Source organism: Streptomyces sp. NPDC056628 (assembly GCF_042792555.1).
Lineage (GTDB): Bacteria > Actinomycetota > Actinomycetes > Streptomycetales > Streptomycetaceae > Streptomyces.
Window position 1 is genome coordinate 504775 of the sequence record NZ_JBHTWG010000001.1, and the last position, 113216, is coordinate 617990.

General features: G+C 71.3%; 104 protein-coding genes, 2 tRNA genes and 2 pseudogenes (1 of these 108 running past the window's edge). 65 read left to right on the forward strand and 43 right to left on the reverse strand.

What is annotated here, in order from left to right:
• Positions 1-367 precede the first annotated feature (367 nt).
• The 3 genes from ACFRAC_RS02240 to ACFRAC_RS02250 all read left to right on the forward strand — a co-directional run bounded on the left by ACFRAC_RS02240 (position 368) and on the right by ACFRAC_RS02250 (position 5504).
• Complete coding sequence (locus ACFRAC_RS02240) at positions 368-1867, forward strand: SDR family NAD(P)-dependent oxidoreductase (RefSeq protein WP_382919611.1); 1500 nt, start codon at positions 368-370, stop codon at positions 1865-1867.
• Positions 1868-2014: 147 nt separating this feature from the next.
• Positions 2015-4063: a hypothetical protein gene (locus ACFRAC_RS02245; RefSeq protein ID WP_382919915.1), complete on the forward strand. Its 2049-nt coding sequence runs from the start codon at positions 2015-2017 to the stop codon at positions 4061-4063.
• 271 nt (positions 4064-4334) lie between these two features.
• Positions 4335-5504, forward strand: a complete 1170-nt coding sequence (locus ACFRAC_RS02250; RefSeq protein ID WP_382919916.1) for a glycosyltransferase family 2 protein — start codon at positions 4335-4337, stop codon at positions 5502-5504.
• Here the strand turns inward: ACFRAC_RS02250 and ACFRAC_RS02255 are convergent.
• Entirely contained in the window at positions 5476-7518 is a 2043-nt protein-coding gene (locus tag ACFRAC_RS02255; RefSeq protein ID WP_382919613.1) for a hypothetical protein, read from the reverse strand. The genes ACFRAC_RS02250 and ACFRAC_RS02255 overlap by 29 nt on opposite strands.
• Before the next feature lie 119 nt (positions 7519-7637).
• The gene (proB, locus tag ACFRAC_RS02260; protein ID WP_382919918.1) at positions 7638-8744 is read right to left on the reverse strand and encodes a glutamate 5-kinase; all 1107 of its coding nucleotides are present in this window, start codon (positions 8742-8744) and stop codon (positions 7638-7640) included.
• 210 nt (positions 8745-8954) lie between these two features.
• Here proB and ACFRAC_RS02265 point away from each other — a divergent pair, with 210 nt between their 5' ends.
• The 5 genes from ACFRAC_RS02265 to ACFRAC_RS02285 all read left to right on the forward strand — a co-directional run bounded on the left by ACFRAC_RS02265 (position 8955) and on the right by ACFRAC_RS02285 (position 14351).
• Positions 8955-10361 carry a polysaccharide pyruvyl transferase family protein gene (locus tag ACFRAC_RS02265; protein ID WP_382919615.1) on the forward strand — a complete coding sequence of 469 codons (1407 nt, stop codon included), beginning with the start codon at positions 8955-8957 and terminating at the stop codon, positions 10359-10361.
• Positions 10362-10584: 223 nt separating this feature from the next.
• The gene (locus ACFRAC_RS02270) at positions 10585-11040 is read left to right on the forward strand and encodes a hypothetical protein (RefSeq protein WP_382919919.1); all 456 of its coding nucleotides are present in this window, start codon (positions 10585-10587) and stop codon (positions 11038-11040) included.
• A gap of 94 nt (positions 11041-11134) precedes the next feature.
• Positions 11135-12421 carry a glutamate-5-semialdehyde dehydrogenase gene (locus ACFRAC_RS02275; protein WP_382919617.1) on the forward strand — a complete coding sequence of 429 codons (1287 nt, stop codon included), beginning with the start codon at positions 11135-11137 and terminating at the stop codon, positions 12419-12421.
• A gap of 162 nt (positions 12422-12583) precedes the next feature.
• Positions 12584-13180 (forward strand): hypothetical protein, encoded by a 597-nt coding sequence (locus tag ACFRAC_RS02280; protein ID WP_361339294.1) that lies wholly within the window; start codon positions 12584-12586, stop codon positions 13178-13180.
• Positions 13181-13268: 88 nt separating this feature from the next.
• Positions 13269-14351, forward strand: coding sequence for a hypothetical protein (locus ACFRAC_RS02285; RefSeq protein WP_382919619.1), 1083 nt, complete (start codon positions 13269-13271; stop codon positions 14349-14351).
• 10 nt (positions 14352-14361) lie between these two features.
• Here the strand turns inward: ACFRAC_RS02285 and ACFRAC_RS02290 are convergent, their stop codons facing one another.
• Positions 14362-15462, reverse strand: coding sequence for a M48 family metallopeptidase (locus ACFRAC_RS02290; protein WP_382919621.1), 1101 nt, complete (start codon positions 15460-15462; stop codon positions 14362-14364).
• Between the two features lie 125 nt (positions 15463-15587).
• On the opposite strand from ACFRAC_RS02290, the gene ACFRAC_RS02295 reads away from it, so the two are divergent.
• The 10 genes from ACFRAC_RS02295 (at position 15588) to ACFRAC_RS02340 (ending at position 20801) form a co-directional block, all read left to right on the forward strand.
• On the forward strand, positions 15588-15749 hold the full coding sequence (locus ACFRAC_RS02295) for a hypothetical protein (protein ID WP_382919623.1): 162 nt from the start codon (positions 15588-15590) through the stop codon (positions 15747-15749).
• Between the two features lie 131 nt (positions 15750-15880).
• The gene (locus ACFRAC_RS02300) at positions 15881-16045 is read left to right on the forward strand and encodes a hypothetical protein (RefSeq protein WP_361339306.1); all 165 of its coding nucleotides are present in this window, start codon (positions 15881-15883) and stop codon (positions 16043-16045) included.
• A gap of 76 nt (positions 16046-16121) precedes the next feature.
• Positions 16122-16760, forward strand: a complete 639-nt coding sequence (gene nadD, locus ACFRAC_RS02305) for a nicotinate-nucleotide adenylyltransferase (RefSeq protein ID WP_382919625.1) — start codon at positions 16122-16124, stop codon at positions 16758-16760.
• A 25-nt stretch (positions 16761-16785) separates the two neighbouring features.
• Positions 16786-18459, forward strand: coding sequence for an LCP family protein (locus tag ACFRAC_RS02310; RefSeq protein WP_382919626.1), 1674 nt, complete (start codon positions 16786-16788; stop codon positions 18457-18459).
• Positions 18460-18555: 96 nt separating this feature from the next.
• Positions 18556-19002 (forward strand): ribosome silencing factor, encoded by a 447-nt coding sequence (gene rsfS / locus ACFRAC_RS02315; protein ID WP_062669963.1) that lies wholly within the window; start codon positions 18556-18558, stop codon positions 19000-19002.
• Positions 18993-19682 (forward strand): histidine phosphatase family protein, encoded by a 690-nt coding sequence (locus ACFRAC_RS02320; protein ID WP_382919628.1) that lies wholly within the window; start codon positions 18993-18995, stop codon positions 19680-19682. Before rsfS ends, ACFRAC_RS02320 begins: the two co-directional genes overlap by 10 nt.
• Positions 19683-19781: 99 nt before the next feature.
• A tRNA-Ala gene (locus tag ACFRAC_RS02325) sits at positions 19782-19854 on the forward strand.
• Positions 19855-20179: 325 nt separating this feature from the next.
• Complete coding sequence (locus ACFRAC_RS02330; RefSeq protein WP_361339316.1) at positions 20180-20353, forward strand: hypothetical protein; 174 nt, start codon at positions 20180-20182, stop codon at positions 20351-20353.
• A gap of 3 nt (positions 20354-20356) precedes the next feature.
• Positions 20357-20590, forward strand: coding sequence for a hypothetical protein (locus ACFRAC_RS02335; protein ID WP_003976229.1), 234 nt, complete (start codon positions 20357-20359; stop codon positions 20588-20590).
• 138 nt (positions 20591-20728) lie between these two features.
• Positions 20729-20801, forward strand: a tRNA-Ala gene (locus ACFRAC_RS02340).
• A gap of 131 nt (positions 20802-20932) precedes the next feature.
• On the opposite strand, the gene ACFRAC_RS02345 is transcribed toward ACFRAC_RS02340, so the two are convergent.
• On the reverse strand, positions 20933-22555 hold the full coding sequence (locus ACFRAC_RS02345; RefSeq protein ID WP_382919630.1) for an NADH-ubiquinone oxidoreductase-F iron-sulfur binding region domain-containing protein: 1623 nt from the start codon (positions 22553-22555) through the stop codon (positions 20933-20935).
• Positions 22552-23886: a cytochrome b/b6 domain-containing protein gene (locus ACFRAC_RS02350; RefSeq protein WP_382919631.1), complete on the reverse strand. Its 1335-nt coding sequence runs from the start codon at positions 23884-23886 to the stop codon at positions 22552-22554. The genes ACFRAC_RS02345 and ACFRAC_RS02350 overlap by 4 nt, the downstream gene beginning before the upstream one ends.
• A 446-nt stretch (positions 23887-24332) precedes the next feature.
• On the opposite strand from ACFRAC_RS02350, the gene leuS reads away from it, so the two are divergent.
• The 7 genes from leuS (at position 24333) to ACFRAC_RS02385 (ending at position 35136) form a co-directional block, all read left to right on the forward strand.
• Positions 24333-27206, forward strand: a complete 2874-nt coding sequence (leuS, locus tag ACFRAC_RS02355; RefSeq protein WP_382919633.1) for a leucine--tRNA ligase — start codon at positions 24333-24335, stop codon at positions 27204-27206.
• Positions 27207-27335: 129 nt separating this feature from the next.
• Positions 27336-28100: a hypothetical protein gene (locus ACFRAC_RS02360; RefSeq protein WP_382919634.1), complete on the forward strand. Its 765-nt coding sequence runs from the start codon at positions 27336-27338 to the stop codon at positions 28098-28100.
• 90 nt (positions 28101-28190) lie between these two features.
• The gene (locus ACFRAC_RS02365; protein WP_382919635.1) at positions 28191-29036 is read left to right on the forward strand and encodes a DegV family protein; all 846 of its coding nucleotides are present in this window, start codon (positions 28191-28193) and stop codon (positions 29034-29036) included.
• A 110-nt stretch (positions 29037-29146) separates the two neighbouring features.
• Positions 29147-30262 (forward strand): helix-hairpin-helix domain-containing protein, encoded by a 1116-nt coding sequence (locus ACFRAC_RS02370; RefSeq protein WP_382919636.1) that lies wholly within the window; start codon positions 29147-29149, stop codon positions 30260-30262.
• Positions 30259-32763, forward strand: coding sequence for a ComEC/Rec2 family competence protein (locus ACFRAC_RS02375; RefSeq protein WP_382919637.1), 2505 nt, complete (start codon positions 30259-30261; stop codon positions 32761-32763). Before ACFRAC_RS02370 ends, ACFRAC_RS02375 begins: the two co-directional genes overlap by 4 nt.
• 135 nt (positions 32764-32898) lie before the next feature.
• Entirely contained in the window at positions 32899-33159 is a 261-nt protein-coding gene (locus ACFRAC_RS02380; protein WP_382919638.1) for a hypothetical protein, read from the forward strand.
• 759 nt (positions 33160-33918) lie between these two features.
• Positions 33919-35136: a helix-turn-helix transcriptional regulator gene (locus tag ACFRAC_RS02385; protein WP_382919639.1), complete on the forward strand. Its 1218-nt coding sequence runs from the start codon at positions 33919-33921 to the stop codon at positions 35134-35136.
• Between the two features lie 47 nt (positions 35137-35183).
• Here the strand turns inward: ACFRAC_RS02385 and ACFRAC_RS02390 are convergent, their stop codons facing one another.
• The 5 genes from ACFRAC_RS02390 to ACFRAC_RS02410 all read right to left on the reverse strand — a co-directional run bounded on the left by ACFRAC_RS02390 (position 35184) and on the right by ACFRAC_RS02410 (position 42458).
• Positions 35184-35423, reverse strand: a complete 240-nt coding sequence (locus ACFRAC_RS02390) for a hypothetical protein (RefSeq protein ID WP_382919641.1) — start codon at positions 35421-35423, stop codon at positions 35184-35186.
• Positions 35424-36249: 826 nt separating this feature from the next.
• Entirely contained in the window at positions 36250-36591 is a 342-nt protein-coding gene (locus ACFRAC_RS02395; RefSeq protein WP_382919642.1) for a hypothetical protein, read from the reverse strand.
• A gap of 249 nt (positions 36592-36840) precedes the next feature.
• The gene (locus tag ACFRAC_RS02400) at positions 36841-37620 is read right to left on the reverse strand and encodes a hypothetical protein (protein ID WP_382919644.1); all 780 of its coding nucleotides are present in this window, start codon (positions 37618-37620) and stop codon (positions 36841-36843) included.
• A gap of 1195 nt (positions 37621-38815) precedes the next feature.
• Positions 38816-39976: an AAA family ATPase gene (locus tag ACFRAC_RS02405; RefSeq protein WP_382919645.1), complete on the reverse strand. Its 1161-nt coding sequence runs from the start codon at positions 39974-39976 to the stop codon at positions 38816-38818.
• A gap of 832 nt (positions 39977-40808) precedes the next feature.
• Positions 40809-42458: a recombinase family protein gene (locus tag ACFRAC_RS02410; RefSeq protein ID WP_382919647.1), complete on the reverse strand. Its 1650-nt coding sequence runs from the start codon at positions 42456-42458 to the stop codon at positions 40809-40811.
• A 248-nt stretch (positions 42459-42706) separates the two neighbouring features.
• Here ACFRAC_RS02410 and ACFRAC_RS02415 point away from each other — a divergent pair, with 248 nt between their 5' ends.
• From ACFRAC_RS02415 to holA, 3 genes are all read left to right on the forward strand, one after another.
• Positions 42707-43555 carry an arylamine N-acetyltransferase gene (locus tag ACFRAC_RS02415; RefSeq protein ID WP_382919649.1) on the forward strand — a complete coding sequence of 283 codons (849 nt, stop codon included), beginning with the start codon at positions 42707-42709 and terminating at the stop codon, positions 43553-43555.
• A 68-nt stretch (positions 43556-43623) separates the two neighbouring features.
• Positions 43624-43869, forward strand: coding sequence for a hypothetical protein (locus ACFRAC_RS02420; protein WP_382919650.1), 246 nt, complete (start codon positions 43624-43626; stop codon positions 43867-43869).
• 129 nt (positions 43870-43998) lie between these two features.
• Positions 43999-44988 carry a DNA polymerase III subunit delta gene (gene holA / locus ACFRAC_RS02425; RefSeq protein WP_382919921.1) on the forward strand — a complete coding sequence of 330 codons (990 nt, stop codon included), beginning with the start codon at positions 43999-44001 and terminating at the stop codon, positions 44986-44988.
• A 265-nt stretch (positions 44989-45253) separates the two neighbouring features.
• Here the strand turns inward: holA and rpsT are convergent, their stop codons facing one another.
• Entirely contained in the window at positions 45254-45520 is a 267-nt protein-coding gene (gene rpsT / locus ACFRAC_RS02430) for a 30S ribosomal protein S20 (protein WP_382919652.1), read from the reverse strand.
• A 239-nt stretch (positions 45521-45759) separates the two neighbouring features.
• On the opposite strand from rpsT, the gene lepA reads away from it, so the two are divergent.
• Positions 45760-47628, forward strand: coding sequence for a translation elongation factor 4 (gene lepA / locus ACFRAC_RS02435; RefSeq protein ID WP_361339336.1), 1869 nt, complete (start codon positions 45760-45762; stop codon positions 47626-47628).
• A 229-nt stretch (positions 47629-47857) separates the two neighbouring features.
• Positions 47858-49732: an AMP-dependent synthetase/ligase gene (locus ACFRAC_RS02440; RefSeq protein ID WP_382919654.1), complete on the forward strand. Its 1875-nt coding sequence runs from the start codon at positions 47858-47860 to the stop codon at positions 49730-49732.
• A gap of 55 nt (positions 49733-49787) precedes the next feature.
• Here the strand turns inward: ACFRAC_RS02440 and ACFRAC_RS02445 are convergent, their stop codons facing one another.
• From ACFRAC_RS02445 to ACFRAC_RS02465, 5 genes and pseudogenes are all read right to left on the reverse strand, one after another.
• The gene (locus tag ACFRAC_RS02445; protein ID WP_382919656.1) at positions 49788-50363 is read right to left on the reverse strand and encodes a two-component system response regulator; all 576 of its coding nucleotides are present in this window, start codon (positions 50361-50363) and stop codon (positions 49788-49790) included.
• Between the two features lie 11 nt (positions 50364-50374).
• Positions 50375-51025 (reverse strand): response regulator, encoded by a 651-nt coding sequence (locus tag ACFRAC_RS02450; protein WP_382919922.1) that lies wholly within the window; start codon positions 51023-51025, stop codon positions 50375-50377.
• Positions 51026-51076: 51 nt separating this feature from the next.
• Positions 51077-51178: pseudogene (locus ACFRAC_RS02455) on the reverse strand (hypothetical protein); the annotation flags it as partial.
• A pseudogene (locus ACFRAC_RS02460) lies at positions 51175-51300 on the reverse strand (histidine kinase dimerization/phospho-acceptor domain-containing protein); the annotation flags it as partial. The pseudogenes ACFRAC_RS02455 and ACFRAC_RS02460, both read right to left, overlap by 4 nt.
• A gap of 63 nt (positions 51301-51363) precedes the next feature.
• On the reverse strand, positions 51364-53403 hold the full coding sequence (locus tag ACFRAC_RS02465) for a HAMP domain-containing protein (RefSeq protein ID WP_382919658.1): 2040 nt from the start codon (positions 53401-53403) through the stop codon (positions 51364-51366).
• Between the two features lie 192 nt (positions 53404-53595).
• Between ACFRAC_RS02465 and ACFRAC_RS02470 the strand changes: the two genes are divergently transcribed.
• A complete protein-coding gene (locus ACFRAC_RS02470) occupies positions 53596-55716 on the forward strand; it encodes a SpoIIE family protein phosphatase (RefSeq protein WP_382919659.1) in 2121 nt (706 codons plus the stop codon).
• 27 nt (positions 55717-55743) lie between these two features.
• The gene (gene hemW, locus ACFRAC_RS02475) at positions 55744-56976 is read left to right on the forward strand and encodes a radical SAM family heme chaperone HemW (RefSeq protein WP_382919661.1); all 1233 of its coding nucleotides are present in this window, start codon (positions 55744-55746) and stop codon (positions 56974-56976) included.
• A gap of 139 nt (positions 56977-57115) precedes the next feature.
• Here hemW and ACFRAC_RS02480 read toward each other — a convergent pair whose 3' ends face one another.
• Complete coding sequence (locus ACFRAC_RS02480; protein ID WP_382919662.1) at positions 57116-57916, reverse strand: DUF3097 domain-containing protein; 801 nt, start codon at positions 57914-57916, stop codon at positions 57116-57118.
• Between the two features lie 31 nt (positions 57917-57947).
• On the reverse strand, positions 57948-58691 hold the full coding sequence (locus tag ACFRAC_RS02485; RefSeq protein WP_382919664.1) for an MBL fold metallo-hydrolase: 744 nt from the start codon (positions 58689-58691) through the stop codon (positions 57948-57950).
• Positions 58692-58857: 166 nt separating this feature from the next.
• Here ACFRAC_RS02485 and hrcA point away from each other — a divergent pair, with 166 nt between their 5' ends.
• The 8 genes from hrcA (at position 58858) to ACFRAC_RS02525 (ending at position 68243) form a co-directional block, all read left to right on the forward strand.
• Positions 58858-59874 carry a heat-inducible transcriptional repressor HrcA gene (gene hrcA / locus ACFRAC_RS02490; protein WP_361339355.1) on the forward strand — a complete coding sequence of 339 codons (1017 nt, stop codon included), beginning with the start codon at positions 58858-58860 and terminating at the stop codon, positions 59872-59874.
• Positions 59875-61011 carry a molecular chaperone DnaJ gene (gene dnaJ, locus ACFRAC_RS02495; protein WP_382919666.1) on the forward strand — a complete coding sequence of 379 codons (1137 nt, stop codon included), beginning with the start codon at positions 59875-59877 and terminating at the stop codon, positions 61009-61011.
• 78 nt (positions 61012-61089) lie between these two features.
• Entirely contained in the window at positions 61090-62217 is a 1128-nt protein-coding gene (locus ACFRAC_RS02500) for a nitronate monooxygenase (protein WP_382919668.1), read from the forward strand.
• Entirely contained in the window at positions 62214-62960 is a 747-nt protein-coding gene (locus ACFRAC_RS02505) for a 16S rRNA (uracil(1498)-N(3))-methyltransferase (RefSeq protein ID WP_382919669.1), read from the forward strand. Before ACFRAC_RS02500 ends, ACFRAC_RS02505 begins: the two co-directional genes overlap by 4 nt.
• A 59-nt stretch (positions 62961-63019) precedes the next feature.
• Entirely contained in the window at positions 63020-63553 is a 534-nt protein-coding gene (locus ACFRAC_RS02510; protein ID WP_382919671.1) for a hypothetical protein, read from the forward strand.
• Positions 63554-63628: 75 nt separating this feature from the next.
• Complete coding sequence (locus ACFRAC_RS02515; RefSeq protein ID WP_382919672.1) at positions 63629-66880, forward strand: S41 family peptidase; 3252 nt, start codon at positions 63629-63631, stop codon at positions 66878-66880.
• Positions 66881-66971: 91 nt separating this feature from the next.
• Positions 66972-67325 carry a histidine triad nucleotide-binding protein gene (locus ACFRAC_RS02520; protein ID WP_382919673.1) on the forward strand — a complete coding sequence of 118 codons (354 nt, stop codon included), beginning with the start codon at positions 66972-66974 and terminating at the stop codon, positions 67323-67325.
• A 6-nt stretch (positions 67326-67331) separates the two neighbouring features.
• Positions 67332-68243, forward strand: coding sequence for a ribonuclease Z (locus ACFRAC_RS02525; RefSeq protein ID WP_382919675.1), 912 nt, complete (start codon positions 67332-67334; stop codon positions 68241-68243).
• Between the two features lie 4 nt (positions 68244-68247).
• On the opposite strand, the gene ACFRAC_RS02530 is transcribed toward ACFRAC_RS02525, so the two are convergent.
• Positions 68248-69516, reverse strand: a complete 1269-nt coding sequence (locus ACFRAC_RS02530; protein ID WP_382919676.1) for an MFS transporter — start codon at positions 69514-69516, stop codon at positions 68248-68250.
• Positions 69517-69715: 199 nt separating this feature from the next.
• A complete protein-coding gene (locus ACFRAC_RS02535) occupies positions 69716-70504 on the reverse strand; it encodes an IclR family transcriptional regulator (RefSeq protein ID WP_382919677.1) in 789 nt (262 codons plus the stop codon).
• 94 nt (positions 70505-70598) lie between these two features.
• On the opposite strand from ACFRAC_RS02535, the gene ACFRAC_RS02540 reads away from it, so the two are divergent.
• Complete coding sequence (locus tag ACFRAC_RS02540) at positions 70599-71570, forward strand: 5-dehydro-4-deoxyglucarate dehydratase (protein WP_382919678.1); 972 nt, start codon at positions 70599-70601, stop codon at positions 71568-71570.
• 89 nt (positions 71571-71659) lie between these two features.
• Positions 71660-72817, forward strand: a complete 1158-nt coding sequence (locus ACFRAC_RS02545; RefSeq protein WP_382919680.1) for a carbohydrate kinase family protein — start codon at positions 71660-71662, stop codon at positions 72815-72817.
• Positions 72818-72824: 7 nt separating this feature from the next.
• Here the strand turns inward: ACFRAC_RS02545 and ACFRAC_RS02550 are convergent, their stop codons facing one another.
• The 3 genes from ACFRAC_RS02550 to ACFRAC_RS02560 form a co-directional block, all read right to left on the reverse strand.
• Entirely contained in the window at positions 72825-73625 is an 801-nt protein-coding gene (locus ACFRAC_RS02550; RefSeq protein WP_382919681.1) for a VOC family protein, read from the reverse strand.
• An 89-nt stretch (positions 73626-73714) separates the two neighbouring features.
• Entirely contained in the window at positions 73715-74068 is a 354-nt protein-coding gene (locus ACFRAC_RS02555; RefSeq protein WP_382919683.1) for a cytidine deaminase, read from the reverse strand.
• A 28-nt stretch (positions 74069-74096) separates the two neighbouring features.
• Complete coding sequence (locus ACFRAC_RS02560) at positions 74097-74915, reverse strand: helix-turn-helix transcriptional regulator (RefSeq protein WP_382919923.1); 819 nt, start codon at positions 74913-74915, stop codon at positions 74097-74099.
• A gap of 148 nt (positions 74916-75063) precedes the next feature.
• On the opposite strand from ACFRAC_RS02560, the gene ACFRAC_RS02565 reads away from it, so the two are divergent.
• Positions 75064-76515, forward strand: coding sequence for an MFS transporter (locus tag ACFRAC_RS02565; RefSeq protein WP_382919684.1), 1452 nt, complete (start codon positions 75064-75066; stop codon positions 76513-76515).
• On the opposite strand, the gene ACFRAC_RS02570 is transcribed toward ACFRAC_RS02565, so the two are convergent.
• The 5 genes from ACFRAC_RS02570 to era form a co-directional block, all read right to left on the reverse strand.
• On the reverse strand, positions 76477-76836 hold the full coding sequence (locus ACFRAC_RS02570) for an MmcQ/YjbR family DNA-binding protein (RefSeq protein WP_382919686.1): 360 nt from the start codon (positions 76834-76836) through the stop codon (positions 76477-76479). The two genes, ACFRAC_RS02565 and ACFRAC_RS02570, sit on opposite strands and share 39 nt — an antisense overlap.
• Positions 76833-78140: a hemolysin family protein gene (locus tag ACFRAC_RS02575; protein WP_382919688.1), complete on the reverse strand. Its 1308-nt coding sequence runs from the start codon at positions 78138-78140 to the stop codon at positions 76833-76835. Before ACFRAC_RS02575 ends, ACFRAC_RS02570 begins: the two co-directional genes overlap by 4 nt.
• On the reverse strand, positions 78137-78634 hold the full coding sequence (gene ybeY / locus ACFRAC_RS02580; RefSeq protein ID WP_382919690.1) for an rRNA maturation RNase YbeY: 498 nt from the start codon (positions 78632-78634) through the stop codon (positions 78137-78139). The genes ACFRAC_RS02575 and ybeY overlap by 4 nt, the downstream gene beginning before the upstream one ends.
• 13 nt (positions 78635-78647) lie before the next feature.
• Positions 78648-79721 carry a PhoH family protein gene (locus ACFRAC_RS02585; protein ID WP_382919692.1) on the reverse strand — a complete coding sequence of 358 codons (1074 nt, stop codon included), beginning with the start codon at positions 79719-79721 and terminating at the stop codon, positions 78648-78650.
• Positions 79722-79862: 141 nt separating this feature from the next.
• Positions 79863-80831, reverse strand: a complete 969-nt coding sequence (gene era / locus ACFRAC_RS02590; RefSeq protein ID WP_382919694.1) for a GTPase Era — start codon at positions 80829-80831, stop codon at positions 79863-79865.
• 158 nt (positions 80832-80989) lie between these two features.
• On the opposite strand from era, the gene ACFRAC_RS02595 reads away from it, so the two are divergent.
• Positions 80990-81328: a P-II family nitrogen regulator gene (locus ACFRAC_RS02595; RefSeq protein ID WP_361339398.1), complete on the forward strand. Its 339-nt coding sequence runs from the start codon at positions 80990-80992 to the stop codon at positions 81326-81328.
• A gap of 24 nt (positions 81329-81352) precedes the next feature.
• Here the strand turns inward: ACFRAC_RS02595 and ACFRAC_RS02600 are convergent, their stop codons facing one another.
• A complete protein-coding gene (locus ACFRAC_RS02600) occupies positions 81353-82201 on the reverse strand; it encodes a helix-turn-helix transcriptional regulator (RefSeq protein ID WP_382919696.1) in 849 nt (282 codons plus the stop codon).
• A 119-nt stretch (positions 82202-82320) separates the two neighbouring features.
• On the opposite strand from ACFRAC_RS02600, the gene ACFRAC_RS02605 reads away from it, so the two are divergent.
• A complete protein-coding gene (locus tag ACFRAC_RS02605) occupies positions 82321-83175 on the forward strand; it encodes an NAD-dependent epimerase/dehydratase family protein (protein WP_382919698.1) in 855 nt (284 codons plus the stop codon).
• Between the two features lie 16 nt (positions 83176-83191).
• On the opposite strand, the gene ACFRAC_RS02610 is transcribed toward ACFRAC_RS02605, so the two are convergent.
• The 3 genes from ACFRAC_RS02610 to ACFRAC_RS02620 are packed head-to-tail and all read right to left on the reverse strand — an operon-like array spanning position 83192 to position 85959.
• Positions 83192-84547, reverse strand: coding sequence for a GH1 family beta-glucosidase (locus ACFRAC_RS02610; RefSeq protein WP_382919925.1), 1356 nt, complete (start codon positions 84545-84547; stop codon positions 83192-83194).
• A gap of 54 nt (positions 84548-84601) precedes the next feature.
• The gene (locus ACFRAC_RS02615) at positions 84602-84868 is read right to left on the reverse strand and encodes a protealysin inhibitor emfourin (RefSeq protein WP_361339406.1); all 267 of its coding nucleotides are present in this window, start codon (positions 84866-84868) and stop codon (positions 84602-84604) included.
• A 20-nt stretch (positions 84869-84888) separates the two neighbouring features.
• Positions 84889-85959, reverse strand: coding sequence for a M4 family metallopeptidase (locus ACFRAC_RS02620; RefSeq protein WP_382919700.1), 1071 nt, complete (start codon positions 85957-85959; stop codon positions 84889-84891).
• A gap of 347 nt (positions 85960-86306) precedes the next feature.
• Here ACFRAC_RS02620 and leuA point away from each other — a divergent pair, with 347 nt between their 5' ends.
• The 5 genes from leuA (at position 86307) to ACFRAC_RS02645 (ending at position 92423) form a co-directional block, all read left to right on the forward strand.
• A complete protein-coding gene (leuA, locus tag ACFRAC_RS02625; RefSeq protein WP_382919703.1) occupies positions 86307-88028 on the forward strand; it encodes a 2-isopropylmalate synthase in 1722 nt (573 codons plus the stop codon).
• 184 nt (positions 88029-88212) lie between these two features.
• A complete protein-coding gene (locus tag ACFRAC_RS02630; RefSeq protein WP_382919704.1) occupies positions 88213-88911 on the forward strand; it encodes a TerB family tellurite resistance protein in 699 nt (232 codons plus the stop codon).
• Positions 88912-88996: 85 nt separating this feature from the next.
• A complete protein-coding gene (locus ACFRAC_RS02635; protein WP_382919706.1) occupies positions 88997-89407 on the forward strand; it encodes a VOC family protein in 411 nt (136 codons plus the stop codon).
• 55 nt (positions 89408-89462) lie between these two features.
• Positions 89463-91826 (forward strand): ATP-binding cassette domain-containing protein, encoded by a 2364-nt coding sequence (locus ACFRAC_RS02640; RefSeq protein ID WP_382919707.1) that lies wholly within the window; start codon positions 89463-89465, stop codon positions 91824-91826.
• A 180-nt stretch (positions 91827-92006) separates the two neighbouring features.
• Positions 92007-92423 carry a helix-turn-helix transcriptional regulator gene (locus tag ACFRAC_RS02645; RefSeq protein WP_382919926.1) on the forward strand — a complete coding sequence of 139 codons (417 nt, stop codon included), beginning with the start codon at positions 92007-92009 and terminating at the stop codon, positions 92421-92423.
• Positions 92424-92486: 63 nt separating this feature from the next.
• Here the strand turns inward: ACFRAC_RS02645 and ACFRAC_RS02650 are convergent, their stop codons facing one another.
• A complete protein-coding gene (locus tag ACFRAC_RS02650) occupies positions 92487-93413 on the reverse strand; it encodes a hypothetical protein (protein WP_382919709.1) in 927 nt (308 codons plus the stop codon).
• Positions 93410-93934, reverse strand: coding sequence for a SigE family RNA polymerase sigma factor (locus ACFRAC_RS02655; protein ID WP_382919710.1), 525 nt, complete (start codon positions 93932-93934; stop codon positions 93410-93412). The genes ACFRAC_RS02650 and ACFRAC_RS02655 overlap by 4 nt, the downstream gene beginning before the upstream one ends.
• A gap of 81 nt (positions 93935-94015) precedes the next feature.
• Here ACFRAC_RS02655 and ACFRAC_RS02660 point away from each other — a divergent pair, with 81 nt between their 5' ends.
• On the forward strand, positions 94016-94453 hold the full coding sequence (locus tag ACFRAC_RS02660) for a protein-tyrosine phosphatase family protein (RefSeq protein ID WP_382919712.1): 438 nt from the start codon (positions 94016-94018) through the stop codon (positions 94451-94453).
• Here the strand turns inward: ACFRAC_RS02660 and bla are convergent.
• Positions 94446-95402, reverse strand: coding sequence for a class A beta-lactamase (gene bla / locus ACFRAC_RS02665; RefSeq protein WP_382919714.1), 957 nt, complete (start codon positions 95400-95402; stop codon positions 94446-94448). The two genes, ACFRAC_RS02660 and bla, sit on opposite strands and share 8 nt — an antisense overlap.
• Before the next feature lie 68 nt (positions 95403-95470).
• On the opposite strand from bla, the gene ACFRAC_RS02670 reads away from it, so the two are divergent.
• Positions 95471-96613, forward strand: coding sequence for an abortive phage infection protein (locus tag ACFRAC_RS02670; protein WP_382919715.1), 1143 nt, complete (start codon positions 95471-95473; stop codon positions 96611-96613).
• On the opposite strand, the gene ACFRAC_RS02675 is transcribed toward ACFRAC_RS02670, so the two are convergent.
• Complete coding sequence (locus tag ACFRAC_RS02675; RefSeq protein WP_382919716.1) at positions 96610-97143, reverse strand: GNAT family N-acetyltransferase; 534 nt, start codon at positions 97141-97143, stop codon at positions 96610-96612. The two genes, ACFRAC_RS02670 and ACFRAC_RS02675, sit on opposite strands and share 4 nt — an antisense overlap.
• 181 nt (positions 97144-97324) lie before the next feature.
• Here ACFRAC_RS02675 and ACFRAC_RS02680 point away from each other — a divergent pair, with 181 nt between their 5' ends.
• The 6 genes from ACFRAC_RS02680 (at position 97325) to ACFRAC_RS02705 (ending at position 103898) form a co-directional block, all read left to right on the forward strand.
• Positions 97325-98122 (forward strand): SCO2525 family SAM-dependent methyltransferase, encoded by a 798-nt coding sequence (locus ACFRAC_RS02680; RefSeq protein ID WP_382919717.1) that lies wholly within the window; start codon positions 97325-97327, stop codon positions 98120-98122.
• 72 nt (positions 98123-98194) lie between these two features.
• A complete protein-coding gene (locus ACFRAC_RS02685) occupies positions 98195-100045 on the forward strand; it encodes an SCO2524 family protein (protein WP_382919718.1) in 1851 nt (616 codons plus the stop codon).
• 3 nt (positions 100046-100048) lie between these two features.
• On the forward strand, positions 100049-100966 hold the full coding sequence (locus ACFRAC_RS02690; protein ID WP_382919720.1) for an SCO2523 family variant P-loop protein: 918 nt from the start codon (positions 100049-100051) through the stop codon (positions 100964-100966).
• Positions 100963-101943, forward strand: a complete 981-nt coding sequence (locus ACFRAC_RS02695) for an SCO2522 family protein (RefSeq protein ID WP_382919722.1) — start codon at positions 100963-100965, stop codon at positions 101941-101943. Before ACFRAC_RS02690 ends, ACFRAC_RS02695 begins: the two co-directional genes overlap by 4 nt.
• A gap of 1 nt (position 101944) precedes the next feature.
• Positions 101945-102919: an SCO2521 family protein gene (locus ACFRAC_RS02700; RefSeq protein WP_382919724.1), complete on the forward strand. Its 975-nt coding sequence runs from the start codon at positions 101945-101947 to the stop codon at positions 102917-102919.
• Positions 102920-102962: 43 nt separating this feature from the next.
• Positions 102963-103898, forward strand: a complete 936-nt coding sequence (locus ACFRAC_RS02705; RefSeq protein WP_382919726.1) for a DUF6879 family protein — start codon at positions 102963-102965, stop codon at positions 103896-103898.
• Here ACFRAC_RS02705 and ACFRAC_RS02710 read toward each other — a convergent pair.
• Positions 103882-104076, reverse strand: a complete 195-nt coding sequence (locus ACFRAC_RS02710; protein ID WP_361339456.1) for a DUF397 domain-containing protein — start codon at positions 104074-104076, stop codon at positions 103882-103884. The genes ACFRAC_RS02705 and ACFRAC_RS02710 overlap by 17 nt on opposite strands.
• Positions 104058-104888, reverse strand: a complete 831-nt coding sequence (locus ACFRAC_RS02715) for a helix-turn-helix domain-containing protein (protein ID WP_382919727.1) — start codon at positions 104886-104888, stop codon at positions 104058-104060. Before ACFRAC_RS02715 ends, ACFRAC_RS02710 begins: the two co-directional genes overlap by 19 nt.
• An 86-nt stretch (positions 104889-104974) precedes the next feature.
• On the opposite strand from ACFRAC_RS02715, the gene ACFRAC_RS02720 reads away from it, so the two are divergent.
• The 4 genes from ACFRAC_RS02720 (at position 104975) to ACFRAC_RS02735 (ending at position 107144) form a co-directional block, all read left to right on the forward strand.
• Positions 104975-105208 carry a hypothetical protein gene (locus ACFRAC_RS02720; protein ID WP_382919728.1) on the forward strand — a complete coding sequence of 78 codons (234 nt, stop codon included), beginning with the start codon at positions 104975-104977 and terminating at the stop codon, positions 105206-105208.
• Complete coding sequence (locus tag ACFRAC_RS02725) at positions 105205-105420, forward strand: hypothetical protein (RefSeq protein ID WP_382919730.1); 216 nt, start codon at positions 105205-105207, stop codon at positions 105418-105420. Before ACFRAC_RS02720 ends, ACFRAC_RS02725 begins: the two co-directional genes overlap by 4 nt.
• Before the next feature lie 110 nt (positions 105421-105530).
• Positions 105531-106277, forward strand: coding sequence for a DNA repair protein RecO (gene recO / locus ACFRAC_RS02730; protein ID WP_062669369.1), 747 nt, complete (start codon positions 105531-105533; stop codon positions 106275-106277).
• Between the two features lie 27 nt (positions 106278-106304).
• Positions 106305-107144, forward strand: a complete 840-nt coding sequence (locus ACFRAC_RS02735) for an isoprenyl transferase (RefSeq protein ID WP_382919732.1) — start codon at positions 106305-106307, stop codon at positions 107142-107144.
• 72 nt (positions 107145-107216) lie between these two features.
• Here ACFRAC_RS02735 and ACFRAC_RS02740 read toward each other — a convergent pair whose 3' ends face one another.
• From ACFRAC_RS02740 to ACFRAC_RS02760, 5 genes are all read right to left on the reverse strand, one after another.
• On the reverse strand, positions 107217-107624 hold the full coding sequence (locus ACFRAC_RS02740) for a hypothetical protein (protein ID WP_382919734.1): 408 nt from the start codon (positions 107622-107624) through the stop codon (positions 107217-107219).
• Positions 107625-107761: 137 nt separating this feature from the next.
• Positions 107762-108178, reverse strand: a complete 417-nt coding sequence (locus tag ACFRAC_RS02745) for a transcriptional repressor (RefSeq protein WP_361339473.1) — start codon at positions 108176-108178, stop codon at positions 107762-107764.
• 60 nt (positions 108179-108238) lie between these two features.
• Entirely contained in the window at positions 108239-109141 is a 903-nt protein-coding gene (locus ACFRAC_RS02750; RefSeq protein ID WP_382919735.1) for a metal ABC transporter permease, read from the reverse strand.
• Entirely contained in the window at positions 109141-109932 is a 792-nt protein-coding gene (locus ACFRAC_RS02755; RefSeq protein ID WP_382919737.1) for a metal ABC transporter ATP-binding protein, read from the reverse strand. The genes ACFRAC_RS02750 and ACFRAC_RS02755 overlap by 1 nt, the downstream gene beginning before the upstream one ends.
• Positions 109929-110876, reverse strand: coding sequence for a metal ABC transporter substrate-binding protein (locus tag ACFRAC_RS02760; protein ID WP_382919927.1), 948 nt, complete (start codon positions 110874-110876; stop codon positions 109929-109931). Before ACFRAC_RS02760 ends, ACFRAC_RS02755 begins: the two co-directional genes overlap by 4 nt.
• 163 nt (positions 110877-111039) lie before the next feature.
• Between ACFRAC_RS02760 and ACFRAC_RS02765 the strand changes: the two genes are divergently transcribed.
• From ACFRAC_RS02765 to ACFRAC_RS02775, 3 genes are all read left to right on the forward strand, one after another.
• Positions 111040-112422: a glycine--tRNA ligase gene (locus ACFRAC_RS02765; protein WP_361339484.1), complete on the forward strand. Its 1383-nt coding sequence runs from the start codon at positions 111040-111042 to the stop codon at positions 112420-112422.
• A gap of 119 nt (positions 112423-112541) precedes the next feature.
• The gene (locus tag ACFRAC_RS02770; protein WP_382919740.1) at positions 112542-113207 is read left to right on the forward strand and encodes a 1,4-alpha-glucan branching protein; all 666 of its coding nucleotides are present in this window, start codon (positions 112542-112544) and stop codon (positions 113205-113207) included.
• A 7-nt stretch (positions 113208-113214) separates the two neighbouring features.
• On the forward strand, positions 113215-113216 hold a 2-nt sliver of the coding sequence (locus ACFRAC_RS02775) for a GNAT family N-acetyltransferase (protein WP_382919741.1). It continues 532 nt past the right edge of the window; only 2 of the gene's 534 nt are visible here; its start codon straddles the right edge of the window (only 2 of its three bases are visible, at positions 113215-113216); its stop codon lies beyond the right edge, outside the window.

Below are 113216 nucleotides of genomic sequence, written 5' to 3' on the forward strand. Positions count from 1 at the left end.
GGGGGCGGGGGGGGCGCGGGTGGGGCGGCCTCTTCCGGCCGGGTGGGGGATACCCCCCCCCGGGGGGGGGGCCCGCGGGCCCCCGCGCGGCCGCCACGTCGCGTACGGTTCGGGGGACATCGTCCAGGGATCCCGTGGGAACGCCCGGACACCATGGCCCGAAGCGCCCGCGCCAGGGCCGCGGTGAGCCTGTGCCGTTACTCACAGCAATTCCAGGGACCTTCGGAGGGCCTCTCGGCAAGGACCATGGGTACAAGGTGAATGACAGGTTGCGCGCACATATGCGGCCGAGGACGCTCACCTTGCACTGCGGTAACCCCAAGTGGGACCATTTCGAAGTTCCCAGTCGCCACAAGGTAGGTCACCTGTGTCCCAGCACATAGCCAAGCCCCGTACCACCGCAGTGATCCTGGCCGGTGGAACCGGTCAGCGCGTGGGTCTGTCGATCCCCAAGCAGCTGCTGAAGATCGCCGGCAAGGCCGTCATCGAGCACACCCTGACCACCTTCGAGAAGGCCGACTCGATCGACGACGTCATCGTGCTGATGGCACCCGGATACGTCCCGGACATCGAGAAGATCGTCGCCAAGGCCGGGTTCACGAAGGTCAAGAAGATCATCGAGGGCGGCGCCACCCGCAACGAGACGACCGAGCGCGCCATCGAGGCCCTCGGCGAGGGCCTGGCCGAGGGCGAGGACCGCAACGTCCTCTTCCACGACGCCGTGCGTCCCCTGCTCTCGCAGCGCGTCATCGACGACTGCGTCATCGCGCTGGGGCGCTTCCAGGCCGTCGACGTCGCCATCCCGTCCGCGGACACCATCATCGTCACGCGCACCCACGGTGAGGACGGCGAGTTCATCACCGAGATCCCGGACCGCTCCCGCCTGCGCCGCGGCCAGACCCCGCAGGCCTTCAAGCTGTCCACGATCAAGCGCGCCTACGAGGTGGCCGCCGGCGACCCCAACTTCCAGGCCACGGACGACTGTTCCGTCGTGCTCAAGTACCTGCCGGACGTGCCGATCCACGTCGTCGCGGGTGACGAGTACAACATGAAGGTCACTCAGCCCGTCGACGTCTTCATCGCCGACAAGCTGTTCCAGCTCGCCTCCACCGCCGCCCCCGAGCAGGTGAGCGAGGAGGCGTACCGCGAGCTGCTCACCGGCAAGACCATCGTCGTCTTCGGCGGTTCGTACGGCATCGGCAAGGACATCGCCGAGCTCGCAGGGTCCTACGGCGCCAACGTCTACGCGCTGGGCCGCTCCACCACCGGCACCCACGTGGAGAACCCGGAGGAGGTCGACGACGCGCTGTCCAAGGCGTACGGCGAGACCGGCCGGATCGACTACGTCGTCAACACCGCCGGTGTGCTGCGCATAGGCAAGCTCGCCGAGACCGACAACGCCACCATCGAGGAGGCGCTGAAGGTCAACTACCTGGCCCCCGTGCAGATCGCGCGCTCCTCGTACAAGTACCTGTCCGAGACCAAGGGCCAGCTGCTCCTCTACACCTCCAGCAGCTACACCCGCGGCCGCGCCGAGTACAGCCTCTACTCCTCGACCAAGGCCGCCATGGTCAACCTCACCCAGGCGCTGTCCGACGAGTGGGCCGGTGACGGCATCCGCGTGAACTGCATCAACCCCGAGCGGACCGCCACCCCGATGCGCACCAAGGCCTTCGGCCAGGAGCCCGCGGGCTCGCTGCTCTCCTCCGAGGCCGTCGCCCGCACCTCGCTCGACGTCCTGCTCTCCGAGCTGACCGGACACGTCATCGACGTCCGCCAGCAGGACCCGACCGCGGCGGCGGGCAAGGCGTCCGGCTTCGAGCAGGCACTGGCCAGTGTTCTGGACCGCCAGGACGGCGTGGCATAATCAGCCGTCAATAGCCTTATGGAATTCAGGCCTCTGCGATTCTTTGTTCACAAAGAATTCACAGGGGCCTGAGTCCTTCCCTCTTCAGACCGGCCCCTCTCCCTGAGCAGGTTCTCCGTGATATCCACCGCTATTCGCGTCGCCCGGGTGGGCAGCGCGGCCGAGCTGGCCGCGGCGGTCCTCATGATGCTGGGATTCCCGGCACTCATGCTGGCCGCGCTCGTCCCGAGCATTCCCGCCTTCGCGGCGGCGGCCGCCGTGACATACCTGGCGGACCACTATCTGCACCGCAAGGGCAGCTACCTGGTCAACCGCCTCAGCAAGGTCCGGGCCGGTCTGTCGATCCGCTTCCTGATCAGGGAGCTCCTGCTGCTCCTGCTGCTCGCCCGGCTGAGCCTGGCGGACAACCTGGTCTACTACGGCGCGATCGCCTGCTTCATCGCCTTCTACGGCCTCCAGGCCCCGCACGGCGCGCTGGTCACCCTGATCCGCAACCGGCGCCGGATGCCGGTCGCCACCCGCAACGTCGACCTCGCCTCGCGCATCCGCATCCCGGACGCCCCGCCGCGCCGGCTGCTGCACCGCTCCGCCGAGAAGATGCTGCACCTCGACCTCGCGGCCGTCGCCGGCATCCTCGTCTCCGCCTGGCTGGAGAAGTCCGCCGTCGGCTTCGTCGGCATCGGCATCACGGTGGGCCTCGGTCTGCTCTACGTCCTCGCGCTCATGCCGTACGTGCGCGGCCGGAAGGTCCCGCCGAGGGTCGAGCTCGTCCTCGCCGCCATGGACGACTGGCTGCGCGCGTACCGGCCCGAGACGGTGCTGTACTTCTCCGGCTCCAAGGACTCCGCGTACCAGGTCAACATGTGGCTGGAGACCATGGAGCAGCTGGACACCAAGCCGCTGATCATCCTGCGCGAGCGCGCCATCCTGGCGAACCTGGCGCCCACCACGGTCCCCGTCGTCTGCGTGCCCGGCGGTGTGCACCTGATGAACCTGGACCTGAGCACCGTGCGGGTCGCCCTGTACGCGGCGAACGTCGGCAAGAACATCCACCTGCTGCGCGTGCCCACCATGAAGCACGTCTTCATCGGCCACGGCGACAGCGACAAGCTGGCCAGCGTCAACCCGTTCAGCAAGGTGTACGACGAGGTGTGGACCGCCGGGCGCGCGGGCCGCGACCGCTACGCCATAGCCGACGTGGGCGTCCGCGACGACGACATAGTGGAGGTCGGCCGCCCGCAGCTCGCCCCCATCCAGACCTGGCAGGGCGTCCCCGAGGGCCGTGTCCCGACCGTGCTGTACGCCCCCACCTGGGAGGGCTGGGACGGCAACCCCGGCAACACCTCGATCGTGCTCGCCGGTGAGAACATCGTGCGCAAGCTCGTCGCCGCCGACCCGCCGGTCCGCGTCCTGTACAAGCCGCACCCCTTCACCGGCACCGTCAGCAAGGAGGCCGGCGCCGCGCACCAGCGGATCACCGCCCTCGTCGAGCGTGCCGCCGCCGAGCGTGCCGCCGACCCGCGCTTCACCGCCGACATGGCCGACACGGCCGCGCAGGCCGCCGCCAAGGCCGAGCTGACGCGGATCGAGGCACGGCTGGCCGAGCTGTCCGGCAAGGCCGGCACCAGCGGCGACGAGGCCGAGGCCACCCGCGACGGGCTGCTCGACCCGGCCCGGCACGAGGAGGTCGCCCGGCTGCGCGCCGAGTGGAACGCCGCGTACTGGCGTTCCTTCCCGGCCCACGAGCACCGCGTCATCTCGGGCGCCGAGCCGCGCTTGTACGACTGCTTCAACGTCTCCGACGCGATGGTCTCCGACATCTCCAGCGTCGTCTCCGACTTCATCGCCAGCGGCAAGCCGTACGCCGTCACGGACTCCGCCGAGCTGGGCGTGGAGGAGTTCAAGCGGCAGAACACGGCCGTGCGCGCCGCGACGATCCTGTCGAACCGGGCGGAGCCGCTGGGCGAGCTGCTGGACGCGGTCCGCGACCCGTCCGCCGACGCGCTGGCCGCCGACCGCACCGAGCTGAAGCGCTACCTGCTCGGCCCGGACGAGCCGACATCCATCGAGCAGTTCAACGCGGCGGTGGCGGACCTGGCCATCAAGGCCGAGACCCGCAACGTCGGGCAGGAGTCGCGAGTGCCGGCCGTACCCGCACAGCGGGTCGCGGCGGCCGGGGACGATGTGACGGCCTAGCCCGGAAAAGCCCTCTCGCGGCCCCCGAGGAAAACATTTCCTCGGGGGCCGCGCCTTTTCTTTCGAATCTCTTACTTTTCCCGCCCGGTCATTTCCCGTCCCGCCTCCGCATTGTGATCTGACTCACCAAAATGCGCCTTTGAGGCAACCGTCCGTCATGGTCGGCCGTCTAGTAGGTAGCGAATGAGGCGATACAGGGGGAATATCCCATTGACGAGGGGGAAAAGTGGCGCAGCCTGATGTGTCAGTGATCATCGGGGCGTACGAAGCGATGCCGTATCTGGTCGAGTGCCTCGCGTCGGTCGAGGCACAGACCATCGACCCGGGGCGCATCGAGGTCATCACCGTCGACGACGGTTCGACGGACGGCACGGGGGAGTATCTGGAGGAGTTCGCGGCCCGGTCGGCCATGCCGGTGACCGTGATCAGGCAGGCGAACTCGGGAGGCCCGAGCGGCCCGCGCAACGTCGGTCTGGGGAAGGCCACGGGACGCTATGTGTTCTTCCTGGACGCCGACGACCGGCTCGGTCCCGAGGCGCTGGAACGCATGGTCGCGATGGCCGACCGCAACGGCACCGATGTGGTGCTCGGCCGGATCGAGGGCGTCAACCGCGGTGCGCCCAAGTCGATGTGGGGCCGGACGCTGGACCGTACCGACGTCTTCTCCTCCAACATCCGGTTCACGCTCAGCGCCCAGAAGCTGTTCCGCCGCGAACTGCTGACCCGGCACGGCATGCGCTTCGACGAGTCGCTGTGGACCGGCGAGGACGCGCTGTTCACCATGGAGGCGTACCTGCGGGCGGACGGGGTCTCCGTGATCGCCGACTACACCTGCTACTACCTGGTGGGCCGCGACGACGGCAAGCACGTGACGAAGAGCGGCGGTTACGAACTGCGCTTCGACTCCGCGCGTGCCCTGATGCACCTGATAGCCGAGCACCTGCCGGCGGGCGAGCGCCGCGACCTGCTCATGACGCGCCCCTTGGTCGTCACGCTGCTCCCGCAGTTCGGGCCCCGGTTCGCCAAGGACAGCGCAGAGGTCCGCCGGCACAAGCTCGAACTGGCCAAGCCCCTCATGGAGGCCTACTGGACCCCCGGCATCGCCGGCCGGCTCAAGGTCGAGGAGCGGCTGCGGCTGCACCTCGTGGCCGAGCAGCGGCCCGAACTCCTGCTGTCCGTGGCGAGGTTCCTCAAGGACAAGAAGCAGCCGGCGGCCCTCCTGGAGCGTGGCGGCCGCCGCCTCTACCTCGCCTACCCGCACTTCCGCGACGCCGCGGCCGGCGTCCCCGACTCGGTGTACCTCGCGGAAGCGCGCGAGGCCCGCGCCTACCCCGGATACCGGGAGGGCGGCGCGGGCTCGCTGCTGAGGAGGGCGGCGCGCAAGGCGCGGCGGTTGCTGAGATCCGCCGCCGCTACGGGTGGGCGCGCTGCGGCGGTGTAGCGGACCGCCGCTGGTCGGGGATCTCGGTGGGGACCTCCGCCGCCATCCGCTCCGCCATCCGCGCACGGTGCACCTGGGCCGCGGAGCACAGCGCCCGCACCGCCCGGTTGAAGCGCTCCTGCGCCGCCGGCTCGTCCGGGCCCAGCAGGTGCCGCTTCAACTCGGCCCGTTCCCCGGCCAGTTCGTCCTTCCCGGGCTGCCGCACCATGTCGAGCAGACCGGGCACCCCGGCCGCGTCCACGGTCAGCACGGTCGCCGCCCGCACGGTCGGGAAGGTCTTGCGGAACACGTCCTCCGCCAGACCGCTGGTGTTCGCCACCGCGTACGGCTTCCCGCTCGCCAGGAAGTCGCTGATCACACTCGACACATCGCTGATCAGCAGGTCCGCCTGGTTGAAGCAGGAGTACAGGGTGGGCCGGGCGTCGACGACGATCTGGTGCTCGCCCTCGGGCAGCGACGCCCAGTACGCCTCCTCCCAGGCGGCCGTGACCCGCGCCACCGCCTCGGCCCGCCCCGGCTCTGGTGCCGACTGGACCAGCATCCGCTCGACCTGGTCGGCGCCGGGCCGCCCGGCGAGCGTCGTCAGCCGGTCCAGCTCCCGGGTCAGCGTGGCGAGTTCCCCGGTGTCGCGGGGGCGGGGCACGGCCCGCTCCCGGTTCGCCGCCCGGATCAGCTCACGGATGCGCTCGTCGGCCGCCCCGGCCCGCGGATCCACCGAACCGGTCAGCGGATGCGGCTTGTACAGCACCCGCACCCCGGGGTCGGCGAGCAGCGCCCGCACCACGTTCTCGCCGGCCTCGATCACCGACGTGTTGCCCGGGTTGCCGTCCCAGCCCTCCCAGGTCGGCGCGTACAGCACCGTCGTCCAGGGCCCGGTGGGCGGCCCCTGGTACGGCAGTACGCCGTCCAGCTGCGGGCGGCCGATCTCCACGACGTCCTTGTCCTCGACGCCGACCTCGGCGTACGCGTACCGCTCACGGGCCGCGGGCCCGGCCACCCACACCTCGTCGTACGCCTTCGCGTACGGGTTGCAGGACGACAGCTTGTCGCTCTCCCCGTGGTTGACGAAGGTGTGCTTCAGCGTGGGGATGCGCAGGACCTGCGAGGTCTTCCCCGAGTTCGAGGGGTGGATGAGGATCTGGAGGGACGACTCCTCCAGGCGCAGCAGCGTGGACACCTTCGGCAGGCACAGGATCGGCACGTCGGTCGGCGCGATCTTCTGCACCATGAACCGCTCGCGCAGCACGATCAGCGGCCGGCCCTCCAGCTTCGCGAGCGGCTCCAGCCACATGTTCGCCTGGTACGCCGACGACGCGCCGCCGGAGAAGTACAGCCCGGCCGTCGGCCGGTACTCCGCCAGCCAGGCGTCCAGCCACTCCAGCGCCTGCCGCTCACCGACCGGGCGGCGGCTCGGCAGCAGCCGCAGCAGCAGGTCGGACAGGCCCAGGACGGCCAGCCCCAGGGACAGGGCGACACCGAGGGCCGCGCACCGGGGATCGCCGTTGGCCGCCGTGACGAGCAGGCCCAGCGTGGCCGGCAGCCCGAACAGCAGCAGACGGGGGCCGGGGCGGCGCAGCAGCAGCGGCGGCGCGGGGGACAGGCGCAGCGCCGAGGCGTCGATGTTGCGGGTGACGACCGGGAGCGTGCGGGTGCGGCGGACCAGCACCGACACGGCCTGGATCGCGCAGTGCAGGGCGTAGAAGGCGAGCAGGCCCCCGACGAGCGGGGTGTACAGCGGCTCCTGCTGCTCGCCGAGCCGCAGCAGGGCCACGACGAGCAGCAGGTCCCGCAGCACGTGGCGCACGGTGATGTCCGCGTGCGACTTGGCGAACGCCGTCAGCACGACGCGCTGCCAGCGCAGCAGCACCCCCTCGACGGCCAGGGACACCGCCGTCGCGGCGAGCAGCAGCGGGACGTGCGGGCGCAGCGCCGCGCCGGCCTGGACGCAGAAGGCGGCGGCCAGCAGGGCCGTGACGAGTGCTCCCGCCGGGACGCGGGACAGGGGTGCGGGCAACGCGGGTCACTCCAAGGTCGGCGCGGGACGTCGTGCGTCCGGTTCAACGCGCGGTGACCCGGAGACGACACGCTCGTACCGCCGAGCGCCCCTGGAGTGATCGTGATGCCGTGGGGCGCCTACGGGGTCAGCAGCACCAGGTCGTCGCGGTGGACGACCTCCCGCTCGTACTCCGCGCCCAGCTCCCGGGCCAGTTCGCGGGTCGAGCGGCCGAGCAGCTGGGGGATCTCCTTGGCGTCGAAGTTGACGAGGCCGCGGGCGACCGCGTGCCCGGTGCGGTCGCGCAGCTCCACAGGGTCGCCCGCGCTGAACTCGCCCTCCACGGCGGCGATCCCGGCCGGCAGCAGCGACTTGCGGCGTTCGACGACCGCGCGGACCGCGCCGTCGTCCAGGGTCAGCGAGCCCTGCGGGGTGGAGGCGTGCTGGAGCCAGAGCAGGCGGTCGGCGGAGCGCTTGCCGGTGGCGTGGAAGTACGTGCCGGTGTCACCGCCGGACAGCGCCTCGGCGGCGTGGACCGCGCTGGTGAGGACCACGGGGATACCGGCGGCGGCGGCGATGCGGGCCGCCTCGACCTTGGTGACCATGCCGCCGGTGCCGACGCCGGCCTTGCCGGCGCTGCCGATCTCGACGTCGGCGAGGTCCTGCGGACCGTGCACCTCCGCTATCCGCGAGGTCCCCGGCCTGCTGGGGTCGCCGTCGTACACGCCGTCCACGTCGGACAGGAGCACCAGCAGGTCGGCGTGGACGAGATGGGCGACGAGGGCGGCGAGCCGGTCGTTGTCGCCGAAGCGGATCTCGTCCGTGGCGACGGTGTCGTTCTCGTTGACGATCGGGAAGGCCCCCATCGCCAGCAGCTTGTCGAGGGTGCGCGAGGCGTTGCGGTGGTGGGCGCGGCGGCTCATGTCGTCGCTGGTGAGCAGCACCTGTCCGACGCGGACGCCGTAGCGCGCGAACGAGGCGGTGTAGCGGGCGACGAGCAGGCCCTGGCCGACGCTCGCGGCGGCCTGCTGGCGGGCGAGGTCCCGGGGGCGGCGGCGCAGTCCCAGCGGGGCGAGGCCGGCGGCGATGGCGCCGGAGGAGACGAGGACGATCTCCCGCTCCCCGCCGCTGCGGCTCTTGGCGAGGACGTCGACCAGCGCGTCCACCCGGTCGGCGTCCAGGCCGCCGGACGCGGTGGTCAGCGACGACGAGCCCACCTTGACGACGATCCTGCGGGCCTCGTGCACGGCCTGCCTTGCCCCTGCCACCGCTGCTCTTTTCCCTCGTGCGCCGGTTTCCCCTTCCGGCAATCTACGCGAAGGGGATCGTGGGGCGCTCGGGCATTCCAGCTCCCGGACAGGGCGGGCGGTAACCGCTTGCTCACAACCCGCGTACGGCCAAAAGGTTGCGCCGGTTGCCTATGGAAATCAAAGATGCGGTAAATCTAGGGTGACGTCGTGTCACACGCTCCCCAGGATCACCGCAGCACACGGCGTCTTCTCATCCGTTCGGGCAAGACTCCCTACGACGTCGTCCCCGTCGAGGAGGCGCTCGAACAGGACGTCATCGCCACCAACTCCGGCAACCTGATCTTCAGTGACGCCACCCACAAGATCCTCGAGACCCCGCGCACGGAAGTCGTCTCCAACGGCATCCGCACCGACGTCTCGGCGGCGGGCCGGATCAACGAGGAGTTCGACGCCTTCGTCATCCCGTTGGCGAACGCGTTCCGGCCGTCGTTCGAGGCGCAGCTGACGCGGCTCACCCGGCTGATCGAGAGGCTGCGCATCCCCGTGGTCGTGGTCGGCGTCGGCGCGCAGGCCGGGCTCGGCTACAACGCGGCACGGCTGAAGGGCATCGAGCCCGCCGTGCGCGCGTTCGTCTCCGCGGTGCTGGACCGCAGCGCCTCGATCGGCGTGCGCGGCGAGTTCACCGAGAAGTACCTCAACGACCTCGGCTTCCGGGACGTCGAGGTCATCGGCTGCCCGTCGCTGTTCCTGTACGGCAAGGAACTCACGATCACCAAGAAGGAGCCGGCCCTCGGCCCCGGCTCCCGGATCGCCGTCAACGGCTCGCACAGCGCCGTGAAGTCGCAGGGTCTGGACCGGGTCCTGAAGCGGGCCCACGCGCGCTATCCGCACCTGCGCTTCATCGGGCAGAACCTCAGCGACGCCCGGCAGCTGTACTGGCGTGACCTGTCCGACCCGAACGGCCTGGTCACCGCGATGCCGACGCATCCCGAACACCCGATGTACCAGGAGGACAAGGTCCGCGTCTACATCGACCCGGTCACCTGGATCGACGACCTGCGCGGCTTCGACTTCTCCTTCGGCTCCCGCATCCACGGCAACATCGCCGCGCTGCTCGCCGGCACCCCGGCGACCGTGCTGTGCGGGGACTCGCGGACGCTGGAGCTGTGCCGGTACTTCGGCATCCCGCACCGCCGGATCGACAAACTGCCCGAGGACCTGGACCCGGCGTCGCTGTACGAGGAGGCCGACTTCGGCTCCCTGATGAGCGGCCACCAGGACCGCTTCGAGCGGTTCACGGCGTTTCTGGACCGCAACGGCCTGGAGAACACCTTCACGCACGGCGACGGCGGCGCCGCCTTCGACGAGCGGATGCGGTCGCTGACTTTCCCGGCGGGCATCCGCCCCTGGAACGAGGCCGACCTCGCCTCGCTGGCCGGCCGGTTCGCCTTCCTGCAGCGCCGGGTCGGTGAACTCGCCAAGGACAACGAGCGGTTGCGGCGCGACCTGGCCAGGACCACGACCGGCGGCGGGGCGCTCCCGACGTCGGTCTACCGGCGGGCGCGGCGGGTGGTGGGCGCCCCGATCCGTAGGGCGCTGCAGTCCGGCCGTTAGGCCGTGTCCGTGGAGTCCCGCCTGCCGTCCGGCGGGCGGCACGCCCCGCCGCCGTGCCGGACGGCCGAAAACAGGGGGAACACCCCGTTGTGAACGTCGTCATGAGGTGGACGTTCCGCAAAACCGCCCCGCGAGCCCTTGCGGCCTGCTCAACTTTGTCTCACGGACACATTCCGCCGACCGTCCGGTCGGTCACTGCGTGAAGGAGGCCGTCGTGAGACGAGTGCGCCCTGGGACGGCGCCCCGCAGTGCCGGTGGGGGCTCGTCCCGCGCGGCCGGTGAGGAGCGCGCCTTGACGAGCGTCGCGGCCGGCGACCGGTTCGATCAGCCCGAGGACCTGCCCCGCCTGTGGCACGTCACCCTCAGCGTCTCCGGCAAGGAGGCGCCGCTGAAGGACGTCCGCCGCTCGCTCGAACAGCTGGCCCACGACCACCCCTTTCTGCTGACCAGCCGGTACGCGAACGACCACGCGGAGATCCGCTACTGGGAGGAGGCCCGCGACCTGCACGACGCGGCCGCCGTCGCGCTGCGCCTGTGGGGCGAGCACCGCCAGAGCGCGGGCCTGCCGCCGTGGGAGATCGTCGGCCTCGAGGTCATCGACCGGGAGACCTACCACCAGCGCCTCGCCGAGGGGTACGGACCGCTTCCGGCCACACCGGTGGGCGTCCATCCCTTCTGACCGCCACCCGGGCCGGGGAGGCGCCCCGCGGGTCCCGTCTCGCGGTGCGGAACACGCACGGTTACCGCGCTGCGGGCGCACTACCCTTCCTTCCATGACCTCGCTCTCCCCGTACGACGCCATGACCCCGGTCACCCAGGCCGCCTACCGCGCCAAGGCCGCCGCGGCCGACCTGGCCCCCCTGCCGCGGGCCGAGAAGGACGACGCGCTGCTGGCCATCGCGGACGCCCTGGAGGTCCGCACCAGCGAGATCGTCGAGGCGAACGCCAAGGACATCGCCAAGGCCCGCGAGGCCGGCACCAGTGAGGCGATCGTCGACCGGCTCACCCTCACCCCCGAGCGGGTCCGGGCCATCGCTTCCGACGTGCGGGACGTCGTGGCGCTGCCCGACCCGGTCGGCGAGGTCGTCCGCGGCTCGACCCTGCCCAACGGCATCGACCTGCGCCAGGTCCGCGTCCCGCTGGGCGTCGTCGGGATCATCTACGAGGCCCGCCCGAACGTCACCGTGGACGCCGCCGCCCTCTGCCTGAAGTCCGGCAACGCCGTGCTGCTGCGCGGCTCGGCCTCCGCGTACGAGTCGAACTCCGCGCTGGTCCGGGTGATCCGTGACGCCGTCGGCGGCGCCGGGCTGCCCGCCGACGCCGTGCAGCTGGTGCCGGGCGAGAGCCGGGAGAGCGTGCGCGAGCTGATGCGGGCCCGCGGCCTGGTCGACGTGCTGATCCCGCGCGGCGGCGCCTCGCTGATCCAGACGGTCGTCGCCGAGTCCACCGTCCCGGTGATCGAGACCGGCACCGGCAACTGCCACGTCTACGTCGACGCCCACGCCGACCTCGACATGGCCATCGACATCCTGATCAACTCCAAGGCCCAGCGCGTCAGCGTCTGCAACGCCGCCGAGACCCTCCTCGTCCACCAGGACATCGCGCCGGAGTTCCTGCCGCGCGCCCTGGACGCCCTCGCGGAGGCCGGCGTGACCGTGCACGCCGACGACAGGGTCATGGCGTACGCCAAGGACTCCAAGGCCACCGTCGTCGAGGCGACCGCCGAGGACTGGGAGACCGAGTACCTCTCGTACGACATCGCCGCCGCGGTCGTGGACTCGCTGGAGCGGGCGGTCGAGCACATCCGCCTGTGGACCTCCGGCCACACCGAGGCCATCGTCACCACCTCGCAGCAGGCCGCCCGCCGCTTCACCCAACTGGTCGACTCCACCACGGTCGCGGTGAACGCCTCCACCCGGTTCACGGACGGCGGTCAGTTCGGCTTCGGCGCGGAGATCGGCATCTCCACCCAGAAGCTGCACGCGCGCGGTCCGATGGGACTGCCCGAGCTGACCAGCACGAAGTACATCGTCACAGGCGACGGGCACATCCGGCGCTGATCCGAGGCCCTCTCCGGCCCGGCCGTCAGGCGCCCGCGAGGTCCTCGGGGGCGCCCGGCGCACGGCCGGGGCATATGCGTCCGACACGCGCCCCGTGCACGCGTCCGTGCCACGGGAAAGGCGTCTCAGCAGGCGGATGAATTTCCATACCGTCTGCCCAAAATGACCCCCCAGGTCTACTCTGGATCCGTGCCGGAGGACGTGGGGGGCACGCCGTTCCCGGACGGCTGGGAGCCCGACGACGACCACGACCGCGGGGTGTCGGACGAAGAGTTCGCCTCCGTGGTCTTCGACGAGGCCTTCGTACGTGCGGCCGTGGTGCACGAGCCGACCGCCGTCGAGCGCCTCCTGGCCGCCGCTCAGGCGAGAGCCGAGGCCTCCGAGGCGGAGGCCCGCCGGGCCGTCGGCCGCGGCGACCGGTTCGACGAGGCCTACGGCGAGCTCACCGGCTTCGGCCACGACCCGGACTTCGACGACCTGTACGACCGCGACCTCCCCGAGGACGGTTACGGCGGCTCCGGGGCGTTCGGCAAGCAGGTCCGCTGGCATCGCCCGGTCGCCTGGGTCCTCGCCGTCGTGATGGGCGTCGGCATGGTCGCGCTGGCCTTCGCCGCCGTCTACCGGGGCGCCTCCTCCAGCAGTGGCGACCAGGCGCCGGTCCCCGCCACCACCGGACTGGAGCAGGACGGCGGACCGGTGCCCTCGGCCTCCGCCGACTACTCCCGGCCGGCCGTCTCGGCGATCCCGCGCACCCCCTAGGCCGACCGGCCGAATCTGGTGAGAACCTGTCAGAAGTTGGCCTGTGGACGGGCGTTTACCCAGGCTCCGCGAGACCTACCCTGAAGATATGGGAGGGTCAGGAGACCCACCGGAGGGGACACCCGAAGGCGGCCCCGGAGGTGGCGAGGACGAATACCGGTCCGTCGTCTTCGACGAATCGTTCGTGCAGGCTGCCCGCCTCCAGGAGTTCTCCGCCCGGGAGCGCATCACCGACCACGCCCCCGCCGTCCGCCGCCTCCCGCCGCTGCGCAAGAGACTGTCCCGGCAGGCCCTGGTCCTCGTCCTGCTGATGGCCGTCGCCTTCGGCACCGCGATCTACATGGGCGTACGGCACCCCTACCAGACCCCCGACGGCTCCGGGCCGCCCGCCGAGCCGCTGCGGATGACCGTCATCCCGCTCGCCCCCCGCGGCGAGGTGCCCGGAGCGGGCGACACCGACCTGCTGTACGCGCGCAGCCCCGCCGCGCAGTTCCGCATCGGCGCCGAGGGCATCCCGCTGCCCGCCGCCCGGCGCACCGCGCACTTCTCGGACAGCCAGGTCACGGGTGCGCTGTCGATCGCCAAGGACTACATCGTGCGGTCCGCCCTCTACCCCGAGGTGCTGACCGGCGACCAGACCCGCCCGGTGCGGGTGCTCCTCGACTCCGACCAACTGGACCAGTTCGACCGGAGCTTCACCCATCCGGCCCCGGACGGACGGCACGCGCCGACCGGATGGCTGGTGCGCTTCGACGCCTCCCAGGCGGAACTCGCGGACCGCAGGATCCGGGTGCAGGGCACCCTCCAGGCGGCCGAGACCGACGCCACCACGCTGGAGGTCACCGCCGACCACACCTTCGTCTACGCCCTGCGCCCCGTGCGCGAGGCCACCGGCGGACGGAAGGCCGACGCCTCGCTGTTCACCCTGCGGCGGGAGCTGCAGTTCCGGTTCGACCGCGAGGACCTGCGGCTGCACCAGGCTCAGCTCGTCGTCTCCTACGTCCAGGCCGGACCGCTGTCCTGCGCCGAGGACTCCGTGAACCGGCTCCACCCGCTGCTGGCCGGCCAGACCGCCAAGGAGGGCGGACCGGCCGGGACCGACCCCTACGCCACCGGCGGGGCGACGGCCCTGTGCGGCTCGCTGGCGCCGGGGTCCCAGCCGAAGGTGTGAGCCGCCCGCCTCAGGCCGTGCCACCCGCGGCGCCGTCCCCGTCCTCGCGCGCGGGCCCGTCCTTCGGGGCCGAGCCCGTGAAGCCGCCGAAGCCCCTGCGCACCCGGCCGCCCAGGTCGCCCGCGCCGCCGGCGATGTCCGAGACCAGCTTCATCAGCGGGTCCTTGGACGACTTCACATGGTCGGCGTAGTGGGACGCCGACTCACGGAAGGAGTCGGTCACCGAGGTGTCCTTGTCCTCGGAGCGGCGCGGGTAGTGGCCGTCCATGATCCGCTGGAAGTCGCGGGACTCGGCCCACCGCTTCAGCTCGGCCGCGCGGACCGTGGTGAAGGGGTGCGAGCGGGGCAGCACGTTCAGGATCTTCAGGACCGAGTCGCGCAGGTCGCCGCCAGCCTCGTACTCCTCGGCCTGCTTCAGGAAGGCGTCCACGTTCATCTCGTGCAGATGGTGGCCGCCCGCGAGCTTCATCAGACCGCGCATCGACGCCTGGAGGTCCTGGCCGACGAGCAGGCCCGCCCGGTCCGCGGACAGCTCCGACTTACGGAACCACTCCCGCAGGCTCGTCACGATCGCCATGATCGCCAGGTTGCCCAGCGGGATCCAGGCGACCCGGACCGCGAGGCTGGTCAGGAACAGCAGGATCGTGCGGTACACCGAGTGACCGGAGAGCGCGTGGCCCGCCTCGTGGCCCACGACGGCCCGCATCTCCTCCTCGTCGAGCAGCTCCAGCAGCCCTGTCGTCACGACGATGACCGGCTCGTCCAGGCCGATGCACATCGCGTTGGGGACCGGGTCCTGGTTGACGTACATCGGGGGGACCTTCTCCAGGTCCAGGATGTAGCAGGCGTCCCGCAGCATGTCGTTCAGGTGCGCGAACTGCTCGTCGGAGACCCGGACCGAGTCCGACAGGAACAGCAGTCGCAGACTGCGCTCGGGCAGCAGGCCGCTGAGCGCCTTGAACACCGTGTCGAAGCCGGTGAGCTTGCGCAGGGCCACCAGGGCGGAGCGGTCCGCCGGGTGCTCGTACGCCCGCGAGGAGATCCCCGGGAAACGGGTGCGCCGCCTGCTCGGCACCTGCTCGTGCCCGCTGTGCTCGTGGCCGTCGGACATGTCTTTCCCCCATGTGCGTGTGTGGCCCTTTGCGGACCCTTGTGCGGCCCTTTGCGTCCCCGAGGATGGGCCCAGCCTAGGCGGAGTTACCGTGGACGGGCACTACAGCGAAGGAGTTCGGCGTCATGGAGCACACCACCGCGGCCGTATGGCTCACCGAGGCCGCACGCGCGGCCGAGCAGCCGGGGTCGGGCAATCTGCTGCGGATCGTGCTGATCGTGATGGTCGTGGGCTGTGTGCTGACCGCGTGGTTCCTGCTGCGGGGCTACAGGCAGAAGGACGACTGAGCCGCGGCGAAGGTTCCCCCGGGGCGGGCCGGAGCGTCACCAACGGTGGAGTCGGCGTGATCGCCGTCATGGCAGCCGCATACGATGAGCCGACGTCTTTATCCCGCCCACACCGATAGGTCACGCCGAAGATGAGCTTCCACAGCGCAGCTGCCCAGTTGGTCACTCTCGCCGCCGAGGGCGAGGAGCACGGCGGCAACCACAACAGCATCAGCCCGCTGCTCACCGGCGGCGGCGCCTTCGTCATCCTCCTCGTGCTGCTGTGGGTCACCACCCGCTTCAACCGCGACCGCTGATCCCGGCCGGCCTCCAGGCTCCGCCCGCGCGACCGCCGGCCGGAGCTCTCAGGCGGGGCCGGTAGGGTCTGCACGCATGGGAGAGCAGGACATGCCTACCGGCCCCGGCAACGGACCGAAGAACCCCGGCAAGCGCCGTCTCGGCGTCATGGGCGGGACGTTCGACCCGATCCACCACGGCCACCTCGTCGCGGCCAGCGAGGTCGCCGCGCGGTTCCACCTGGACGAGGTCGTGTTCGTGCCGACCGGCCAGCCGTGGCAGAAGAGCCACCGGCACGTCTCCCCGGCCGAGGACCGCTATCTGATGACGGTCATCGCCACGGCGGAGAACCCGCAGTTCTCCGTCAGCCGCATCGACATCGACCGGGGCGGCCCGACCTACACCGTGGACACGCTGCGCGACCTGCGTGCGCTGAACCCCGACACGGACCTCTTCTTCATCACCGGGGCCGACGCCCTCGGCCAGATCCTGACCTGGCGCGACTCCGAGGAGCTGTTCTCCCTCGCGCACTTCGTCGGGGTCACCCGCCCCGGCCACCAGCTCGACGACGCCGGCCTGCCGGAGGGCGGCGTCTCCCTGGTCGAGGTCCCCGCGCTGGCCATCTCGTCCACCGATTGCCGTGCGAGAGTCGCGAAGAAGGACCCCATCTGGTATCTGGTGCCGGACGGTGTCGTGCGCTACATCGACAAGCGCGAGCTGTACCGCGGCGAGTGAGGCGAGTGAGCCGAGAGGGGCTACGGTGAACGACCGATACGACGCGGGCTACGGGGACGTCCCGTACGAACTGGTCGGCTACGACGAGTACGGCCAGCCGGTGTACCGGCAGGTCCCGGCGCAGCAGCAGCCCCAGCAGCACTACGACCCCTACGCTCAGCAAGGCTACGGACACGACCCGTACGCGACCGGCGCCCAGCGGCAGCCCCCGCCGTACGACCCCTACGGCGACACCGGTCCGCAGGCGCCCGCCCCCTCCTCCTACGACCCGTACGGCACCGGCACGCAGGCGCCGTACGACCCCTACGGGCAGCAGATCGCCGCCGGCGGCCGGCAGCCCCGGGTCGCCGAGCAGACCGCCTACATCCCGCAGCAGGCGGGCCCGGCCGAGGAGCGGGACACCGGCACCGGGGAGCGGGCCGACCGGGACTACCGCACCGAGCAGTTCGCGTTCGTCGAGGAGCCCGACCAGGACTCCGAGGACGTCATCGACTGGCTGAAGTTCACCGAGAACCGCACCGAGCGGCGCGAGGAGGCCCGGCGACGGGCACGCGCGCGCGTGATCGCCCTCGTCGTCGTCCTCGCCCTCGTCGCGGCCGGCGGCGTCGGCTACCTCTGGTACGCCGGGAAGCTCCCCGGGCTCGGCTCGTCGGACGGCAAAACCGACACCGCGACGCCGGTCGGCGCGCAGAAGCGCGACGTGATCGTCGTCCATCTGCACAACACGGCCAAGGGCGGCACCTCCACGGCCCTGCTCGTCGACAACGCCACCACCCAGCAGGGCACCACCGTCCTGCTGCCGAACTCCCTCGCCCTCAGCTCCGACGACGGCGGCACGACCACCCTGGCCAAGTCCGTCGACGACGACGGCTCCTCCGGCACCCGCGACGCCATCGACACCGTCCTCGGCACCGAGATCCAGGGCACCTGGCGGCTGGACACCCCCTATCTGCAGAACCTCGTCGACCTGATCGGCAACATCGAGGTCGACACCGATGTGAACGTGCCCGACCCCTCCGCCAAGTCCAAGGGCGCCGCGCCCCTCGTCCGCAAGGGCAAGGCGCAGACCCTCAGCGGCAAGACGGCCGTCGCCTACGCCACCTACCAGGGCGCCGGCGAGGCCCAGAACGCCCAGCTGCAGCGGTTCGGGCAGGTCGTCCAGGCCGTGCTGCGCAAGCTGACCTCGGACACCGGCGGCGCCACCACCACCGTGCGGACCCTCGGCATGATCATCGAGCCGCCGCTGACCGAGAAGGACCTCGGCGCGTTCCTCGCCCGGCTCGCCGACCTGGCCAAGGGCGGCGACTACAAGACGGCCCTGCTGCCCGTGCAGGACGACGGCACGCTCAGCGAGGAGGCCAGCGCCAGCGTCGTGAAGGACGTCCTGGGCGGCACCGCGAAGAGCCCCGACAAGGACGCCGCCGTCCGCGTGTCCGTCCGCAACGCCAGCGGCGTCAAGGACAACTCCGCCAAGGCGCGCGTGGTGCTGCTCAACGGCGGCTTCACTTTCCTGGAGGGGGGCACCGCGTCCGCCGCGGCGACCAGCCAGGTCCGCTACGCCGACGCCGCCGACAAGGCCGACGCCACCGAGGTCGCCAAGACCCTGGGCCTGCCCGCGGGCGCGGTCAGCAAGGGCGAGGTGTCCGCGAACGCGGACGTGACGGTGGTCCTCGGCCAGGACTACGACCCGTCCTCGTGAGCACCCGGCACCCCACGTGCGCGGTCATCACGTGGGGTGCTGTCACCGGTCCGTGAGACCCTTGAAGACAAGTGCCCATCGACCGAAAGCCTTGTAGTGACCGCTACCGACCGTTCGACCGAGCTCGTCCGCACCGCCGCGCAGGCCGCCGCCGACAAGCTCGCGCACGACATCATCGCCTACGACGTGAGCGACGTACTGTCGATCACCGACGCCTTCCTGCTCGCCTCCGCGCCCAACGACCGCCAGGTCAAGTCGATCGTCGACGAGATCGAGGAGCGGCTGAACAAGGAGCTCGGCGCCAAACCGGTGCGCCGCGAGGGCGACCGCGAGGCCCGCTGGGTGCTGCTGGACTACGTCGACATCGTCGTCCACGTCCAGCACAGCGAGGAGCGCGTCTTCTACGCTCTGGAGCGGCTGTGGAAGGACTGCCCCGAGCTCGACCTGCCCGAGGACGCCAAGGCCACCCGCGGCAAGGCCGCCGAGCACGCCAAGCTCCAGGCCGCGGAGGAGGCCGCCGAGCTGGACGGTGAGTGGCGGTGAGCGCCACCGGTGAGGTGACCGCCGGCCGCCCCGGCGGCGGCCCCGGCCGGGGCCGCCGGCTCATCCTGTGGCGGCACGGCCAGACCTCGTGGAACGTGGAGCGCCGCTTCCAGGGCACCACGGACGTCGATTTGACCGAGGTGGGCATCTCCCAGGCCCGCCGCGCCGCCCGGCTGCTCGCCGGTCTCAAGCCCGACGCGATCATCGCCTCCGACCTGCGGCGCGCCGCCCGCACCGCCGCCGAGCTGGCGGCGCTCACCGGCCTGGAGGTGACCCACGACGAGGCCCTGCGGGAGACCTACGCGGGTGTCTGGCAGGGCATGACGCACGAGGAGATCATCGCCCGGTACGGCGAGGAGTACGCCGCGTGGAAGCGCGGTGAGCCCGTCCGCCGCGGAGGCGGCGAGCTGGAGACCGAGGTCGCGGACCGTGCCGCCCCGGTGGTGCTGCGGCACGCCGAGAAGCTCCCCCCGGACGGCACGCTCGTCGTGGTCAGCCACGGCGGCACCCTGCGGACGACCATCGGCCGCCTCCTGGGTCTGGAGCCCCGGCACTGGGAGAGCCTGGGCGGCCTGTCCAACTGCTGCTGGTCCGTCCTCGGCGAGGGCGCCCGCGGCTGGCGCCTGCTGGAGCACAACGCCGGCACCCTGCCGGAGCCGGTGCTCGGCGACGACGACTGACGCCGACGGTCCCGGCCCGGGACCCGGATTTCACTTTCCGGCAGGTCGCAGGCTAAAGTTCTTCTTGTTCGCCCCGCCGAGCGGGAAGAACAGCGACAAGGGGCTATAGCTCAGTTGGTAGAGCGCCTGCATGGCATGCAGGAGGTCAGGAGTTCAATTCTCCTTAGCTCCACAGCGAGACAAGAAGATCCCGTCGATCGATCCGATCGGCGGGATCTTCTGGTATCCGGCACGGGTGCCCTGACCAACGTCCTCCGGCACGGGGGCGGTTCGCACGGGACACGACCCACGCGAACTGTTCCCCTCCTGCTTGAGTGACTTGGGCCCCGCAGGCGTATACCTCTCAGGAGGCGTCCAGGCGCGGTGGACGCGCGGTCCCGTACGCCGACGGGCCCGCCGTGTCCGGACTGGTACTGAGGCGTCGCTGACCGTATTGGCCCGGCCGTGGCAGAATCAAACGGCCGGAAGGGGGCGCGTCCCGACGGGAGGGAGCAGTGATGCCTGCGAGCATCCTCGAAGAGGTCGGTCACCTCTTCGAGACGGCATTGGCACGGGACACGATCACTCGCCTCAGCTGCCCTTCCTGCGGTTCCGTCCATGTCGCCCAGCTTCTCGGTGACAACGGCGGAATCTCCTACGTGTGCACGGCCTGCGGCCACAGCTGGAGCTGATCGATGGGTGCACACAGGCGAAAGTGCGACTGGTGCGGCAGCGGAACGCCGATCGTCCGTGACATGGAACCGGTGAACCCCGACTACCAGTACTGGTGCGAGGAATGCGCGCGGGCGCTGATCATAAAAGGCGACCCCATCGAGACCTACCGGGAACTCGAGGGCGAGCCGATCTACGGGCGGCTGCTCGAGGAGCACTGCACGCTCAAGCGCTTCTATTCCTTCGTCACGGCGTGACGATCCTAGGGTCCCTCAACTGTCATAAAATCCGACATTGATGGACATAGCGGGCACGGGCGGTAATGGATTTGGTGCCGCGCCCCCTCGACCGGTAATGTTGGCGTCGCCGCCGGGGAAACCGGGCGGACCAAGCAAGGGGCTATAGCTCAGTTGGTAGAGCGCCTGCATGGCATGCAGGAGGTCAGGAGTTCAATTCTCCTTAGCTCCACAGCGAGATCCCTCGGGTCGATGAGACCCGGGGGATCTTTTTCATGTGCGCGCCGCGCGGGTGCCGTTGCGCCGAGGACGCACGAAGGGGCCGCCCGGATCGACGGCCCCTCCCCGCGCGGGTACGGCGCCTCAGCGGCCCAGCGCCCGCCGGCCCCTGCCCTCGCGGCCCTGGGACAGCACCGGCAGGTTGGAGCGGGTCGCATCCTGTGCCCGCGTGTCCTCCTCGATGCGCAGGGCGAGCGCCGGGCAACGCCGCACCGCCCGCAGGGCCTTGGCCTCCGCGTAGCGCGGCACCATGGCCTGGGCGACGGTCGGGAAGCCGTCGGCGCCGAGCTGGAAGACCTCCGGGAGGATGTCCGCGCACAGGCCGTGGCCCCGGCACAGCGTCCAGTCGACGAAGATCTTCTGCCGGCTGGGGCCGTTCTCCTCGGCCTCGCCGCCGCCCCGGACGCCCGTCGGGGCCATGCCGCCCTCGAACAGCGGCAGAACGCCCTCCACGGGCCGTCCGCAGCCGTTGCCGAGGACATGGGCGGCGAGGTCGTCCGTGAACGCCTTGATGGTCGACTCGAGGAACATCGCCGAGCCGTCCGGGTGCGAACAGGCACCGCGCCGCTTCACGTTCGTGGCGACCTGCTTGAGCGCCTCCAGGGCGGCCGGGCCGCCGCCGTTGATGATGTCCTCCATGCCGCGCGCCGCGGCCGGCAGACCGAGGTAGCAGGGCCCGCACTGACCGGCGCTCTCCTCGGCCAGCCACCGCGCCACCCGCAACGACTCGCCCAGCGGGCAGGTCTCCTGACTGATCGGCAGGATCGCGCCGGCGCCCAGCGAGCCGCCCACCGCGTCCAGCGAGTTGCGGGAGACGATCGCCTCGTTCACCGTCGCCGAGTCGATCCACTTGCCGTGGTAGCCACCGGTCAGCACGCCCTGCGGGACCGGCGGGGCCCCGGCGAGCTGGAGCACGTAGCGCAGCGGCACGCCCGTGGGGACCTCGATGACCATGGGGCGCGCCACCGCGCCGGAGACCGTGAGCATCACGGTGCCCGGTTCGTCGTACAGGCCGGTGTTGCCGTAGCGCTCGGGGCCGATGCGGGCGGCGATGGCCAGCTGGGCGAACGTCTCGGCGTTCGACAGCAGGGTCGGTGCGCCGCCCACGCCGTTCTGCGAGGCGCTGACCTTGCGGCCGGGCGGGATCGCCGGGCCGCCGTCGATGGAGCGGATCAGGGACGCGGCGGCGCCGGTCACCATGCGCACGGGGTTGCGCTGCACGAACGCGCGCAGCACCGAGCGGCGGCTGTTGCTCAGGCCCCGCTCGGCGAGCGCGGCCTCCATGGACCGCTGCGTGGACTCCCGGGTGACCCCCACCACGAGCGTGCGGGCTCCCAGGGCCTCGGCGACCAGCAGCGCGCCGTCCAGGATGAGGTGCGGGGCACGGTTGATCATCACCGTGTCCTTGCGGCAGGCCGGTTCGTCCTCACTGCCGTTGACGACGACGACCGGCCGCACCCCACGCTTGATCGCGGACTCGGCGACCGAGCGCAGCTTCTTGTGGAAGGGGAAGCCCGCGCCGCCGCGGCCCTTGAGGTTGATGTTCTCGGCGAGCTTCGCGAGCTGCTCGCCGCCCATCGGTTCCAGCGGCCCGTGCACCTTGAGGTGCATGGGTAGGTCGAGCCGTTCCACAAGGTCGAAGCCCGACGTGAGCTGGGGAAGACCGACCACGCGGACTTCGGGAACGTCGGGCAGGGCCTCGTTCACTTAAAGCCTCCGGAAGGCGTGTTCCAAGGTTCGCCCGGACCCGGTGCGTCGAAGTCGTAGGGGGCACCGGGCATCGTTTGGGTGGCGGGACCGCTGTCGTTGTACGTGTCGTTCTGGTTGTACGTACCGAAGACGGCGTTTGTCTCGGAGGTGTCGTACACATCACTCGACCCGTAGCCCGAGGCGGCCCCTCCGTAGGCCGGGGCGCCCGCGGTGCCGTAGGCGGGGATGTTGTTGAAGCCGGTGTCGTTGAGCGGGTCGTAGGCCGAGGGGGGTGCCTCGCCGACCGGCGGCGGGGAGGGGATCGGCCAGCTGCCCGTGCCGCCGTCGGCGCGCGGGACGGCCTGCGTGGGCTGGGTGTCGAACGGCAGGTCCATCCGGGCCGTCCGGTCGGCCGCGTACGGCTCCTGCCGGCCGCCGGAACGCGGGGAGACGGCACGGTAGGCGGCGGCGAAGCCTCCCGTCGTCTCGGCGGCCGACGGGGCCTGCGCCGGCATGCCGGGCAGGCGTCCGCCGCGGTCGTCGCGCGAGGAGCGCCTCGCGGCGCGCGGACTGTCGAAGCCCGGTGCCGCCGATCCGGACGCCGCCCGCGCGCGGCTCTCCTCCAAGCCTTCGCGGACGCCCGGCTCGTTTCCGATGATCTGGGCGATCCGGTCGGCGACACGGCGCTTGACCGGGCGCGGCGCGGCCCGCAGGGCGAGGGCGGCGGCGACGCCGATCACGCACAGCTCGTAGCTGACCATGAAGAAGGGCTTGGCCGGGCGCCCGGCGAACAGGCCGTGGATCAGGGCCGCGCACCAGGCCGGGTAGGCCAGCATGTGCATCGCGCGCCAGCGTGCGGCGATCGGCGCGGGGGAGGCGAACTGGTTGCGCAGGGCGCCGGTGACGCCGACGAAGATCATGAGCAGCGCGGCCATCGAGCCCAGGCCGATCAGGAAGGCGCTGCCCGGGATCTCGTCGCCGCCGAAGAACAGCAGGCTGAACGGGATGACCGCGGCCATGAGGCTGGCATGGTCCAGTGCCAGTTTGACGCCGATGTGCACCAGCAGGAACGCGATCGAGGCCACGGCGGTGACCCGGTGGACGCCCTGGGCGATGATCCGCTGACGGGTGTCGAGGATCATCCGGTCCTGGGCGACCAGGCCCCAGATCACCGAGCAGGTGAGACACACGAGCGACAGGACGCCGGCACCGAAGTTGAGGAAGTCCTGGAGCGGGGCGCCGCCGAGCAGGACGAGCAGGGGTATGAGCAGCAGAACGGCGGCCGTCGCCACCCCGTAGGCCGACCGGCCCGGCTGGGGGAGCGAACTGTTACTACGACGAGGGTTCATGGGGGCAACTCCGAGCGGTTCGGGAAGGCGGTCCCGGTGCCGCACTCTAAGTGGCTCCATACCGGGGGGTACGGCGTTTGAGTTATTGCGTTGTTATCTACGGGCCGCGAGAGGCGTCCGATGTCCCTTAGCGTCTGTTACGCCAGGTAACGATTGAACTTTGTTCAGCTTTTCCATGTCTTCACAACTGTCAGGTACGGAACCGGGGGCTCGGATGTTCACGCGCGCGCCCGCCGGAAGCCCGTCGCTCCCCGCTCTGGCGCTGCGGTACCCTGGCGCCATGCGTGCCGTACGCCTTCTGCTTAGCGAGCCGCGCTGATCACTCCCGACCACCGGGCGATTCGGATGGTCGGCATCGGCGCGGCGTCCCCTCCTGTGCGAGGGGATTTTTCGTTTTTCGACAATCGCAGCCGCGGGCAGAGACGATCGATGGAGCTTTGAGGATCATGAGCGAGACGAACCCCGCTGCCGCCGCCGAGGTGGCCGCGCCGCACCGCTACACGGCTGCCCTGGCGGCCGAGATCGAGGCACGCTGGCAGGACTTCTGGGACGCCGAGGGCACGTACGCGGCTCCCAACCCCACGGGCGATCTGGCGGGCGACCCCGAGCTGGCCGCCAAGCCCAAGAAGTACATCATGGACATGTTCCCCTACCCGTCCGGCGCCGGCCTGCACGTCGGCCACCCGCTGGGGTACATCGCCACCGACGTCTTCGCCCGCTTCCAGCGCATGACCGGGCACAACGTCCTGCACACCCTGGGCTTCGACGCCTTCGGCCTGCCCGCCGAGCAGTACGCGGTGCAGACGGGCACGCACCCGCGTGTCTCCACCGAGGCCAATATCAAGAACATGCAGAGCCAGCTGCGCCGGCTGGGCCTGGGCCACGACAAGCGCCGGTCCTTCGCGACGATCGACCCGGACTACTACAAGTGGACCCAGTGGATCTTCCTGCAGATCTTCAACTCCTGGTACGACGACGAGGCGGGGAAGGCCCGGCCGATCTCCGAGCTGGTCGCCCAGTTCGAGTCGGGTGAGCGGGCCGTGCCCGGCCACACACGCGCGTGGAGCGAGCTGAGCGCCGCCGAGCGCGCCGACGTCCTGGGCGAGTACCGACTGGCCTACGCCTCCGCGGCGCCGGTCAACTGGTCCCCCGGGCTGGGCACCGTGCTGGCCAACGAGGAGGTCACCGCCGAGGGCCGCTCCGAGCGCGGCAACTTCCCCGTCTTCAAGGCCAAGCTGCGGCAGTGGAACATGCGCATCACCGCCTACGCCGACCGGCTGCTGGACGACCTGGAGGAGCTGGACTGGCCCGAGGCCATCAAGCTGCAGCAGCGCAACTGGATCGGCCGCTCCGAGGGCGCCCGCGTCGACTTCCCGATCGACGGCGAGAACATCACCGTCTTCACCACACGCCCAGACACCCTGTTCGGCGCCACCTACATGGTGCTGGCGCCCGAGCACCCGCTGGTCGAGAAGTTCACCCCGGGCGCCTGGCCCGAGGGCACCCACGAGGTGTGGACCGGCGGCCACGCCACGCCCGCCGAGGCCGTCGCCGCCTACTGCGCGCAGGCCGCCTCCAAGTCCGACGTCGAGCGCCAGGCCGAGGCCAAGGACAAGACGGGCGTCTTCACCGGCTCGTACGCAACCAACCCGGTCAACGGCGAGAAGGTCCCCGTCTTCATCGCCGACTACGTCCTGATGGGCTACGGAACCGGCGCGATCATGGCCGTCCCGGCCCACGACTCGCGCGACTTCGCCTTCGCCCGCGCCTTCGAACTGCCCATCGTCTGCGTGGTCGAGCCCACCGACGGCCGCGGCACCGACCCGTCGACGTGGGACGACGCCTTCGTCTCCTACGACGCGAAGATCGTCAACTCCTCCGGCGACCACGTCTCCCTGGACGGCCTGGGCGTCGTCGAGGCCAAGGCGCGCGTCACCGAGTGGCTGGAGACGGAGGGCCGCGGCGAGGGCACCGTCAACTTCCGGCTGCGCGACTGGCTGTTCAGCCGGCAGCGCTACTGGGGCGAGCCCTTCCCGATCGTCTACGACGAGGAGGGCATCGCCCACGCGCTGCCCGAGTCGATGCTGCCGCTGGAGCTGCCCGAGGTCGAGGACTACAGCCCGCGCACCTTCGACCCGGACGACGCCGACACCCAGCCCGAGACGCCGCTGTCCCGCAACGAGGACTGGGTCAACGTCACCCTGGACCTGGGCGACGGCCCCAAGCGCTACCGGCGCGAGACCAACACCATGCCCAACTGGGCCGGCTCCTGCTGGTACGAGCTGCGCTACCTGGACCCGCACAACGACGAGCGGCTGGTCGACCCCGAGATCGAGCGGTACTGGATGGGCCCGCGCCCGGGCATGCCGCACGGCGGTGTCGACCTGTACGTCGGCGGCGCCGAGCACGCCGTGCTGCACCTGCTGTACGCCCGCTTCTGGTCCAAGGTCCTGCACGACCTGGGGCACGTCTCCTCCGCGGAGCCGTTCCACAAGCTGTACAACCAGGGCATGATCCAGGCCTACGTCTACCGGGACGCGCGCGGGATCGCCGTACCGGCGGCCGAGGTCGAGGAGCGCGACGGCGCCTACTGGTACCAGGGCGAGAAGGTCTCCCGGCTGCTGGGCAAGATGGGCAAGTCCCTGAAGAACGCCGTCACTCCGGACGAGATCTGCGCCGAGTACGGCGCCGACACCCTGCGCCTGTACGAGATGGCCATGGGCCCGCTGGACGTGTCCCGGCCGTGGGACACACGCGCGGTGGTCGGCCAGTTCCGGCTGCTGCAGCGTCTGTGGCGCAACGTCGTCGACGAGACCACCGGCGAGGTGACCGTCGTCGACACCGAGCCCGGCGAGGAGACGCTGCGCGCCCTGCACAAGGCGATCGACGGCGTGCGCGGCGACCTGGAGAACATGCGGTTCAACACCGCCATCGCCAAGGTCACCGAGCTGAACAACCACCTGACCAAGGCGGGGGGCGCCGTCTCCCGCTCCGTCGCCGAGGCCCTGGTGCTGATGGTCGCGCCGCTGGCCCCGCACATCGCCGAGGAGCTGTGGCGCAAGCTGGGCCACGAGGACTCGGTCGTCCACCACGACTTCCCGGTCGCCGACCCGGCCTACCTGGTGGACGACACCGTCACCTGCGTCGTCCAGATCAAGGGCAAGGTCAAGGCCCGCCTGGAGGTCGCGCCGTCGATCTCCGACGAGGACCTGGAGAAGGCCGCGCTGGCCGACGAGAAGGTCGTCGCCGCGCTGGGCGGGGCCGGCATCCGCAAGGTCATCGTGCGGGCGCCGAAGCTGGTGAACATCGTCCCGGCGTAGGCGCCGCCGCGACCGGTCGGGGTGATCCCCTACGGGCAGGTTCGGGGTTCCGGTGGAACTCCGGACCTGCCCGTAGCGTTTACCGTGGAGAAGCGGCGTGGCGCACGCCGCGGCAGGTAGGAGGAGCCCGTGGAAGCAGTGTTCGCAGTCGTCGCCCTGCTCTTCGTGCTCTTCGTCGCGCTCGGCGTGTTCGCCACCGTCAAGGTCGTGGGCGCCGCCAAGCGCAGCGCCGACCGGCACATCACCCAGGCCCGCCGCACCGTCGAGGACCACACCCTCAAGGCCAAGGCGCTCGGGCGCCCCGGCCCCGCCGGTGAGGTCGCCCGGCTCCGCCTCTCCCTGCGCACCTCCATGCGGGCCACACAGGAGGCGCTGGAGGCCCTCGCCGCCGAGGACGGGTCCGTCAAGGAGTCCCTCGCCCTCTTCCAGCGGCTCAGCGCCCACGGCCACGAACTGGACGGCGAGCTGCGCCGCCTGGAGTCCGAACCGGACCGCGCCACGCTCGCCGCCCGGCTGCCCGGCCTGCGTGAACGCACCGAGCGCATCACGCACTCCGCCGACTCACTGCGCTGGGCGGCCCGCGACCGCGCCCACCGCTTCGCCGACGACGATCTGGACTCCCTCAGCGCCCAGATCGACATGGAGGCCGGCGCCCTGCGGCACTGGCAGACCGAGGCGTCCGAGCCCTCGTCGACGGACTCCTCGGAGCGCCCCGCGCCGCCCCCGTGGCCGGACGCCCCCGCCACGGACTCCGGAGCGGCACCCGAGCAGACCTGGACGGACACCCCCCGGACCCGGCAGGCCGAGGAGCCGACGAGGCCCGCCATCACGCCGCCCGCGCCCCGCCCGACGTATCCGTGGCAGAAGAAGCCCCGCCCGGAGAGCACGACTTGAGCCCGCGGCACGATCCGTTCCGGTCACGACGGCACCGGCTGAGCGGGGTCGGGCTGCCGCCCGGGCACTACGCCAGGTAACCTCCAGCTCATGTCCCGCCATGTCGCGATCGTCACCGATTCAACGGCCTACCTGCCGCCCCGGACGATGCAGCGCCACGGCATCACCGCGGTCCCCCTGACCGTGGTCCTCGGCGACCAGGCGCTCCTCGAGGGCACCGAGATCTCGACCCGTTCGCTCGCCCAGGCGTTGCAGAAGCGACGCCCCGTCACCACCTCGCGCCCCAGCCCCCAGGTCTTCGCCGAGCACTACCGCAAGGTCGCCGAGTCCGGCGCCACGGGCATCGTGTCCCTGCACCTGTCCGCCGAACTCTCCGGCACCTACGACGCCGCGGTGCTCGCGGCGCGCGAGGCGCCGGTGCCCGTACGGGTGGTGGACACCGGGATGGTCGCCATGGCCCTCGGGTTCAGCGCGCTCGCCGCCGCCGAGACGGCGGAGGCCGGCGGCACCGTCGACGAGGCCGTCGCCGCCGCCGAGAAACGCGCCGGGGGCACGGCCGCCTACTTCTACGTCGACACCCTCGAATACCTGCGCCGCGGCGGCCGGATCGGCGCGGCACAGGCGCTGCTGGGCTCCGCGCTCGCGGTGAAGCCCCTGCTCCAGCTGGACGGGGGCCGCATCGACCTCCTGGAGAAGGTGCGGACGGCGTCCAAGGCGATCGCGCGGCTGGAGGAGATCGCCGCCGAGCGGGCGGGTGGCGCCCGGGTCGACATCGCGGTGCACCATCTCGCGGCCCACGAACGGGCCTCTGCGCTCGCGGAGCGGCTGCGCACCCGGGTACCGGGGCTGGCCGACCTGCACGTCAGCGAGGTCGGCGCGGTGATCGGGGCGCACACCGGTCCGGGTCTGCTGGGGGTCGTGGTCTCGCCCCGGTGACCGGCTCGCGGATCACCCGTACGGATGGCGTGGTTGTCCACAACCGACGTCCCGTCCACGGAAATTGAGCAAGATCATCGCGAATGCGACGGGTGCCGGATGCTCGTGGCATGGCACTTCGATCACGTACTTCGACGGGTACTTCTCCGGGTGCCCGCGCCACGGGGGTCACCAGCGGCCCCGGACGCGGGCCCGCCTCCGACGGCCGCGTCCGTCATCGGCGCGGCGGACATGACGGCGGCCGGAGCAGGGCTGGGCAGCGCCGGGCTTCGGCGCAGGAGCTGCGGCGCAGGGCTGAGCTGATCTTCGCCGAACGGGGCGGGGAGCGGCGGGTGTCGGGGACGGGGCCGCCGGGGGCGGCGGGCGCGGTGGCGTCCGACGCCGGCGGCGGGTCGCGTGGTGGTCCCGAGCCCGATCTCGACCTGGGGCCTGATCGCGCTCCCGAGCCCGATCTCGACCTCGGGCCTGATCGCGCTCCCGGTTCCCGGGACCCGGTCGCTCGAGGGCTGCGGGGGAGGCTGGGGCCGGCGCTGTGGGAGCGGATGCCGGTGTGGGTGCAGACGCGGTGCGGTCTGGAGCGGCGCAGTGTGATCGCGCTCGTCGCCGTGCTCGCCCTCGCCGGCGCCCTGGCCGTGCAGCACTTCTGGGCCGGCCGGGTGCAGCCCGTGCGGGCTCCCGAGGTGGTGAGCGCGGCGGCCTCCCACGGTGACGAAGCGTCGGGCGGGGCAGCCGAGTCCGACGCGATGGCGTCCGCGGGGCCGGGCGCCGCGGTCTCGCCCGGCGCCGAGATCGTGGTCGACGTGAGCGGAAAGGTCCGTGAACCGGGCGTGCACCGGCTGCCCGCCGGCTCGCGCGTCGCCGACGCCCTGCGGGCGGCCGGTGGGGTGCGGCCCGGCACGGACACGGACGGGCTGAACCAGGCCCGCTTCCTGGTGGACGGTGAGCAGGTGATCGTCGGCGCTCCGCCGGGTGCCCCCGGACCCGCCCCGGCCGCGGGGACGGGCGGCGTCGCCGGTGCCGGGGGCGCGCCCACCGCACCGGTGTCGCTCAACACGGCCACGCTGGAGCAGCTCGACACGCTTCCGGGTGTGGGGCCGGTGCTGGCCCAGCACATCATCGACCACCGCACCCGGCACGGTGGCTTCCGCTCGGTGGACGAACTGCGCGACGTGAACGGCATCGGCGACCGCCGCTTCGCCGACCTGCGGAACCTCGTACGGCCATGAAGGGGGAGGGGTACGGCGGCGGGCGGGCCGCGGACGAGTGGCGTGATCAGCAGGACTCCCAGGACAGCGAGGCCCGGCGCGGCACCCGTGCCGCCGTGCACGCGGCGTCCGGCAGCCGGCTCGGGGCGTCCCATCCGCGGCAGGAAGGGCCGGCGGATCTGCGGCTGGTGCCGCCCGCCCTGGCCGCCTGGGCCACGTCGGCGGTGATGCTGGACGCCGCACCGGCGTGGGTGACCGGCACGGCGGTCGGGTGCCTGGTCGCGGCGGGCGTCCTGCTGACCCTGCGGATGGGCGGGGCGCACGGCCGGGTGACGGGCCGGTCCGGCTGGCCACGCGCCACGGCCGCCGCCGTCCTGCTCTGCGTCGCCGCGGCCGCCGTCTCCGCCGGGCTGCACGGAGCCGACCTGCGGCGCGGTCCGCTGCCGGGCCTTGCCGACCGGTACGCCACGGTGATCGCCGAGGCGGAGATCACCTCCGACCCCCGGCTCTACCGGCCTCCGGTGCGAGGACCGGCACCGGCGCCGACCGCCGTGCTGTTCGACGCGGACGTCCGGCGCGTGGAGACGCGGGACGGCACGACCGTGGTGACCCGGACACCGGTGCTGATGGTGGTCGACGTCGAGCGGCGGACCGCTTCCTCCGCCGACCCGCCGCCAGGCACCGTGGAGGACCGACCGTCCCCCTGGCTGGCTCTGCTGCCCTCCACACGGGTACGGGTGACGGCACGTGTCGTGCCGCCGTCCGACAGCGGTGACGTCGCGGCCGTGCTGCGGGTGCGGGACCCCACGGTGCCGCAGGTGGTGGGGGAGCCGTCGGCGGCCCAGCGGCTGGCGGGGCGGTTGAGGGCGGGGCTGCGGGAGGCGACCGACGGGCTGCCCGCCGACGCCCGGGCGCTGCTGCCCGGGCTCGTCGTGGGGGACACCGCGCGGATCACCCCGGAGTTGGACGAGGCGTTCAAGGAGACCGACCTGGCGCACACGCTGGCGGTGTCGGGGAGCAACCTCACGATCATCCTCGTCCTGCTCGTCGGCCCACCCGGACTCGCCCAACGCGTCGAGCGCCGTGGGCTCGCACCCCGCCTCGGCATCCCGCTGCGGATGACCGCGCTGCTCGGCGGGGCGCTCACCCTCGGGTTCGTCGTCGTGTGCCGGCCCGACCCGAGTGTGCTGCGGGCCGCGGCCTGCGGGGCGGTGACCCTGCTCGCCCTGGCCACCGGGCGCCGCCGGTCGCTGATCCCGGCGCTCGCGACCGCCGTGCTGCTGCTGGTGCTGTACGACCCGTGGCTGTCCCGAAGTTACGGCTTCCTGCTCTCCGTCCTGGCCACCGGCGCCCTGCTCACCCTCGCGCCCCGCTGGGGCGCGACGCTCCGCAGGCGCCGGGTCCCGCCGCGGCTCGCCGAGGCGCTGGCCGCCGCTGCCGCCGCACAGGCGCTGTGCGCGCCGGTCGTGGTGGTGCTCTCGGCCCGGGTGAGCCTGGTGGCGGTTCCCTGCAACCTGCTCGCGGAGTTCGCCATCGCGCCGGCCACGGTGCTGGGGTTCGCGGCGCTGGCCATGGCGCCGTGGGCGATGCCGGTGGCGAAGGCGCTCGCCTGGTGCGCGGGGTGGCCCGCCGGGTGGATCGCGGACGTCGCCCGGACCGGCGCCGCGCTGCCCGGTGCGGGCGTGGACTGGCCGGGCAGCTGGACCGGGGCGGCGCTGCTCGCCCTGGCCACGGTGGCCGTGCTGCTCGCGGGGCGCCGGCTGGTGCGGCATCCGTGGTGGTGCGGGGTGTTCGGGGCGCTGCTCGTGCTGGCCGTGGTGCAGCCGCCGCCGCTGACCCGGGTGGTCACGGGGTGGCCGCCGCCCGGGTGGCGGTTCGCGATGTGCGACGTCGGGCAGGGCGACGCGACGGTGCTCGCGGCGGGCGCGGAGACGGGCGTGGTCGTGGACGCGGGACCCGACCCGGTGCTGGCCGACCGGTGCCTGCGCACCCTCGGCATCACACGGATCCCCCTGGTCGTCCTGACGCACTTCCACGCGGACCACGTGGCGGGCCTGCCCGGCGTCCTGAAGGGTCGGCAGGTCGGGGCCATCGAGACGACGGGACACCAGGAACCGGCGGACCAGGCGGAGTTCGTACGACGGGAGGCGGCGGCGCGGGGCATCCCGGTGACGCGGGCCACCGCCGGGGAGGCGCGCCGCACCGGCGGCCTGAGCTGGCGCGTGGTGTGGCCGCCACCGGGTCCGGCGATGGTCCCGGAAGGCCCGAACGACGCGAGCGTCACCCTGCTCGTCCGGTCGGCGGGCCTGCGGCTGCTGCTGCTCGGAGACCTCGAACCCCCGGCGCAGCGCGCCTTGTTGAGATCGCCGGCCGGGGCCCTGCTGGGCGGGGTGGACGTGCTCAAGGTGGCGCACCACGGCTCCGCGTACCAGGATCCGGGGCTGCTGCGCCGGGTGGCGCCGCGGCTGGCGCTGATCTCGGCGGGCGTGGACAACCCAAAGGGTCGTGACTTCCAGTTCTAGCACGTTCGCCCAGGTCAGCGCACCCATACAGCCCAAGTCAGGGTGTCAGCACGGGGCCACTCGGCGGCGCCCAGCAGCCCCCCAACCTCCGTAGGCTTATGACGTCGAAAAGCGGCGCCTTGAAACGGAGTTGGCATGAATGAGCCCAGCGGCGAGCAGCGGATCATGGACCGTACCGAAGCACTGGTCATCAACGCAGCGCGGAACGATGCCGCCTACGCGCTGGCCATGGCTCGGCCGGAAGTCTCGCGCGCTGATCTGTGCTCGCTGATTCGGAAACTTGCGACCGCCGTGCAGGACGTCGCCCAGGTCGCCGAGGCACGCGGAGCACGGCTTAACTCACCGGCCGCAATAGCACTGGAAACAGCACTCCGCGAGGCTCTGAGCGCGCGCTGAAAACAGCATTGCCCCCGCCCGAGCAATAGCCACAGGCGGGGGCACATTCAATTCCAGCGGACCGGCTCAGCGTCGCCACCTACGCAGACCGGGCAGGGGCGCCGCTCGGTCCATCCGCAGCGCTGACAGCCGCCGAATCCGCAGCAGCCATCGCACCAGATTTCGCCGAGCCCAGCGCAGCAGCCGCAGAGGTCGCCCCATTTCCAAAGGGACCATGGCGCCTCACCGCCCGTTCGTCCTGCACGCGGTTTAGGGCGCTCAGGGGCGCTTGTCATGCGGATGCGCCCGGATAACTCGCGCGGCCTCGAATCGGTCCCACGCTTTACCGGCTCGCTTGGCTGCCTCCAGCGCTGTAGCGGCACCCGCGCACGTTTGGCAGCCGGATACCGGCCGAGCCTCATACAGCCAATCATCGAGCGGCAGAACAACGGGCGGCGCCGGATAGCGCAACGGCTCACTCACTGCGCCACGCCCCAGACACGCATTTCGCCAGCGCGGCGCCAATCGGTCATCCGTCTGTGCGGGTGGTTACTGATCTCTCTATCCCAGAGAGCGGCGGCGCGCGTATTGCCCACTTCCCGCGCAATCTGCCGCGACCTATCCAGCGCCGAGCAGGTCCCGCAGCCTGCCACCGCAACCGGCCCCGTTTCGCTGGCCATGTGGCCCCCTCACGTCGACTACCGGGCAACCCAGAATCGTTCGGGGATTAATCAGCAACTAGGGGCCACAAGTGGGCCTAGTGTGGGCCAGAATTGAGGCATGAGCAGCGGAATCGGGGCCAACATCAAACGCCTGCGCGAACAGCGCGGGTGGTCGCAGGGACGTCTAGCGCGTGAGATCTGCCGAGTGGCCCAGGTGCAGGGCGAGCCGGTGGGGCGACATGAGGTCAGCCGGTGGGAGCGCGGCACCCGAACCCCGCGTGAATGGCTGCCGGTTATCGCTGCCGCCCTGGGAGTCTCCCTAGACGTGCTCCGCGAGCCCCTGGCGCCCGCTCAGCCGCCTATGCCGACCCTCGCCGACTTCCTGCCCGAAGGTGATCCGCTGGCCCCTCTGAGCGGCACTGGCGGGCGCCGTATCGGAATGGGCACGGTCGCCGACTTGCAACAGCGGGTGCACGGTCTGCGGCTGGCCGATGACGTGCTCGCTGGCGGAGATCTCATCCGGCCCGCGCTGCGCGACCTGAAACGGGCCGTGAGGCTCTATCAGGAGTCGACGCACAGCGGTGAGGTGGGGCGCGAATTGCTGCGCCAGATTGGGGAGTTGGCTCAGATCGCCGGATGGATCGCCTCGGACGCTGGCCAGCACGCGGAAGCCGAGCGCATTTACCGGCTGGGAATCATCGCAGCGAGGCAGGCCGAGGATGCGACGCTAACCGGCAATCTCGCCGGATCACTCGCCTACCAACTCAGCAACACAGGGCGGGAATCCGAGGGGCTGACCCTGGCGCAAGTCGCCCTGCATGACGCTGGCGCCGATGCTCCACCTAAAGCCCGCGCGCTGTATCTCGATCGAGTGGCGTGGGCGCACACGAAAGCGGGGGGCGTAGCGAATGGGCAGGCTGCAATTCGCGCCCTAGGGGAAGCCGAGCAAGCACTCAGCGAGGACAGCGAGGGAATAGAGTCACCGGACTATCTCTATTGGGTCGACGCTGGCGAACTAAAGGTGATGGAGGCGCGCGTTTTCACAGAGATTCGCCGCCCCTTGCGCGCTGTCCCATTGCTGCGAAACGTTCTCGCCGAATACAACGCAGCACACACGCGGGAAATGGCTCTGTATCTGTCGTGGCTGGCCGTTGCGCTGGCCGATGGGGGCGAGCCGGAAGAGTCGGCGGCAGTTGCGGAACGGGTAATCGACCTTGCAACTGACATACCGTCAGAGCGAACAGCGGAACGGGTACGGGTGATCCTGCGCCGCTTGCAGGAGTACGCAGACGTGCCGGAAGTCTCCGCGTTGCTGGCCGAGCATCCCGCTGCCTAGACGCAGAAAAGCCCCCGCCCCAGGGATTCCCAGGGCGGGGGCTCTTGCTACTCGACGTCGAGATACGGGTTCGTCAGCTCAGTCACGCGGGACAGCGACAGCGGCTCGATCCATTCCGCAGAGTCGTCCGTCATGCGCCGTCGCTGCTCGCGGTAAGCGCGGTGAGTCCGGACGGCCACGGCCGCATTTCGCTGATCGGCAGTCGGCATGGTCCACAGCGGGGCGGCGGCTGCCTCGGGGTTGGCCAAGAAATGCGCGCGCCACTCGGCATAGGTGCGCTGACTCATGCTGCACCCCCGGCGAGTTGCACACGGATGCGCTGAGCGCGAGCCTGCCCGATCCGGAAGTGCGCCTGTAGTTCACGCAGCGAGGGAACCTTGCCCGCATTCCGCTGTGTCTGCTCGATGAACGCTCGCACCTGCGGCAACAATGGATCAGCGGATGCACTCGCCGGAATGGCTGTGTGGCTTTCTGCGGGGCGCGAAGCGGGCTCAGGCTCGGCGGCTACTGGCGCAGGCTCAGGGGCGCTCACAGGGGCACTCAGGGACTTAACGCGCCACAGCACGAGGGGCGCTATCGCACTGACTGCCACAACCAGCGGAACGGATACGGGAATCAGCCCTGCACTCACCAGGTGCGCGAGCGCATTCGTCAGGATCAGCGCGGCCACTACGGCGGATACGTCGCGCCGGACAGCGAATGCGCGGAGGGCGTACACATCTAGGGCGGCAGGTACGCACCCCGCTGTGAAAGTCCCGAACCCAACTGCTCGGGCTAGGGCGTATTCAGCGCTGGCAGTTGCAACTAGGGCGGCAATCAGCGCGAATGCGCCGAGCCAATCCAGTGATCTGAGGCGAGACAAGGGAAACTCCGAGGCAAAGGGAAAGTGCCCCGGCTCAGCGAGCTAGGGCACCACCTACGAATTTGGTATGTGAGGTCACGTTTTAGTGGCGAGCCGACAGCGCAGGCAGGTTGTACCGGGGGCTACGCCGTAGTTATGCGCAGTGCAAATGGTCCAGCCGGTTGCGTCGCGCTCATTCCAGGGGCCATAAGGGCGCTGCTCGGCGGGCTCAGTGCCGGTATTCCGCGCCGCGATTGCTCTGCGGCGGGCGCTCATTCAGGCCAGCCGGGGAGCGCATAGCCCGCAGCAGCGAGTGAGCCGGGGGTGAGTAGCAGCGTCTCAGAAATGCGGCGCACCTCAGTGAGTTGGGCGGCGTTCACATTCGTGCCGAGCGCTTCCAACTCCACCAGCAGTGCGACCATTCCGCGCGCGCTGTCGTCCCACAGGTTCGCGCTGGGACCACTCCACAATTCAACCCAGCGGGCAACCTGATCATCGGTCCAGGAATCAGCGCGGGCGGGCGGTAGCGGGGTTGGTAGGTCGGATTCAGCGGGCAAGGTGGTGCGGGCAATACCGGGGCGTGAACGGCCACGGCGCAGATTTTCGTTATTCACCGTGAGTTACCTCTGATTGGTTACGGAACGGGGTCTTTGAACACGGAGCGTATTTCCCCCCGAGCGCGCATGTCGGAGACCTCCCCCGCGTTCAATGTCCCAAGGGGGGCAAGGGGTCCATCCCCACCCCCATTACCCTAAACGGACATGGCGGACCATTACTCATCGTGAGTATTGGCCTTGAATTCACAGCGAAAGGGCCAGAGCACATACCGAGTTTGGTAGGTGGTCTGGCCCATCGCCGCTCGGTCAGCGCTGGAGAATGAGGCGAGTAAAGCTGTTGGCGGCAACGCGAGCCTTACGCAGCTCAGTGAGGGCGAGATTCGTACGGGCAGCAGCAGCGCGAGCAGGATCACCACTCAGCGAGGCAGCCTTAACAACCTCATGGCTTACGGCCGTGAGGATCGCCTCACGCATATCAGGGTCGATTCCCTGCGCCGTTAGGAAGTCGCCCAGGTACCCCTGATCGGCCACCAGAGCGCCTACCGCGTCACTGCGCTGAGCAAGGCCCCTAAGGGCGTCAACGAGGGTGCCAAGGCTGTTTCCGTGCCGCTTAGTGATCATCGCCAGGTCAGCGCGGGCTGGCATGGCCTCATTCGGCGAAATGCGGGGGCGGGCAGCCTCATAAGTGACGGCGGAAGCCACCTGCAATTGATCGTCAGCCTTAGCGAACGACTCGGCCACAGCGTCCACAGCCGTCTTAGTCGCCTCATTGGCCAGCATTTCTCGCCCCTGCGGGTACAGGCTGAGGTCATTTCGGAAGTTATCGGCCTTGACACGCGCCGAATAGGCGGTCTGAAGGGTCGACGTGATCGCGTCAGAGGCACCGGAGACAATCTGGCGCACGTCAGCGGGCAGGTTGCTGCTCAGGTCAGCATTGCGACTGAAGGCGGCAGCGTAGTCCTTGGCAGTCTTGGCAAGCCCGCCAATAGCAACGTCCACCGCATCGGGGGCAGGTAGGCGGACAGTGAAGGTCAGCGGGTCGGTTTCGCTACCGGCGCCGGTGAATTCAGTGTGATTCTCGGTCATTTTCAGTGCTCCATTAGGTTGTTTGCTGCGCGCTGTACGCCCTTCCAAACGGCGTCAGCGACTAGTTCGTAATACTCAGCGGCGGGCATGTCAGCCGGTCCGCGAAGCTGCGGGAAAACGTCATTGAAGGCGGCTGCTAGATCGCCGTGGGAAACCAGCGAGCGGCGCCCCTGGGATGCCTCGCGGAGTGTCCGCGCATAGGCGAGCCGTTCGGCTGCTCGACGTAGGCGACCATTCCCGTGCTCAGCCACTGAATGTCCTCCGTATGAGGTCACCCAGGTTGTCCCGCTCGGGCGGTGGGGGAGGCAATATGGGGCTCGGATGGTGCACACGAACATTCACGACGCGCTGAATGTCGCTGGTATCAAACGAGAAACGAATTCCAGCGGCCCGCGCTATCCGCTTAACGTCACCCATTGAGGCTGACGCGCCCTCACGGTCCAGCACGGCGCGTACGGCGGAATAGAGAAACGAGAAAGTCGGCGAGGTGCCGGGGGCAGGCTCGACTACCTCAGCCATCGCACGGGCAATCTGAGCGTCGCTGGCGGTCATCGCTGCGCCCCCTGCATCTGCACGTGACGCTGGTTTAGCGCCGCTGTGCAAGCGGCCTGAGCCTGCGTGAGCCTCGCTACAGCCTCGGTAAGCCGAGTGAGCGTCGCTACGTCGTCAATGTCGATTGCTTCACTGTCCTGCTCGATGGACTCGGCCAGAGCGGTTATGACTGCCTCCAGCGCGACGCGTGTACGCGCACTGCCTCGCTTACGCTGATTTTGTGCGGCAATATCGGTTGGTGAGGGCGCGTTAGCGCTCATGTTTGCTCCCAAAATCTAGGGATTTCGCCGGCTGGGGCATTCGCCCAGGTCAGCGGGTACGTGATGGTTTGCTCATTCGTTAGCGCCTGCCACGCCCCACTGCGTGATGACGCCCTGAGATTCGAACCACTCGGCGACGTCAACGGCGGTTTGCATAGCTGCTCGGCCAGCCTCGGCGTCTGCATTGCGGAGGGCGGCGGGAAGGTCGACGGCTAGAGCCCTGTACTGCTGCTCTGCCTTAGCGTCAGCTATGCGCACCCAGGGGTTATCAACCATGGTTGTTCCTCTCAGAAAATGCCCTTCCGCTCATCCATAGTTCCGTTCGTTCCCCTGCTCTTCTTAAGCAGGGAACGGGAACGAACGAAGGGTGAGCTAGGGGCGGGCTAGTTGTGGGCGAAGATGCCTTGCCCATCGGAGTAATCAGCGGTAAGTGGGTCGGCGACGAAATGCCGGAACGTGTCTTTACGCTTGCCAGTCTCAGCGCGTACACGGCCGACCATGACAAGTTGGCCGAGTGCTTCCGCGACCTTGCTGGAGGACCCCGTTACGCCGTCACGAATCTGAGTGATTCCGGCGCCCGGATAGGCGTCCAGATACTCAATAATCCGGAGTTTCAGGTTTTCCCACTCGTCAGCCTTGGACACGTCGTCGTCAGCGTCGGGCGGCTGTACCTCAAACACTGTGCTGCCGCCTGTTGAGTCAATGACGACTTGCGCAGCTATCTGCGTCCGGTCCGACTTGCGGTAGACGCCCGCCACAGCGCGTACCTTGCCCGGCCGGTCCTTTGTCACCCGCATGACCACAACGCCCCGCACACCAGCGCCCAGGGCCTCTGTCGGCTCGATCAGATAGGCGGCGCCGGTTACTGCGCTGAGTTTGTTCTGTGAGCCCTGCGCGAACCGTCCGCCCGAGCCCTTAGGTACGTGGTCAATCAGGATCGTTGCGGCGCCGGAACCCTCAGCGAGTGGCCGAGGCAACTTGCGCATAAACAGCGACACGTCAGCGGCGTCATTCTGATTGAGGCCGAACAGCGCGTAGGCGTCTGAACTGCCGTCAATCACAGCGAGGTCGTACGGGGTCCTGAGCAGCCGTTGAAAGCCCGGCGAACTACTCGGCGGGGCATCGGGGCGTACGTACGTGAAACGCTCGCGTAGGGCCTCTGAGGGGACTCCTAGCGACATGAGGCGGCCAACGACCGTCGTCGCGTCCGATTCAAGGTCGACGTAAAGCGCGGTCCCGCCCTCAGCGAGCAGCACGGCCACCGCATGAAGGGCAACCCAGGTTTTCCCCGATTCGCTTTCGCCGTAGAACATGTGGACACGGCCCGGATAGAGCAGCGCGGCGCCATCGGTCCTGCGTAGCAACTCGGCATCAGGGGCGGTCAGTTGCCCGGATAGGACAGCCTCAATGTCGACCGGCGCCCAAGGGTCAGGTTCATCGGTCGGCGCGCTCAACTCAGCGAGGGCGGCGAGAATGTCGGCGCCGGATTCCGTGAGTGAGCGCAGGATGGTTAGCACGGCGTCATGCTCGATGACGTCAGGCATGGTCATATTCCTGGTCAATGAGCAGCGCCGTAGCGCCGCATAGATCGGTAGGTGACATGGGATGCGGTCCTGTTCAGAAATGACGAAAACCCCCAGCGACGCAGGGAGCGAGTAACCGGGAGGACCGCCAGGAGTCCCGGTAACTGCTCGACCTACGCCACTGGGGGCCAGTCGGTCTGCCTATACCTGTGCACTGGCACTGCCCGGCAGATGGGCTGTCTTTGATGTGCTGCTCATTCGGACTGGCGGTCCAGCAGCGGGAAGGGGGCGGGAAGCTGCGCGGGCTACGGGAATAGTCATCCGGTCCGCACGCCGCAACGCGCCCCATGTCTATGTTCTAGCGAGTCGAAACCCCGGTACACGGAGGCGAATCCCTGTCGGCATGCTTCTACCTTCAGCTATTAGCTAGCGAGTGGGTCGCCTAGTATCGTCACGGTGACGATTAGGGCAGCAATGTAGAAGTGTAGATGTGCAGTCGTTTTGGGTTTCCCTTAGAGACCTCATAGGGGAATTGAAAATAGGTGCACAACTACACTTCTACATTGCTGGTGAGAAAACCCAGGTCAGAGTTAGCTTATCTGACGGGCAGTCAGGTTTTTGGTGTAGTTGGTCCCTCGCTGCCCGGCGCCGACCGACTCGCCGAAATCCCCTGTGTGGCCGTCTGAGGGCGTAAAAAGGCCCCTCCGGACCACGGGGACCAAGAGGGGCTGTAAGGCGCTCAATGGGGCGTACAGGCGTCTAGCTGCCCAGCGCCCCCGGTGAGCCCATGGGCGCCTGTTGTAGGACACAGGCCCGGTCTGTCCGCCAAGATCCGGCCGGGCCTGTGCCATTCCTACAGGCAGCCGTTAGCGTCCGCTTCTAGGAAGTCGGCCATAGCCGTAAGTTCCGCTGCCGCATCGGCGAAGAACGGGTTACGGACGCTGAATTCAACGCGTTCCTCATCCAACCTGAACTGCCGCCCCCGCTTCCCGCGCCTCACGTCCAAACGTGCTCCGGCCTCTTGCATGAGCTGTCGCCTGCCTGCCATGTCTGCTTTCGCCCAGAGGTCTGCGTAGTTCTTGCCCGTGCGCGTTTCCTCGATACGGGGCTCTACCTTTTCGCGGGTCTCAAGCTCAGCGAGTCGGGCGTCAAGGGCATCTGCGCGTTTCTGCCACGCTGCCTTAGCGGAGGCTGACTTATGCCGCCCCTGCTGAGTCATGTGATCCTCAAGCTCAGCGAGAGTGGCGTCAATCTCGGGCTGAGGGTCATAGCCGGGAATGGTGCGCGTTTGCGTGACTTCCAGTGCGCCGAGCATCCGCAGGAATTCACGCTCTGCGTATTCCTCTGCCCATTCTCGCTTAATGATGGCTCGCGCATCGCAGTTTTGGCCCCGCGCATTTGCGTTGCACTTATAGGTGTGGGTCTTGCTGGTGCTCTTGCTGTTAGGGGACGGCTGGTGGAGATACATGCGTCCCCCGCAGCCAGCGCAGTGAATTACTCGGAGCAGCAAGGCCACGGTGTCCACTCGATCAGGTTTCTTGTTGTCTACACTGCGGGCGGTGAGTATTGCCCCGATGGCGTCGAATTCCTCGCGGGTGAGAATGGGTTCGGCGGTGGCCATGACGGGCCGACCCTCGCTGTCCCGAACCACTCCCTTTTCGGTCACCTTCCATCCCAACAGGCGTTCGCTGAGCATCAGTTCTCTGATGGCGCTGTGCTTCCAAGTGAACTGTTCGCGTACGACAGTCTCACCGGCGTTGCCTCCAGTCTTACCGCCAGTTTTCCGCCCCTGCTTGAGGCTCCAATGGTCGCGAGACGAGGGAATACCGTCGGCATTAAGGTCTCGGGCGATCGCAGCGAGACTCTTGGGGGCAACGCCGTTGAACGGGTCACCCTTTAGTTCTTTGATGATGCGTTCAAGAACAGCCACGGCGTCAGGGTCCTGCACCAGGGTGACTCCGCCGTTTTCAAGTGGCGCGGGCATGTAGCCATACGGTGGACGCGAGCCACGCCAGCGGAGGGGCATGAGGCGCATAGCTGCCTGTGCGCTGGTGACTCGCTCGCGGATGGACTGAGCTTCCATCTGCGCGGCGAACGCGAACAGAGTCACCATGAGCTGAGCCATCGGGTTTAGCGGGTTGCGGAAATCCAACTCCAGTCGGCCGCCCGGCCCCTCTGCAAACACAATCAACTTCCGGTGCTCGCGCGCCCACTTAGCCAACTCGTGCATGTCGTCCATGGACCGAACGGCGCGATCGAAACGCCAGAAAACCAGCGCGTCGAATTCGTCGGGGCGCCTCAGCCACGCTCCCAATTCCGGGCGCTCGAAAGGCGTTGTTTTGCTCGCGCTGACTCCCAGGTCAACGGCCTCACGGTCGCCCAGGTCGATACCCAGCGCGTGAGCGGCGCCCTGATTGGCTGCCCGCTGCCGCTCGGGCGAGGTGGTTTCGTCAGTCAGGACGGACAGTCGGAGGGCGGATACGCCCCTGAGTTGAGTCGTCATACCGGGGGCACTAGCGAGTCGGACCCCTGCACCCTTGCGAGCCCTGTTGACCTGCGGTTTTGCCACCATGGGGGTGTCTCCTTGAACTGCTAGTCGGAGACCCCTTGGAAACCCGTACGGGCATCCCGCCCCCGGCACGGTCGCGGCGTTGCGGGCCCAGGGAGCGGTGGTGCTGAGCACGGACCGGGACGGGGCGCTCGCGGTCACCGGTGAGGGTGCGGATCTGGCGGTGGCGGGAGACTGAGGGCATGGATTCCGTGGAGATCGATGCCTACCTGAGCCGTCTGGGGGCCGAGCGTCCGGCCCGGCCCACCGCCGAGGCCCTGCGCGAGCTGCATCTGCGCCATCTGCGCACCGTGCCCTTCGAGAACCTGTCGATCCACCTCGGCGAGGAGATCGTCCTGGAGGAGAAGCGCCTGCTGGACAAGGTGGTGAGCGCCGGCCGCGGCGGTTTCTGCTACGAACTCAACGGCGCGTTCGGGGCGTTGCTCGGCGCGCTCGGCTTCGAGGTCACGCTGCTCGCGGCGCGTGTGCACGGCAAGGAGGGAGAGCTCGGCATCCCCTACGACCACATGGCGCTGAAGGTCGGGACGGCGGACGGGGGGACCTGGCTGGCGGACGTGGGCTTCGGGGCGCACAGCCACCATCCGCTCGCGCTCGACGTCCGCGGCGAGCAGGGGGACCCGGCGGGGGTGTTCCGGATCACCGAGGCCGGGCCGGACGCGGCGGGGGTGCGCGGCGGGGACCCCACGGCAGGGGGAGAGGAGTCGGCCGACCTGGAGGTCGTCATGGACGGCAGGCCGGAGTACCGGCTGGAGCGGCGGCCGCGGGTGCTCGCGGACTTCGTGTCCGGCGCGTGGTGGCACAGCACCTCGCCCCATTCGCACTTCACGCAGTCGCTGGTGTGCTCGCGGGTCACGGAGGAGGGAGCGCGGATCACGCTCAGCGGCCGCGTGTTCAAGGAGACGGCGGCCGACGGGAGCCGTGCGGAGCGGGAGCTGGGCACGGACGAGGAGGTGCTGGAGGTCTACCGGGAACGGTTCGGCATCGCACTGGACCGGGTGCCGGCGGTCCGGGGGCCCGGCGGGAACGGGTGAGGCACCCCCCGGCCGCAAAAGCGGGGGCCCCGGCCTCCGGCCCTCCCCGGGTGCCGGAGAATCGGCCCGTGAGTGATGCGAGACATGTGCTGGTGCTGCCCGACCGCGACGCGGCCGAGGAGGCTGCCGAGGCGCTGCGCGAGCGGTTCGGTATCGAGGAGGAGCCGCACCTGGTGCGGGACGCCCTGGCCGGGGAGGACGACGCCGAGGACGCGCAGTGGCTGCTGGTGCTCCGCGACGAGCGGGAGCGCCTCGACCCCGAGGAGCTCGACGCGTTCGCCGGGGAGTGGGAGGGCTGGCGGGAGGAGCCGTGACCGCCACCGGCGCGGCGCCCGCCCCGGTCGTCGTGCGGGGAGGAGCCGGTCGCCGTGCGGGGAGGAGCCGGTCGCCGTGCGGGGAGGAGCCGGCCGTCGTTGTCGTACCCCCGTGCCATGCTGTACGCGATGGCCAGGAAGACTGCTGACGACGATCCCCTCGCCCCCGTGACCCTCGCCGTGGGTCAGGAGGAGCTGCTGCTCGACCGTGCCGTGCGGGAGGTGGTGGTCGCCGCGCGGGCCGCCGACGCCGACACGGACGTACGGGACCTCACCGCGGACCAGGTGCAGCCCGGCACGCTCGCGGAGCTGACCAGCCCGTCGCTGTTCGCGGAGCGCAAGGTCGTCGTCGTACGGGACGCGCAGGACCTGTCGGCGGACACCATCAAGGACGTGGCGTCCTATCTGGCGTCTCCCGCCGAGGAGATCACGCTGGTGCTGCTGCACGCCGGTGGGGTCAAGGGCAAGAAGCTGCTCGACGCCGCCCGCAAGGCGGGGGCGCGCGAGGTGGCCTGCCCGAAGATGACCAAGCCGGCGGACCGGCTGGCGTTCGTCCGGCAGGAGTTCCGCGCCACCGGCAGGTCCGCCACGCCCGAGGCGTGCCAGGCCCTGGTCGACGCCATCGGCAGCGACCTGAGGGAGCTGGCGTCGGCGGTGAACCAGCTGGTCGCGGACGTCGAGGGCACCATCGACGAGGCCGTGGTCGGGCGCTACTACACGGGGCGCGCCGAGGCGTCGAGCTTCACCGTCGCCGACCGGGCCGTGGAGGGCCGGGTGGCGGAGGCGCTGGAGGCGCTGCGCTGGTCGCTGTCGACCGGTGTCGCGCCCGTCATGATCACCAGTGCGCTCGCGCAGGGCGTGCGGGCCATCGGCAAGCTGTCGTCCGCCCGCGGTGGCCGGTCCGCCGACCTGGCCCGGGAGCTGGGCATGCCGCCCTGGAAGATCGACCGGGTGCGTCAGCAGATGCGGGGGTGGACGCCCGACGGTGTCGCGGTCGCGCTGCGGGCGGTCGCCGAGGCCGACGCCGGGGTGAAGGGCGGCGGGGACGATCCGGAGTACGCCCTGGAGAAGGCGGTCGTGACGATCGCCCGCGCCGCCCGCTCCCGAGGCCGCGGCTGACGCCCCACCCGATCCCCCTCCGCCCTGATCCGGGCGACAGGCGTCACAGTGGCGAGGAGAATCCGGCGTATCGGCTGGATGCCGACGGCATGCCGAAGGCCCCGCCGCCCGCCCTGGGGAAGGGGGGCGCCGGGGCCTTCGGACCGAGCTGCTGGATCCACACCCGCGTGGCGAACGCAGGCCGCGTGCGGATCCGGGGGTGCCGGACGGGAGCGGATGAGAGAGGGCCCGCTCGATTCCCTCCGGCGGTCAGATCAGAGAGATGTCAGCCCTTGAGGGACGCGACCTTCGAAGCAAGCGCCGACTTCTTGTTGGCGGCCTGGTTCTTGTGGATGACGCCCTTGGAGACGGCCTTGTCGAGCTGACGCGCGGCAGCGCGCTGGTACTCGGTGGCCTTCTCGACGTCACCCGCGGCAGTGGCCTCGCGGGCCTTGCGGATCGCGGTCTTCAGGGAGGACTTGACGGCCTTGTTGCGCAGCCGGGCCTTCTCGTTGGTCTTGATCCGCTTGATCTGGGACTTGATGTTCGCCACGAATGAGCCTTTGCAGGTTCAGGCACGGGCCAGGAGCCTCCCGAAGTGGAGACCGGTCCCGTACCAGGTGATTTCTTGAAGGTGTGCCTCGCGCTGAGAGGGCATGAGACACAGCCACCCAGACTAGCAGTGGGCCGAAGAATGGCCCAAACCCGCTCCAGGTCGCCACCCATGGGACCATGGAAGCTACGTATTGATCCGACCCGAGGCATAAGGCGCCTCAAGAGACAGGACCCTGCGTGCCCGCGACCCCTAACCATGTGCCCGAGCCGAGCCGTACCGACCCGGCTCTGATCCGCAATTTCTGCATCATCGCGCACATCGACCACGGCAAGTCCACGCTCGCCGACCGGATGCTCCAGCTGACCGGTGTGGTCGAGCAGCGGCAGATGCGTGCTCAGTACCTCGACCGGATGGACATCGAGCGCGAGCGCGGCATCACGATCAAGTCCCAGGCGGTGCGTCTGCCGTGGGCTCCCACCCACGAACCCGGCAACACGCACATCCTCAACATGATCGACACCCCGGGGCACGTCGACTTCACCTACGAGGTCTCGCGGTCGCTGGCCGCCTGCGAGGGGACCATCCTCCTCGTCGACGCAGCCCAGGGCATCGAGGCGCAGACCCTCGCCAACCTCTACCTGGCGATGGAGAACGACCTCACGATCATCCCCGTGCTGAACAAGATCGACCTGCCGGCCGCGCAGCCCGAGAAGTTCGCCGAGGAGCTCGCCAACCTGGTCGGCTGCGACCCCGACGACGTGCTCCGGGTCTCCGCCAAGACCGGCGTCGGCGTCGACGCGCTGCTCGACAAGGTGGTCAGGGAGATCCCCGCGCCGGTCGGCGTCGCGGACGCCCCCGCTCGCGCGATGATCTTCGACTCGGTCTACGACTCCTACCGCGGTGTCGTGACGTACGTCCGTGTCATCGACGGCCAGCTCAACAAGCGTGAGCGCATCAAGATGATGTCGACGGGCGCCACCCACGAGCTGCTGGAGATCGGGACGAACTCGCCCGAGATGCTGTCGGCCGACGGCCTCGGTGTCGGTGAGGTGGGTTACCTCATCACCGGTGTGAAGGACGTCCGCCAGTCCAAGGTCGGTGACACCGTCACCAGCCAGCACAAGGGGGCCACGAAGGCGCTCGGGGGCTACAAGGACCCCAAGCCCATGGTCTTCTCCGGGCTGTACCCGCTGGACGGCTCGGACTACCCGGAGCTGCGCGAGGCCCTGGACAAGCTGCAGCTCAACGACGCCGCCCTCGTCTACGAGCCGGAGACCTCGGCCGCCCTCGGCTTCGGTTTCCGCGTCGGCTTCCTCGGGCTGCTGCACCTGGACGTGATCCGGGAGCGGCTGGAGCGCGAGTTCGGCCTCGACCTGATCGCCACCGCCCCGAACGTGGTCTACCGGGTGGTGATGGAGGACGGCAGCGAGCACACCGTCACCAACCCCAGCGAGTTCCCCGAGGGCAAGATCAGTGAGGTGTACGAGCCGGTCGTGCGCGCCACGATCCTCGCGCCGACCGAGTTCATCGGCTCGATCATGGAGCTCTGCCAGACCCGGCGCGGCACCCTGCTCGGCATGGACTACCTCTCCGAGGACCGGGTGGAGATCCGCTACACCCTGCCGCTCGCGGAGATCGTCTTCGACTTCTTCGACCAGCTGAAGTCCAAGACGCGCGGCTACGCCTCGCTGGACTACGAGCCCACCGGCGAGCAGACCTCCAGCCTGGTCAAGGTCGACATCCTGCTGCACGGCGACAAGGTGGACGCCTTCTCGGCGATCACGCACAGGGACCAGGCGTACGCCTACGGGGTCCGGCTGGTCGCCAAGCTCAAGGAGCTCATCCCGCGGCAGGCCTTCGAGGTGCCGGTCCAGGCCGCCATCGGCTCCCGGGTGATCGCCCGCGAGACCATTCGCGCCATCCGCAAGGACGTCCTCGCCAAGTGCTACGGCGGTGACATCTCCCGTAAGCGCAAGCTGCTGGAGAAGCAGAAGGAAGGCAAGAAGCGGATGAAGATGGTGGGTTCCGTGGAGGTTCCCCAGGAAGCCTTCATCGCCGTGCTGAGCAGCGATGACAGCGCGGGGTCGGGCAAGGGCAAGAAGTAACCGCGGGTAACCCAGTGTGACCCGGCATATCGCCGCATCGGGGGTCCGTCGTGCGAAAGTGCGACGGACCCTTTTGTGCGCGCGTCGTGACCGTTCGGAGGAAGTGGCAGGGCGCAGGCTCTTACGCAGGGGGCTGCCGACCTTTACCCTGATCCCTGCTCGATAGTTACTCGCGAGTTAAACAACGCGAGTGGAACCAGCCGCACCGTCGCGGGCCCCGGAGGATGTCGTGAGTCACCCACAGACACTGATCGAGAACCGCCCGCCCAGCGTGGCGACCCTCTTCCTGGAGCGCGTGGCCGCCACGCCGGACGCCGAGGCGTACCGCTATCCCACTCCGGCGGCGTCCGGGGAGGGCCCCGACGACTGGAAGTCGTTGAGCTGGGCGCAGGCCGCCGAGCGCGTGCACTCCATCGCCGCCGGGCTCATCGAGCTGGGTGTGCAGCCCGAGGAGCGGGTGGCGCTCGCCTCCTCCACCCGGATCGAGTGGATCCTCGCCGACCTGGGCATCATGTGCGCCGGCGCGGCCACCACCACCGTGTACCCGCAGACCAACGCCGAGGAGTCGGCGTTCATCCTCGCCGACTCCGAGAGCCGGGTGCTGATCGCCGAGGACGCGGCGCAGGTCGCCAAGGCGCGCGAGAAGCGGGCCGAGCTGCCGAAGCTCGTCCAGGTGGTCGTGATCGACGCGGCCGGTGTGGAGACCGACGACTGGGTGATCGGCCTCGCCGAGCTGGAGGCCCGCGGCGCGGCCCGGCTGGAGAAGGAGCCCGGGCTGATCAAGCAGCGGGTCGGCGCGATCACCAAGGACCAGCTCGCCACCCTGATCTACACCTCCGGCACGACCGGCCGCCCCAAGGGTGTGCGCCTGCCGCACGACAACTGGGCGTACATGGCGAAGGCGATCGCCGCGACCGGACTGGTCGGCGAGGACGACGTGCAGTACCTGTGGCTGCCGCTGGCGCACGTCTTCGGCAAGGTGCTCACCTCGGGCCAGATCGAGGTCGGTCACGTCACCGCCGTCGACGGCCGTGTCGACAAGATCATCGAGAACCTGCCAGTCGTGAAGCCGACGTACATGGCGGCCGTGCCGCGCATCTTCGAGAAGGTCTACAACGGGGTCGCCGCCAAGGCCCGCGCGGGCGGCGGCGCCAAGTACAAGATCTTCCAGTGGGCGGCCGGGGTCGCCCGCGAGTACGCCAAGGTCACCCAGGACAACTTCCGGCGCACCGGCACCCACTCCGCGCCGTTCGGCCTGGCCGCCAAGCACAAGGTCGCCGACACGCTCGTGTACACCAAGATCCGCGAGGCCTTCGGCGGCAACCTGCGCGCCTGTGTCTCGGGCAGCGCCGCGCTCGCCCCGGAGATCGGCTACTTCTTCGCGGGCGCCGGCATCCACGTCCTGGAGGGCTACGGCCTCACCGAGTCCTCCGCCGCGTCCTTCGTGAACCCCGGCGAGGCGTACCGCACCGGCACGGTCGGCAAGCCGCTGCCCGGCACCGAGGTCCGTATCGCCGACGACGGCGAGATCCTGCTGCGCGGTCCCGGCATCATGGAGGGCTACCACGGGCTGCCCGAGAAGACCGCCGAGGTCCTGGAGGCCGACGGCTGGTTCCACACCGGCGACATCGGCGAGCTGTCCGCGGACGGCTACCTGCGCATCACCGACCGCAAGAAGGACCTCATCAAGACGTCCGGCGGCAAGTACATCGCGCCCGCCGAGGTCGAGGGCCAGTTCAAGGCGGTCTGCCCCTACGTCTCGAACATCCTCGTGCACGGCGCCGACCGGAACTTCTGCACGGCGCTGATCGCGCTGGACGAGGTCGCCCTGCAGCCGTGGGCCGAGGAGAACGGGCTGGCCGGCAAGTCGTACGCCGAGATCGTGGCGGCGCCGGAGACCGTCGCCATGGTCGACGCCTATGTGCAGCAGCTCAACGCCGGGCTGCAGAAGTGGCAGACGATCAAGAAGTTCCGGCTGCTGCCGCGCGACCTCGACGTGGAGCACGGCGAGATCACGCCGAGCCTGAAGCTGAAGCGCCCCGTCGTGGAGCGCGAGTACAAGAACCTCATCGAGGAGATGTACGCGGGGACGCGGGAGGCCTGACCCTTCCGGTGGGGGGCCGCACGGCACGCCGTGCGGCCCCCCACGTCCGCGCGGGTCAGGAATCGTGCGGTCCGCCGGCCAGCTCCCGCAGCTCGCGGACCCGGTCGCGCAGCGTCGCGGTGTCCGGGGGGTCCTCCCGGTCCAGGTCCCGTGCCAGGGCGTCCAGGCGCAGGAGGAACTCGGTGGGGCGCGGCGCCCTGCGCGCCAGCAGCCGGGCCAGCTGCTGGTTCTTGCGGTGCAGCTCCAGGAACACGCTGACCTTGGCACGCAGCACCCACGGGTCGAACGGCTTCGTCAGATAGTCGGCGGCTCCCGTGGCATAGCCGCGGAACGCGAAGCCCGGCTCGTCGTCCGCACCGGTCAGGAAGATGATCGGGACGTCCTTGGTCTGGTCGAGCCGCTTGATGTTCGCGGCGGTCTCGAACCCGTCCATGCCCGGCATCCGGACATCGAGCAGCACCAGGGCGAACCGCTGCCGCGGCAGCGCCTTCATCGCCTCCTCACCCGACCGCGCCCGGACCAGAGGCTCGTTGAGGGACCCGAGCACGGCCTCCAGGGCGATCAGGTTGTCCTCCATGTCGTCGACAAGAAGGATGCCGGCACGCTCGTCGGCCGTTGCCTCAGCGATCATGGGAAAAAGCCTCATTCGGTAAGGGTGGGCGGGACCTCTTCCCCTCCGGAAGTGCCCGGTCCCGGTCCTGCGGTGGACGCCGGTGACATGCAGGACTCCTCCGGGTCCGCGGCCCCGGGGTCCAGGAGGTCGCAGACGACGGTGAGCAGCTGGTCCACGTCCACCGGTTTCGGTACGTAGTCGTTGGCGCCCCGCGCGATGGACTTCTCCCGGTCGCCGGGCATCGCCTTCGCGGTCAGGGCGACGATGGGCAGGTCCGCCCAGCGCGGGGTGCCGCGGATGGCGGAGATCGTCTCGTAGCCGTCCATCTCCGGCATCATGATGTCCATCAGGACCAGCCCGACGTCCGGGTCGCGCTCCAGCGTCTCGATGCCCTCACGGCCGTTCTCCGCGTACAGGACCGGCATGCCGACGCGGCCGAGGACATGGGTGAGCGCGAAGACGTTGCGGATGTCGTCGTCGACGATCAGCACCCGGCGCCCGGGCAGCACCCGTCCCGGGCGGCCGGTCCGCCAGGACTCCAGCTTGGCCGGGGCGGGCCAGGTGTCGTCCGCCTCGTGGACCGCCGGGAACGACTCGGCCGACAGCTGCTGCGGCACCTGCGGCTGCCGCTGCTCGCCCGGCGCGCCGGTCACCGAGTGCCCGGGCCCGACGACGGGCACGTACAGGGTGAACGTGGAGCCCCGGCCCGGTTCGCTCTCGGCGACGATACGGCCGCCCAGCAGGCCCGCGATCTCCCGGCTGATGGACAGCCCGAGCCCGGTGCCCCCGTACTTGCGGAGAGCAGCCGGGCGAGGATGAGCAGCGAGTTGAGCGGGGTGCGCAGCTCGTGCGACATGTTCGCCAGGAACTCCGACTTGTACTGCGAGCTGGTCGCGAGCAGGGCCGCCTTCTCCTCCAGTTGCGCGTTGGAGCGCTGGAGCTCCGCCTGCTGCATCTGCAGTTCGTCCGAGCGTTCCTGGAGCTGGCGGGCCAGCCGCTGGGACTCGCCGAGCAGGGACTAGGTGCGGGAGTTGGCGATGATCGTGTTGATGGCGACCGCGATGGTGTTCACGAACTGGTCGAAGAACGCCAGGTGCACGTCGGAGAAGCGGGAGAAGGACGCCAGTTCGATCACGCCGAGGAGCTTGTCCTCGAACAGGATCGGGATGATGACGACGCTGGTGGGGGCGGCCTCGCCGAGCCCACCAGCGATCTTGATGTAGTCCGGCGGTGCCTCCTCGACCAGGATGCGCTTCTTCTCCCTGGCCGCCTGCCGGACCAGCCCGTGCACCGGGAGGCCGCCGGTCTCGATGGTGGTGCCCTGGGCGGAGCCGTACCCGGCGATGAACGCGAGCCCCTTGGCGGGCACGGCCGTGTGCAGCGCCGCGCCCTCCTCGTCCGGGTCGGCCAGTAAGAACGCCCCGTACTGGGCGTTGACCAGCGGGGTCAGCTCGCGCAGCAGCAGGTCGGCGACCTCCATCAGATCCCGGTGCCCCTGCATCAGCGCGGCGAGCCGGGCGAGGTTGGACTCCAGCCAGTCCTTGGCGCGGGTCGTCTCGCGCAGATTGGCCACCATCAGGTTGATGTTGTCCTTGAGTTCGGCGACCTCGCCGCGCGTCTCCACCGTGATCGAGCGCGACATGTCGCCCTGCGCCACCGCGGAGGCCACCTCGGCGATCGCGCGGACCTGGGTGGTGAGGTTCGAGGCGAGCTCGTTGACGTTCGTCGTCAGGCGCTTCCAGGTGCCGTACACGCCCTCCACCCGGGCCTGCCCGCCGAGCTGACCGGCCGAGCCGACCTCGCGGGCCACCCGGGTGACCTCGGAGGAGAAGGAGGAGAGCGTGTCCACCATCGTGTTGATGGCGGTCTTGAGCTCCAGGATCTCGCCGCGCGCGTCGACGTCGATCTTCTTCGACAGGTCGCCGTTGGCGACGGCCGTGGTGACCTGGGCGATGTTGCGGACCTGCGAGGTCAGGTTGTCCGCCATCGAGTTGACGTTGTCGGTGAGGTCCCGCCACACCCCGGAGACGCCCAGCACCTGCGCCCGGCCGCCCAGCCGGCCGTCGGTGCCGACCTCGCGGGCGACGCGGGTCACCTCGTCGGCGAAGGCGCGCAGCTGCTGCACCATCGTGTTGACGGTGTCCTTGAGTTCGAGGATCTCGCCGCGCGCGTCCACGGTGATCTTCTTCGACAGGTCGCCGTTGGCCACCGCGGTCGTCACCTGGGCGATGTTGCGGACCTGCGACGTCAGGTTCAGCGCCATGAAGTTGACGTTGTCGGTGAGGTCCTTCCAGACCCCGGAGACCCCGCGGACCTGGGCCTGACCGCCGAGGTTGCCCTCGGTGCCGACCTCGCGGGCGACGCGGGTGACCTCGTCGGCGAACGCGGAGAGCTGCTCGACCATCGTGTTGACCGTCAGCTTCAGCTCCAGCAGTTCGCCCGTCGCCTCCACGGTGACCGTACGGGTCAGGTCGCCCCGCGCCACCGCCGTCGTCACCAGGGCGATGTCCCGCACCTGGGCCGTGAGCCGGGACGCCATCGTGTTGACCGCCTCGGTCACGTCGCGCCAACTGCCCGACAGGCGCTGCACCTTGGCCCGCCCGCCCAGCCGGCCCTCGGTCCCGACCTCCCGGGCCACCCGGTTCACCTCGCCGGTGAACAGGGAGAGCTCGTCGACCATCTTGTTCACCGCCCGGCCCAGACGGCGCAGGTCGCCGCGTAACTGGCGGCTGCCGTCGTGCAGGTCGACGCGCTGGGTGAGGTCGCCGCCCGCCACCGCGTCGAGCACCCGTGTGGCGTTGGCCGCCGGCGCCACCAGGGCGTCGAGCACGACGTTGACGTCGTCGACCCGGGTCGTCCAGTCGCCCTGGCCGGGGCTCGCCGACAGCCGCTCGTCGAGCCGGCCGTGCCGCACCAGCTCCCGTTTGACCCGCCGCATCTCCCCGTTGAAGTGGGTGCTGCGGTCCATGATCTGGTTGAAGACGGCGGTCAGTTCGGCCACGATGCCGTCCCCGGTCTCCGGGAGCCGGCGGAAGTCGCCGTCGCGCGCCGCGGTCATCGCGGCGAGCAGCGGGCGCAGCTCCGCCGCTCGAATTCGACCGTCATTCGGTCCGTTTTCGAGCACAGGCGTAGCAGGGTTCTCACTCATGGCGGCCCACTTCGGTAACTCGGTGCTTATGGGCGCGGCCAGTCTGTCACTCTGTCCGCGTCAGCTGAGGCGTATTCATTCGAAGTGCTCGGGGAGCTGTCCATGGGGGCCATTCCGGTGCAACGGGAGACCGTCACCTGTGCCTCTGATGCGCCCGCGCACCTGGAGGACGCGCCCCCACGCGCCCAGGACGCGCCCGCGCACCCTCCGAGTGCTCCGAGTGCGCCCGCGCACGGAAGCCCGCTCAGCGGTGCGCCCGCGCACGACACGGACGCGCCCGCGCACGGACCGGACGCCCCCGCACATCCGAGGGACGCCCCCGCGCCCGCCCTGCCGCCCGGGGAGACCCGTGCCACCCTCCCCGGCAGCCCCCTCTCCCCGGGCACCGCCCGCACCCTCGTGCGCACCACCCTGACCGAGTGGGCGTGCTCCGGCCTCCCCGGCGCCGACCGCATCCAGGAGCGGCAGATCCAGGACGCCGTCCTGGCCGTCAGCGAACTCGTCACCAACGCCGTCGTGCACGCCGGCACGGACGTCCGGCTGACCTGCCGACTGGAGCCGGACACCGGTGCCCTGGTCCTCGAGGTCCTGGACCACCACCCCTCGCGCGCCCCGCGGGGCACCGAGGCCGAGGGCCCGTACGACGCCCCCGAGCACGGGCGCGGACTGCGCCTGGTGGCCCGGCTCGCCGAGTCGTGGGGCGTCACCTACCGCGCCGGGACCAAGACCGTGTGGGCCCGGCTGCCGCCCGAGGACCAGGTGGGGGACACGGACGGGGCGCGCGCCCACGGCCGGGAGCACGCGCCGGACGGCGGGTTGCGCCTCGCCGAGATCCTCGCGCCGGAGCCACGCCCGTCCGCGCCCCCCGATACGGCCGGGGAGCACCCCCACCGCGGGGAGCGGGAGCGGGACTGGCTCGACCGGGGCGCCCTCTCCTTCCTCGCCGAGGCGTCCGACCTGCTCGCCGGGCAGCTCGACGAGAACCTGGTCGCCGCGCTCGCCGGCCAGCTGATCGTGCCGCGCCTCGCCGACTGGTGCGCGGTGTGGCTGGAGGACGAGGTCGCCGGGCGCTGGGGACACGCCGGCCCCGGCGAGAGCGGCCCGCCGGACGGCACCGGCCCCCGCCTGGCCCGCGTCTGGCACGCCTCGGAGAACCACATCGAGGACCTGCGCCACGTCCTGGGGAAGGAGCCCCCGCGCCCGGCGGACGACCACCGCACCGGGCCCGTCACCCACCCCTGGCCGGGCGCGGCGCTCGGCGCACGCGGCGCGCGGGGCACCGCGCTCGCGTACCGCCTGATCGCGGGGGGCCGCCCGCTGGGCACGCTGGTCATCGGGCGGGCCGGCGTGACGAGCTTCCCCGACGAGATCACCGGGCTCGTGGAGGACCTCGGCCGGCGGGTGGCCCTCGCCATCGGCGCGGCCCGCCAGTACGCCCGGCAGGCCACCATCAGCCGGGTGCTCCAGCGCGGGCTGCTGCCGGGCGCCGTCGCGAAGATCCCCGGCGTGGCCAGCGCGCTGGTGTACGAGCCGTGCGACAAGGGCGGCCCGAGCGGCGACTTCTACGACCTCTTCCCGGCCCGCGACGGCCGCTGGTGCTTCGCCATCGGCGACGTCCAGGGCAAGGGGCCCGAGGCGGCCGTGGTCATCGGCATCGCACGCCCCTGGCTGCGGCTCCTCGCCCGGGAGGGCTACCGCGTCGCCGACGTCCTCGACCGCCTCAACCAGCTCCTCCTCGACGACGCCACCGAGGCCGCCGACGCCGCCGCCCGCGCCCTCGTCGGACCCGTCGCCCCCGGCGACGGCCCGCAGACCCGCTTCCTGTCCCTCCTGTACGGCGAGCTGACCCCGTTCGACGGCGGCGTCCGCTGCACGCTCGCCTCCGCCGGGCACCCGCTGCCCCTGCTGCTCGGCGCGGACGGCGAGGTCCACACCGCCGCCCAGCCGCAGACCCTGCTCGGGGTCTTCGAGGACGCCACCTACACCAGCGAGACCTTCGAGCTGCGCTCCGGCGAGACCCTGCTCTGTGTGACGGACGGGGTGACGGAGCGGCGCAGCGGCTCCCGCCAGTTCGACGACGGCGACGGCCTCGCGAGCGCCCTGGCCGGCTGCGCGGGCCTGAACGCCGACCTCATCGCGGAACGCATCCGCAGGCTCGTGCACGAGTTCGGCGGGCGCCCGCCGGAGGACGATCTCGCGCTGCTGGTGCTCCAGGCCGAGTAATCCGCGCGGTGCGGGACAATGGAGCCCATGCCCTCCGCACTCCCCGACGGCGAGCCCGTCCCCGCCGACGGCGCGCTGCCCCCGCACGCGCTCACCGGCGCGGCCGACCGCCCCCTCGGCTTCTACCTGCACGTCCCGTACTGCGCGACCCGCTGCGGCTACTGCGACTTCAACACCTACACGGCGACCGAGCTGCGCGGCAGCGGCGGCGTCCTGGCGTCCCGCGACAACTACGCCGAGACCCTCGTCGACGAGGTCCGCCTGGCCCGCAAGGTGCTCGGCGACGACCCGCGCGAGGTCCGCACGGTGTTCGTCGGCGGCGGTACGCCCACCCTGCTGGCCGCCGGCGACCTCGTACGGATGCTGGGGGCGATCCGCGACGAGTTCGGGCTGGCACCGGACGCCGAGATCACCACGGAGGCCAACCCGGAGTCGGTCGACCCGGCCTACCTGGCCACGCTCCGCGAGGGCGGCTTCAACCGGATCTCGTTCGGCATGCAGAGCGCGCGGCAGCACGTCCTGAAGGTCCTGGACCGCACCCACACCCCCGGCCGTCCCGAGGCCTGCGTCGCCGAGGCCCGCGCGGCCGGCTTCGACCATGTGAACCTGGACCTGATCTACGGCACCCCGGGGGAGTCCGACGACGACTGGCGGGCGTCCCTGGAGGCGGCGATCGGCGCCGGGCCCGACCATGTGTCGGCGTACGCGCTGATCGTCGAGGAGGGCACCCAGCTGGCCCGGCGCATCCGCCGGGGCGAGGTCCCGATGACCGACGACGACGTCCACGCCGACCGGTACCTGATCGCCGACTCGGTCCTCGCGGAGGCGGGCTTCTCCTGGTACGAGGTGTCCAACTGGGCGACCACGCCGGAGGGCCGCTGCCTGCACAACGAGCTGTACTGGCGCGGCGCCGACTGGTGGGGCGCGGGGCCGGGCGCCCACTCCCACGTCGGCGGGGTGCGCTGGTGGAACGTCAAGCACCCCGGCGCGTACGCGGCGGCGCTCGCGGAGGGACGCTCGCCGGGCGCCGGACGGGAACTCCTCACCGACGAGGACCGGCGCGTCGAGCGCATCCTGCTGGAGCTCAGGCTCCGCGAGGGCGTACCGCTGGACCTGCTGCGGGAGGAGGGGCTGCGGGCGTCCCGCCGCGCCCTGTCGGACGAGCTCCTGGAGCGCGGGCCCTACGACGAGGGGCGCGCGGTGCTGACCCTGCGCGGGCGGCTGCTCGCGGACGCGGTGGTCAGGGACCTGGTGGACTGATCACCGGGACAGGGAACCGGTGCGGAACGCCGGTCCCCGGTGATGTCCTGTCGATCAGGCCGGGCTCCCGGCGCCGGGCACCGCCCGCTGATCCGGCCCGACCGACAGGACACCCCGAGCCGCCGCCCCCCGCCCGGCGCTACCCGGTGACGAAGTCGATCAGCTCCTCCACCCGCCCCAGCAGCTCCGGCTCCAGGTCCTTGTAGGACCCCACCCGCTTCAGGATCGCCTGCCAGACCGCGCCGGTGTTGTCCGCGGGCCAGCCCAGCGCCCGGCAGACACCCTTCTTCCAGTCCTGGCCGTGCGGCACCCGGGGCCACGCCTCGATGCCCAGCGCCGCCGGCTTCACGGCCTCCCAGACGTCGATGTACGGGTGGCCCACCACCAGGGCGTGCTCGCTGGTGACCGCCTGCGCGATCCGCCACTCCTTCGAGCCCGGCACCAGGTGGTCCACCAGGACGCCCAGCCGCGCGTCGGGGCCCGGCGCGAACTCCGCGACGACCGCCGGCAGGTCGTCGACGCCCTCCAGGTACTCCACGACCACGCCCTCGACGCGCAGGTCGTCGCCCCACACCTTCTCGACCAGCTCGGCGTCGTGCCGGCCCTCCACGTAGATGCGCCCGGCGCGGGCCACCCGTGCCCGTGCGCCCGGGACGGCCACGGAGCCGGACGCCGTGCGCGTCGGGCGCACCGGACCCGTGGCGGGCTTCACCAGGGTCACCACGCGGCCCTCCAGCAGGAAGCCCCGGGGCTCCAGCGGGAACACCCGGTGCTGGCCGAAGCGGTCCTCCAGGGTGACCGTGCCCGCCTCGCAGCGGATCACCGCGCCGCAGAAGCCCGTACCGGGCTCCTCGACCACCAGCCCCGGCTCCGCCGGGACCTCGGGGACGGACGCGGGCTTCTTCCAGGGCGGGGTCAGATCCGGGGAGTACTGGCGCATTCGGACGACGATAGGAGAAGCGGCCCCGCGGTCACCGCGACACGCCGAATCCGGCGGCCAGCGCGTCGCGCTGCCGCCGGACGAACTCCGCGTCCACCACCGCTCCGTGACCAGGCACGTACAGCGCGTCCTCGCCGCCCAGGTCGAGCAGGCGGTCCAGCGCGGCCGGCCAGTGCGACGGCACGGCGTCCGGGCCGGCCTGCGGTTCGCCGGACTCCTCCACCAGGTCGCCGCAGAACACCACCTCCGGGTCGCCGGGGAGCAGGCCCGGCACCAGGACGACCAGGTCGTGGGCCGTGTGGGCCGGACCCACGTTCGCCAGCAGGACCTGGCGCCCGCCGCCGAGGTCCAGCGTCCACTCGCCGCTCACCGGATGGCGGGGCACGACCAGCGCGTCCGCCGCCTCCTCGGCCGCGGCCGCGTCCAGGCCGTGGCGCACCGCGTCCTCGCGCAGCTCCTCGCGCCCCCGCCGCCCCTCCAGGACGGTCTCCACGCCCACCGGCCCGTAGACCTCCGCGCCCGCGAACGCCGCGGCGCCGAAGACATGATCGAAGTGGGGGTGGGTCAGCGCGAGATGGGTCACACGGTGACCCGTCAGCCGCTGTGCCTGCGTCCGCAGCCGTGCCCCCTCCGCGAGGCTCGAACCGGTGTCGACTACCAAGGCGGTGCCGTCACCCGCGACCAGCCCCACGGTGCAGTCCCAGCCCGGCAGACGGCACCGGCCCACCCCGTCCGCCAACCGCTCCCACCCCAGCTCTTCCCAAGTCACCGTCATACCGCGACGCTAGCCAAGACACCTCCGCGGAGCACGGAGGCGAAACCGACCGGCCTTGCCCGGGGTGTACCCCACCGCCGTACACTGGCCGGGGACGGCTGGCACTCGGATGGACAGAGTGCCAGGAACGGTGTCAAGGGGACCGACCACTGGAGGTGTGCGCGAGATGCTGAGTGAACGCAGGCTTCAGGTGCTGCGCGCGATCGTCCAGGACTACGTCGGGACGGAGGAGCCGGTCGGCTCCAAGGCGCTCACCGAGCGGCACAACCTCGGCGTCTCCCCGGCGACCGTGCGCAACGACATGGCGGCCCTGGAGGACGAGGGCTACATCGCGCAGCCGCACACCAGCGCCGGGCGCATCCCCACCGACAAGGGCTACCGGCTCTTCGTCGACAAGCTCGCCGGTGTGAAGCCGATGACCCCGCCCGAGCGGCGCGCCATCCAGAACTTCCTCGACGGCGCCGTCGACCTCGACGACGTCGTCGCGCGGACCGTGCGGCTGCTCGCGCAGCTCACCCGGCAGGTCGCCGTCGTGCAGTACCCGTCGCTGACCCGGTCCACCGTCCGGCACGTCGAGCTGCTCTCGCTCGCCCCCGCCCGCGTGATGCTCGTGCTGATCACGGACACCGGCCGGGTCGAGCAGCGGATGATCGACTGCCCGGCACCCGTCGGCGAGGCCTCGCTCGCGGATCTGCGCGCCCGGCTGAACAGCCGGGTCGCCGGCCGGCGCTTCACCGACGTGCCCCGGCTCGTCGAGGATCTGCCCGAGGCGTTCGACGTCGAGGACCGCGGCACCGTCTCGACCGTGCTCTCCACCCTCCTGGAGACGCTCGTCGAGGAGAACGAGGAGCGGCTGATGATCGGCGGCACCGCCAATCTGACGCGCTTCACACATGACTTCCCCCTCACCATCCAGCCGGTGCTCGAAGCCCTGGAGGAGCAGGTCGTGCTCCTCAAGTTGCTGGGGGAGGCGGGGGATTCGGGCATGACCGTGCGGATCGGGCACGAGAACGCCTACGAGGGACTCAACTCCACGTCCGTCGTGTCGGTGGGCTACGGTTCGGGCGGCGAGGCAGTCGCCAAGCTCGGCGTGGTCGGACCGACCCGCATGGATTACCCGGGAACGATGGGAGCGGTACGCGCAGTGGCACGTTACGTCGGACAGATCCTGGCGGAGTCGTAGGTGGCCACGGACTACTACGCCGTCCTCGGCGTGCGTCGCGACGCGTCGCAGGAAGAGATCAAGAAGGCCTTCCGGCGGCTCGCCCGTGAGCTGCACCCGGACGTCAACCCGGACCCGAAGACCCAGGAGCGGTTCAAGGAGATCAACGCCGCCTACGAGGTGCTGTCGGACCCGCAGAAGAAGCAGGTCTACGACCTCGGCGGCGACCCGCTGTCCCAGGCGGGCGGCGGAGGCGCGGGCGGCTTCGGCGCGGGCGGCTTCGGCAACTTCTCCGACATCATGGACGCCTTCTTCGGCACGGCGTCCCAGCGGGGCCCGCGCTCGCGGACCCGGCGCGGCCAGGACGCGATGATCCGGCTGGAGGTCGAGCTCGACGAGGCGGCCTTCGGCACCACGAAGGACATCCAGGTCGACACGGCCGTCGTCTGCAACACCTGCAGCGGCGAGGGCGCCGCGCCCGGCACCTCCGCGCAGACCTGCGACATGTGCCGCGGCCGCGGCGAGGTGTCGCAGGTGACCCGGTCCTTCCTGGGCCAGGTCATGACGTCGCGCCCCTGCCCGCAGTGCCAGGGCTTCGGCACCGTCGTCCCCACGCCGTGCCCGGAGTGCGCGGGCGACGGACGCGTGCGGTCCCGCCGCACCCTCACCGTCAAGATCCCGGCGGGCGTCGACAACGGCACGCGGATCCAGCTGGCCGGCGAGGGCGAGGTCGGCCCCGGCGGCGGTCCCGCCGGCGACCTGTACGTCGAGATCCACGAGCTGCCGCACAGCACCTTCCAGCGGCGCGGCGACGACCTGCACTGCACCGTCACCATCCCGATGACGGCGGCGGCGCTCGGCACCAAGGTCCCGCTGGAGACGCTGGACGGCATGGAGGAGGTCGACATCCGGCCCGGCACCCAGTCCGGCCAGTCGATCCCGCTGCACGGCCGCGGCGTGACCCATCTGCGCGGCGGCGGCCGCGGCGACCTCATCGTGCACGTCGAGGTGCAGACGCCCACCAAGCTCGACCCCGAGCAGGAGCACCTGCTGCGCGAGCTGTCCAAGCTGCGCGGCGAGGAGCGGCCCCAGGGCCAGTTCCAGCCCGGTCAGCAGGGGCTGTTCTCGCGGCTGAAGGACGCCTTCAACGGACGGTGACCGGAGCGGCCCGATCCCTTCCGCCGCAAGGGGAAGGGCCGATTCGGACTTGTTCCGAGGACGTGGCAACATGCGGGCATGTCCTCCGCACTGACCGATCTCCTGCCTCACCCGATCGTGCAGGCACCCATGGCGGGCGGCGTCTCCGTGCCGCAGCTCGCCGCTGCCGTGTCCGAGGCCGGGGGGCTGGGCTTCCTCGCCGCCGGGTACAAGACCGCCGACGGGATGTACCAGGAGATCAAGCAGCTGCGGAGCCTGACCCAGCGCCCCTTCGGCGTCAACCTCTTCATGCCGCAGCCGGAGCACCCCGGTGCGAGCACCGGCTCCACCGCGGTGGCCGGCGCCGCGCCCTCCCATGCCGCGGCCGTGGACGTGTACGCGCACCAGCTCGCCGGTGAGGCCGCCTGGTACGAGATCGAGCTGGGGGACCCCGACAGCGGCCGGGACGACGGCTACGACGCCAAGCTCGCCGTGCTCCTCGACAACCCGGTGCCGGTCGTCTCGTTCCACTTCGGGGTGCCGGGCGCCGACGTACTGGAGTCCCTCCGGCGCGCCGGGACCTTCACCCTCGTCACCGCCACCACCCCGGACGAGGCCCTGGCCGTCGAGCGGGCCGGCGCGGACGCCGTGATCGCCCAGGGCGTCGAGGCGGGCGGCCACCAGGGCACCCACCGCGACAACCCGGAGGCCGAGGGCGCCGGACTCGGCGTGCTCACCCTGGTCTCCCAGGTCCGCGAGACGGTGGGCATCCCCGTCGTCGCCGCCGGGGGCATCATGCGGGGCGGCCAGATCGCCGCCGTCCTCGCCGCCGGGGCCGACGCCGCCCAGCTCGGCACCGCCTTCCTGGCCACCCACGAGTCCGGCGCGAACGCCGTGCACAAGCAGGCGCTCACCAATCCCCTGTTCGCCCGGACCGAGCTGACCCGCGCCTTCTCCGGCCGCCCGGCCCGCGGCCTCGTCAACCGCTTCCTGCGCGAGCACGGCCCGTACGCGCCCGCCGCCTACCCCGAGGTCCACCACCTGACGGCGCCGCTGCGCAAGAAGGCCGCCGCGTCCGGCGACGCGCAGGGGATGGCGCTGTGGGCGGGACAGGGCCACCGCCAGGCCCGGGACCTGCCCGCGGGCCGGCTCGTGGAGGTCCTGGCCGCCGAACTGCACGCCGCCTCGACAGCGTTGTCCGCCCACCCGAAGGGACCCACCCGATGACCGCGCCCGTGTTCGTCGTCGACTCCCTGGAGCATGCGGGCGGGCCGTACGTCCTGGACGGGCCCGAGGGCCGGCACGCCGTGTCCGTGAAGCGGCTGCGCACCGGCGAGGAGGTCGTCCTCACCGACGGGCGGGGGCACTGGGCCGAGGGCGTCGTCGCCGCCGCCGAGGGCAAGGACCGGCTGGTGGTGGACCTGGGCGCCGTGGCCGAGGAGCCCGCCCCCCGGCCGCGGATCACCGTCGTGCAGGCCCTGCCGAAGGGCGACCGGGGCGAACTGGCCGTCGAGACCATGACCGAGACCGGCGTCGACCGGATCGTGCCGTGGGCGGCCGGCCGCTGCATCACCCAGTGGAAGGGCGAGCGCGGCGCGAAGGCCCTCGGCAAGTGGCGGGCCACCGCCCGCGAGGCCGGCAAGCAGTCGCGCCGGGTGCGCTTCCCCGAGGTCACGGACGCGGCGACGACCAGGCAGGTCGCCGAGCTCCTCGCGGGGGCCGCGTTCGCCGCCGTCCTGCACGAGGAGAGGGACTACGGCAGCGAGCCGCTGGCGACCGCCGAACTGCCCGCCGACGGCGACCTGGTGCTCGTCGTCGGCCCCGAAGGCGGCGTCTCCCCGGAGGAGTTGGCCGTGTTCGAGGAGGCGGGCGCGCGGGCGTACCGGCTCGGCCGTTCCGTGCTGCGCACCTCCACCGCCGGGACCGCCGCGACGGCCCTGCTGCTGGGGCGCACCGGCCGCTGGTCCTGACACACCATGGCCGTATGCGCCCTACCGCGTCACGCGGGACAGTGGCAGGCTGCCCTTCCATGGGGGTATCGCACAGGATCCGGGTCCGTGCGGCGCGAGGGGTCGCCGTGACGGCGCTCGCCGTGCTGGGAGCCGGCGGCATGGCCGCCTGCGACCCGGGCGGTCTGAGCGCCGCGTCCGTCGCGTTCACGACCGACCAGACCGTCACCAAGGAGCTGGAGCGGCAGAAGGCCGACGTCCAGTGGCTCAACTGCACCGGCTCCTACGACGGCGGGGGCGGCGGGAGTTCGCCGAAGGCCGGTGAGCAGACGGTCGTCAAGGTCGACTGCGAGGGCGAGACCTCCGACGGCAGGGACATCACCGTCACCGGACGGATCACCCGGGCCGTCAGCGGCTCCTGCGTGCGCGGCGACCTCGTCGCGAAGGTCGGCGGCAAGGAGTGGTTCCACGTCAACGGGCTGGGCAGGTGCGACGCCACCCCGTCCCCCGTGCGGCCCGGCGACGGCGGGCAGCCCGGACCGACCGTCACCGTGACCGTCACGAAGACCGTCTACTGCCAGGAGCGCCCGAACTGCTGGCCGGAGGGCAAGTGAGAGGTCGGCCACCGGACCGTGGGGAACTGCCCGGAAGCCCTGTTCGGCACCGCCGCCCTTGCCTAGGGTGATCGCGTGACACAGCCCGCGACCTCCGCCCCGGCCCCGCCCTCCTATCTGCGGTACCCGCATCTGCACGGCGACCTCGTCGCGTTCACCGCGGAGGACGACGTCTGGCTCGCCCCCCTCGACGGCGGCCGCGCCTGGCGGGTCAGCGCCGACAACGTCCCCGTCAGCTCGCCGCGCATCTCGCCCGACGGCACGACGGTCGCCTGGACGTCCACCCGCGACGGCGCGCCCGAGGTGCACATCGCGCCGGTCGACGGCGGGCCGTCCACCCGCCTCACCCACTGGGGCAGCCAGCGGACCCGGGTGCGCGGCTGGACCCCGGACGGCCGGGTCCTCGCCATCAGCACCTGGGGCCAGGCGGGCAGCCGCCGCACCTGGGCGCACGCCGTCCCGCTCGACGGCGGACCCGCCACCACCCTGCCGTACGGGCCCGTCGGCGACGTCGTGCACGGGCCTCACCTGCTGCTCGCCTCCGCGCCGATGGGGCTGGAGGCCGCCCGCTGGAAGCGCTACCGGGGCGGCACGGCGGGCAAGTTGTGGATCGACCGCGACGGCGACGGCGACTTCGTCCGGCTGCACGAGGAACTCGACGGGAACCTGGAGTGCCCCCTGTGGGCGGGCGACCGGGTCGCGTTCCTCTCCGACCACGAGGGCGTCGGCGCCGTGTACTCCTCCCTCGCCGACGGCTCCGGCCTGCGCCGCCACACGCCCGTCGGGGGCACCTCCCCCTCGAGCGCGGCCGAGAGCGGGGGAGGCTTCTACGCCCGGCACGCCTCCGGCGACGGCACCCGGGTGGTGTACGCGAGCGCCGGCGAGCTGTGGCTGCTGGACGACCTGGACACGGCCGAGCCGCGGCGCCTCGGCGTCCGGCTCGGCGGCCAGCGCACCGACCGCCGGCCGTACGTCCTGAACGCCGCCCGCTGGTTCGGCTCCGCGTCCCCCGACCGCACCGCGCGCGGCAGCGCGGTCGCCGTCCGCGGCAGCGTCCACTGGGTCACCCATCGCTCCGGCCCCGCCCGCGCGCTCGCCGCCGAGCCCGGCGTCCGGGCCCGGCTGCCGCGCACCTTCCGCACGGACGGCGAGGAGTGGGTGGTGTGGGTGACGGACGCGGAGGGCGAGGACGCCCTCGAGTTCGCCCCCGGGACCGGTCTCACGCCCGGCGCCACCCCGCGCCGGCTCGCCGCCGGACGGCTCGGACGGGTGCTGGAGCTGGCCGTGTCCCCCGACGGCAGCCGGGCCGCGATCGCCGCGCACGACGGACGGCTCCTGTTCGTCGAGCGGGAGACCGGCGAGGTCCGCGAGGTGGACCGCTGCACCGACGGCCCTGTCTCGGGGCTGGTGTTCTCGCCGGACTCGGCCTGGCTGGCGTGGGCGCACCCCGGACCCGACCCGCTGTCCCAGCTGAAGCTCGCCAACACCACCGACCTGTCGGTGTCCGAGGCGACCCCGCTGCGGTTCCGGGACTACGCGCCCGCGTTCACGCACGACGGCAAGCACCTGGCGTTCCTGTCCACCAGGGCCTTCGACCCCGTCTACGACGAGCACGTCTTCGACCTCGCGTTCGTGGTGGGCTCCCGGCCGCACCTGATCACCCTCGCCGCGACCACGCCGTCCCCGTTCGGCCCGCAGCGGCACGGGCGGGCCTTCGACGCCCCGGACAAGGACGAGACCCCCGACAGCGAGGGGACCCCGGCCACCCGGATCGACCTCGAGGGGCTCGCCGACCGGATCGTGCCGTTCCCGGTCGAGGCCGCCCGCTACTCGCACCTGCGGGCCGCCAAGGACGGGGTGCTGTGGCTGCGGCACCCGGTGCGCGGCGCGCTCGGGGCGGCCCGCGCCGGCCTCGACGACCCCGAGCCGAAGACCGAGCTGGAGCGCTACGACCTCGTGCAGCGGCGCGTGGAGCATCTCGCCGACGACGCCGACCACTTCGAGGTCAGCGGCGACGGCCGGCGGGTGCTGCTGTGGACGGACACGCGGCTCAGGGTCGTCCCGAGCGACCGGCGCGCCTCCGGCGACGAGGACAGCGACTCCAACGTCGCCGTGGACCTCGGCCGGGTGCGGCAGCGCGTCGACCCGTCGGCGGAGTGGCGCCAGATGTTCGAGGAGACCGGCCGCATCATGCGCGACCACTTCTGGCGCGCCGACATGAACGGTGTGGACTGGGCGGGCGTCCTCGACCGCTACCGGCCGCTGCTGGACCGGGTGGCCACCCACGACGACCTGGTCGACCTGCTGTGGGAGGTGCAGGGCGAACTGGGCACCTCGCACGCGTACGTCGGCGGGCGCGGGCACGGCGGCGGGCCCCGGCTGGGCCTGCTCGGCGCGGACATCTCCCGTCACGAGGACGGCAGTTGGCGCATCGACCGGATCCTGCCGTCGGAGACCTCCGACCCGGAGGCCCGGGCGCCGCTGGCCGCACCGGGCGTCGCGGTGCGCCCTGGCGACGCGATCGCCGCGGTGGCCGGGGTGCCGGTGGACCCGGTGACCGGGCCCGGCCCGCTGCTCGTCGGCACCGCGGGCAAGCCGGTGGAGCTGACGATCTCGCCGGCCGGCGGCGGGGAGGCCCGGCACGCCGTCGTCGTGCCGGTCGCCGACGAGGAGCCGCTGCGCTACCACGCGTGGGTCGCGGACCGGCGTGCGTACGTCCACGAGCGGTCCGGCGGCCGGCTCGGCTATCTGCACGTGCCGGACATGCAGGCGCCCGGCTGGGCCCAGATCCACCGCGACCTGCGGGTGGAGGTGGCCCGTGAGGGCCTGGTCGTGGACGTCCGGGAGAACGGCGGCGGGCACACCTCGCAGCTGGTCGTGGAGAAGCTCGCCCGGCGCATCGTCGGCTGGGAACTGCCGCGCGGCATGCGCCCGTACAGCTACCCGCTGGACGCGCCGCGCGGTCCCGTGGTGGCCGTGGCGAACGAGTTCTCCGGCTCCGACGGCGACATCGTCAACGCGGCGATCAAGGCGCTGGGCCTCGGCCCGGTCGTCGGCACCCGCACCTGGGGCGGGGTCATCGGCATCGACAGCCGCTACCACCTGGTCGACGGCACCCTGGTCACCCAGCCCAAGTACGCCATCTGGCTGGAGGGCTACGGCTGGGACGTGGAGAACCACGGGGTCGATCCGGACGTGGAGGTGGTCCAGCGCCCGCAGGACTGGGCGGCGGGCCGTGACGCCCAGCTGGACGAGGCGATCCGGATCGCCCTGGAGGCGCTGGAGAGCACTCCGGCGAAGACCCCGCCGGCCCTGCCCGACCGCTGAGGGACCGTCGCGCGATCACCCTCCGCGCGGCGGCCGGGGCGGCGATACGATGCCCCGGTCACACCATCGCCGTCCAACGCCCGGAGGGACCATGGCTGGGGAGCCGCAGGACGACTGCCTGTTCTGCAAGATCGTCGCGGGGCACGTGCCGGCGACGATCGTGCGGGAGACCGAGACGACCGTCGCCTTCCGCGACATCAACCCGCAGGCACCCACCCATGTGCTGATCATCCCCAGGGCGCACCACAAGGACGCCGCCGCGCTCGCCACCGCCGAACCGGCGCTCGCCGCCGACCTCCTGCGCGAGGCCCGGGCCGTCGCCGACGAGGAGAAGCTGGACAGCTACCGCGTCGTGTTCAACACCGGTGCGGGCGCCGGCCAGACCGTCTTCCACGCGCACGCCCACGTCCTCGGCGGCCGCGGTCTCGAGTGGCCCCCCGGATAGGCAGCCGTGTCCGTACGTGAACTGGTCGTCCTCGGGACGGCGAGCCAGGTCCCGACCCGGCACCGCAACCACAACGGCTACGTGCTGCGCTGGGACGGCGAGGGCATCCTGTTCGACCCCGGCGAGGGCAGCCAGCGGCAGATGCTGCGGGCCGGGGTCGCCGCCCACGACCTGAACCGCATCTGTGTCACCCACTTCCACGGCGACCACTCGCTGGGACTCGCCGGGGTGATCCAGCGGATCAACCTCGACCGGGTGCCGCACCCCGTCACCGCCCACTACCCGCGCTCCGGGCAGCGCTTCTTCGACCGGCTGCGCTACGCCACCGCCTACCGGGAGACCGCCGAGATCGCGCAGGCCCCGGTCGACGCCGACGGGGTCGTCGCCACCACCGGCGCGTACACGCTGCACACCGCCCGGCTGTCGCACCCCGTCGAGTCGTACGGCTACCGGCTGGTCGAGCCCGACGGCCGCCGGATGCTGCCCGAACGGCTCGCCGCGCACGGCATCCAGGGCCCGGACGTCGGCCGGCTCCAGCGGGACGGCGCGCTCGGCGGGGTCACGCTCGAGGACGTCAGCGAGGTCCGGCGCGGGCAGCGGTTCGCGTTCGTCATGGACACCCGGCTGTGCGACGGGGTGTACGACCTCGCCGACGGCTGCGACATGCTCGTCATCGAGTCCACCTTCCTGGACGAGGACGGCGCCCTCGCCGAGGAGCACGGTCATCTGACGGCCGGTCAGGCCGCCCGGGTGGCGCGGGACGCCGGGGTGGGGCATCTCGTGCTCACCCACTTCAGCCAGCGCTACACCGACTCCGGCGAGTTCGAGCAGCAGGCGCGGGCCGCGGGGTTCGACGGCGACCTGACCGTGGCGCACGACCTGCTGCGGGTGCCGTTCCCGAAACGCCGGCACTCCTGACCCTCTAGGTGGCGGAAGCCAGGCGCTCCGGCGCGGCCGGTGCGGCCTCGGCGGTGTCCAGCGGGATCGCCACGACCTCGACGCCGTCCGCGACCTGGACCGTCTCCGGCGTACGGCGGCCCAGCGCCACCACCGTCAGCGGAACGGCGACCAGCAGCAGCACCGCCGCGAGGATCACGCCCATCGCCGGGAAGCCCGCCCCGGCCGACAGCACGCTCCCGGCGAGCGGGCCCGCGGCCGTGCCCAGCGACGAGGCCGAGCCGACGAGCACCGCCCAGCGGCCCCGGCCGTCGAGGGAGGCGGCCAGTCCGATGACGTACGAGAGCACGATCGGGTAGACCGTGTTCCAGGCGATCTCGCCGGTCGCGAACGTCGTCAGGTCCGTCGCGGACGCGCTGAGCGCGATGCACACGGCGATGAGGGCGGTGCCGCCCCCGACGGGCAGCGCGCGGCCCAGCCGGGGGCCGAGCGCGCCCGCCCCGGTCACACCGAGCAGCCCGGCGCCGAGCGCCACGGCGAACACCGCGCCCACCGCGGTCTCCGTGAGGTGGGCCTGGTCCAGGCCGATCCGGCCGCTGACGCCCCACAGGGAGTTCTGCGCGAGCGACCACAGGAGCATGCAGCCGGCGAGGACGAGGCCGTGGCGGCGGTGGGGGAGCGGGGCCGGGCGAGGTGCCGCCGCCGATGCCGAGGGGGCCTCGGCGGCGGGGAGGCGGCCGGTGAGCGGCCACACCGCGAGCGCGGTGAGCGCGATCGCCGCCAGGGGCCGGTCGTGGCCGGGACCGAGGTGCGGGACCGTCAGATAGACGGCGCCCGCGAGGGCGGAGACACCCAGCAGGCCCGCGGTGGTGACCCGGTGCGGGTCGGTGCTCCAGGCCCCGCGGCCCGTCCGGGCCGGGTGCGCCCCGAGCGCGGCGATCCGGGTGGCGGCGACCGCGGTGACCGTGCCGGACCCGAGGCCGCCGGCCATCACGCCGAGGACGACGGCCGGGACGGCGTGCGCGAGCGCGGCCCCGCCGTAGCCGAGCAGCGCCAGGGCCAGCCCGGTCCGGGCGAGCGCGCGGGCGCCCAGGCGCTCGACGCGGGAGGCCAGCAGGAAGCCGGCCGCCGCCGAACTCAGCAGCAGGGCACTGCCGATGGCGCCGGCCTGGGTCGGGGTGAGCGGAAGGCCCGAGTCGAGCCTGCCGACGACGGTCGGCAGCAGATACGGGGCGAGGTACCCGGCCGTGAACAGGGCGACGAGGGGCCAGGGGGTGGTGCGAGGGGCGAGCACGGGCGTTCCCAGGGCATGCGAAAGTAGCGGCACAGAAGGGGGAGGGGCGCAGGCCGTCGACGGACAGGAACGCGCGGGCAATTTGTATCAAGCGCGGGGACATGCGAAGAAGGGCGGGTGGTGTGATCTGAGCCACGTCCTGTTTGGGTGGAGTGAACCGGGGTAGCCGCGATGCCTCACTCCGCCGCGCCGGGGCCTCTCACCTGTGCCAGCGCACCGATCCGCCGGCCGCGCCGGGGGCCGTCGCCTCGATCTTCGTACGGATCTCCCGCATCACGGCGACGATCCGCTCCTCGTGCCGGGGCGACCAGTGGGCCACCGGCACCGAGCAGCTGATCGCGTCCTGCGCGGGGGTGTCGTAGTGCAGGGCGAAGCCGAGGCCGATGATGCCGGGGACGCTCTCCTCGCGGTCGACCGACCAGCCGCGTTCGCGCACCTCGGCGAGGTCGGCGGCCAGGGAGGCGCGGGTGGTGCGGGTGTGGGGCGTCAGTGCCGGATACGGGCCCTCGGGGAGGGCGGAGTCGGGGCGTTCGGCGAGCAGGGCCTTGCCCAGGGCGCCCGCGTGGGCCGGGAGGCGCCGGCCGACCCGGTTGAGGGTCCGCAGATAGGCGTGGGACTCGCGGGTGGCCAGATAGGTGACGTCCAGGCCGTCCAGGCGGGCCAGGTGGACCGTCTCGCCGAGCGCCTGCGACGCCTCGTCGAGGTAGGGCCGGACGAGGCGGACCCGCGGGTCGGAGTCGAGGTAGCTGGTGCCGGTCAGCAGGGCGTGGATGCCGATGCCGTACAGCGAGCCGGTGACGTCGGTGCGCACCCAGCCCCGCGCGATCAAGGTCTGGAGCAGCGCGTACATGGAGCTGCGCGGTACGTCGAGCGCGTCGGCGAGCTCCTGGAGGCGGGCCGGGCGGTCCCCGCGCGCGGCGAGGAGTTCCAGCAGCTCGACCGTGCGCGCCGCGGACTTCACCTTGCGGACGCCGCCTGTATCCGACATGCGCCGATCGTAAACGGCGGGCCCGGCCGTTGACGGTCCGCCGTTCACTCACCTAATCTGCGTTCTCATACATGGACAACGTTCATAAGGGGAGATGATCGGCGTGGGCCTCGCCACGGACACGGCCAGGGACGGGGCCACGGGCGCCGTCGGGCGGCTGCGGGACGGCATGGCCCGCGGCGTGCTGTCCTTCCCGCTCACGAGCTTCCACGCCGACGGATCACTCGACGAGGACGGCTGCCGCGCGCACCTGGCCGTCCAGCTGGCGTCCGCACCGGGCGCCGTCTTCCCCGCCTGCGGCACCGGCGAGTTCTTCTCCCTCGACGAGGACGAGTACCGGGCCGTCGTCACCGCCGCCGTCGAGGAGACGGCAGGCCGCGTGCCCGTCGTCGCCGGTGTCGGCTACGGCTGGGCGCAGGCCGCCCGCTTCGCCCGGATCGCCGAGGAGGCCGGCGCCGACGCCCTCCTCGTGCTGCCCCACTACCTCGTCGCCGCCCCGCAGGACGGCCTCGTCGCCCAGGTGGAGGCGCTCGCCGCCCGGACCCGGCTGCCGCTCATCGCCTACCAGCGCGGACCGGTCGCCTACACCCCCGCCGCACTGCGCCGCATCGCCCGCGTCCCCGGCGTCGTCGGCCTCAAGGACGGCCACGGCGACCTCGACCGCCTCCAGCGCCTCACTCTCGCCGCCCCCGAGGGCTTCCTGTTCTTCAACGGCGCCTCCACCGCCGAACTCCAGGCCCGCGCCTACGCCACCGTCGGCGTCCCCGCCTACTCCTCCGCCGTCCACGCCTTCGCACCCGAGATCGCCAACGCCTTCTTCACCGCGCGCCGGGACGGCGACGACGGCACCACCGCCGTCCTGCTGCGCGAGTTCTACGTCCCGCTCGCCGACATCCGCGACCGGGTGCCCGGCTACGCCGTGTCCCTGGTCAAGGCCGCCGCCCGGCTGCGCGGGCACCCCGTCGGCCCGGTGCGCGCCCCGCTGACCGACCCGTCCCCCGGCGACCTGGCCGATCTGCGCGCCCTCCTCGCCGGCGGACTCGCCCTCGTGGGCGCAACCCTGTGACCTGACGGTCGCGCCGGGCGGGGAACACGTGGCGTTGTCAGCGCCGTGGTGCACACTGGCCAGATCAGGACCACGCCAGGGAGCGCACCGTGACCACGCCCACCGCGCCCACCGGAGAGGGGCCCTCACCGCAGGGGCCGCCGCCCCCGACCAAGGGGCTGTACCGGCGGGCCCAAGTCGACCCCCTCGCGGGCCTGCGGGGGCCCGCCGACCCGCCGTGGGACGTGTATCTGACCGGCACGGTCTTTCTCGACATCATCTTCACCGGCCTCGACTCCGCCCCGGTGCGCGGCACCGAGTCCTGGGCGCGCGGCATGGGCTCCAGCCCCGGCGGCGTGGCCAACATGGCGACGGCGCTGGCCCGCCTCGGCCTGAGGACGTCCCTCGCCGCGGCCTTCGGCGACGACCACTACGGCGACTACTGCTGGGACGCGCTGGAGCAGGGCGAGGGCATCGACCTCTCGCCCTCGCGCACGGTCCCCGGCTGGCACTCGCCGGTCACCGTCTCCATGGCGTACGAGGGGGAGCGCACCATGGTCTCCCACGGGCACGAGCCGCCCCCGGAGGAGCCCGCGCCGGACTGCCCGCCCCGCGCCCGGGCCGCCGTCGCCTCCCTGGTTCCCGGCAACCCGGCCCCCTGGATCGCCCAGGCCGCGAGCAAGGGCACCCGGGTCTTCGCCGACGTCGGCTGGGACGACACCGGCGCCTGGGACCTGACCGGGCTCGCCGACCTGAAGTACTGCGAGGCGTTCCTGCCCAACGCCGAGGAGGCCATGCGGTACACCCGCACCGGCTCGCCCCGGGAGGCCGCCCACGCCCTCACCGACCATGTGCCCGTCGCCGTGGTCACCCTCGGCGCGGAGGGCGCCTACGCGGTCGACGGGCGGACCGGCGAGACGGCCGTCGTGCCCGCGATCGCCGTCGAGGCGCTGGACCCCACCGGCGCGGGCGACGTCTTCGTGGCCGGGTTCGTCACCGGCACCGTCGCGGGCTGGCCGCTCGCCGACCGCCTCGCCTTCGCCGGGCTGACCGCCGCCCTCTCCGTCCAGGAGTTCGGCGGCTCGCTGTCGGCGCCGGGCTGGGCGGAGATCGGCGCCTGGTGGCGCCAGGTGCAGTCCCTGGAGGGCCAGGACCCCGAGGCCCTGCGCCGGTACGCGTTCCTCGCGGACCTGGTGCCGCAGGAGGCGGGGCGGCCGTGGCCGCTGCGCCGGGCGGTCCCGACGATCGGCTTCCGCCGCCCGGCCTGACCCGGGGTCAGCCCGCCATGACCGGGGTGAGCAGCACGAAGTCGGCGCCCGCCGGGTCCAGGCAGACCGCCAGCCGGCCCACCCCCTCGGCGTCCACCGGGCCCATCTGCACGCCGCCGCCGTTCCGGGTGACCTGTGCGACGGCCGCGTCGCAGTCCTCCACGCCGAACACCGGGTGCCAGTACGGGCGGCCGTCCGCGAGCGCCAGGTTCTCCTTCGGCAGCTCCATCACACCGCCCTGCATCCGCTCCTCGGGCAGCCCCGCGGGCGTGATCAGGCTGTACGCGCCTCCGCCGCCCGGCAGGTCCATGGCGCTGTACCGCCAGCCGAAGAGCCCGCCGTAGAACTCCTTCGAGGCGGCGGCGTCACTCGTGTACAGCTCGGTCCACGCCAGGGCGCCCGGCGCGTCCGCCAGTTCGAAGCCGGAGGTGCTGCCCGGCTGCCAGACCGCGAACCGCCCGCCCAGCGGATCGCTGAACTGGGCCATGCGGCCCCAGTCCCCGAGGTCGGTCGGTGGCACCCGCACCGAGCCCCCGGCCCGTTCGACCGCCTGTGCCGCGGCGTCGGCGTCCTCGACGGCGAAGTAGAGCGTCCAGGCCGACCGCGCCCCCTCCTCGGTGAGCGGACCCAGCCCGGCGACGGCCCGGCCGTCCTTCTGGAACGTCCCGCCGTCCGAGTCCCCGGCCTCACCCAGGGGCTCATGGCTCCAGCCGAGCACCGCGCCGTAGAAGGCCGCGGCCGTCCGTACGTCGGGGGCGCCGAGGTCGAGCCAGCAGGGAGAGCCGGGTGCCGAGTCGGTGGTGATCATGACGATCCCCTTTCGCGGTTTCTCGGCACCAGCCTGACACCCCGCACCGGCACGCGCCCGCCGCGGCGCACCGGCCGCGGCGGGCGGTCTCAGCCGGCCTGCACCGTCGTGCGCACCGTGCCGTCAAGGCCCGCCACCAGGACCGGTGTCCCCGCTCCGCCCAGGTCGCGCACCGCCGCGAGGTCCTCGGCCCGGGCGCTTGCGTCCTCGGTCACGACCGCCGCCGCCTCCAGCGACTTCGCGCCCGACGCCACCGCCATCGCCACCGCCGTGCGCAGGGCGCTCAGCTTCAGGGAGTCCAGGTCGACGGTCCCGGCGACATACGTCCGGCCGGTCTCGTCGCGTACGGCCGCCCCCTCGGGCACGCCGTTGCGGGCCCGCGCGGAACGGGCCAGGGTGACGATCTTGCGGTCCTCGGGGTCGAGCGCGCTGCTGTCGGTCATGCCCCGAGCATACGGAGCACCGGCCGGCCTACCCGGCCACGGGGTACATCGCCCCGCGCCGGGCCTCAGGCGAGGCCAGCCACCGGAGCTTCGCGGCCGTCGCCTCGTCCAGCGGGGTGTGCAGCACGATCGACAGATCCGGGCGGACCGGCATCTGCATCACGCTCGACTCCATGCGCAGCAGCCCGGCCATCGGGTGGTCCAGCTCCTTGCGGATCTGTCCCGCGTCCTCGATGTCCCGGCGCTCCCACAGCTCGGCGAACTCCGGGCTGGACGCCCTCGTCTCGGCCAGCACCTCCTGGAACCCCTCGTCGTCGGGGTTGGCCATGCACAGGGCGCGGAACTGGGCGACGACGGAGGAGGCGTTCTCCGCCCAACTCCGGGACCGCGCACGGTACATGGGGTCGGTGAAGAAGTCGATCAGGCAGTTCCACCGCAGACCCGGCCGCATGCTCAGCACCGTCGAGGCGGCCTCGTTGAACATCACGCCGTTGTAGTACCGGTCCATGATGTGCGCCGGATACGGCATCCACGCGTCGATCAATCGCCGCAGCCCGTCGCACATCTCCCGTTTGTCCGGGGCGACTTCGGCCGCCGGGGGATTGAGCCCGGCCAGCATGTACAGATGCCGGCGCTCGGCGTTGCTCAGCAGCAGCACCCGCGCCACGGAGTCCAGCACCTGCGGGGAGACCGAGATGTCCCGGCCCTGCTCCAGCCACTGGTACCAGGAGGCGCCCACGCCCGCGAGCACCGCGACCTCCTCGCGCCGCAGCCCCGGTGTGCGGCGCCGCGCACCGCCGTCGGGCAGTCCCGCCTCGCCCGGTGAGACCCGGGCCCTCCTGCTCATCAGGAACTCGCGCAGCTCGCGCCGCCGATGACTCTTCAGCGTGCCCCCGGACACGTGCCGATCCCCCCTGTCGCGTCGGCTGGTGGTGCCACCACCAGCACAACTTGCCGCTCCCCACGCCTATTCCGGGACCGGGAGGCTCATGTTCATGGCGATCGACACCGACCTCACCCCCCTCTCGTCCCCACCGCTCGGCACCCCCCGGATGTCGCGGCGCGACAAGCTCGTCCTGTTCGTCCTGTGCGCCGCCCAGTTCATGGTGGCCCTCGACTTCTCCGTCCTGAACGTCGCGCTGCCCGTCCTCGGGGCCGACCTCGGCATGGACCGGTCCGCGCTCCAGTGGGCGGTCACCGCGTTCGCCCTGCCGTCCGGCGGCTTCCTGCTCCTGTTCGGCCGCATCGGCGACCTGTACGGCCGGCGCCGCCTCTTCCTCACCGGGCTCGGCCTGTTCGCCGCGGCCTCCGTGCTCGCGACCCTGGCCTGGGACCCGGCGTCCTTCCTCGCCGGACGGGCCCTGCAGGGCCTCGGCGCCGCCGTGATCGTGCCGACCGGCATGTCCCTGCTGACGACGACCTTCGCCGAGGGCCCCGCACGCGCCCGGGCGCTCGGCGTCTCCGGGACGCTGATGTCCCTCGGCTTCACCATCGGCGTGGTCGCCGGCGGCGTCCTCACCGACACCCTCGGCTGGCGCTCCACGATGGGTCTGCTCGCCCTCTTCGCGCTGATCGTCCTGCCCCTCGCGCCCGGCCTGCTGCCGGAGTCCCGCACGCCCTCGCGGCCGCACCTGGACGTGCCCGGCGCGATCACCGTCACCGGCGGCCTGCTGTCCCTGATCTACGCCCTGACGACGGCCGCCGACCACGGCTTCGCCCGCGCCGACGTCCTCGCCGCGCTCGTCCTGGGCGCCGCCCTGCTCACGGCGTTCGCGGTCGTCGAGTCCCGCACCCCGGCACCGCTGGTCTCCCTGCCGATGCTGCGCCGCCGCACGGTGGCCTGGGGCAACCTGGGCGGCCTGGTGACCTTCTCGATGATGTCGACGGTGGTCTTCGTGCTCACCCTGTACCTGCAGGGCGTCCTGCACCTGTCGGCCTGGGAGACCGGGCTGGTCTTCGGCGTCCAGGGCATCGTCTCGGTGGTCGCCGGATCGCTCACGCCGCGTTTCGTCAGCCGGCTCGGGGCGCGCCGCACCCTCGTCGTCTCCCTCACCGGACAGGGCGTCTTCACCGGCGGCCTGCTGTTCCTGGACGCGCACGCCTGGTCCGTCTGGCTCGCCGCGGCGGCCGTGTCGCTGGCCAGCATGTTCCACCTGGGCGCGATCATCTCCTACGGCCTGACCGTGACCTCCGGTGTCCCCGACGCGGAACAGGGCCTGGCCACCGGCCTGGTCACCTCGACCCAGCAGGTGGGCATCACCGTCGGCATCCCGCTGCTCGGCGTCCTCGCCACCACCTCCGGCGACCTGCTCGGCGGCACCCGCACGGTCATGGCGCTGGACACCGGCATCGTGCTGGCCGCCGCCGCTCTGGTCGCCGTCGGCCTGCGCACCGGCCGCAAGCCGGCCTCAGGGACGGTCGAGCCGGAGCCGCTCGGCACGCGGTAGACCCGCCACGACCAGGTCGTACGAGTCCTCCACGAGCTCCCGGGCCAGCCGGTCCGGGAGCTCGCCGTCCACCGTCACCGTGTTCCAGTGCCGCTTGTTCATGTGGTAGCCGGGGACGATCAGGCCGGGGTGCTCGGCGCGCAGCCGTATAGCGTCCTCCGGGTCGCACTTCAGGTTGACCGTCAGGGGCCGGGCGTCCAGGTTCGTCAGCGCGAACAGCTTGCCGAGCACCTTGAAGACCGAGGTCTCCGGGTTGAAGGGGAACTCCTCCACCACGGCGTTGAACGACAGGCACAGCGCCCGCAGCTCCTGAGGTGTCACTCCTGACCCGTCTCCTGCGCGGGGGCCGCCGCGGGGCCCACCGGCTCCACGAGCACGGTCACGATCTTGTTCCGCCGGCCGGCCGCGGCCTCCGCCGTCAGACGCAGCTCACGCCCGTCGGGCAGCTCCACCGTGGACGACGCCCCGGCGATCGGGACCCGGCCCAGCGCCTTCGCGAGCAGACCGCCGACCGTCTCCACGTCCTCGTCGTCGTACTCGTCCAGGCCGTAGAGCTCGCCCAGGTCCGTGATGTCCAGACGGGCGGTCACCCGGTAGCGGTCGCCGCCGAGCACCTCCACCGGGGGCAGCTCACGGTCGTACTCGTCGGTGATCTCGCCGACGATCTCCTCGAGGATGTCCTCGATGGTGACGATGCCGGCGGTGCCGCCGTACTCGTCGATGACGACGGCGACGTGGTTGCGCTCCTTCTGCATCTCGCGCAGCAGGTCACCGGCGTTCTTGGTGTCCGGCACGAAGACCGCCGGGCGCATCGCGGTGGACACCAGCTCGCTCTCCGCGTCCCGCGAGATGTGCGTCTTGCGGGCCAGGTCCTTCAGATACACGATCCCGACCACGTCGTCCTCGCTCTCCCCGACGACCGGGATCCGGGAGAACCCGGAGCGCAGGGCGAGGGTGAGGGCCTGGCGGATCGTCTTGTGCCGCTCGATCACGACCAGGTCCGTGCGCGGGACCATCACCTCGCGCACCAGGGTGTCGCCGAGTTCGAAGACCGAGTGCACCATCCGGCGCTCCTCGGCCTCGATCAGCGACTCCGCCTCCGCCAGGTCGACCAGCGCGCGCAGCTCCGCCTCGGAGGCGAAGGGGCCGCGGCGGAAGCCCTTGCCGGGGGTGAGGGCGTTGCCGACGAGGATCAGCAGCGACGGGATCGGGCCCATGATCCGCGCCAGCGGCACCAGCACGTACGCCGCCGCAGTCGCGGTGTTCAGTGGATGCTGCCGGCCGATGGTGCGCGGCGAGACCCCGACGGCCACGTACGACACGAGGACCATGACGCCGATGGCGACCAGCAGGGCCTGCGTCGTCCCGGAGAACTCCTGGAGGCAGGCGTACGTGACGAGGGCGGCCGCCGCCATCTCGCAGGCGACGCGGACCAGCAGCGCCACGTTCAGATAGCGCGTCGGGTCGGCGGCGACCTGCGCCAGTTTCGCGCTGCCCCGCCGGCCGCCGCGCACGGCCTCCTCGGCGCGGAAACGGGACACGCGCGCCAGGCCCGCCTCCGCGCAGGCGGCGAGCCAGGCGACGACGACCAGGGCGATCGCGCCGGCGACGAGGGGCAGACTCATGACACGGTCGGGGCCGGGGAGGGGCCGGTCAGCCCGTTCTCCGCACGCCAGCCGTCCACGATGGCCGCCTGCAGACCGAACATCTCGGCCTTCTCGTCGGGCTCCTCGTGGTCGTAACCGAGCAGGTGCAGCACACCGTGGACGGTGAGCAGCTGCAGCTCCTCGTCCATGCTGTGCTGCGTGGGCGCCTCGGCGCCCTGCTTCGCGGCCACCTCCGGGCACAGCACGATGTCCCCGAGCAGCCCCTGCGGGGGCTCGTCGTCGTCCTTGGACGGGGGCCGCAGCTCGTCCATGGGGAACGACATGACATCGGTGGGCCCGGGCAGGTCCATCCACTGGATGTGAAGCTGCTCCATGGCGGCGGCGTCCACCACGATGACCGAGAGCTCGGACAGCGGGTGGATGCGCATCCGCCCCAGGGCGTAGCGGGCGATGTCGAGGATCGCCTGCTCGTCGACCTCGGTGCCGGACTCGTTGTTGACGTCGATCGACATGCTGGTGCTCGGTCTACTTCCCCTTGTGCCCGGACTTGCCCCGGCTCTGCCCCTTGTGGGTGCCGTTCTGGGTGCCGTGCGTGCTGTCGTACTTCTCGTAGGCGTCGACGATACGGCCGACCAGCTTGTGCCGGACGACATCCTGCGACGACAGACGCGAGAAGTGGACGTCGTCGACGCCGTCCAGGATGTCCTGCACCTGCCGCAGACCGGACTTGGTGCCGTCCGGAAGGTCGACCTGGGTGACATCACCGGTGATGACGATCTTCGAGTCGAAGCCCAGACGGGTGAGGAACATCTTCATCTGCTCGGGGCTGGTGTTCTGCGCCTCGTCCAGGATGATGAAGGCGTCGTTCAGCGTGCGGCCGCGCATGTAGGCGAGCGGCGCGACCTCGATCGTCCCGGCCGCCATGAGCCGCGGGATCGAGTCGGGGTCGAGCATGTCGTGCAGCGCGTCGTACAGCGGGCGCAGATAGGGGTCGATCTTCTCGTAGAGCGTGCCCGGCAGGAAGCCCAGCCGCTCGCCCGCCTCGACCGCCGGCCGGGTCAGGATGATGCGGTTGACCTGCTTGGACTGCAGGGCCTGCACCGCCTTCGCCATGGCCAGATAGGTCTTGCCCGTACCGGCGGGGCCGATGCCGAAGACGATCGTGTGCTTGTCTATGGCGTCGACGTACCGCTTCTGGTTGAGCGTCTTGGGGCGGATGGTGCGCCCGCGCGAGGAGAGGATGTTCTGCGTGAGCACCTCGGCCGGGGTCTCCTGGCCGTCCCCCTCGCCGTTGTCACTCGCTCTGAGCATGGCGATCGAGCGTTCCACTGCGTCCTCCGTCATCGGCTGCCCGGTGCGGAGCACCAGCATCATCTCGTCGAACAGGCGCTGGATGAGAGCGACCTCCGCGGCGTCGCCGACCGCGCTGATCTCGTTGCCCCGGACATGGATGTCGGCCGCCGGGAAGGCCTTCTCGACCACGCGCAGCAGGGAGTCGCCGGACCCCAGCACGGTCACCATGGGGTGCTGGGCGGGGACGGTGAACTGTGCTCTGGCCTGCCCCTGCGCGGGTGTGTGAGCTGTGGGTGTCTGAGTCATGGGCCGGCTCTGAAGGCCTTGCTCGTCCTCCTCGAAACGACTCGCCCGCCACATGGGCGGCCTGGCGTTTTCCAGGGTACGCCGGGGGACCGACAACGCCGTAGGGCTTTTCCCCGGGCGGCCGTGGGAGCCGGCCGGGCCTCAGAACCCCAGCTTGCGCAGCTGGCGGGGGTCGCGCTGCCAGTCCTTGGCCACCTTGACGTGCAGGTCCAGGAAGACCGGCGTGCCCAGCAGGGCCTCGATCTGCTTGCGGGACTTGATGCCGACCTCCTTCAGGCGCTTGCCCTTGGGGCCGATGACGATGCCCTTCTGGCTGGGCCGCTCGATGTAGACGAAGGCGTGGATGTCCAGGAGCGGCTTGTCGGCGGGCCGGTCCTCGCGGGGCAGCATCTCCTCCACGACGACGGCGATGGAGTGCGGCAGCTCGTCGCGGACGCCCTCCAGCGCGGCCTCGCGGATCAGCTCCGCGATCATGACCTGCTCGGGCTCGTCGGTGAGCTCGCCGTCCGGGTACAGGGCGGGGCCCTCCGGCAGCAGCGGGACGATCAGGTCGGCCAGCAGGTCCACCTGCTCGCCGGAGACCGCCGACACCGGGATGATCTCCGCCCACTCGAAGCCCAGCTCCTTGCCGAGCTGGTCGATCGCGATGAGCTGTTCGGCGAGCGTCTTGCCGTCCACCAGGTCGGTCTTCGTGACGATCGCGATCTTCGGCGTCTTCTTGATCGACGCGAGCTCCTTGGCGATGAAGCGGTCACCGGGACCGAGCTTCTCGTTCGCCGGGAGACAGAAACCGATCACGTCGACCTCGGCCCAGGTGGTGCGGACCACGTCGTTCAGCCGCTCGCCCAGCAGGGTGCGCGGCTTGTGCAGGCCCGGGGTGTCGACCAGGATCAGCTGCGCGTCCGGCCGGTGCACGATGCCGCGCACGGTGTGCCGCGTGGTCTGCGGCTGGTTGGCGGTGATCGCCACCTTCTGGCCGACCAGAGCATTCGTCAGCGTGGACTTGCCCGCGTTGGGACGGCCCACGAAGCAGGCGAAGCCCGCGCGGTGGGGGGCCTCGGACTGGGCCGACGGCTCGGAAGACTTGCTGCGAACGCTCATGGCGCCCATTGTCCCTGATCCCCGGAGCCCCGCCGCACACAGGGCGGACCTCGTGCCCTTACGCCGCGCGCGCGGAGCGCCTACGATCACGGGGCCCGGCGCCCCAGGCGCCCCGCACCCCGCACGTCCCGTGTCCGCCACCCCGCCCGGAAGGCCACCCAGCAGGCATGAAGCTGATCACCGCGGTCGTCAAGCCGTACCGGCTCGACGAGGTCAAGAGCGCCCTGAGGGAGCTCGGCGTGCACGGCCTGACCGTGACGGAGGCGAGCGGCCACGGCCGGCAGCGCGGGCACACCGAGGTGTACCGGGGCGCCGAGTACCAGGTCGACCTGGTGCCGAAGGTGCGGATCGAGGTGGTCGTCGAGGACGCGGCGGCCGACGACGTCGTCGAGGCCGTCCTCACGGCGGCGCGGACGGGGAAGATCGGCGACGGCAAGGTCTGGGTGCTGCCCGTCGAGACGGTCGTCCGGGTCCGCACGGGCGAGCGCGGCCCCGACGCCCTGTAGCACCGCCCGGCGCCCCGGGCGCGGTCACCTCGTGCCGGCCGTCATGTCCTGCAGCCCCACCACGCGCAGCAGCTGGAGGCGTTCGTGGGCCTCCGTGCCGGGGCGCGCGGAGTGCACGACCAGGAGGTGGCGGTGCTGGTTGCTGACCATGACCTCGCAGTCCAGCTCCAGCAGACCCACCAGCGGGTGCACGAACCGCTTGGTCGCCCGCTCCCGCCGCGACACCTCGTGCTCGTCCCACAGCCGGGCGAACTCCGCGCTGCCCGCCCGCAGTTCGGCGACCAGCCCGGCCGGCTCCGGGTCGTCGGGGCGGGCCGCGGCCACCGAGCGCAGCTGGGCCACCTGGGCCCGCGCGAGGCCCTCGAAGTCCTCCGGAGGGAACAGCGCGCGCGAGTCCGGATCGAGGAAGAAGCGCCGGGTGAGGTTGCGCTCCCGCCGCGGGCGGGACATCACGTCCCCCACCAGCGCCCTGGCCATCGCGTTCTGCGCCAGCACCTCACCGCAGTCCGTCACCACCTGGGCCGGTGTGTCGTGCAGCCGGTCCAGGATCAGCAGCAGCCCGGGGCGCACGTGCTCCGACGCCGTCTCGTGCCGCGGCGGCTCCTCGCCGGCCAGGTGGAACAGATGGTCCTGCTCGACGTCCGTCAGGCGCAGCGCGCGGCCCAGCGCGGTGAGCATCTGACGGGACGGACGCGGGCCCCGGGACTGTTCCAGCCGGGTGTAGTAGTCCACCGACATGCCCGCGAGCTGCGCCACCTCCTCCCGGCGCAGGCCCGGCGTACGGCGCCGGGAGCCGGGCGTGAGACCCACGTCCGACGGGGCCAGCCGGGCACGGCCACGACGCAGGAAGTCGGCGAGTTCCGCTCGGTTCATCCCACCAGCCTGCTCCCTGGCGCGCCCCTTATCCAGGGACCGCCGATCCCCCGATCGACGGGTCTCTCCCGCCCGCACCGGTCCCGTCCGACGGTGGTGGGTGACGAGAGGAGCAGATCATGCAGACACTGGTGACGGGTACGACGGGACAGGTCGGCCGGCGCTTCGTGCCGAGGCTGCTGGAGCAGGCCGGGGCGGGGGAGCGGGTCAGGGTCCTGGTCCGGGACGCGGCCCGGGGCGAGCGGTTCGCCGAGCTGGGCGCCGAGGTCGTCGTCGGCGACCTGCGGGACGTCGAGGCGCTCGGCAAGGCGGTCGCGGGGGTCGACGCGGTCGTCAACGTCGCGGCGTCCTTCCGCGGGGTGCCCGACGAGGAGGCGTGGGCGGTCAACCGGGACGCCGCGGTGGCGCTCGGCCGGGCCGCCCAGGCGGCCGGCGTGGAGCGGTTCGTGCAGGTCAGCACGAACAACGTGTACGGCACCGGACGCGGGCGCCCGCTGCTGGAGGAGGACGAGAGCAGGCCCGGCGGGCACATGTGGGGCGCCTACCCCGCCTCCAAGGCCGAGGCCGAGCGGGCGCTGCTGGCGATGGAGGGCCTGGACGTGCGCATCGCCCGGCTCCCGTTCGTCTACGGCGAGGGCGACCCGCACCTCGCGAACGTCATGGCCTGGGCGCCGCGCTGGGCCCCGCACCAGCGGCTGCACATGGCCCACCACGCGGACGTCGCCCAGGCCCTGATGCGGCTGCTGTACACGCCGGGCATCGCGGGCCGGATCTACAACGTCGCCGACGACGCCCCCGTCACCACCGTCGAGCTGTACCGGCTCAACGGCCTGGAGGTGCCCGCCGGGCTGTACGACAACACCGACCCCGACCCCTGGCACAACATCGTGGACACCGGGCGCATCCGCCGCGAGCTCGGCTTCCGGCCGATCTACCCGAGCGTGTGGACCGCCCGGGACGCCGGGGCGCTGTGACGCCGGTCCGGACCGGTCAGCCGGTCCGGGTCCCCGTCCGCCGCTGGGCCCGCATCAGATCGCGGAACCAGCGGTAGGAGGCCTTCGGGGTGCGCCGCCGTGTGGCGAAGTCGACGTGCACCAGGCCGAAGCGGCGCGCGTAGCCCTCCGCCCACTCGAAGTTGTCCAGCAGGGACCACACGAAGTAGCCGCGCACGTCCACGCCCGCCTCCAGGGTCCGGTGCAGCGCGCGGACGTGCCCGTCGAGGTAGGCGATCCGCTCCCGGTCGTCGACGCCCTCGTAGGAGCAGCCGTTCTCGGTGATGACGACCGGGGGGAGACGGTCGCCGTAGCGGTCCCGGAAACCGATGAGGAGTTCCGTCAGGCCCTCCGGCACCACCGGCCAGCCGAAGTCGGTCCTCGGCACGCCTTCGATCTCGCGTACGGAGAAGGGCAGTTCGGCGGGCATGCTGACCCCGCCGAACTCGATCTCGGTGCCCTGCGGCGCTCCCACGCGGGTCGGGGCGTAGTAGTTGACGCCGTAGAAGTCGAGCGGCGCGGCGATGACCTTCAGATCCGCCTCGACGTCCCCCGGCATGAGCGCGTCGACGCCCTCCGGGTATCGGCCGAGCAGCAGCGGGTCGGCGAACAGCCGGTTCAGCAGCAGGTCGTAGAAGTCCGCCGCCTCCAGGTCCGCCTGCTCCCGTGACGCCGGCCAGGTCGGCCCGTGCGAGTTCGCGATCCCGACGTCCGTCGCGCCGGCCGCGCGCAGGGCCTGTACGGCGAGCCCGTGCGCCAGCAGCTGGTGGTGGGCGACCGGCAGGGCGTCGAACAGGAGCCGCCGGCCGGGCGCGTGCGTGCCCAGGGCGTGGCCCAGCAGCGTGTGCTCGGCCGGCTCGTTCAGGGTGATCCACGTGCCGACCCGGTCCCCGAGGCGGTCGGCCACCTGGGACACGTACGCGGCGAACCGGGCGGCCGTGTCCCGCTCCAGCCAGTCCAGCGCGACGGGCAGGTCCCAGTGGAAGAGCGTCGGCACCGGCCGCACGCCCGCCGCGCACAGCTCGTCCACCAGACGGTCGTAGAAGTCCAGTCCTCGCGGGGAGTTCACCCGCGGCCAGGAGATCGAGAACCGGTACGCGTCCACGCCGAGACCGGCGAGCAGCGCCACGTCCTCGCGGTAGCGGTGGTAGTGGTCGCAGGCCACGTCGGCCGTCGAGCCGTCCTTCACCCGCCCCGGCTCGGCCGTGAAGGCGTCCCACACGGACCGCCCGCGCAGGTCCGCCGCGCCCTCGATCTGGTGGGCCGAGGTGGACACCCCCCACAGGAAGCCCGCCGGGAAGCGGGGTATGGGCCGGGTCGCATCGCGCTCGTCGATCGCCATGCGCCGGATCATCGGCATCGGCGGCGCGGTAAGTCAACGCCCGGACGGGAACGGCCCGTCACCCCGCTACGCGCCCTCCTTCAGCACCCGTGAGACGAGAGCGCGCTGCTCGTCGGTGAGACGGGGGTCGGAGCAGTACACCGTCCGCCCGTCCACGGTGATCTGGTAGCTGAAGCCGTCCGGCACCCCGACGGGCGGCGTGCCCCGGCCGGACGCCAGCGCGCCCTCGGCCAGGGCGTGCCACTCCCCGGCGTCCGCCCGCCCGGCGGTGTCCACCTCCGCGTGCCGCTCGATGCCCGCGAACCCACCCGTGCGCCGTACCCGAATACGCATGGGACCTGTCTATTACGCCGCTACGGGATCCGCACCCCCACCTGCTCCCACGCCTTCGCCACGGCCCGGAACTCGTCACCGCCGTCACCGAAGCGCTCCCGCGCCGCCTTCACGGTGAGTGCCGCGAAGTCGGTGAACAGCGCCCGGTCCGGGAGCTCGCCGCCGGTGAGGACGTCGAACCAGATCCGTCCCGCCCGCTCCCAGGCGTGCCCGCCGAGCGCGGTGGCGGCCAGGTAGAAGGCGTGGTTGGGGATGCCGGAGTTGATGTGGACGCCGCCGTTGTCCCGGCCGGTGCGGACGTAGTCGTCCATCGTGGCGGGCTGCGGGTCCTTGCCGAGGATGTCGTCGTCGTACGCGCTGCCCGGCTCCTTCATCGAGCGCAGCGCCTTGCCGGTGACGCCGGGGGCGAGCAGGCCCGCGCCGATCAGCCAGTCGGCCTCGGCGGCGGTCTGGCCGAGCGTGTACTGCTTGATCAGGGCGCCGAAGACGTCGGACATCGACTCGTTCAGCGCGCCCGGCTGCCCGTAGTAGGTGAGGTTGGCCGTGTACTGCGTGACGCCGTGGGTGAGCTCGTGGCCGATGACGTCGATCGGGATGGTGAAGTCGAGGAAGATCTCCCCGTCCCCGTCGCCGAACACCATCTGCTCGCCGTTCCAGAAGGCGTTGTTGTAGTCCTCGTCGTAGTGGACGGTGGCGTCCAGCGGCAGCCCGTCGCCGTCGATGGAGTGCCGGCCGTACGCCGTCAGGAACAGCTCGAAGGTGGCGCCGAGCCCCGAGTAGGCGCGGTTGACCGTGGCGTCCCGGCCGGGGTCGTCGCCCTCGCCGCGGACCTCGGTGCCGGGCAGGGCGGTGCCGTGCCCGGCGTCGTAGACCGTGCGCAGCGGCTGATCCGACGGCGCCTTGGCACGCGGCGCCGGCGCGAGCCCGAACTCGGTCGTCACGCGGCGCCTGCCGCGCAGCTCGCTGTCGCGGACCAGGGTCCGGCGGGCCGGGCCGGAGAGCGCCGGGTCGTCGTGGCGGGCCAGCCGGTCGAGGACGTGCGGCGGTACGACGGTGCAGAAGACGGGCTCGAAGCCCCCGTTGGTCGTCATGTGCCGCACCATCGCACTGCGTGAGGGCGATGTCACTAGCGGCGACCATGATTGGTGAAATAAGCGGATCTGGTCACCGCGCGTGGTCGCTCTGTGTTATGCGACGGTGTCCGGATTGTGCTTTTTCGCACAGGCTCTCGGGCTCTCCGCAGGACGCCGGTCCCGCATACTGATATGGACCGCCGCATACCGGAGAGCTCGGCTAGCATGCTTCGCATCATGCTTTTCGGGCTGCTTCTTCTTAGCTGCCGCGGCGAGGGCCTGTAGTCCAGGTCGACTCCCTCCCCGCGGAGCTTCGCGTTGCGTCGTCGGCCGTCCTTCCGGACATCCTGAGGAGCCCCGCAGACATGGCGAACCGCCAGCAGCCCAGCACCATGCCGATCCACAAGTACGGCCGCTACGAGCAGGTCGACATCCCTGACCGGACCTGGCCGGACCAGCGCGTCACCACCGCTCCCCGCTGGCTCTCCACCGACCTGCGCGACGGCAACCAGGCCCTGATCGACCCGATGTCGCCCGAGCGCAAGCGCCGGATGTTCGACCAGCTGGTCAAGATGGGCTACAAGGAGATCGAGGTCGGCTTCCCCGCCTCGGGCCAGACGGACTTCGACTTCGTACGGTCGATCATCGAAGAGCCCGGCGCCATCCCGGACGACGTCACCATCTCCGTACTGACCCAGGCCCGCGAGGACCTGATCGAGCGCACGGTGGAGTCCCTGAAGGGCGCCAGGCGCGCCACCGTCCACCTGTACAACGCCACCGCCCCGGTCTTCCGCCGCGTGGTCTTCCGCGGCTCCAAGGACGACATCAAGCAGATCGCCGTCGACGGCACCCGCCTGGTGATGGAGTACGCGGAGAAACTGCTGGGCCCCGACACCGAGTTCGGCTACCAGTACTCGCCGGAGATCTTCACCGACACCGAGCTGGACTTCGCGCTGGAGGTCTGCGAGGCGGTGATGGACGTCTACCAGCCCGGCCCCGGCCGCGAGATCATCCTCAACCTGCCCGCCACCGTGGAGCGTTCGACGCCGTCCACGCACGCGGACCGCTTCGAGTGGATGCACCGCAACCTGTCCCGCCGCGAGTACGTCTGCCTGTCCGTCCACCCGCACAACGACCGCGGCACCGCCGTCGCCGCCGCCGAGCTGGCCTTGATGGCCGGCGCCGACCGCGTCGAGGGCTGCCTGTTCGGGCAGGGTGAGCGCACCGGCAACGTCGACCTGGTCACCCTGGGCATGAACCTGTTCTCGCAGGGCGTCGACCCGCAGATCGACTTCTCCGACATCGACGAGATCCGCCGTACGTGGGAGTACTGCAACCAGATGGAGGTCCACCCGCGCCACCCGTACGTGGGCGACCTGGTCTACACCTCCTTCTCCGGCTCCCACCAGGACGCCATCAAGAAGGGCTTCGACGCGATGGAGGCCGCGGCGGCGGCCCAGGGCGTCACTGTCGACGACATCGAGTGGGCGGTCCCGTACCTGCCGATCGACCCCAAGGACGTCGGCCGCTCCTACGAGGCGGTCATCCGCGTCAACTCGCAGTCCGGCAAGGGCGGTATCTCCTACGTCCTGAAGAACGACCACAAGCTGGACCTGCCGCGCCGGATGCAGATCGAGTTCTCCAGGATCATCCAGGCGAAGACGGACGCCGAGGGCGGCGAGATCACCGGCGCCGACATCTGGGCGACCTTCCAGGACGAGTACCTGCCGAACCCGGAGAACCCCTGGGGCCGGCTGCAGGTCAGGAACGGCCAGTCGACCACCGACACCGACGGGGTGGACACCCTCAAGGTGGAGGCGACCGTCGACGGCGCCGACACGGTCCTGCAAGGCAGCGGCAACGGTCCGATCTCGGCCTTCTTCGACGCACTGGCGAAGATCGGCATCGACGCGCGCCTGCTGGACTACCAGGAGCACACGATGAGCGAGGGCGCGTCCGCGCAGGCCGCCTCGTACATCGAGTGCGCCATCGACGGCAAGGTGCTGTGGGGCATCGGCATCGACGCCAACACCACCCGCGCCTCGCTGAAGGCGGTCGTGTCGGCCGTCAACCGGGCCGCCCGCTGACGGTCCGCCGCATCGGGAAGGAGGCCCCGCCCGCCGTGCTCCGGCGGGCGGGGCCCGCTCATTTCCGGCCAGCCGAACGTGCAGGTCACGGAGAGGTCTCGTCCGGGGTACTGACTCCACGTCCAAGATGTGGCTAACATCACGCAAGCGCGGCGATGTTGCCGTGGCGTTACGGAGGTGCGACGTGCTGCCAGGACGGGGACGAGACGGCCGTGCCGCCAGGCCTGCGCGCCTCCTGGGCACCCGTACCGTGTGGACGGCCGCCGGTGACGGCGAGTTCTTCTGCCCGGGGTGCGGAGGCGACCGCAACTACCAGCGGCTGACCGGACGCCGCCGCTTCACCCTGCTCGGCGTCCCGGTGCTGCCGCGCGGCGAGACCGGCCCCGTCGTCGAGTGCGCCGCCTGCCGCCGCCACTTCGGCACCGACGCCCTGGACCACCCGACCACCACCCGCTTCTCCGCGATGCTCCGCGACGCCGTGCACACCGTCGCCCTCGCGGTGCTGTCGGCGGGCGGCACCTGCGCCCGCCCCGCCCTGGAGACCGCCGCGGCCACGGTGCGCGCGGCCGGCTTCGACGACTGCACGGAGGAGCAGCTCAGCGCCCTGGTGGACGCGCTGGCCGCCGACACCGGCCGGGTCCTGTCCGAGCCCTGCGGCCCCGGGCTCGCCATAGAGCTCCACGAGGCCCTGGACCCGCTCGCCCCGCACCTCGCCCCCGCCGGCCGCGAGTCGATCCTCCTCCAGGGCGCCCGCATCGCCCTGGCCGACGGCCCCTACACCCCCGCCGAACGCGACACCCTCGCGACGGTCGGCGCCGCCCTCACCCTGTGCACGGACGCCGTGGCGGGCCTGCTGGCGGCGGCGGCACGGACGCCTTCCTGACGTCTTCCCGACCCCTCCGGGGCCTCCGGCGACGAGGTCAGGAATCGAGAAGCGCCGCCCCCCGCCCGCCGCTAGCGTGACGGGCATGGACATCAGCATTCACGCCAGCTTCCTCCCGCACGACGATCCGGAGGCCTCCCTGGCCTTCTACCGCGACGTCCTCGGCTTCGAGGTCCGCAACGACGTCGGGCAGGGCTCGATGCGCTGGATCACGGTGGGCCCGCCCGGGCAGCCCGGCACCTCGCTTCTGCTCGCGCCGCCCGCCGCCGACCCCGGCGTCACCGACGACGAGCGCCGCGTCATCACTGAGATGATGGCCAAGGGCACCTACGGCTGGCTGCTGCTGGCCACCGCCGACGTCGACGAGACGTTCGAGAAGGTCCAGGCCGCCGGAGCCGAGGTCGTGCAGGAGCCCACCGACCAGCCGTACGGCATCCGCGACTGTGCCTTCCGCGACCCCGCGGGCAACATGATCCGCATCCAGGCCAGGGGCTGAACCGCCCGCTCACCGGACGACGCGCCTTCACCGAGTCGCAGATGGAGACCTCACGATGACCGAGCCGCACGTCGCCGACAGCCACGATCTGATCCGTGTGTACGGGGCGCGGGAGAACAACCTGAAGGACGTCAGCATCGAGATCCCGAAGCGCCGGCTGACGGTGTTCACCGGCGTCTCCGGCTCCGGCAAGAGCTCGCTGGTCTTCGACACCATCGCCGCCGAGTCGCAGCGGCTGATCAACGAGACCTACAGCGCCTTCGTCCAGGGCTTCATGCCGAACCTGGCCCGGCCCGAGGTCGACGTCCTCGACGGACTGACCACCGCCATCACCGTCGACCAGCAGCGCATGGGCTCCGACCCGCGCTCCACCGTCGGCACCGCCACCGACGCCAACGCGATGCTGCGCATCCTCTTCAGCCGGCTCGCCGAGCCGCACATCGGGCCGCCCTCCGCCTACTCCTTCAACGTCGCCTCCGTCTCCGCGAGCGGCGGCCTCACCGTCGACCGGGGCGCCGACCGGACGAAGACCGAGAAGGTCAGCTTCAGCCGCACCGGCGGCATGTGCACCCACTGCGAGGGCCGGGGCCGGGTCTCCGACATCGACCTCACCCAGCTCTACGACGACGCGAAGTCGCTCGCGGAGGACCCCTTCACCATCCCCACCTACACGGGAGACGGGTGGGTCGTACGGGTCATCACCGACTCCGGCTTCTTCGACAAGAACAAGCCGATCCGCGAGTACACCAAGAAGGAGCGCCACGACTTCCTCCACCGCGAGCCCACCAAGGTCAAGATCAACGGAGTCAACCTCACCTACGAGGGCCTGATCCCCAAGCTGCAGAAGACCTTCCTGTCCAAGGACCGCGAGTCGATGCAGCCGCACATCCGCGCCTTCGTGGACCGCGCCGTCACCTTCGCCGTCTGCCCCGAGTGCGACGGCACCCGGCTCAGCGAGCAGGCCCGCTCCTCCAAGATCGAGGAGCTGAGCATCGCCGACGCCTGCGCCATGGAGATCCGCGACCTCGCCGAGTGGGTCCGCGGCCTCGACGAGCCGTCGGTCGCGCCGCTGCTGGCCAAGCTCCGGCACACCCTCGACGAGTTCGTGGAGATCGGCCTCGGCTACCTCTCCCTGGACCGGGCCTCGGGCACGCTCTCCGGCGGCGAGGCGCAGCGCACCAAGATGATCCGCCACCTCGGCTCCTCGCTCACCGACGTCACCTACGTCTTCGACGAGCCCACCGTCGGACTGCACCCGCACGACATCCAGCGCATGAACAACCTGCTGCTGCGCCTGCGGGACAAGGGCAACACGGTCCTCGTCGTGGAGCACAAGCCGGAGACCATCGCGATCGCCGACCACGTCGTCGACCTCGGCCCGGGCGCGGGCACGGCCGGCGGCACCGTCTGCTTCGAGGGCACCCTCGACGGCCTGCGGAAGTCCGACACCGTCACCGGCCGCCACCTGGACGACCGCGCCAAGCTCAAGGACGCGGCGCGCACCCCCACCGGCACCCTGGAGATCCGCGGAGCCACCGCCAACAACCTCCAGGACGTCGACGTCGACATCCCGCTCGGCGTGCTCTGCGTCGTCACCGGCGTCGCCGGCTCCGGCAAGTCCTCCCTCGTGCACGGCTCCATCCCGGCGCCGGAGGGCGTCGTCTCCGTCGACCAGACGCCGATCCGCGGTTCGCGCCGCAGCAACCCGGCGACCTACACCGGGCTGCTGGAGCCGGTCCGCAAGGCGTTCGCCAAGGCCAACGGCGTCAAACCGGCCCTGTTCAGCGCCAACTCCGAGGGCGCCTGCCCCACCTGCAACGGCGCCGGCGTCGTCTACACCGACCTGGCGATCATGCAGAGCGTCGCCACCACCTGCGAGGACTGCGGCGGCAAGCGGTTCGACGCCTCGGTGCTGGAGTACCGCCTCGGCGGCCGGGACATCAGCGAGGTGCTCGCCCTGTCCGTGACCGAGGCCGAGGAGTACTTCCGCGAGGGCGAGGCCCGCATCCCCGCCGCGCACCGGATCGTCCAGCGGTTGGCGGACGTCGGGCTGGGCTACCTCACCCTCGGCCAGCCGCTCACCACCCTGTCCGGCGGTGAGCGCCAGCGCCTCAAGCTGGCCGTGCACATGGCCGACAAGGGCGGCGTCTACGTCCTCGACGAGCCCACGACCGGTCTGCACCTGGCCGACGTCGAGCAGTTGCTCGGCCTGCTGGACCGGCTGGTGGACTCCGGCAAGTCCGTCATCGTCATCGAGCACCACCAGGCCGTCATGGCCCACGCCGACTGGATCATCGACCTCGGCCCCGGCGCCGGCCACGACGGCGGCCGGATCGTCTTCGAGGGCACCCCCGCCGACCTGGTCGCCGCCCGCTCCACCCTCACCGGTGAGCACCTCGCGGCCTACGTGGGCGGCTGAGCGCCGATGTGCCTGACCGGATCACCGGCCAGGGCCCTGCTGACGTCCCGCTCCCGCCCGCCGCGGGAGTGGACGTCGCCGCGGGCGCCCGGCGAAGATGTGAGGGTGACGTCCCCCCGCTCCACACCCGACGGACAGCGCCTGCGCACCCTGGTCGCGCTGCGCCGCGTCCGCGACCGGATGGACCGGGAGTACGCGCAGCCGCTCGACGTCGAGGCCCTCGCCCGCGGTGTCCACATGTCGGCCGGCCACCTCAGCCGCGCATTCCGGGCCGCCTACGGTGAGTCGCCCTACGGCTACCTGATGACACGGCGTATCGAGCGCGCGATGGCCCTGCTGCGCCGCGGCGACCTCAGCGTCACCGACGTCTGCTTCGAGGTCGGCTGCTCGTCGCTTGGCACCTTCAGCACCCGCTTCACGGAGCTGGTCGGGATGTCGCCGAGCGCCTACCGGCGTCAGGAGACCGGCGCCGTGGCCGGCCTCCCGTCCTGTGTGGCCAAGCAGGTGACGCGGCCCCTGCGGAACCGGGAGGCTCCGTTCTCCCTGGCCGCCGCCGTCAACGGGACGGCGCCGGCGGGCGCCCGCGCCACCGCGTGACGGAGGGCCGGGGGCGCCCTCCCCGGCGCGGCGCCCCCGGCCCTCCTCCCTCGCGGAACGGCCCTACGGCAGGGCCTTGTCGAAGTACTTGTCGTCGTCGGAGTCGTACACCAGCTCGCCCCCGGCGTCGTAGCCCTTGATGTGCGGAGTCCGCGTGACCTGCTCGTTCAGCACGCCGGACGCGACGAAGCGGCCGTCGTTCACGGTGGCCTCCGCTCGGGCGTCGCCGTAGGCGACCGTCACCCGGGCCACGGACGGCTTGGCCGTGCCGATCACCGCCCAGCGGAACGGCAGCCTCCAGCGGCCGTGGTCCAGGACCGACTGCTGGAAGAGCCGGTTGCTGTTGGGGTTCACCAGCACGGCCCCCTCGTCCGGGATGGCCCCGCTGTCGTCGGTGAACGCGGTGATGCCCTGCGTCACCCCGTCCTTGAGCCGGCAGATCAGCGAGGACCGCTCCCGGTCGTCGGCCTGCGCGACCACGAACACGCCGTCGCCCGGCGCGTTGGAGTCACCGGTGCTGCGCATCGCCAGCACGATCGCGTACGCGTCCGGCGGGGCCAGACCCGGCCCGCCGGGCCGGTCGCGGGTGAACTCCGAGTCCATGCAGTGCTCCAGCCCGTCCCTGGCCTGGTCGTACGTGATCCCGTCGAACAGCGCCGCCCCCGCGCGGTCGGGCTCCGCGCTCGGCGTCGGGGACGCCTCCCGCGAAGCCGGGGCCGAGGCCGACGGCGTCGGAGCCGCCGCCGTGCTGCCCTGCGCGCTCCCGGCCCCCAGTCCGTACACCGCGGCCGGCACCGCCGCCAGCGTCGCCAGGGCCGCGCCCGCCACCGCCACCCGGCGCCGCCGCTCGAGCGCACCCCGCCGCCGGATCTGCGGATAGGGGGCCGCGGACGGCCGGATCGTGTACGCGTCCTCGGCGAGCAGTTCCCGCAGTTCCTCCTCGAAGTCCCGCTCGTCGTCGGCCACTTGCTGCTTCTCGTCGTCGTTCACCGGTTGCCTCCCTGACCGGACGGGGTCCTCCGGGCGAGCCCCGGATACGTACGCAACTTCGCCAGCCCCTTGGACGCCTGGCTCTTGACCGTCCCCACGGAGCAGCCGAGCAGATCGGCGACCTCCGTCTCGGACAGGTCCTCCCAGTACCGCATGACCACCACCGCCCGCTGTTTGGGCGGCAGTTGGGCCAGGGCGCCGAGCAGCGCACCGCGCTCGTCGACCCCCGCGTAGGCCTCGTCGCGTCCCGCGCGTTCCGGCGGGGCGTCGGTCAGCGACTCCGGGACCCGCCGCTTGCGGAACCGGTCGCTGTTGCAGCTGACCAGCATCCGCCGGACGTACGCCTCCGGGCTGTCGGCGCGCGACACCCGCCGCCATGAGCGGTACGCCTTCGTCAGAGCCGTCTGGGTCAGGTCCTCCGCGTGGTGCGTGTCCCCGGTGAGGAGATACGCGGTCCGTACGAGGTGCGACCATCGCGCTCTGACGAATTCCTGGAACTGGGCCTCTGGTTCGGCCTGCATCAAGCACCCTCCCTCGCCCCACAGACCACCACCGCGCCGGAATCGGTTGCCCGGCGCGCGACGCCCGGTTCGAATGGGACGGTGGAGACCGAGAAGCAGTGGCACGAGGGCGACCCCGGGGTCCTGAGGCTGCCGTCCGGGCGGCTCGTGCGCGGGCGCGCCCTGCGCCGCCCCCTCGACCCGGCGGCACCCCCGCCCACCTACGGCGTCTATCTGCTGGGCCGCCGGCCGCCCGAGGCCGGCTGGGAGACCCACTGGATCCGCTGGCCCGACTTCCGCCTCCCCGCCGACCGGGCCGCCGCCCGCGCGGCGCTCGCGGCGGCCTGGGAACGGGCCCCCGAGGAGCGGGTCGAGGTCGCCTGCGGCGGCGGACGCGGCCGTACGGGGACGGCGCTGGCGTGTCTCGCGGTGCTGGACGGCGTACCGGCCGGGGAGGCCGTGGGCTTCGTGCGGCGGCACTACGACTGGCACGCCGTGGAGACGCCGTGGCAGCGGCGTTACGTGCGGACGTTCAGGTGAGCGTGTCCGCCACCAGCCGTGTCGCCTCGGCGATCAGCGGGTGGTCGTACTCCGCGTCCCGCTCGGGCCGGGTCGTCATGACCGCGAGGACGAGCGGGACACCCGCCTCCGTCCAGGCGACGCCGGCGTCGTTGTTCGCGGCGTAGAAGCCGCCGCCGGTCTTGTCGGCGACCGTCCACGGCGGCGGCAGGGCCGCGCGGAAGCGGTTGACGCTGGTGGTGTTGTGCAGCAGCCAGTGCGTCAGCCGGGCCCGGTCGCGGACGTCGAGGGCGTCACCGAGGACCAGCCGGGCGTAGCTGCGGCCGATGGCGCGCGGGCTGGTGGTGTCGGTGACCCGCCACGGCTCCGCCGAGTTCAGCTCGGTCTCCCAGCGGTCGAGCCGGGTCACCCGGTCGCCGATGGAGCGGGCGAAACGGGTCACCGCCGTGGGGCCGCCGATCTGACGCAGCAGCAGGTTGCCGGCCGTGTTGTCGCTGAATCGGATGGCCGCGTCCGCGAGTTCGGCGACGGTCATGCCGGTCTCCAGGTGCGCCCGGGTGACGTCGGAGTTGTCCACCAGGTCGGCCTCGGTGTAGTGGATCCGCCGGGCCAGCACCTCGCCGTCGTGGTCCAGGTCGCGCAGCACGGCCGCGACGGCGAGCGGCTTGAACAGCGAGCACACCGGGAAGCGTTCGTCGGCGCGGTGGGCCACGGTCCGGCCGGTGGCCACGTTGTGGGCGTACACGCCCAGCCGGGCGCCGTGGCCGCGCTCCAGCTCGCGCAGCCGGGCCCGGGCGTCACCGCCGGTCGTGGCGTGGGCGGGCCCGGCGGCCAGGGCGGCGGCCGCGGTGCCCGCCGTGAGGAGCAGGGCGCGGCGGCGGCTCAGGGGGGAGGGTGTGGGGGAGGGAATCGTGCTCTCCTTCGTTCGCGGGACTTCGACGATCTCTCCATGAGCGACGCCACCGGTCATCCCTTGGTTGCGGAGCCGTGGACCATCGGCCGACGGCGGGACGCGTCCGCCCTCGCCACAGTGGCCGTATGGAGAACACCGACGGGATCAGCAGGGCACGTTTCCTGGCCGGGACGGCGGCCGTCGCGGCGGCTTTCGCGGCGCCACCCGCGGGGCGCGCGGAGGCAGCCGGGCGGCGCACCCGGCGCACGGGACTCGGGCACCGGGGCGTCGTCTACACGGTCGGCGCGGGCGAGACGCCCGGCACCGCCTGGAGCGCCACCCGGATGCGCGCGGACGTCCGGGTGATCCGTGACGTGCTGCACGCCGACACCCTCGACGTCACCGGCGACGGGGTGGACCGCCTCACCGCCACGGCCGCCGAGGCCGCGGAACGGGGACTGCACGTCTGGCTCCAGCCGACCTTCGGGGACATCCCGGCCCGGGACATCCTGGAGACCGTCGCCGAGTGCGGCCGGTTCGCCGAACGGCTGCGCCGGCAGGGCGCGAGTGTCGACTTCAGCGTGGGCTGCGAGTTCTGGCTGTTCGTCCCGGGCATCGTCCCCGGCGCGACGGTCCTGGAGCGCGTCGCCAACCTCCAGAACGGCGGTGTCGACATGACGGCGATGCGGCGCCGGCTGGCCGCCTTCACCGCGCGGGCGGCGGCGACCGGCCGGTCCGTGTTCCACGGCCGCCTCGGCTACGCCGCCGCGCAGGACGAGGAGTTCGAGCCGGTCGACTGGGACCTGTTCGACGTGGTCGGCATCGACTACTACTCCTGGTTCCCCCGGCGCCCGGAGTACGTCCGCGACCTGCGCCGTTACCTGCGCTGGGGAAAGCCCCTGGCCATCACCGAGTTCGGCACCTGCGCGTTCGTCGGCGCCCCCCGGACGGCCGGCATGGGCTGGGACATCGTCGACCGCACCAAGGAGCCGAACGAGATCAAGGGCGACGTCGTGCGCAGCGAGCGCACCCAGGCGGCCTGTCTGACCGACCTGGTGGACGTCTTCGAGTCGATGGGCCTGTACGCGGCGATGGCCTTCGAGTTCGTCACCCCGGACGCCCCGCACCGCCCGGACGATCCCCGCCACGACCTGGACCTGGCCAGTTACGCCATCACCAAGCCTCTCAGGGACCGCCCGGACGACCCCGCGTCCCCCTGGCACTGGGAGCCGAAGGAGGCGTTCCACGCCCTGGCCGCCCGGTACGGCGCCTGCCGCGAGACGGTCTAGCCCGGTCCCATCCGCAGGACCATGATGAGCCGGTCCTCGCCGGGTCCCAGGTAGCTCCGGTGCACGCGCCCGTCGGTGGAGAAGCCGAGAGTGCGGTACAGCGTGATGGCCGCCGCGTTCGTCGGCTCCACGGTCAGCCGCACCTCGTGCACCCGCTCCCGGCGCAGCTGCCGCAGCACCTCCAGCATCAGCCGTCTGCCCAGGCCCCGGCCGCGCTGGTCGGCGCTGACGGCGAGGCTCAGGACCCAGCACACATAGCCGTCCGAGGTGGTCACGAACAACACATAGCCGTGCAGGCACTCCCCGTCGTCCAGGACGAGGATGCGGTCCCCGTGGACGTCGATGTGCTGCCGGAGCACGAAGTACGGGTAGGGCTCCTCGGGGAAGACCTCCCGGTCCACGCGCAGGAGCTCGGGCAGATCGGCCTCGGTGACGCCCCGCATGGTCAGGGGCCGGTCGGCGCGGTCGGCGAAGAACGCCCGGTCGGTGTGGTGTCCCGAGAAAGGGAAACGTTCCTCCGGTAGCGCCATCAGCCGCCCCCTGTGTGATGGAATGCCGTCACTCGTACAGGTGAGTACCCGTTGCCCGCCGTTTCGGGTGCTCACCGAGGTCCGCCCCATCTTGAGCAGCGCCGTTCCCGCTGGACAAGGCCGCACTGTGCCTATGCCCCAACGCGCTCCCGATGCGCCTCCTTTTGGTACCGTTGGTGGAATGACCCAGAGATCGTCGGGGGGCGTCCAGGTGATGAATGCCGATGTGCCATGGGACGCGGCATTCGACTCGATCGCCTACCTTGATCACAATTACCGCGCCTTACAGGCGGAGGACGCGGAGATCCTGCACATCATCCGGGACCATTTCGGCGACCATTTCCGGAAGCAGGGCGTCGGACCGGTCAGCGGGATCGACGTGGGAGCGGGGGTGAACCTGTACCCGGCCCTGGCCATGCTGCCCTGGTGCGACGAGATCACCCTCTTCGAGCGCTCGGCGTCCAACGTGGACTACCTGACGAGCCAGATCGACGGCTACGACGACAACTGGGACACGTTCTGGTCCGCCCTCTGCCGCAAGGACTGCTACCGCTCCCTGGACATGGACCCGCGTGAGCGCTTCCGCAAGGTCGTCCGGGTCGAGCAGGGCGACATCTTCGACCTGTGGCGGCACGAGGGGCGCTGGTCCGTGGGCACCATGTTCTTCGTCGCCGAGTCGATGACGGCCGCCCACGAGGAGTTCCAGCTCGGCGTCGAGAGATTCATGCGCGCCCTGGCTCCGGGCGCCCCCTTCGCCACGGCCTTCATGGAGCATTCGACGGGGTATCACGCCGGTGAGCATTTCTTCCCGGCGTGTGACGTGGGAGAATCCGAGGTGCGCGCGAGCCTCGAGGCATTCGCGGGTGACTTCAAGGTCCAACGACTCGAATCCGCGGCAGCCGTACGCGACGGATATTCGGGGATGATCGTGGCCTACGGCTGGCGCGCGAATTCGGATTCGGCCATTCCGGTCGGCTGATCGACGAGGCTTCACAACAGCACAGCGGTATTCCTCAAGTGATGGCAGTGCGGCCTGTGTGAGGGGCATGGGATGCAGATCAAGCCACGCCAGCATCTGCTGGACATCTGGCAGGCGATTGCCCGCCACTCTTTCGACGGGGGAGAGTGGCAGTGGGGCGAATGGGGCAAGGAGAGCAGCGTCGCCGACGCCGAGCGGCTGCTCTGCCTGCTCTATCCCGCCACCGAGATCCCCGCCTTCCGGCTCGACGACCCCGACACCACGCAGGAGGACGTCCAGCAGGTCCTGAAGAAGGCCGGAGGACGCCTGGACATCCCGGCCAACCTCGTGACCGCGGCGGCCGACTTCATGCGGACGCACACCGGTGAGGACAAGAGGCCCACGTTCGCGGGCGGTTACTACTTCGGCTCCCGGGACCAGACGAAGGAACTCACCGAGGAACAGCGCCGGCTGGACGTGGTCGACTCCTACTCCATGTCGATCACCCTGTGCCTCGCCCTGCTCGGTTTCCTCAAGGTCTACGAGACCAGGACCCGGCGCAGCGACATCAGGGAGACCATCGCCGAACTGCGCTCCGCCACCAGCAACCGCCTCACCGCCGCCATGGTGAGCCTGCTGCGCTCCTTCGTCGTCAACGTCTTCGACACCGACTCCTCCCAGGGCCGCACCCTCACCGAACTCCTCGGTCAGCAGCGGCTGTCGCAGCGCCAGGTGCTGAGCCAGTTCCAGAACCGCTTCCGCCCGCTGCGCGCGGCGATCAACGAGAGCGTGTTCCTCGGCATCGACGTCCAGGAAGGGCTCAAGGACGAGAACCAGCTCTTCGAGTGCGGCTGGGCCTGGACCATGGTCAAGGACGCCCCCGAGGTCGAGACCAGCGAACCCATCGGCCCGCAGCCCGAGGGCGTCGCCAACCCGGTGCCGTACCTGTACTTCACCGTGGTCGCCCTCGACGGTATCCAGGACCTGTTCTCCGACCGCACCCTCACCCTCGGCCTGCTCAACACCGAACAGCAGAGACTCGCCGAGTCGCTGCGCCTGCGGTGGGAGCTGACCCAGCAGTACTGGTCCGGCATCGCCCGCTTCGACACCGACCGCTGGCCCCTGGAGGACATCCCCTGGCGCACGACGGGACAGAAGCTGGAGTCCGAGTACTTCTCCCTCTCCGTCGCCGCCATCCTCGTGCACGACCTGATGCGCCGCCGGGCCACCGACGACGACCTGACCCGCACCGTCGGCGTCATGGAGCGCCTCGCCGAGCGCGGCCGCATCACCAGCCGCATGGTCCGCGACGACCCGGTCGTCCACGAGCTGCACAACGTCGGCGTCGCCCTGCCGCTGCAGGGCAGCGAACGCCTCGGCCCGCCCATGACCTGGGCCATGACCGACTTCTCCGCGCAGCTGCTCAAGCGGACCGTCCAGCTGTGCACCCTCTCGCGCAACCTGGCCTCCCACGACCGGCTGCTCCGACTCGCCGAGGACGTCTTCGGCCACATGTGGCGCCGGCGCATCCGCGACGGCGAGGGCATCGGCCTGTGGGACAACATCCACGCCGCCTACCCGGAGGCGGAGATCCACCAGCGGCGCGTACCGGTGTCCTGGAGCATCACCGAGCGGGTCACCGAGGTCATGGTGCAGGCCAACGTCATGTACCGGCAGCCCCCGATCCGCAGCAACGACCTGACCGAACTGGCCCGGGCGCTGCTCAGCGAGGCCGCCCACCTGCTGGGCAACGAGCAGATGGAGCCCGCCCCCGCCGACGCCGGCCGGCACGGCATGCAGCTGCGCACCATCGAGGTGAAGCTGCGCCGCGCCCGCAGCCTCGTCGAGGAACAGCCCGGCACCGCCTACGCCCTCACCCTCGACGTCCTCGGACAGCTCGACTCGCTCGCCCGCGCCCGCGAGGCCGCGGACCGGGGAGTGTGAGACGTGCTGATCTTCTCCGCCTCCGACAAGGGAGGCACCGGCCGCTCGGTGACGAGCGCCAACCTGGCCTACCACCGGGCCCTGGCCGGTGACGACGTCTGCTACCTGGACTTCGACTTCGGCTCGCCGACCGCGGCGGCCGTCTTCGACGTGGCCGACGCCCGCCAGGCCACCGAGGACCACGGTCTGCACGCCTACCTGATAGGAGAGGTCGGCGAACCCGCCCGGATCGACGTCTGGGCCGAGACCGAGCACCAGGTGCTGCGCTTCCCGCCGCCCGGCTGCGGCCGGCTGGTGCTGATGCCCGGCGACGTCAGCGGCGGCGAGTTCGCCACCAGCGAGGACAACCTGCACCGCTGCGTCGACCTCCTGATGAACCTCTCCTACGAGTTCGACCTGGTCATCGTGGACCTCAGCGCCGGCCGCTCCTACGCGGTCGACATGGTCCTGGAGGCCACCGCCCAGCCGGAGATGAGCGAGGTCGCCGCCCGCTGGCTGGTCTTCCACCGTTGGACCCGCCAGCATGTGGCGGCCGCCGCCAGCCTGGTCTTCGGCAAGCGCGGCATCCTCGCCGGCGGCGTGGACCGCGGACACGGCGAGGAGGCGCTGCGCAACGCCATCCGCTTCGTCCGGGCCGCCGTACCCGACCCCGAGTCGCCGCTGTGGTCCCAGGTCTCGCCCACCCAGTCGGCGTGGATGCGCAAGACCGACGGCGACCTCAAGCAGCTCGCCTCCACCCACGGCATCGGCTACAGCATGGTCCTCGGGTCCGTACCGCTCGAACCGGTCCTGCAGTGGCGGGAGCAGCTCATCACCGACGAGGACGTGCTCGACAGCCAGATCGCCAACCAGGAGACATGGCAGGCGCTCAGCCGCCTCGCCGAACGCCTCACCGACGACAAGTACTGGGAGCCGGCATGAGCGAAGCCGTCTTCCAGGAGACCACCGCTCAGCCGCGCACCCAGTCCGTGCCGCTGGCCCACCTCTCCCTGGAGCTGGGCCACCTCTACATGGAGGACTACGAGGCCGGGCCCAAGCGGCTGGGCGAGCACTTCGCGGAGGTCCGTGTCTGGGCGGACGCCGTACGAGCCTCCGCGGCCCGGCGCGGCAGGCGCCCGCGCATCAGCACCTGCTTCCTGATCGACGACTACTTCAGCCGCTTCTCCACCCCGGCCGAACTCGTCCCCATGGTGCTCAAGGAGGCCGAGAAGGCGGGCCTGGTCATCGACTACCTGGCCCGCGAGTCGGCCTGCGCGGTCGCCGACCGGGTCGAGCTCGCCGAGTCCGTCATGCACCGCCTGGTCGAGTCGCCGCCGCCCGGCAGCCACGGCTCGCGCCCGCCCGTCAGCCGCACCGGCTGGCTGGCCAACGGCGAACGCAGCCCTTCGGCGTCCCGCAGCGCCCTCGGCGAGGTCAAGGGCTGGCAGCCGCCGCGGGAGACGGCCGCCCGCAACCACTCCATCTTCATGGACGTCGAGCTGTGGTCGGAGGAGGACGGCCGGCGTCTGTGGTCCTGCCCCTTCCTGGCCGCCGTGTGGCAGCTCGCCCGGCTCGGCCTGCTGCGGCACCTGGGCGAGCCGGTCCTCGTGCCCACCGAGTGGCAGGGCGCCGACTTCCCGCAGGAGTGGGACCGGCTGCCGCCGGTGGTCAAACTCAGCGACACCAAAGCGGCGTTCAGCGCCTACCGCACGTGCAGCCTGATGCCGAACCGCTTCGTCGCCGTGGAGGACGCCGTCCGGCTCGTCCTCGACCAGATAGACGTCGACGCGGGGGCGCTGCGGCAGGTCGCCGAGCGGTCCGCCGCCGAGGGGATGCCGGTGCCCGCCGCGGTCGCCCAGCGCGCCACCTACGTCTTCTACGAGGAGCCCGGCGACTCCTCCGAGGCCGGGGGGACCTGAGATGACGGCGGCCCCGGCCCACCCGGCGCGTTCGGTCCTCGCCTGCGGCGAGGTGCGCACCTGTCTGCTGCCGTCGCTCCAGGCGCTCGACATCCGGGCCGCGGCCCAACTGCTCCGGCTCCGCGCCGACGAACCCGTACGGGTCTCCGAGCGGCCCTCCATGCACGCGCTGTCCCCCGAGGTGCTGACCGGTGTGGACTGCCGGCTGCCCGCCTCCAACGGCAGCAAGGTCCGGGGCGTCGGCACGGTCGCCGCCCGCGCCGCGCTGACCGAGGGACGGCTCCTGCAGGCGACCGCCTGGTTCGGCGTGCCGGCCACCGGCCCCGACCTGCGCCGGCCCTGGGGCCAGTACCTGGTGCGGCCGGGCCTCGTCGAACCGTTCGGCAAGCTGCCCGAGCAGGCCACCGCGGACGGGGTGCTGCGCGGCGCCGGACGCGGGGAGCTCGACCTCGGGGTGATCGCGGAGGGACTGCTGGCCCGGCTGCGGCGGCACGCGCTGCTCGACCGCCGGGTGCCGTTCAAGTCCAGCCCCACCCGGCTGCGGTGGGTGGCCCGGCGGGAACCGGCGGGGGAGCGGGCCTCCCTGACGAGCTTCACCCTCGCCGAGGGCGGACTGCGCACGATGGAACTGCGCCTCCCGGCCGACGTCCCGGCCGCCTCCGCCGCCGGTCTCTGCGAGGATCTCGCCCTGCACGACTGGCTTTTGACGACCGTTCAGCACATGCTGGACAACAGCAGACTCGGCGCGGCGGGCGGCCCGTCGGTGATCGAGACCCTGCAACCGGTCGTCGTCCACCTGCTGCATCTGTGGATGCCGCGGGCCCACGTGGACCCCGCGCTGGCCCACCTGTGGGACGTACTGGAAGAGCGCCCGGGGTTCTCCCGTCAGTGGGAGAACCTGAGCCGGCGCATCAGGGACCGACTGGCCCTGCAGGCCGTGGCGGCGCCGCGGCAGGCGCTCAGCGACGCGCGCTGAGGGGTATCACCGCAGTACAACCGGAACCGACGGGGGATGACAGATGAGCACGACGTCATTAGGGAACGGGAACGGCGGCAGGAACCAGCCGCGGCCGCAGAACGCGGGACGGCACAAGGTGCTGCTGAGAGTGCTGGTCGCGGGCGTGGTGGGCACCGTGACCTTCCTCCTGAGCGGTCTGCTGAACCAGGAGGACGACAACCTGTGGGAGTGGACGATGTCCATCTCCCTCGGCTGCACGGTGCTGATCGTGCAGTACCTGGTCGACTTCGGCGAGCGGTTCGAGAAGGTCGACCAGGGCTTCGCCGAGATCCTCTCCGCGACGGAGCTGTTCAGCCAGGTCGACGGCTCGGTGCTGCGCTCCGAGGAGGTGACCCGGCTCGTCCTCGGCTACACCCGGGTCCGGGAGCGCGGGGGCGACATCATGCAGGCGTTCGCCGAGAAGGAACTCGGGCGCCTCGCCCGGATGATGGAGGGTCTGGGCAGCGGCACCGCGGACTGCCCCGGCGAGAACCACGAGTGGCTGATCGACCTCACCGACTGCACCAAGATGACCCTCGACGCCACCAGCACCTCGGTGGACCGGGAGTTCTGGTACAGCGGGCCGGCCGAGCGGTATCTCGCGGCGCAGGAGAAGGCGATCAGGAGGCGGGGCGTCGAGATCCGCCGCCTGTTCATCGTCCGGACCGAGGACGAGGTCACCCCGGAGCTGCGGGCGCTGTGCGAGGACCACCGCAGGCGGGGCATCGACGCGCGGATCGCGGTGCGGTCGCTGATGGAGTCCAACCCGAGGGTGAGCGACTTCATCGTCTTCGACGGCGAACTCTGCCACGAGACCAAACCGGACCAGGAGAACAACCCGGACAGCACCCTGCTGAGCGCCGACCCGGACCACATCGAGGACCACGTCACGCAGTTCACGGACCTGTGGGCCGAGGCGGAGCGCCAGCAGACGCCGCGGGTCACCTCAGAGACGTGAGGAACCCCGCCCAGGCGTGAGCGGGGAACAGCAGCACGGGACCGTCCGAGGCGAGCTTGGAGTCCCGGACGGGAACGGTCCCGGGGACTCCGTCGGCCACCTCGACGCAGTTGCCTCCGTCGCCGTTGCTGTAACTGCTCCTGTGCCAGCGAGCGCCGCTCAGCTCGTCCGTGTGCATCGTCTGAAGTCCTCAGCTGCCGACTCGACCAGGGCCAGGGACGCGTCCGGAGACAGCGCGGCTCCCCTGAGCAGATCGTAGGCGCGGCTCGCACGCTTCACCACCGCCGGGTCGTCCAGGACGCTGCCCGAAAAGGACGTCTCCGTATAGGCAGTTGGCGGTGCGTCGTCGAACTCCATCAGGCGCAGCGAGCCGTTGTTCGCGGCCGCCCCCGCCGCGAAGGGCAGCACCTGGAGCAGCACCTTGCGGCTGCGCGCGGCCGCCGCCAGGTGCGCCAGCGCCTGCGCCGCGACCTCCGGGCCGCCGACCGGCACGCGCAGCACCGTCTCGTGCACGATCGCGCAGTACTCCGGCCGTGCGGCGTCCTCCAGGATCGCGGACCGCTCGGCGCGCGCCGCGACCCGCTCCTCGATGAGATCGTCGGTCGCGAACGGCTGCGTCGCCACGACGAGCGCTCTCGTGTACGCCCGTGTCTGGAGGAGCCCCGGCACGACGGACGGCTCCCAGTCGCAGATCCTCGTCGCCAGCCTCTCCAGCTCCGCCGTTCTCGCGAAGTAATCCGCGTACCGTCGGTCCCTGATGAGCTTCTGCCAGAGGCGCTCGAAAATACCGTCGGTTTGCAGGGTGTCGTCAATCCTCTGAGCGATATCCAGCTGAGGCTTTCGAATCGCCTGTTCGAACTGGCCGATGTATCCGCCCGACACGAAAACCCGCGCTCCCAGTTCCGACTGCGTAATACCGGCGTTCTCCCGGCGCCTCTTCAGCTCCGCACCGAAGAACTCCCACGCCGCCTGACGTGAACCGTTGGCCATGGCAACCCCCCTGCCCTGCGGCGCCCTTGTAGTGCACAGACTCCCACCGAGTGTAGGCGCCACGGGTCACCATGGACCGGGGATGCGTGAAATCCGAATTCGAGGGGAGCAAGGTGATGGAACGGCACTCGGCGCACTGCGTCGAAGAAGCGGAGGAAGTGGTGAAGGAATTGCGGGCCGCGCTGGAGAAGGCAGGAATTACACTCCCGACACTCCGGATCGATCCGGTGAGTCTCGCGCGTGAGGCGCCGTGCCCGCTCGTCGAATTGGGCCGCTGCACGGTGGACACCGCACGGCGACTCGCGGCGGTGCTGCGGTGAAGCCGTCCATCGGGTCGTATGTCTATGACACTCTTTCGGGTCGAATCGGCGTCGTGATGGGCCACGAGGGCCCGTACGTCCAGCTGCGGCCGCACGGCGGCGGCAGGGAGTGGGACGTCGCCCCGGCGTCGGTGCGCCCCGCGACCCCGTCCGAGCGGCTGCGCGCGGCGACGGCGTACGCGAACGCCCGCAGCAGGGGCGAGGTGCCCTGAGGGGGCGCCTCCGGCACCCAGCGCCACCGCCCCGGCACCGTCCGCGCCGGCGGGGCGGTACGTGACCCCGGCCGCACCCGCCGGTCACCCGCGTACGCGACAATGAGGGCATGAGTCTGTTCCGCGACGACGGCATCGTGCTGCGCACCCAGAAGCTGGGTGAGGCGGACCGGATCATCACCCTGCTCACGCGCGGGCACGGGCGGGTGCGGGCCGTGGCGCGCGGGGTGCGGCGCACCAAGTCGAAGTTCGGGGCCCGGCTCGAACCGTTCTCCCACGTCGACGTGCAGTTCTTCGCCCGGGGGAGCGAGCTGATCGGACGCGGGCTGCCGCTGTGCACACAGAGCGAGACCATCGCTCCCTACGGCGGCGGCATCGTCACGGACTACGCCCGCTACACCGCGGGGACGGCCATGCTGGAGACCGCCGAGCGGTTCACCGACCACGAGGGGGAGCCGGCCGTCCAGCAGTACCTGCTCCTGGTCGGGGCGCTGCGCACCCTCGCCCGCGGCGAGCACGAACCGCACCTCGTGCTCGACGCCTTCCTGCTGCGCTCCCTCGCCGTCAACGGGTACGCCCCGAGCTTCGGGGACTGTGCCAAATGCGGCATGCCGGGACCGAACCGCTTCTTCTCGGTGGCCTCGGGGGGCTCGGTCTGCGTCGACTGCCGGGTGCCCGGTAGCGTCGTACCGTCGCCGCAGACCCTGGACCTGCTGGGCGCGCTGCTCACCGGTGACTGGGAGACCGCGGACGCCTGTGAGCCGCGGTACGTCCGGGAGGGCAGCGGGCTGGTGTCCGCCTATCTGCACTGGCACCTGGAGCGCGGGCTGCGCTCGCTCCGGTACGTCGAGAAGTAGAAGAAGCCAAAGGGAGACGAGAAACACATGGCCGTGAGTGGGTTCCTGGGGCGCCGGCGCCGCGAGTACAGGACACCGGAGCCGCACCCGTCCGGTGCCCGCCCGCCCAAGCTGCCGGGCGAGCTGGTCCCGGGCCATGTGGCGATCGTCATGGACGGCAACGGCCGCTGGGCCAAGGAGCGGGGCCTGCCGCGCACCGAGGGCCACAAGGTGGGTGCGGAGCGGGTGCTGGACGTCCTCCAGGGCGCGATCGAGATGGGCGTCGGCGCGATCTCGCTGTACGCCTTCTCCACCGAGAACTGGAAGCGCTCGCCCGACGAGGTGCGCTTCCTCATGAACTTCAACCGGGACTTCATCCGCAGGACCCGCGACCAGCTCGACGAGCTGGGCGTGCGGGTGCGGTGGGTCGGCCGGATGCCCAAGCTGTGGAAGTCGGTCGCCAGGGAGCTGGAGATCTCCCAGGAGCAGACCAAGGGCAACGACAAGCTGACCCTGTACTTCTGCATGAACTACGGCGGGCGGGCGGAGATCGCGGACGCCGCGCAGGCGCTGGCCGAGGACGTGCGGGCCGGGCGGCTCGACCCGTCCAAGGTCACCGAGAAGACCTTCGCGAAGTACCTCTACTACCCGGACATGCCGGACGTGGACCTGTTTCTGCGGCCCAGCGGCGAGCAGCGCACCTCCAACTACCTGCTGTGGCAGAGCGCCTACGCCGAGATGGTGTTCCAGGACGTGCTGTGGCCGGACTTCGACCGGCGTGACCTGTGGCGGGCCTGCCTGGAGTTCGCCTCGCGCGACCGCCGCTTCGGCGGCGCCGTCCCGAACGAGGAGCTGCTGGCCATGGAGGGCCGCTCCGAGGAGGACTGACGCTCCCCTGCGCGCACGGGAACGGCCCCGTCCCACCGAGGTGGGACGGGGCCGTTCGCGGTTCCGTGGACTTTAGTTGTCGTTGAGGAACGTGTAGTCCTTGCACTCGCCGTCGGGCGCCCGGCAGAACTTGAAGCCGATGCGGGTGTTCTCCGGCAGGTCGAAACTGCCGCCCATGCTGGCCTTGCGGGTGGCGGTGTTGCCCTCGCCACCGACGGTGAACGAGTAGCGCGGGTTGCCGCTCGGGCTGCCGATGTACACGTTCATCGTGACACCGCGGCCGTCGGCGTCGTTGTCCTTGATCGTGACAACGTCACCGTACTCGTTGAAGAAGCCGGTGCCGCTCCAGTCGACACCCGGTACGTTCCCCCAGGCATCCCCCGTGTGCATGGTGTGGTCCGCGGCCACCGCGGAGTTGGCGACGGCCAGCACCATGGCGGCGCTCGCGGCGGTCACACCAGCGATACGTCCCAGTCTCAAGTTGTACTCCCCTGTTTCCTGTGTGACTTCTGTGGTCGCAGAAGCCATCGTGATCATATAAACACAAGATCACGTCAGGCCCAACAGGTTTGTGATCCAGCCAACTCGGCCGGGGACACGCAGGAGTTGACGGGAAGTCAGCAGCTGGCGGCCGCGCAGTCGGCGCAGGTGCCGAAGATCTCCACCGTGTGCGCCACGTTCACATAGCCGTGCTCGGCGGCGATGGCGTCCGCCCACTTCTCCACGGCCGGACCCTCGACCTCGACGGCCTTGCCGCAGACCCGGCAGACGAGGTGGTGGTGGTGCTCGCCCGTGGAGCAGCGGCGGTAGACGGACTCGCCCTCGGAGGTGCGCAGGACGTCGACCTCGCCGGCCTCGGCGAGGGACTGCAGGGTGCGGTAGACGGTGGTGAGCCCGACCGAGTCGCCCTTGTGCTTGAGCATGTCGTGCAGGTCCTGGGCGCTGCGGAACTCGTCGACCTCGTCGAGGGCCGCCGCCACGGCGGCGCGCTGCCGGGTGGCCCGGCCCTTCACGGGCGGTCCTGCCGTCGTCACCGTTGCCTCCTCACGTCTGCGCCTTGCCCGCGTCATTGTGCCAGCCTGACCTGTGCCCGGTCAGACGCCGACCTTGCCCGCGGCGTCCCCGTTGTCCGGAACCGCGCACTCCGCTGGGTCCCCGGCCGGCTGCGCCGCCGCCAGGGCCCGAGCGCGTCGCCGGGCCAGCGGGGTCGCCAGCGCGGTCAGCACGATGAACGCGCCGATGGTCAGCAGCACGATGGTCGCGCCGGGCGGGACGTCCTGGTAGTACGAGGTGACCGTGCCGCCGATGGTCACCGTCACACCGATCGCCACGGCGATCGCGAACGTCGCCGCGAAACTGCGGGACAGCTGCTGGGCCGCCGCCACCGGCACCACCATCAGCGCGCTCACCAGCAGCAGTCCGACCACCCGCATCGCGACCGTCACCGTCACGGCCGCCGTGACCGCCGTCAGCAGGTTCAGCGCACGCACCGGAAGGCCCGTGACCCGCGCGAACTCCTCGTCCTGGCTGACCGCGAACAACTGGCGGCGCAGCAGCAGCGTGATGAGGACCACGAACGCCGCGAGGACGCAGATCGCCGTCACATCCGACTCGGACACCGTGGACAGCGATCCGAAAAGGAAGGAGAGCAGGTTGGCGTTGGCCCCGCCGGGCGCGAGGTTGATCAGCATCACGCCGCCGGCCATACCGCCGTAGAAGAGCATCGCCAGGGCGATGTCACCCCGTGTCTTGCCGTACCAGCGGATCAGCTCCATGAGCACCGCGCCGAGCACCGACACCAGCGTGGCCGTCCACACCGGCGACCAGGACAGCAGGAAGCCGAGGCCGACGCCGGTCATGGCGACGTGGCCGATGCCGTCGCCCATCAGCGCCTGGCGGCGCTGGACAAGGTAGATGCCGATCGCCGGCGCGGTGATGCCCACGAGGATCGCGGCGAGCAGCGCCCGCTGCATGAAGTCGTAGTTCAGGAATTCCATCAGCTCAGCAGTCCCGTCCGGATCGGTTCGGCGTCGTGAGCCGCGTGCGGGTGTACGTGGTCGTGGCCGGGCAGCGCGTGCTGGCCGACCGCCTTCGGGGGCGGGCCGTCGTGCAGCACACAGCCGTCGCGCAGCACGACCGCCCGGTCGATCAAGGGCTCCAGCGGGCCCAGTTCGTGCAGCACGAGCAGGACCGTGGCACCGGCCGCGACCTGCTCGCGCAGGGTGTGCGCGAGGACCTCCTGGCTGGCCAGGTCGACGCCCGCCATCGGCTCGTCCATGATCAGCAGCTCCGGCTCGGCGGCCAGGGCGCGGGCGATGAGCACCCGCTGGTGCTGGCCGCCGGACAGCGCGTCGACCGAGTCCTTGGCGCGGTCCGCCATGCCGACGAGCTCCAGCGCGTGCCGGACGGCCGCGCGGTCGGCCTTGCGGAAGAGCCCGAAGCGGGTGCGCGAGAGCCGGCCCGAGGAGACGATCTCGCCGACCGTGGCGGGCACGCCGCCCGCGGCCGTCGTGCGCTGCGGGACGTAGCCCACCCGCGCCCAGTCGCGGAACCGGGCCCGCGCGGTGCCGAACAGCTCGATCTCACCGGCGCTGACCGGCACCTGGCCGATGACGCTGCGCACGGCCGTCGACTTGCCGGAGCCGTTGGCGCCGAGCAGGGCGACGACCTCGCCGCGACGCACGCTGAGGTCGATGCCGCGCAGGACCGGGCGCGAGCCCAGCTCGGCGCGGACGCCGCGCAGCGAAATGACGGGCTCGCTCATGCCGTCCTCCAGAGAGTGGTTCATCGGGCGCCCAGCGCCTTCTTGAGGGCTGTGAGGTTGGCCTCCATGACCGCGAAGTAGTCGTCGCCCCTGGACGTGCCCGTGATGCCTTCGAGCGGGTCGAGGACGTCCGTCCTCAGGCCCGCGTCGCGGGCGAGGGTCTTCGCGGTCTTGCCGGACACCAGGGTCTCGTAGAACACGGTGGTCACCCCGTCCGCCCGGGCCTCGTTCCGCAGTTCCCTGATCCGGGCCGGGCTCGGCTCGCTCTCCGGGTCGACGCCGGAGATGGCCTCCTGGGTCAGGCCGTAGCGCTCGGCGAAGTAGCCGAAGGAGGCGTGGTTGGTGAAGAAGACCTTGGTCTTCGTGTTCTTGAGCCCGTCGCGGAACCCGGTGTCCAGCGCGTGCAGCCGGTCGACCAGCGCGTCGGTGTTCTTCCGGTAGTCGGCCGCGTGGTCCGGGTCCGCCTTCGCGAAGGCCGACCCGACGCCCTCGGCGATCTCCGCGTACTTCACGGGGTCGAGCCAGACGTGCGGGTCGAGGCCGTGCGACTCCTGCTCGGAGTGCTCCTCGCCGCCGTGGTCGTGCTCGACGCCGCCGTGGTCCTCCAGCTTCGTGAGGTCCGCGGCGTCGATCTTCGTCTTCAGGCCCGCCTGGTCGATGGCCTCGTCGACGGACGGCTGGAGTCCCCTGAGGAACAGCGCCGCGTCGGACTCGTCCAGCTGGGCCCGCTGGCGGAGGCTGAGCTCCAGCTCGTGCGGTTCCTGGCCGGGTTCGGTGAGGGTGGTGACGTGCACATGGTCCCCGCCGATCCGCTCGGCGAGGAACTGCATCGGATAGAACGACGCGACGACATCGAGGTCGCCGCCGGCGGCGGCGCTGTCCGCCGAGCAGGCGGACAGGGTGCCGATCCCGAGGGCGGCGACGGCCGCGAGGGCGACCCGGGGTATGTGAGATCGTCGTACGTTCATGACAGTCATTTTCAACTGTACTGGAAACCATTGTCAACAAGCGTGTTGGACCGTCCACAGAGCGCTACCGATTTGATTGGAGGGGAGCCCCCGCCGGTACCCTGAAGCATTCGCTGTAGAAGCGCCTCGCTTCGTCGCCCATCGTCGTAATGAAGAGAGCACCGTGGCCGCCGACAAGATCGACACCATCGTCAGCCTGAGCAAGCGCCGTGGCTTCGTATTCCCGAGTAGTGAGATCTACGGCGGCACGAAGGCCGCCTGGGACTACGGACCGCTGGGTGTCGAGCTCAAGGAGAACCTCAAGCGCCAGTGGTGGCGTTACATGGTGACGTCGCGCGAGGACGTCGTCGGTATCGACTCGTCCGTGATCCTCGCCCCCGAGGTGTGGGTCGCCTCCGGTCACGTCGCCACCTTCACGGACCCGCTGACCGAGTGCACCTCCTGCCACAAGCGGTTCCGCGCGGACCACCTGGAGGAGGCGTACGAGGCCAAGAAGGGTCACCTCCCCGAGCACGGCCTCGCCGACATCAACTGCCCGAACTGCGGCAACAAGGGCCAGTTCACCGAGCCCAAGCAGTTCTCGGGTCTGCTGTCGACGCACCTCGGCCCGACCCAGGACTCCGGTTCCGTCGCCTACCTGCGCCCCGAGACCGCCCAGGGCATCTTCACCAACTTCGCCCAGGTGCAGACCACCTCGCGCCGCAAGCCGCCGTTCGGCATCGCCCAGATGGGCAAGTCCTTCCGCAACGAGATCACGCCCGGCAACTTCATCTTCCGCACCCGCGAGTTCGAGCAGATGGAGATGGAGTTCTTCGTCAAGCCGGGCGAGGACGAGAAGTGGCAGGAGTACTGGATGGAGCAGCGCTGGAACTGGTACACCGGTCTCGGCCTGCGCGAGGAGAACATGCGGTGGTACGACCACCCGAAGGAGAAGCTCTCCCACTACTCCAAGCGCACCGCTGACATCGAGTACCGCTTCCAGTTCGGCGGCAACGAGTGGGGCGAGCTGGAGGGTGTCGCCAACCGCACCGACTACGACCTCTCCGCCCACGCCAAGGCCTCCGGCCAGGACCTCTCCTACTTCGACCAGGAGGCCGGCGAGCGCTGGACGCCGTACGTCATCGAGCCGGCGGCCGGTGTCGGCCGCGCGATGCTGGCGTTCCTGCTCGACGCCTACGTCGAGGACGAGGCGCCCAACGCCAAGGGCAAGATGGAGAAGCGGACCGTGCTGCGGCTCGACCCGCGCCTCGCGCCGGTGAAGGTGGCCGTGCTGCCGCTCTCCCGCAACGCCGACCTGTCCCCGAAGGCCAAGGGCCTCGCCCAGGCGCTGCGCCAGAACTGGAACATCGAGTTCGACGACGCCGGCGCCATCGGCCGCCGCTACCGCCGCCAGGACGAGATCGGCACGCCGTTCTGCGTCACCGTCGACTTCGACACGCTGGAGGACAACGCGGTCACCGTCCGTGAGCGCGACTCCATGAAGCAGGAGCGCGTCTCCCTCGACCAGATCGAGGGCTACCTGGCGAGCCGCCTGATCGGCGCCTGACCGCCCGGACACCGTCACACGGGGTCCCCACCGTCCTCTCCGAGGGGCGGCGGGGACCCCGCGTCGTCTCCACCGGCCCCCGGCCGCCCTCACCGACGGCGTCCGAGAGAATCTGCGGCATGGCCATCATCCACCGCACCACCCTCACACCGACGAAACTGGAACTGCTCGCCGCCTGGCTGCCCTCGCGCCCCTGGTACGCCGGTGCCGGTGCGCCCCGGCCCGAGAAGGCCGGCGGCTTCCGGCTGGACGACCCGCAGGGCGAGGTCGGCATCGAGTTCATGGTGATCACCGACGCATCGGCCCCGGGGACGGCCGGGTACCTCGTCCCGATGACGTACCGCGGCGCTCCCCTCGACGGGGCCGGGCACGCCCTCATCGGGACCACGGAGCACGGGGTCCTGGGCCGGCGCTGGGTGTACGACGGCTGCCACGACCCGGTGCTGGTCGCCGAGTTGCTCGCCCTGATCGACGGGCGGGCCGAGGCACAGGCGCAGAGCGTCTCCGACGCCGTCGACCGGGACGTCACCCGCTCCCGCACCGGCCCCGCCCTCACAGGGGAGCAGCCCGGCATCCCGGTCGCCGAGGACTCCGCGCACGGCACCCGCGTCGCCACGGCCGACGGCTCGCTCCTGCTGCACCGCGTGCTGAGCCCGGCCCCCCAGGGCGCCCCGCCGCTGCCCGACGGAGCCCTCGGGCACGTCGGCGGCGTCTGGAGCCTGCCGGACGGCACCCGCGCCCACGGCCTCTTCGTCACCCTGCACGCCGGAACCGGCCAGGACTGACCGCCGTAT

Excerpts from the sequence above, each read along its gene's own strand:
- ACFRAC_RS02250 (WP_382919916.1), top strand. The coding sequence starts at position 4,335 with ATGCCGTATCTGGTCGAGTGCCTCGCGTCGGTCGAGGCACAGACCATC.
- ACFRAC_RS02275 (WP_382919617.1), top strand. The coding sequence starts at position 11,135 with ATGACCTCGCTCTCCCCGTACGACGCCATGACCCCGGTCACCCAGGCC.
- ACFRAC_RS02280 (WP_361339294.1), top strand. The coding sequence starts at position 12,584 with ATGACCCCCCAGGTCTACTCTGGATCCGTGCCGGAGGACGTGGGGGGC.
- ACFRAC_RS02285 (WP_382919619.1), top strand. The coding sequence starts at position 13,269 with ATGGGAGGGTCAGGAGACCCACCGGAGGGGACACCCGAAGGCGGCCCC.
- ACFRAC_RS02290 (WP_382919621.1), bottom strand. The coding sequence starts at position 15,462 with ATGTCCGACGGCCACGAGCACAGCGGGCACGAGCAGGTGCCGAGCAGG.
- ACFRAC_RS02295 (WP_382919623.1), top strand. The coding sequence starts at position 15,588 with ATGGAGCACACCACCGCGGCCGTATGGCTCACCGAGGCCGCACGCGCG.
- ACFRAC_RS02300 (WP_361339306.1), top strand. The coding sequence starts at position 15,881 with ATGAGCTTCCACAGCGCAGCTGCCCAGTTGGTCACTCTCGCCGCCGAG.
- nadD (WP_382919625.1), top strand. The coding sequence starts at position 16,122 with ATGGGAGAGCAGGACATGCCTACCGGCCCCGGCAACGGACCGAAGAAC.
- ACFRAC_RS02330 (WP_361339316.1), top strand. The coding sequence starts at position 20,180 with ATGCCTGCGAGCATCCTCGAAGAGGTCGGTCACCTCTTCGAGACGGCA.
- ACFRAC_RS02335 (WP_003976229.1), top strand. The coding sequence starts at position 20,357 with ATGGGTGCACACAGGCGAAAGTGCGACTGGTGCGGCAGCGGAACGCCG.
- ACFRAC_RS02350 (WP_382919631.1), bottom strand. The coding sequence starts at position 23,886 with ATGAACCCTCGTCGTAGTAACAGTTCGCTCCCCCAGCCGGGCCGGTCG.
- leuS (WP_382919633.1), top strand. The coding sequence starts at position 24,333 with ATGAGCGAGACGAACCCCGCTGCCGCCGCCGAGGTGGCCGCGCCGCAC.
- ACFRAC_RS02365 (WP_382919635.1), top strand. The coding sequence starts at position 28,191 with ATGTCCCGCCATGTCGCGATCGTCACCGATTCAACGGCCTACCTGCCG.
- ACFRAC_RS02370 (WP_382919636.1), top strand. The coding sequence starts at position 29,147 with ATGGCACTTCGATCACGTACTTCGACGGGTACTTCTCCGGGTGCCCGC.
- ACFRAC_RS02375 (WP_382919637.1), top strand. The coding sequence starts at position 30,259 with ATGAAGGGGGAGGGGTACGGCGGCGGGCGGGCCGCGGACGAGTGGCGT.
- ACFRAC_RS02380 (WP_382919638.1), top strand. The coding sequence starts at position 32,899 with ATGAATGAGCCCAGCGGCGAGCAGCGGATCATGGACCGTACCGAAGCA.
- ACFRAC_RS02385 (WP_382919639.1), top strand. The coding sequence starts at position 33,919 with ATGAGCAGCGGAATCGGGGCCAACATCAAACGCCTGCGCGAACAGCGC.
- ACFRAC_RS02390 (WP_382919641.1), bottom strand. The coding sequence starts at position 35,423 with ATGAGTCAGCGCACCTATGCCGAGTGGCGCGCGCATTTCTTGGCCAAC.
- ACFRAC_RS02400 (WP_382919644.1), bottom strand. The coding sequence starts at position 37,620 with ATGACCGAGAATCACACTGAATTCACCGGCGCCGGTAGCGAAACCGAC.
- ACFRAC_RS02405 (WP_382919645.1), bottom strand. The coding sequence starts at position 39,976 with ATGCCTGACGTCATCGAGCATGACGCCGTGCTAACCATCCTGCGCTCA.
- ACFRAC_RS02410 (WP_382919647.1), bottom strand. The coding sequence starts at position 42,458 with ATGACGACTCAACTCAGGGGCGTATCCGCCCTCCGACTGTCCGTCCTG.
- ACFRAC_RS02415 (WP_382919649.1), top strand. The coding sequence starts at position 42,707 with ATGGATTCCGTGGAGATCGATGCCTACCTGAGCCGTCTGGGGGCCGAG.
- holA (WP_382919921.1), top strand. The coding sequence starts at position 43,999 with ATGGCCAGGAAGACTGCTGACGACGATCCCCTCGCCCCCGTGACCCTC.
- ACFRAC_RS02445 (WP_382919656.1), bottom strand. The coding sequence starts at position 50,363 with ATGATCGCTGAGGCAACGGCCGACGAGCGTGCCGGCATCCTTCTTGTC.
- ACFRAC_RS02465 (WP_382919658.1), bottom strand. The coding sequence starts at position 53,403 with ATGACCGCGGCGCGCGACGGCGACTTCCGCCGGCTCCCGGAGACCGGG.
- ACFRAC_RS02470 (WP_382919659.1), top strand. The coding sequence starts at position 53,596 with ATGGGGGCCATTCCGGTGCAACGGGAGACCGTCACCTGTGCCTCTGAT.
- hemW (WP_382919661.1), top strand. The coding sequence starts at position 55,744 with ATGCCCTCCGCACTCCCCGACGGCGAGCCCGTCCCCGCCGACGGCGCG.
- ACFRAC_RS02480 (WP_382919662.1), bottom strand. The coding sequence starts at position 57,916 with ATGCGCCAGTACTCCCCGGATCTGACCCCGCCCTGGAAGAAGCCCGCG.
- ACFRAC_RS02485 (WP_382919664.1), bottom strand. The coding sequence starts at position 58,691 with ATGACGGTGACTTGGGAAGAGCTGGGGTGGGAGCGGTTGGCGGACGGG.
- hrcA (WP_361339355.1), top strand. The coding sequence starts at position 58,858 with ATGCTGAGTGAACGCAGGCTTCAGGTGCTGCGCGCGATCGTCCAGGAC.
- ACFRAC_RS02500 (WP_382919668.1), top strand. The coding sequence starts at position 61,090 with ATGTCCTCCGCACTGACCGATCTCCTGCCTCACCCGATCGTGCAGGCA.
- ACFRAC_RS02505 (WP_382919669.1), top strand. The coding sequence starts at position 62,214 with ATGACCGCGCCCGTGTTCGTCGTCGACTCCCTGGAGCATGCGGGCGGG.
- ACFRAC_RS02510 (WP_382919671.1), top strand. The coding sequence starts at position 63,020 with ATGGGGGTATCGCACAGGATCCGGGTCCGTGCGGCGCGAGGGGTCGCC.
- ACFRAC_RS02520 (WP_382919673.1), top strand. The coding sequence starts at position 66,972 with ATGGCTGGGGAGCCGCAGGACGACTGCCTGTTCTGCAAGATCGTCGCG.
- ACFRAC_RS02535 (WP_382919677.1), bottom strand. The coding sequence starts at position 70,504 with ATGTCGGATACAGGCGGCGTCCGCAAGGTGAAGTCCGCGGCGCGCACG.
- ACFRAC_RS02540 (WP_382919678.1), top strand. The coding sequence starts at position 70,599 with ATGATCGGCGTGGGCCTCGCCACGGACACGGCCAGGGACGGGGCCACG.
- ACFRAC_RS02550 (WP_382919681.1), bottom strand. The coding sequence starts at position 73,625 with ATGATCACCACCGACTCGGCACCCGGCTCTCCCTGCTGGCTCGACCTC.
- ACFRAC_RS02555 (WP_382919683.1), bottom strand. The coding sequence starts at position 74,068 with ATGACCGACAGCAGCGCGCTCGACCCCGAGGACCGCAAGATCGTCACC.
- ACFRAC_RS02560 (WP_382919923.1), bottom strand. The coding sequence starts at position 74,915 with ATGAGCAGGAGGGCCCGGGTCTCACCGGGCGAGGCGGGACTGCCCGAC.
- ACFRAC_RS02565 (WP_382919684.1), top strand. The coding sequence starts at position 75,064 with ATGGCGATCGACACCGACCTCACCCCCCTCTCGTCCCCACCGCTCGGC.
- ACFRAC_RS02575 (WP_382919688.1), bottom strand. The coding sequence starts at position 78,140 with ATGAGTCTGCCCCTCGTCGCCGGCGCGATCGCCCTGGTCGTCGTCGCC.
- ybeY (WP_382919690.1), bottom strand. The coding sequence starts at position 78,634 with ATGTCGATCGACGTCAACAACGAGTCCGGCACCGAGGTCGACGAGCAG.
- ACFRAC_RS02585 (WP_382919692.1), bottom strand. The coding sequence starts at position 79,721 with ATGACTCAGACACCCACAGCTCACACACCCGCGCAGGGGCAGGCCAGA.
- era (WP_382919694.1), bottom strand. The coding sequence starts at position 80,831 with ATGGGCGCCATGAGCGTTCGCAGCAAGTCTTCCGAGCCGTCGGCCCAG.
- ACFRAC_RS02595 (WP_361339398.1), top strand. The coding sequence starts at position 80,990 with ATGAAGCTGATCACCGCGGTCGTCAAGCCGTACCGGCTCGACGAGGTC.
- ACFRAC_RS02600 (WP_382919696.1), bottom strand. The coding sequence starts at position 82,201 with ATGAACCGAGCGGAACTCGCCGACTTCCTGCGTCGTGGCCGTGCCCGG.
- ACFRAC_RS02605 (WP_382919698.1), top strand. The coding sequence starts at position 82,321 with ATGCAGACACTGGTGACGGGTACGACGGGACAGGTCGGCCGGCGCTTC.
- ACFRAC_RS02610 (WP_382919925.1), bottom strand. The coding sequence starts at position 84,547 with ATGATCCGGCGCATGGCGATCGACGAGCGCGATGCGACCCGGCCCATA.
- ACFRAC_RS02615 (WP_361339406.1), bottom strand. The coding sequence starts at position 84,868 with ATGCGTATTCGGGTACGGCGCACGGGTGGGTTCGCGGGCATCGAGCGG.
- ACFRAC_RS02620 (WP_382919700.1), bottom strand. The coding sequence starts at position 85,959 with ATGACGACCAACGGGGGCTTCGAGCCCGTCTTCTGCACCGTCGTACCG.
- leuA (WP_382919703.1), top strand. The coding sequence starts at position 86,307 with ATGGCGAACCGCCAGCAGCCCAGCACCATGCCGATCCACAAGTACGGC.
- ACFRAC_RS02635 (WP_382919706.1), top strand. The coding sequence starts at position 88,997 with ATGGACATCAGCATTCACGCCAGCTTCCTCCCGCACGACGATCCGGAG.
- ACFRAC_RS02640 (WP_382919707.1), top strand. The coding sequence starts at position 89,463 with ATGACCGAGCCGCACGTCGCCGACAGCCACGATCTGATCCGTGTGTAC.
- ACFRAC_RS02645 (WP_382919926.1), top strand. The coding sequence starts at position 92,007 with ATGGACCGGGAGTACGCGCAGCCGCTCGACGTCGAGGCCCTCGCCCGC.
- ACFRAC_RS02655 (WP_382919710.1), bottom strand. The coding sequence starts at position 93,934 with ATGCAGGCCGAACCAGAGGCCCAGTTCCAGGAATTCGTCAGAGCGCGA.
- bla (WP_382919714.1), bottom strand. The coding sequence starts at position 95,402 with ATGACCGGTGGCGTCGCTCATGGAGAGATCGTCGAAGTCCCGCGAACG.
- ACFRAC_RS02670 (WP_382919715.1), top strand. The coding sequence starts at position 95,471 with ATGGAGAACACCGACGGGATCAGCAGGGCACGTTTCCTGGCCGGGACG.
- ACFRAC_RS02675 (WP_382919716.1), bottom strand. The coding sequence starts at position 97,143 with ATGGCGCTACCGGAGGAACGTTTCCCTTTCTCGGGACACCACACCGAC.
- ACFRAC_RS02680 (WP_382919717.1), top strand. The coding sequence starts at position 97,325 with ATGACCCAGAGATCGTCGGGGGGCGTCCAGGTGATGAATGCCGATGTG.
- ACFRAC_RS02685 (WP_382919718.1), top strand. The coding sequence starts at position 98,195 with ATGCAGATCAAGCCACGCCAGCATCTGCTGGACATCTGGCAGGCGATT.
- ACFRAC_RS02695 (WP_382919722.1), top strand. The coding sequence starts at position 100,963 with ATGAGCGAAGCCGTCTTCCAGGAGACCACCGCTCAGCCGCGCACCCAG.
- ACFRAC_RS02700 (WP_382919724.1), top strand. The coding sequence starts at position 101,945 with ATGACGGCGGCCCCGGCCCACCCGGCGCGTTCGGTCCTCGCCTGCGGC.
- ACFRAC_RS02705 (WP_382919726.1), top strand. The coding sequence starts at position 102,963 with ATGAGCACGACGTCATTAGGGAACGGGAACGGCGGCAGGAACCAGCCG.
- ACFRAC_RS02710 (WP_361339456.1), bottom strand. The coding sequence starts at position 104,076 with ATGCACACGGACGAGCTGAGCGGCGCTCGCTGGCACAGGAGCAGTTAC.
- ACFRAC_RS02715 (WP_382919727.1), bottom strand. The coding sequence starts at position 104,888 with ATGGCCAACGGTTCACGTCAGGCGGCGTGGGAGTTCTTCGGTGCGGAG.
- recO (WP_062669369.1), top strand. The coding sequence starts at position 105,531 with ATGAGTCTGTTCCGCGACGACGGCATCGTGCTGCGCACCCAGAAGCTG.
- ACFRAC_RS02735 (WP_382919732.1), top strand. The coding sequence starts at position 106,305 with ATGGCCGTGAGTGGGTTCCTGGGGCGCCGGCGCCGCGAGTACAGGACA.
- ACFRAC_RS02750 (WP_382919735.1), bottom strand. The coding sequence starts at position 109,141 with ATGGAATTCCTGAACTACGACTTCATGCAGCGGGCGCTGCTCGCCGCG.
- ACFRAC_RS02755 (WP_382919737.1), bottom strand. The coding sequence starts at position 109,932 with ATGAACCACTCTCTGGAGGACGGCATGAGCGAGCCCGTCATTTCGCTG.
- ACFRAC_RS02760 (WP_382919927.1), bottom strand. The coding sequence starts at position 110,876 with ATGAACGTACGACGATCTCACATACCCCGGGTCGCCCTCGCGGCCGTC.
- ACFRAC_RS02770 (WP_382919740.1), top strand. The coding sequence starts at position 112,542 with ATGGCCATCATCCACCGCACCACCCTCACACCGACGAAACTGGAACTG.